Raw genomic sequence first — 115,343 nt, 5'->3', positions numbered from 1 at the left:
ACGCCGAGAACTTGGGCGTGCCGCCCTCGAACACCTGCACCTGGAGGGCGCTGAAGTCGTCGGGCATGGCGAGATCCGTCGAGACGGCGAGCATGATCTCGTCCGGCGGAGAGCACCCGCAGACCGCGACAGCGACGAGCGCGGCGAGCGCCGCCCGGGCGACGGCGCTCATCGGCCACCCCCGAAGGGGATCGTGAACGTGGCGACGCCCTTCCGGGACAGGGCGACCGAGCCGGGCGACGTGCGGCCCTCGACCGGCGGCTCCGGCCCGAAGACCCCCGTGGCGACGAGGACCGCGCCCGCGGCCACCAGCACACCGCCGCCGATCCAGAGCCAGGTCTCGACGTTCCCTTGCTTGGGCTGCGGCGCCAGCGTGACCTGCACGCGGCGCGTCTGGTCGTCCTGGATCATCACCTCGGACTGGTGCGACACCATCCCGGACGCCGTGACGCGGAGCGCGTGACCGCCGCTCGGCACGGGCCCGTCGTAGCCGCCGCGGCCGACCACGCGGCCGTCGATGGAGATGACAGCGTCCGGCGCCGCCGTGACGATGAGGCGCCCCTGGTGGACCTCCTTCTCCAGCGTGGCCGTGACCGTGACGTCACCGCCGCCCGTCACCTGCTGGGAGACCTCGACGTCCTTGAAGCCCTTCTTGGTCACCCGGATCTTCCGGGTGCCGACGTCGAGCAGCACGGGCTCGCTCAGCGGCGTCTGGCCGACCTCCTCGCCGTCGACGAAGACCGTGGCCCCCGCCTCGCTGGCCTTCAGATCGAGCCGGCTCACGTAAGCCTTCGTCGCCTCGATGAGCGCGGCGGCGTCCTTGCGATCCTGCTCCCCGAGCTGGGGGCCGGCGTCCCTGAGGAGCTTCTCGACCGTCCCGAGGAGGCGCGCGTAGCGCTTCAGGTTCTTCTGGCAGAGGGCGATGTTCCAGAGCAGCCGCGGATCGCCGGAGAGCTCGAAGGAACGCTCGAACTTGATGATGGCGTTGCGGTAGTCGCCGTCGTTGAAGAGGATCCGCGCGGCCTCGTACTCGGCCTTCGCCTCGCCGGTGAGCGTCGCGGACAGCGGCCCCTGGGCAGCAGGAGCGCCCGCGGCCGGCGCGCCAGCGGCAGGAGCGGGCTGCGCCGCCACCGGCGCCGGCTGCGCTCCCGCCGGCGCAGGCTTCGCCGCCGCAGGCGCCGGCTGCGCTCCCGCCGGCGCAGGCTTCGCCGCCGCAGGCTGCGCTCCCGCGGGCGCGAGGGCCGTCAGCACGGCGCCGCCGAGCGCGACCGCGGCGCCGATGCGCAGGCTCCTGCTGCTCCACAGCGGGAGCCGTTCGCTTCCTGGCCAACTCATCTGGGCTTACCTTTGTCGTTCAGCACATCGAAGATGCTCCCCGGCTGCGCGGCGGTCGCGGTCGCGGTCGCGGCCGGCGCGGCGGTCGCGGCCGGCGCGGCCGAGGGCGCGGCGGTGGGCTTCGGCCGAGGCCCCGTGGCGACCGGCGTCGCGCTCGCCGGCGCCTTCGGCCCGGCGGTCGACAGCGGCGCCGCGGTGGCCACCGGCGCGGCGGTCGCCACCGGGGACACGGTCGCCGACGGCGCCGCGGTCGCCGGCGGCTGCGGCTCCGCGGTCACCTCCGGAGGTGCGACCGGAGGGCGAGCCGGCGTCGCGGGCGCCGAGGGCTCGGCGGAGGCGGTCGCCGCCACGGCCGACGGGTCGGCGGGAGGAGCGTCCGCGCTGCCATGGAACGTGACGAAGCGCAGGACCCCGCCGATCACCACGGCGACGCCCACCACGGCCAGCGCGAGCACGACGCCGCTCCGCGAGCGCGCCCCGGGCGCGGCGCCCCCGGCCGCCCAGCCGGGCGCGGTGCCCGCCGGGCCTGCGGTGTGGCCAACCGCGCCGACCGCGCCGCCCGCCGTCGCGCCGGCAGGCGGCGCCGCGCTGTGCCGCGCTGTCGCCGCGGGGACGCCGCTCGCGCGGTCCTGCGACGTCTGCCAGGCGGGCGGCGTGCTCATGCGCTCGCGCACGGAGCTCGCCCGGTCCCGGAACGAGACCGCGGGGACGAGCCCCAGCGTCCGCTCGATCCGCTCCAGCGAGGCCAGCGCGAGCGGAGGCCCGAAATCGACGATGGCGCCCGCGAGCTCGGCGACCGACTTGAAGCGCTTCGTGACGTCCCTCTCGAGGCAGCGCAGGATCGCCGCCTCGAGGCCCGGCGGCAGATCGCGCCGGAACGTCGTCGGGGGCGGCGGCGGCTCGGTGTTGATCATCAGGATGAGCTCGGACAGCGAGCTCGCGTCGAAGGGGACACGCGCGGTGAGCAGCTGGTAGAGGATGGCGCCGAGCGACCAGATGTCCGCGCGCGCGTCGACCGAGCGCGCCGAGCGCATCTGCTCGGGCGCCATGTAGAGCGGCGAGCCGAGCACCATCGCCGTCTTCGTCAGCCCGAGCTCCGGCTCGGCCCCGGCCGTCGACGGGTCCGCCAGCGCCTTCGAGATGCCGAAATCGAGCACCTTCACCATGCCGCTGCCGTCCGCCGCGCGCGTGAGGAAGAGGTTCGCCGGCTTGAGATCGCGGTGGATGATGCCGGCCGCGTGCGCCTCGGCGATGGCCTCGCAGGCCTCGAGCACGTAGCCCACGGCCTCCTCCAGCTCGAGCGGGCCGCTCCGCCGCAGCGTCTCCTGGAGGTCGCTCCCCTCCAGGTACTCCATCACCATGAACGGCGCGCCCGTCTCGAGCGTCCCGACGTCGAGCACGCGCGCGACGTGCTCGCTCTTCAGGCGCACCGCCGCGCGCGCCTCGCGCACGAAGCGCTCCACCATCTCGTCGTTGGCGCCGGGGTGGAGCAGCTTGATGGCGACCCGCTGGTGGAGCTGCTCGTGCAGCGCGGCGACGACGACGCCCATGCCCCCTTGCCCGAGGATGCGCTCGACCCGGTATTTCCCCGATAGAATTTGACCTTCGGTGACCGGTGAGCTCACGGACGCTCCTGCGCTGGGGCTGCCTCCAGGGCGCCACCACCGCCACGTTATTCAGGGGGCCACCTTATGCGATCCGACGCTCGCATCCAAGGCCATTGCCGCGTTACCTGCCGCGTCATCGGGAGTCATCGGGATCACGCCGCTTCCCTTGCCGCCAAGCGCGACTACCCTACGCGCCATGCCCCGCATCGCCAACGTCCAGCGCAAGACGCGCGAGACCGACATCCGCATCGAGATCGATCTCGACGGCCAGGGCCGCTCGGAGATCAAGACGCCGCTCCCCTTCCTCACGCACATGCTCGATCAGATCGCCCGCCACGGCCTGTTCGACCTCACCCTCCACGCCGAGGGCGACGTCGAGATCGACGGCCACCACACGACCGAGGACTGCGGCATCACCCTGGGCACGGCCGTGCAGAAGGCGCTCGGCGACAAGGCGGGCATCGCCCGCTACGGCGAGGCGACGCTCCCCATGGATGAGGCGCTCGCGCAGTGCGCGCTGGACCTCTCCGGCAGGCCGTACTTCGTCTGGCGCGTGCCGCTGCCCAAGGCGAAGCTCGGCACCTGGGACGTCGAGCTGGCCCCTGTGTTCTTCGAGGGCTTCGCGCGCGGCGTCGGCGCGAACCTCCACGTCCGCCTCATCGAGGGGGACAACCTGCACCACATCGTCGAGATCTGCTTCAAGTCGTTCGCCAAGGCGCTGATGAAGGCGACCCGGATCGAGCCGCGCGTCGCCGGCATCCCGTCCACCAAGGGGAGCCTCTGAGCCATGCAAGCCATCGCGCTCGTCGATCTCGGGATGGGCAACCTGCGCTCCGTGGAGCGGGCGCTCCTCCAGGCCGCCGAGGACTCCGGCGCGCCGTGCGCGGTGACGCGCACGGGCGACCCGGAGATCATCGGCCGGGCCGACAAGGTGGTGGTGCCCGGCCAGGGCGCCTTCCGCGACTGCGCCGCGGCGCTGCAGAGCGGCATCGGCGACGCGCTGCGCGCCCAGATCCGGAAGGGGACGCCCTACCTCGGCATCTGCCTCGGCATGCAGGCGCTCTTCGACGGGAGCGAGGAGGCGGAGGGCGCGCGCGGGCTCGGCGTGTTCCCCGGCACCGTCAAGCGCCTCACGCCTCAGCCGAGCGCGGCCGAGGCGGACGCGGTCGCCGGCCAGCCGTGGGTCGGGATCAAGATCCCCCACATGGGCTGGAACCGCATCGCGTTCGCGCGCGAGGTGGCGGGCCCGCTCGGCGTGTTCGCGGGCGAGCGGCCCTTCGTCTACTTCGTCCACAGCTACCACGCCGTCCCGCTCGACCCCGCGCTGGTCGCGGCGACGACGGAGCACGGCCCGCACCGCATCACCGCCGCGATCGAGCGGGACAACGTCACCGCGACGCAGTTCCACCCCGAGAAGAGCCAGGCCGCCGGACTGCGCCTGCTCGCCCGCTTCCTCGACGGCTGACCCGCGCGTCAGTGCGGGCGCAGCAGGCGCTGGTGCACCTGCTTGACCTGCGCGAGCTTGAGGCGCGCCCCCCGGGGGAGCTCGGGCGCGCGCGCCGCGCCCGCGCCGCGCCGCGCCCGCGCCGGGCGCGAGGGGGGAATCGGCGAGGAGATCGACGAGGAGCGCCGCGCCGCCCTCACGCGCTGCGGCCGCCGCGGGGCGAGCGGGAGATCGACGATGAACGCCGCGCCGCAGCCGAGCTCGCTCTCGACGCGGATCGCGCCGCCGTGCGCGCGCGCCGCGACGTGCGCGATGTACAGGCCGAGCCCCAGGCCGCCGAAGCGCTCCACCGGGACGGCCCGCTCGAAGCGCGCGAAGATCCGCTCATGGTCCTCCCGGGCGATCCCCATGCCGTGGTCGCGCACGATGAGCCGCGCCCGCGCGCGCGTGGCGCGCACCTCGATCGCGATCGGCTTGCCCTCGCCGAAGGTGATCGCGTTCTTGATCAGGTGGAACGTCATGCGCTCGAGCTGGGACCGGTCCCACCAGCCGATCACCGAGCCCTCGGCCGCGACCGAGATGGCGCCGCACGCGGCCGGCCGATGCGCGACCGCCGTCGCGACCACCTCGCGGATGAGCCCGACGAGATCGAGCGGCTGGCGGGCCGGTGCGCCGTGGGCCAGGCCGCCGTGCCTCGCCTGGAACATGTCGTCGCAGAGCCGGGCGAGGCGGCCGAGCTGACGGTCGAAGACGGCCAGCATCGCCGCCGCCCACGCCGGGGTCTTCTCGGGCTCCTGCTCGCTCATCCGCTTCGTCAGCTGGAGCTGCAGGAGGAGCGAGGTCACGGGCGTCCTGATCTCGTGCGCGGCGAGCACGAGGAAGTCCTCCCGGATCCGGGCGGTGTCGTCCCGGATGGGGACGGCGGGGATACGAGGGTCGACGTCGTCAAAAAACGCGGTCATGGCAGAGCCTGCTGGGCGGAGTTGTGGTGTGCCCCCGCGCCGGCGAACGCATGGAGTGTGCCACCCCCGCAGGGCTCGCGGATTGGCACTTCTGGCGGCAGGAGAACGCCACATCTGCCGAGCGGACGCGCGTCAAGGCGTCGCATTGCGCCGTCCACTGCGCAAAACCCCGCGAGGCGAGCCGAGCCGCCTGGACCGCGAGCCAGGGGCAGCGCCTCGGGTCACGCCGGAGCGCCGCCAGGCTGCAGCGGTACACGGGTAAGGGCGCGCCCCTGCTTGCGGGCCAGGGTCCGCGGAGCAGCTTTGTCCGCATGCAACACCAGAGTGAAGAGCAACACCGGAGTGTGGAGCCGGGTGCCAAGGCTCAGGTCCGTGGATCGATGAGCGAGCTGCACGCGCTCCTCAGGGAGTTCGACACTGCCATGCTCGTCACGATGACCCCGGAGGGGCTGATGCGAGGGCGGCCCATGGAGATCCAGGAGCCGGCCGAGCTGATGGATTGCGATCTCTGGTTCGTGACGGAGGACGAGGCGGCGAAGACAGGCGAGATCACCCGCGAGCACCAGGTGGCGGTCTGCTGCTACAGGCCGCGGGATCGGGCGTACATCTCGATCTCGGCGCGCGCGACGGTCGAGAGGAACGAGGAGAAGATCCGGAGCCTCTGGAAGCCCTCGTGGAAGGCGTGGCTGCCGGCCGGCCCCACCCACCCTCACGCCGCCTTCCTGAAGCTCTACGTCGAGCGCGCCGAGTACTGGGAGCCCGAGGGCGGCCGGCTGCGGGTCCTCTACGAGAAGGCCAAGGCGCTCGTCCAGCGGAGATCGGCGGAAGACAAGCTGAACCCGCCGAAGCACATCTGAGCCGCGCCGCCCCTGCGGCGGCGATCGAGGAGGCGTGACCCGAGGCGAGGTGGCCCCTGGGCTGGATGAACCCCGGATCGATCAGCCAGCTGTCGGCGTGGCGCCGGCCGCGCGCCGTGCGCGCTCCCCATCGGGGGTGCCGCCGCCCTCGAGCGCCGCGCAGATCTCGGCAAAGCTGTCGAAGGGCGTATACGGTATCCCCTCGCGGGCGCAGAGCACGTCGAGGGCGCTGTCCCGCACCGCGAACACGTGATCGCAGCACCGCGCCGCGGGGTAGTCCAGCCGGCCGTCGCCGATGTAGACCGTGGAGGTCTCGCCGGTGGCCGCCTTCAGCTGATCGAGCACGCGGATCTTGAAGTCCTCGCCGGGGCCGACCGGCACCGCCTCCGGCACGGTCACGCGCCAGCGCCCATCGAAGACGGCATCGAAGCAGGAGAACGCGGTGCCCGACGGCAGGAACTCGCGGATGTAGAACGGCAGGCCGTGGCTGATCACGTGGAACACCCACGCCCGGTGGGCGCACAGGGCCAGGAGATCCTCGAAGCCCGACCGCAGCTCGGCGTGCGGGCGCAGCTCGTCCAGGAGCTCGGCGGCCGGGCGATCCACGTCGGCGTAGCCGCGGCGGAGGAGCTCGAACGGCGTGAGCTGGCCGCCGACGGCAGGCGCGAGCAGCACCTGCCGCCAGTCATAGCCAAGGTGGGCGTCCCAGATCCGGTTCGTCAGGTCGTCGCGGGTGATGGTCCCGTCGAAGTCGCAAAGAATGAGCACGACCGCTGATTTGCACGCCGCCACGCCGGACGCCACCGCCGCGCTGCCCTGCCCGGCCCTCGCCACGGGATCGCCTTCCACGGCGAGGGCTCACGCCCCGTGCCGGGCCTCCGCGCAGGATCAGGCGCCGTGAGGCGCCGGTCGCGGCCGGGCCGCGGCCGTCACAGCGCGACAGGGAACGGATTGCGCTCGTTGAAGCCGGCCTGGTGGAAGTAGGGATACGGCAGCTTCGTCTTGCTCGCAGCGTCCAGCTTCGCGATGTGCTCTGGCGCGAGGGTCCAGCCGACGGCCCCGAGGTTCTGCCGGAGCTGCTCCTCGTTGCGAGCGCCGATGATCACGTTCGCGACGCTCGGCCGCTGCAGCAGCCAGTTGAGCGCGATCTGCGGGACGGTCTTGCCCGTCTCCTTCGCCACCGCGTCGAGCGCGTCGACGACACCATAGAGGTACTCGTCGTCGATCTGCGGCCCCCCGTCGACAGAGAGCTTGTTCCGGAGCCGGCTGACCTCCGGCAACGGCTGCCCGCGCCGGATCTTCCCCGTGAGCCGCCCCCAGCCCAGCGGGCTCCAGACCACCGCGCCGACCTTCTGATCGAGCGCCAGCGGCATCAGCTCCCACTCGTAGTCGCGCGCCACCAGCGAATAATACGCCTGGTGCGCCACGTACCGAGAGAGGCCATACTTCTCCGACACCGCGAGCGACTTCATCAGGTGCCAGCCGGAGAAATTCGAACAGCCGAGGTAGCGGATCTTCCCCGCTCGCACGAGATCGTCCAGCGTGCCGAGCGTCTCCTCGAGCGGCGTGACAGCGTCGAAGCCGTGCAGTTGGAAGAGATCGATATAATCCGTCTGCAGCCGGCGCAGGCTCCCCTCGATCGACCGGATCAGGTGATACCGCGACGAGCCGACGTCGTTGGGGCCCGGGCCGCTCCGGAACGTCGCCTTGGTGGAGATGATGACCTTGTCGCGCCTGCCCTTGATCGCATGGCCGAGGATCTCCTCGGCCATCCCGTCGGAGTAGATGTCGGCCGAGTCGAACATGTTCATCCCGGCCTCGAGCGAGACGTCGACCAGCCGAGTCGCCTCGGCCACGTCGCTCGCGCCCCACCCCCGGAAGAACTCGTTGGAGCCACCGAACGTCCCCGTCCCGAGACTCAGCACCGGTACCTTGAACCCTGACCCGCCGAGCTGTCTGAACTCCATGAATCGCCTCCGCGCCAAATGGGGACAACCTCTGAGCGCAGGGAGCGGAGCGCCGGACACCAGGATCTCGCCCCCTTGCCGCGGTCGTGGACGGTTAGGAACTCCAAAGCGATCCGGAAGTCAAGCCCCACGGTATCCAGCACGCGGAGGTGCAGGGCGCGCCGCGGCGGCCTGCCAGCACGGCCCGTCCGGCGCGAGGTCCCGGCGACGTGAGGAGGAGCCGGCGCCGCGGGAGGCGGCGTCACGGCCGCGCGCGTCTCGGCGAGCGCGAGCGCCGCGCTCCGCGATCACAGCCCGAGATCGAACCGGAACGCCCGCAGCGCCTCCGCGCTCGCGGAGCACCGGAGGCGCTCGTCACGAGGCATCTGCCCGAGCGTGCGCGTGTGCCCGGCCGGGATGAACATCGGCTCCCAGTGGATGCCCTCGTCTCCCCGCCGCTCGCAGGCGATCTCGCCGAGGACGCTGCCCGTGTAGACACGGAGCGTCCGGCCGTCGCAATAACACACCTTCTGGACGACGTGCGCTGCGCGCGACTGCCCAGGAGGGATGAGGGAGCAAATCCGGTCCTGCAGCCGCTCCCAGAACGGCATCACGAGCGGGCCCGGAAAGCCGTTCAGGTGCTCGATGAAGAGCCCGCCGTGCTCGACGAAGAGCGGAACGAGGGAGAGCCGGTAGGCGGCGAGGGCCTCCTCGCGTACGACGGTGTCGAGATCCGACGAGAGGATCTGGGGCACGTCGAGCCGGAGGACGCGGAGCGGCGTCGGGGCGTCCTTCCATATATACGTCATGTCCGCGAGCTTGCGGTGGTTCGAGGAGACGAAATAGACCATGACCACCGCCCTCACCCGCCCAGCGAATCGAGCAAGTGCACGACGCTCTTCGTCTTGTCGTTCGGGTCGAGCTCGATGACGTCGATGTGCCAGTCCTCGAGCAACGCGGGCTGGACGAGCCCGGCGCCGAAGGTCGCCCAGTAGCCGCGGCGGTTCGACGCGCGCTTCGCGAGCTGCGGGCTGCCCTCGATGCGCATCTGCTCCATGCGGTACCAGATGTACCGGATGTCGACGTCGCCGAAGCTGTAGCCGAGGAAGAGGAAGCTGTTGCTGAGCAGATCGGCCCGCAGGCGCTGATCGGGCGCCGCCTCGAGCCGGAGGCGGCTGAAGTACTGAGATTCGGTGAGCACCACCGTCTCGGGCCAGTCGAGATCGCCATGAAACTTGATGACGTGGCACGCCCCCTGCGCCGGACACCGCGCGAAGTCGTCGAACCTGGCGAGCGCCACGGCCTCCTTGCCCGCGTCCCGCAGCGCCTCCTCGATGTGGTGCTCGAAGTTGGTCGTGTAGATGGTCGGGAAGTCGCGGCGCGCCAGGGCCTTGTGCTGGCACGAGCTCCTGCGCCGCTCGTCGACCTCCCGCGCGTGGAAGCGCGCGCGCATCTCGGCGATGAAGCTGTCGAGGCCGCCCGCGCACTCCCGGGCGAAGAAGCCGGCGAGCTGAGGGGGCAGGCCGTGCAGCTCGAAGAGCGCTGGCTCGAAGCCGAGCGCGGCGCCCATCCACCCCACCAGCTCCTTCCACATCGGGAGCTGGAGCGGGGCAGAGAAGCCGGCGCCCAGAAAGGGAATGAGGCGGCCTTCCCGGTACGCCTGTCGGAGCGGGATCGCCGCTTGCTCGAGCGTCAGTACAGCCATCTTCAGCGAGCGATGGTATCCGCCCGCCGACCTCGCGCAACCAGCGCCCGCCGGGCCGGAACGACTCGCCCCGAGCGGACGTCGGCCGGCGCGCAAGGACAGAAGCCGCGATGAGCCAGGACACACGCGGCAGAGCCCGGCGCTGCGGAGGAGGGCGCCGGTCGCACCTCGCTCCCCACGGCGGCAGAGCGGCGTCGAGCGGGCCCTCTCGCGAGCCGAAATGTCAGTAGAATCCCGCGCATGGCGATTCTTGGGACGGTGGCTCGGCGGCCGCTGCGCGCGGCGCGGTCCGCGCTGGTCGAGCGCCTCGGAGCGCGGCGCTGATGCAGATCGCGGCGGCTGCGGTGGCGATGTGGACGGGGGCATGCCTCGTGATCGGGGGCTGCACGGCGATCGTGGGTGTGGACAAGCCGTACCACCTGGCGGGCGGCGGAAGCGGCGGTGGGGACGTCGAGACGTGCACGCCGGACGAGGTGCGGTGCGCGCAGAACAGGCCGCAGACGTGCGACGAAGCCGGAGCGTGGCAGGACGAAGCCGAGTGCCCGGCGGAGGCGCCCTCGTGTGATGACGGGCGCTGCGCCGTCCCTCGGAGCTGCGCGAAGATGGACGCGATCTGCGGGCCGCGCGGAGACGAGGGCTGCTGCGGGAGCCTGGTGGTGCCCGGAGGCACGTTCGATCGGGGCGACGCCGAGCCGCGCCTGGCGACGGTGAGCGACTTCCGGCTGGATCGATTCGAGGTGACGGTGGGGCGGTTCCGGGCGTTCCTTTCGGAGTACCCGGCGAGCTGGCCGGCGGTGGGCGCAGGAGCGCACCCGAAGATTCCGGACAGCGGGTGGCGCGCTGCGTGGGACGCCGACCTGCCCGTGGATCGGGCGGCGCTGTCGGCGTCGCTGCACTGCGAGGATCCCTATTTTTCATGGACCGACGAGGTGGGCGATCACGAGCTCCTGCCCGCGGCCTGCGTGAGCTGGTACGTGGCGTTCGCGTTCTGCGCGTGGGACGGCGGTCGGCTGCCCACGGCAGCGGAGCGGCGGTACGCGGCCGCCGGCGGGGAGGAGCAGCGCACGTATCCATGGTCGGGCCCGGAGAGCGCCCCGGAGCCCGACGAGAGCTACGCGGTGTACGGGTGCGGCCTCGATGGGTCGTGCGAGATCGCGGACCTCCAGCCGGGCGGGTCGAGGTCGCCGCGGGGAGACGGGCGGTGGGGACAGGCGGATCTGGGGGGAAACGTGTGGGAGTGGGTGCTGGATTCGTTCGCGACGAACGACGCGCTCCCGCTCGATTGCGAGGATTGCGCCGTCCTCACGCCCGACACGAACCACATGATCTGGGGCGGGGGCTGGCGCAGCGAGGAGGCTACATTGCTCACCTCGGCCTTCCAGGAGCGCTCGCCGACCGGCCACTTCGCCGGCGCGGGGCTGCGGTGCGCACGAGCGCGGTGACTCGCGCGGCCGCGCGGTCGCGCGGTCACGCGTCGCGGCCGCCGCTCCGCGCAGCGCGCGCCGTCCTTGGCGGGGTCCCGGGATCCTTGACGCGACAGCCGCCGCGCGCGACCCTCCCGCCGTGTCGGGCACGCTCGCGGACGGAACGATCTTCGCGCACCGCTATCGCGTGGCGCGCCTCCTCGCCGTGGGCGCGATGGGGTCCGTCTACGAGGTGGTGCACATCGAGACGAACCGCCGCCGGGCGCTGAAGGTGATGCACGCGTACCTCTTCCAGAGCGAGGAGATGCGCAGCCGCTTCAAGCGCGAGGCGCAGATCACGGCGGACATCGAGAGCGAGTACATCGTCGACGTCTTCGACGCGGGCATCGACGAGCCGACAGGGATGCCGTTCCTCGTGATGGAGCTGCTCCGCGGCGAGGAGCTCGGCCAGCGCCTCAAGCGCCTCGGCAGGCTGCCTCCCGGCGAGGTCGCGACGTACCTCCAGCAGACCGCGTCGGCCCTCGACCGGACGCACGCGGCGTCCATCATCCACCGGGATCTCAAGCCCGAGAACCTGTTCGTCACGCAGCGGGACGACGGGACGCCCCGCATGAAGATCCTCGATTTCGGCGTGGCGAAGCTGCTTGCCGAGGGCGGGACGGCGGCCGGCATCACGCGCAGCCTCGGGACGCCCATCTACATGGCGCCCGAGCAGTTCCGCACCGACACGAAGCTCACCAGCGCCGTGGACATCTACGCGCTCGGGATGATCGCGTACACGCTGCTCGTGGGGACGCCGTACTGGAGCCCGGAGGCGCTCAGCGCGAACGACGTGATCGCGTTCGCGCTCGTGGTCGTCCACGGGCCGCAGGAGCCGCCGGTCCACCGGGCGATGTCGCAGCGGGTGGTGCTGCCGCCGAGCTTCGATGGCTGGTTCGCCCGGGCCACGGCCGTCGATCCGGCGGCGCGGTTCCGCCTGGCGAGCGAGGCGGCGCAGGCGCTCTCGGAGCTGCTCGGCCTCGCGCCGGCCAGCAGCGGGCGTTCACCCCGCCCGACCACGCCGCCCTGGGCCATGGCGAACCCCTCGGCGCACGCGCTCGCCACGCCGGCGCCCGCGATCAGCGCGCCCGCGATCACCGCGCCCGCGATCACCGCACCCGCGATGATGCCGCCGGTGGCGACGAGCATCGGCCCGATGGGGCCCGAGCACCCGTCCCGCGCTCCGGCCGCGCCCCTCGCGGCGACGATGGAGACGTCGGTGACGTCCGTCCCCTCGGGGAACATCGCGCCGGCGGCGCCGAACCGAGCCCCGCTCGTCGCCGCCGCGGTCGTCCTCGGGCTCGGGGTGCTTGGCGCAGGGACCTGGCTCCTGATCCGCGCCGGATCCCAGGCCGAGCCCGCGGCGGCCGCGCCGCCTTCGGCCCCTGCGCTGGACGCCGGCTCGGCGAGCGCCGCGGCGACCGCTGCGCCGAGCGCGACGACGCCGGCAGAGCCGTCGGCGCCGGCGCCCAGCGCCTCCGCGCCGGCGACCGCCGCGGCCCAGCCCGCGCCCAGCGCGAGCGCCAGCGCAGGGCCGGCCGCGCGCGGGGCGGCGGGCGCTGCCCCGAAGGCGACGCCGAGGCCCGCTTCGACCGAGCGAAGAGGCTCCGCCGCTCGCCCCAAAGTCCCTTTGCTCGGACGAGATTGAGGCCGATGTCCGCCAGGCTGCCGCTCCGATCCTCGCCGACACCGCTCGACACCTTCTCTCGTGGATGCCCCAGAACATGACACGTCGCCTGCGCCGGTTGGCTCCTCTCGCTCTCGTCCTCTGGCCGCTCGCCGCCTCGACGCCCGCCGCGGCGCAGGACAGCGCCACCGCGGAAGCCCTCTTCAACCGGGGCCTCGCCGAGATGGAGGCAGGCCGGTACGAGGCGGGCTGCAACGCGATCGCCGAGAGCCACCGGATCGAGCCCAAGCCGGGGGCGCTCTTCACGCTGGCCATCTGCGAGTCGAGGTGGGGCCACGTCGCGACCGCGTTCGCGCACTTCGGGGAGTACCTTGCGCTCCACGAGCAGCTGACGCCGGAGCAGAAGCGCCGGCAAGGAGAGCGGCCCAAGGTCGCCAGGGAGGAGCGCGAGAAGCTGGCCCCGCTCGTGCCGGAGCTCGCGCTCTCCCTCCCGCCGGGAGCCCCCGCAGGGACGGTGGTGAAGCGCGACGGTCGCGCGGTGGACAGCGCCGCGCTCGGCGCGAGCGTGCCGGTGGATCCGGGAGAGCACGTCGTGTCGACGCAGGCGCCGGGAGGGCCTGTCCAGGAGACGCGGATCCACCTCGCTCACGGCGAGAAGAAGCGCGTCGAGCTGCAGGTGAGCGGCGCCGCGGCGCCGCCCGCCGACAGCAGCCCTTCGAGCCGACGGGCGGCCGTGTACGTGGCCGGCGGCGTCGGCGTCGCGGGGCTCGTGCTCGGCGGGGTGACGGGCGCGCTCACGCTCGGCAAGAAGAGCGTCGTCCGCGAGCACTGCGGCAGCGGGATCGGCCTGAGCGACCCGACGGCCTGCGACCCGACGGGCCTGGACGCGGCGGAGAGCGCGAGCACCACCGGGCTCGTGAGCACGATCGGCTTCGGCGTGGGGCTGGCCGGGCTCGGGGCGGCGGCGGTCCTCTACCTGACCGAGCCGACGCAGAGCGACATGACCGCCGGCGCGACGTCAAGGCGGATCCGCGCAGGGGTGCTCGCGGCAAGCCCGGAGGGGGTCGTGCTCGGGGCGAGCGGGTCGTGGTGACGCGGCGGCGCCGCGGACCTCCGCCGCCTTCGCCGCCTCTACCCGCCGGCGCAGAGGCGCGCTAGACCCGCCGCGTGCAGCTCATCCCCGCCATCGATCTCCTCGGAGGCCAGGCCGTGCGCCTCCATCAAGGGCGCTACGATCAGGTCACCGTCTACGACCAGGACCCGGCGGCGCTCGCCGCTCGCCTCCGCCGTGCCTGCGCTCGGCTGCACGTGGTCGACCTGGAAGGGGCCCGCGCCGGCCTGCCCGTCCAGGCCGACGCCGTCCGCGCCGTCATCGCGGCCTTCGGCGTGGAGGGCGGCAGCGTGCAGGTGGGCGGCGGCATCCGCTCCGCCGCCGCGGCCGAGAGCTACCTCGCGCTGGGCGCCGATCGCATCGTGCTCGGGACCGCCGCTGTGAACGATCCCGCGCTCGTGCGCGACCTCGCCGGCCGCTTCCCGGGGCGCGTGGTGGTCGCCGTCGACGCCAAGGACGGGCGCGTGGCCGTGCAGGGCTGGGAGCAGGTCTCCTCCGTCACCGCCCTCGACGTCGCCCGCGCGCTCGCCGGCGCCCCCGTCGCGGCGCTCCTCTACACCGACGTGTCCCGCGACGGCACGCAGGTCGGCCCCAACCTGGAGGCCACCCGCGAGCTCGCCGCCTCGTGCGGCTTCCCCGTCCTGGCCTCCGGCGGAGTCGGATCGCTCGCTCACCTGCGCGCGCTCGCCCAGATCCCCGGCGTCAGCGGCGTCATCGTCGGCCGCGCGCTCTACGAGGGGGCCTTCACGCTCGCCGAGGCGATCGAGGCGGCGAGCGCCTGACGGCGTGTGTGCGTTTTCGTGTACGATCCATCCGACGATGCACGAGCGCGACGACCCACGGCCCTCCACACGCGAAGTCGCGGCGGAGGAGTTCCTGTTCCACCTGCACCGGGGCAGCGAGCTCCTGCAGGACAACCGGGTCCACGCCGCGAAGGCGGAGCTCGAGCGCGCGCTGTCGCTCCAGCCGAGCGATCCCAAGGGGCAAGACCTGCTCGGGATCGTCTACTTCCGGCTGGGGCTCTACCCGCGGGCGATCGCGATCTATGAGCGGCTGATCCAGGCCCACCCGGAGGCGGTCGAGCCGCGCATCAACCTCGCGCTCTCGTACCTCAAGACCGGGCAGCCGGCGCAGGCGCGGTCCGAGCTCGAGAAGGCGCTCGAGCAGAACCCGAAGCACCAGCGCGCGTGGGGCTACCTGGGGCTCGCGTTCCAGCGCATGGGCGACTACGAGCGCGCGAGCCACGCGTTCGCGGCGGGCGGCCACGACGCGATGGCGCGCCGCCTGCTCGACATGACGGGCGGCGCCACGGGCCGGTACTCGATGGAGGCGCCCGACACCGAGGATCAGCCGCCGATCGAGGCCAAGGCCGAGGTGCAACGCGCTGCAGGCGAGGCGGTGCAGGCGCTCGATCGCGCGGGCGCGGGCTTCCGGCACGACTCGGATCTGCCGCGCATCCCGTCGGGGACATGGTCGGCCATCGAGCCTGGCCGCGAGATGATGCCGACCATCCCGGCGCCGCCGTCGTTCAAGAGCCTCGGGGCGGACCGCGCGGGAGGCGCGACGAGCGCGCCCGGCGCGAGCAGAGCTCCCGGTCCGAGGGTCGGCGCGGCGCCGACGGTCCCGTCGATGCCCGCCGTGCAGGCGCCCCCCGGAGGGAGCGTGGCCCCGACCGTGCGCCGCAGCACGATGGCGCCCGAGGAGCCCTCCGCGACGGGCCGCTTCGCGATCGCCGTCCCCGGGGCGGCGGACGCGGCGGCGGCGAGCAGGAAGGCGGCGGGGCGACCGTCGTCGTCCTCGCTGCCGCCTCCCACGGCGGCGCCCGCCGCGCCGCCGCCGGCCGCGACGCCGTCGGCGGCGCAGCCGCTGGAGACGCTCTCGGCGCTCGCGCGCGAGCGGCTGCTCGTCTTCCCGCGCGAGGCCGCGGTCACGCGGCACCCGACCGGCGTCGTGCTCGTGCAGGCAGCGAAGGGCTTCGTCGCCCGGCTCGACGCGCTGCGCACGATGAGCGTGCACTCCGGGACCGCCACGCACGTGCTGAAGCGGCAGGCGCGCGGGCGCATCTTCGACGAGCCGCTCGGCGGGCCGAGCACGCCCTTCGTCGAGATCGGCGGGCGCTGCGAGCTCGTGCTCGGCGCGCCGGAGGGGCGGCGGCTCCACCCGGTGACGCTCGGCGAAGAGCCGATCTACCTGCGCGAGGACGTCCTCGTCGGCTTCGATCTGCCGATCGGCTACGAGAACGGCCGCCTGCCGGCCGGCGAGGGCGAGGCGGTCGCGATGGTGCAGCTCCGCGGCCGCGGCCACATGGTCCTGTCGGTGCCCGAGCGCGCCGCCGCGCTGGAGATCACCCCGTCGCGGCCGACGTCGACGCGCGCGACCGCGGTGCTCGGGTGGATGGGCCGGCTCCTGCCGCGCACGCTTCCCGCATCCGAGGCGCCCGGAGGGATGCAGGGCTTCGTGACGTTCGGCGGAGAGGGGATGGTCCTCGTCGATGGTCGCTAGCGCGGGCACGTCCCTGCGGGGCATCAAGGCGCAGCGGCGGCGCACGCTCTGGGAAGACGCGCGGAACCTCCCGAACCTGCTCACGTTCGCCCGGATCCTCATGATCCCGGCCGTCCTCTTGCTGCTCTCGAGGGGCGCGCCGCGCGACTGCTTCTGGGCCGCGGGCGTCTACTCGCTCGCGGCGATCACGGACATGCTCGACGGCTACCTGGCGCGGCGGCAGGGCCTCGTGAGCGTGCTCGGCAAGTTCCTCGATCCGCTCGCCGACAAGCTCATCGTCGCCGCCACGCTCGTGTGGCTGGTGCCGATGGGCCGGATCCCGGCGTGGGCGGTGGTGCTGCTCATCTCGCGCGAGATCACGATCACGGCGCTCCGCTCGATCGCCTCGACCGAGGGGCTCGTCATCGCGGCGGGCGACGGCGGGAAGATCAAGACAGCGCTGCAGATGATCGGGATCGTCTGCCTGATCCTCGGTTACCCGTACCACATCCACCTCGGCGTCGACTTCGGAGAGGTCGACGTGGTGCACGTCGGACGGCTGCTCATCTATCTATCGCTCGTCTTCTCGATCACGAGCGCCGCGCAGTACATGGGCCTGTTCATCGACGCCATCGACGCCAAGAACCGGCCTACCCCTCCGCAGTAGATGGGCAATAGGCAAGCCCGCGTGGTTCTGCTAGACCAGCGCGCGTGAAAGCCCCGAAGACATCGCGCAACGCCTTGCGCCCCGCGCTCCTCCTGGCCGCGCTCGCCGCGGCGTTCGTCGCCTCCGCCGCGAGCTGCAGCCGGCAGCAAGAGGGCGAGCCCTGCGAAATCGCGAACGGCAACGATGACTGCGCCGATGGCCTCGAGTGCATGGGCATCGGTCAGCAGCAGCAACAACATCGTTGCTGCAGACCGGATGTGACCACGCAGGTCTGCGATCCGAACCAGAACCCGACGACGGGCAGCACGAGCAGCACGAGCGGCAGCGGCGGTGGCACCGGCGGCAACGGGACGGCCGGAGGCGGCGGTGCGGGCGAGGGCGGAAGCGGCGGCGGTGCGGGTGGCGCCGGCGGTGCGGGTGGCGCCGGCGGTGCGGGTGGCGACACCGGCGGTGCGGGCGGTACCGGCGGCGCGGGTGGCACAGGCGGCGCGGGCGGACGCTAGCGCAGCGAAAGCGGCCCCGTATCCCACCCACAGAAGCGACACGCGCGAGCGCTCCGAGCCTCGCGCTTGCGTAGAGGGCAGGCGCCACGGCGGCGCGCGTCGATGCGTCGCCCGCCGCGTGGCGCCCGCGGTCTCAGCCCCTCAGTCCTTCACTTCAGCCCAGCGCGCGACGCGCCCGCGCACGCCGCCTCAGCACGGCAGCTCCGGCGAGCGCGACCCCGGCGAGCGCCGTCCACGGCGCGACGGGCGCGCTCGGCTCGGCGGCGCGGCAAGCGCACCCCACGACCGTCTCCGGCTCGGGATCCTCGATCGGATCGGTCGGGTCCGGCGTCGCGCCGCCCGTGGAGCCAGCGGGCTCCGGCTCGACGGGATCCGTCGGCTCGACAGGCGGCTCCACCCCGAGATCTTCGCTCTCCACCGTCACGGACGAGGACGGGCAGTTCTTGTGACCGATCACCAGGTAGTACGTCTGCGTGGGATCGAACGGCGGATCGGAGCTCTCGTCGATGACGAGCTCACCGCTCGTCTCCGTGATCCCCTCGACGCTGTAATCGTAGTTCCTGACCTCCGGCAGGAGCTCGCCCAGCCTGAAGCCGACGTGCCGGCCGGTCCTCACATAGATGCTCCACTCGACGTCGTGGCCGCGGTCGGGATCGACCTGCACGGTGAAGCGGACGCCCTTCGCGGCCCGATCCGGCGTGCTCTTGAAGTGGAAGAGGCTCTGCAGGCTGAGCTGCGAGCGGTAATCCGCGCACGACGCCCCGGTGCCGAACACCAGCGAGTCGATCCCGAGCATGTTCGTCGTCTGCGACTTGCCCCCGGTCAGATCGAGCACCTCCTCGCAGTCGTCGAGGCCGCGGCTCGCGATCAGCGCGTCGACGGCGCCGGCGTCCGCCTCCGTGAGGTCACCGGCGGTCACCAGCTTGTCGGTCGCCCTCTTCAGCGCCTTGGCGAAATCGCCGAACGAGGCGTTGGGGGTCAGCAGCGTCACCGCGCCCCAGACGAGCCTGTCGCCCACCTTGGCCCCGAATTTCTCGCGCAAGGACCACGCGAGGCTGCCGATCAGCTCGCCGTCCTCGTGCACCTCGCCCACCAGATCGCCGGGGCACGTCTTGGTGTCCTTCGCGAGGTCGCGCGCCGCGCCGAACGGCGCCAGCGTCGCCTCGCCGAGCGTGGAGTCGCCGTTCACGGTGCAGGCGAAATAGTCCGCGATGCCCTCGTCGATGCTGCCGGCCCAGGGGGAGAGCCCGTATTCGTTGATCGCGAACTGGCCCCCATTGTAGCCGACCGCGTTGGCGGAGACGTAATGGGTGAACTCGTGGAGGAACACGTCGGAGTCGTCCGAGAAATCGAAGAACGAGCCCTGGCCGATGGCGATGAGGTTCGGCGCGCGAAAGGGCTCGCCCACGCCCTCTCCCGAGAAGAACGCGTTGTCCATCGGCCGGCCCGCCTCCAGCATGTTGGCGACCGCGACGAGCTTCCAGCTGGGCGCCCCCATGTCGATGTGGTGGGTCGACACGAAGTAATCGCGCATCCGGGTGAGGTGGTAATAGATGCCGACCTGCGCGAACTGGTCGTGCGCGTCCTCCGCGCTCGTGGGCGGGTCATAGAGGAAGTCCTCCCCTGCGTTCGGCCCGACGCTCTGCTCCAGGGTGAGCGGGACGCCGGCGGCGAGGTCGCCATCCACGTAATTCACCACCTTGAAGTTGCCGTCCCAGCCGCTCAAGGTCTGGGGATCCGCCGCGTCGAGGCTTGTGAGCTCGAGATCCTGGACCTCGGGCGTGACCGCCGAGCTGATGGGGTAAACGCGCCCACGCGCGTGCACGGCCAGCGAGCGCCTGTGGACGAGCTTGCCTGTGTGCGCGTCGACGAGGTAGCGCTCCCCGCCGCGATCCGACCGGACATCGACCACCCAGACGAGCTTGCCGCCCGTCTCGGCCTCGGGAAACACCGCGAGCGCCGCGTTCGGCCGCTCCGAGAGCGTCATCCCATACGTCGCCTCGACCGCGCGCCGCGCGGCCTCCTCCCCGTGAGTCGGCGTCGTCGCGACCGACACGTCCCGCGCCACGTCGAGCACCACGACCTCGGCGCGGTTCTCCCGAGTGACGTCGATCGCCACCGCGGCGCCGAGCACGGGCAGTCCGGCGTGGAACTGCGCAAACCGGACGGTGCGGTGATCGCCATCGACGAGCTCGCTCTGGTAACGCAGCGAGACGCCCTGGAGGCGGAGCTCTGAAGCGGCGTGCTTCAGGGCCGCCTCCGCCGCGCCCCGCGCGCCATCCGCGCCGCGGAAGGACAGGTCCGCTGCCGGCGAGCCCTTCCGCAGCGTGTGCCACTCGGACGCGGCGGCGGGCCCCGCAGCGGCCAAGGCTGCGAGTGCGGTCAACGGAAGCAAGAGCGGCAGTCGTCTCATGGGTTCTTCTCTCCGGCTGGATTTCTGCTGGCTTTCTGCAAGCAGCGCTCGCGTGAGGCGCGGCAGGGCCGGACCGACGAGCGCGACCAACGTAACGAGTTGCGTTGGCTCATCAAGGAGAAGCGACGCGGCGTCCTCGCGGAAAATCAAGGAGTTGTGGCCGCGATTGCCTCGTTACGTGACCTCCCTGGTCAACCTGCGTGGTATGTCTCCGGCACCTTCAACGCAGGCTCCCGTGGCTCTCTCTGAAACAAACACCTCCATTGGATTCCCGGCGACGTTCGCCCCGAGCGACATCGTCTCCGCCTGTTCCCCGTGTCCCGCCGGTGCGCCGCTGCCCGGAAGGGTTCGCGTCGGCGGCCGCGTGCTCGAGGTCGCGGAGGGCGCGTTCGTCCTCGGCGACGCGTTCAGCGCGCTGCGCGTCGCGCTCGAGGGCGCGCCCGCGCCGCCGCTCGAGGTCGGCGATCTCGCGATCGTCGAGGGCGCGCCGGCGCCGGCGCCGGCGCCGACCGACTGCGCGCTCACGTCCGCGCGGATCGTCGAGCGGATCGCGCCCCGGAGGCCGCCGCGGGCGCGCGCGGGCGCCGCGGCGCCGCCGTCGAGCGAGACGGAGCGCGCGATCCATCGCGGGCGCGGCGCGGCGCTCGCGCAGCGCGCGGCGGCGCTCGCCGCGGTGCGGGCGCTGTTCGCCGAGCGCGGCTTCCTCGAGGTGGAGACGCCGAGCATGGTCCCCTCCCCCGGGCTCGACCTGCACCTCGACGCGTTCGCGGTGCAGGCGGCGCGCCCGACGTTCCTGATCACGAGCCCGGAGTACCAGATGAAGCGGCTGCTCTCGGGAGGCGTCCCGCGCTGCTTCCAGCTCGCGCGCTGCTTCCGGCGCGGAGAGCTCGGGGACAGGCACAACCCGGAGTTCACGATGCTCGAATGGTACCGCGCCTTCGCCGGCGTGGACGAGGTGATGGCCGACACCGAGGCGATCGTGCAGCGCGTCGCGGGCGCGCTCGGCGCCGATGGCACGATCTCGACGTCGGGCAAGCAGGTACGTTTGGAGCGGCCGTTCCCGCGGATCTCGATCGGCGAGGCGTTCGCGCGCTGGGCGGGCGTGCCCGCGGACGACGCGATCGCGCTCGCGTCGAGCGACGAGGAGCGGTTCTTCCGCCTGCTCGTGGACGCGGTGGAGCCGGCGATCGCCGCGCTGCCCCACCCGGTGTTCCTCGTCGATTTCCCCGCGCCGCTCGCGTCGCTCGCGCGGCTCAAGCCGAGCGATCCGCGGGTCTGCGAGAGGTTCGAGCTGTATGTCGCGGGCGTCGAGCTCTGCAATGGCTTCGGCGAGCTGACCGACCCGATCGAGCAGCGCGCGCGGCTCCTCGCCGATCAGGCGGCGCGGGCCGCCCAGGGCAAGCCGGTCTATCCGATCGACGAGCGCTTCCTCGACGCGCTCGAGGAGGGCATGCCGCCCGCGGCGGGAAACGCGCTCGGGGTCGATCGCCTCGTCGCGCTGTGCCTCGGCGCCGCGTCGATCGGCGACGTCCTCGCGTTCCCCCACGGCTGGCTGTGACCGGCGTGGCGGACCCCGACGGCGACATGCGCCTCTCCCCGGAGGTCCTGTCGCAGCTCGCCCGCAAGTACCTCACGCTCGCCGAGCTCCGGCGCGCGCGGGCGGCCGGGGAGCCGATCCCCGGCAAGGAGGTGTTCCGCGCGCTCGCGGGGGAGTTCCCCGGCGCGCTGAACGAGCTCGACAACCTGCCCTTCGACGAGATCGAGCGGCGCCACGACGCGCTCTCACGGGCCCTCGCCGGGGGCCCGGAGGAGCGCTGGATGGCGTGGATGCACGGTTACCACACGCTGATGCGGGCGGCGCTCTACGTGAAGATCCGCGTGGCACGGCGAGAGGAGCTGTCCGACGCCGACGCGGCGGCGCTCGCGGAGCGGGCGGCGAGGCACGCCGGCACGCCGATCGACGCCGCGTTCGTGATCGCGGTCAAGGCGCCGCCGGACGGCCGGCTGAACCGCCTCGTCCTCGGCCGGCTCGCGGCGACGTTCGGCGCGTCGATGGCGGAGATCCGGGGGACGATCTTCCCGCGGCGGCGGGCGGAGGGAGGCTGACGCGTCGCGCGCTCGGACGGGCGTGTGGCGCTGGCTCGCCGGCAGGGCGCGCGCCGGTGGTCCGCTGGGCCGTCATGAAGCCGTGGCGGTGAGCCACATCGACAGATCGTCTGCGGAGAGGTCGAGCACCACGTCGCCCACCTTCTCAGGGCCCTCTGCGCCCAGGCGCTCGGAGAGCCGGCCTCGCTCGTCCGCTGTGAGGGAGCGCCCCAATCGCCGCTCGACCTGGTGTGCTAGCAGCGCGAGACCCTTTTCTAGCCCCTTCTCCAGCCCTTCCTTGAGCCCGGCCGCCTTGCCTTCTCTGTAAATCGAGTTCTGCATCACGACCTCCCGCGGCAGCAGCGACTTTACCACGTCGGCGAGCCCCCGCTCACGCGTGTCTGCTTCGGCCAGGGCCACCATCGCTGCTCCGAGCTCCCCGAATTGACGCTCGCCGGAGCAGGCCCGGAGCTCCTCGATTACCTGGTTCAGCTTGCTGCGATCCGCATCCGCTGCCAGGGGCGTAAAGATCAGCCAGAACGGGCTTCTCCGCGCCGCCAGCTCGGCCACCGTCCGCTGATAGACCGCCTCGATACGGAACTGCACGCCCGAGAAGGGCTCGTCCGATGACGATGTCCGATACGCGCCGTGCGTTGGCCACGGCGCTTCCCGGCCAGAGAGGACCACCACCACGCTGTCGATCGGCGTGGGCTGCGGAGCCGGCGCTCCAACGCTCGCCCGCGCCTCGTCCGCCACCGCCAGCGCCGTCAGGCAATGGTACTCGAACACGCGGAACGGAATCTCGTCGCCCATCGCCAGCGTCCACTCGGCGTGGAGCAGCCGCCGCTCGCCGCCCACCATCACGGCGAGCGCTCGATCGAGCCGCCGCTGGCGGCCGGTGACCTGCGTATCGACCCAGCCCAGCGGCTCGATGGGTCCGGCCGCGCCGAGGAGAGCGCGCGCGACGTCGTGCGGGAACTGCCGCGATACGTGGCGGAGGATCAAATCGACGTCGTCCGGCTCGTCGTCCTGCCCCGTGTTCTCCTTTCCGCGCCTGCGTCCTCGCTTGCCCATGTCGACGGACCGTCCTCCTGCACGTCGAACATCGGCGCGAGCCCGCCGCAGTTGCGCGGACGCCGAGCGCCCCTCGTGACGAGCTCCGGGCATGGACTAAGCTCCGCGCCCGATGGAACGTCTCTTCTTCCTGCTCTCGGGCGTTTACGGGTTCCTCGCGGTGGCGCTCGGCGCGTTCGGCGCCCACGGGCTCAAGTCGACGCTCGACGCACAGGCGGACGGCGCGCTGCGCCTCTCCTGGTGGCAAACGGGCGCCCAGTACCACCTCGCCCACGCGCTCGCGCTGGCGCTCGCCGCCCACCTCGCCGCGCGCACCGGCGGCGTCGCGGCGACGGTCGCCGGCTTCTGCTTCGCGGGCGGCGTGCTCCTCTTCTCCGGCAGCCTCTACGCGATGACCCTGACCGGCGTCCGCGTCCTCGGCGCGGTCACGCCGTTCGGCGGGCTGCTCCTGCTCGTGGGCTGGGGCGCGGTGGCCGTGGCCGCGCTCGGGATGGGGAAGGGCTGAGGCGCCCGGCAGCGGACGCCGCCGCGCCTACGTCGTCCTGCGCGCGAAGAGGCGGCCGAACCGCGCGGAAGCGCGCTCTCGGAGGGAGGCCACGCGGGACCGGACCCGCCCCCAGCGCTCGCTGCGCGCGAGATCGTCGAGCAGCGAGTACGAGACAGGCGTGACGATCAGGGTGAGCAGCAGGCTCAGGGACTGACCGCCGATGACCACGACGGCGATCGTCTGGCGCTCCTCGGCCCCGGGCCCCGTGCCCAGCCAGAGCGGGAGCATGCCCGCGACAAGGGCCAGCGTGGTCATCAGGATGGGCCGCAGCCGATCGCGGTTCGCCTGGAGGATCGCCTCCTCGCGCGGCATGCCCTCGCTCCGCAGCTTGTTCATGTGGTCGACCTGGAGGATCGAGTTCTTCTTCACCACGCCGAACAGCACGAGGAAGCCGAGCGCAGAGTACAGGTTCAGCGTGTTCCCGGTCGCCCACAGGCTGAGCAGCGCGAACGGCACCGAAAGCGGCAGCGAGAGCAGGATCGTCACCGGGTGCACAAGGCTCTCGAACTGCGACGCCAGGATCATGTACATGAGCACGATCGACAGGAGGAACGCCCAGATGAACTCGCCGAACGTGCGCTCGAGCTCCGCGCCGCGGCCGCGCACGCTGGTCGTGTACGCCGCGGGCATGTCCATCTCCCGGGCGGCGCCGCGCAGCGCCTCCAGCCGGTCGGCCAGCGCATAGCCCGGGGCGACGCCGGCGCGCAGGCTCGACACCCGCTGGCGATCGAGCCGGTCGATGCGCGACGGGCTCCTCGCCTCCTCGATGCGCACCAGGTTGTCGAGGCGCACAAGGTCGCCCCGGAGCAGCGGCGTCCCGGCCGAGGGCGCCGTCGCGCCGCCAGCGCCGCCCGGCGACGGCGCGGCCGACGCGCGCGCCGTCCGGGGCACGTACAGGCGGCGGACGGCCGCTACCCGATCGCGATCCTCCTCGATGAGGCGCAGCTGCACGTCGTAGTTCTCGTTCTCGGCCTCGTCCCGGAAGCGCGAGACCGCCTGATCTCCGCCCACCATCAGCCGCAGCGCGGTCGCGATGTCCTGCGTCCGGACCCCGAGCTGCGCCGCGCGATCGCGCTCGATGAGCACCCGGAGCTCCGGCCGGTCGATCTTCAGGGTCACGTCGGCGTCCACGATGCCGCCGAGGTGCGCGGAGCGCTCGCGGAGCTCGTTCGCATAACGCTCGAGCTGCTCGATGTCGGGACCCTGGATCGCGAAGTCGATCTCGAAGTTCCCGCCGCCGATGTTGAACGACGGCACGTTGCGCACCGAGATCCGGAGATCGGAGTACTTGCGCAGCTTGCGCCGCACCTCCTGCATCACGTCCTTCTGCGAGTAGTTGTCCTTGAAGGCGCGCCATGGATGGGCCGAGAGCGTCTCCCGGAGCAGCCGCGTCAGGGAGAACGTGCGCTCGTCGTGCGGGGCGATCCGCACGAAGGCCTCGCCCGCGCTGACGCCGCCCACGAAGCCGCCGCCCGCGGTGGCGAGCACGCTCCGCACCCCGCGCACCCCGCGGACGTCATCGCTGATCTGCCGCATCACGTCGTCCATCGCGCCGATGCTCGCGCTGAGCGGGGCCGTGACGCGGATCTCGAACTCCGCGTCGTCCGCGCCGGAGGGGATGTACTCCTGCTTCACGAGCCCGTAGAGCGGCACGGCCGACGCCATCACCAGCGCGGCCGACACGGCGACGAGCGCCCGGTGCCGCATCGCGAACGCGAGGGCGCGCGTGTACCTGGCCTCGAGCCTCCCGTAGAAGCCCTCTCGCGTCGCCGCCTCGCCCCCACCGCCGTGCGCGCCCGCCTCGCCCGCCGCGTGCGCGCGGGCGCCCTCCTCGCGGAGCAGGCGCGCGCTCATCATCGGGGTCAGCGTGAAGCTGACGAGCAGGCTCACGAGGATCGCGACCGTGGCCGTGATCCCGAACTGGAACAGGAACCGCCCCGAGATCGACGACATGAACGACACGGGGACGAAGATGACGACGAGCGACAGCGTCGTCGCGAGCACGGCGAGCCCGATCTCCTGCGTCGCGGCCCTGGCCGCCTCGAAGGAGTCCATCTTCTTCTCCTCGACGAAGCGGAAGATGTTCTCGAGGACGACGATGGCGTCGTCGATGACGATGCCCACCATCAGCACGAGCGCCAGCATCGTCACGCTGTTCAGCGTGAAGTCGAGCAGCCACATCATGCCGAACGTCGCGACGACCGACGTCGGGATGGCGACGCCCGCGATGATCGTGGACCGCCACGACCGCATGAAGAGCAGGACGACCGCGCACGCGAGGAGGCTGCCGAGGACGAGGTGCACGTTGATCTCGTGCAGCGCCGTGTAGATGTAGCCCGACTGGTCGCGGATCACCTCTAGTCGCACGTCCCCGGGCATCTGCTCGGAGAGCTTCGCCAGGTTGGCCTTCACGGCCTCGATCACCGCGACGGTGTTGGCGCCCGACTGCCGCACGACGTCGAGGACGACGGTGGGCTTGCCGTCGAGGCGGGCCAGCGAGCGCTGCTCGTAGGTGCCGTCCTCGGCGCGGCCGATGTCGCGCACCCGGACGGGGCGCCCGTCGACCGTGGCGACGACCAGATCGTTGAACGCGCCCGCGTCCTCGATGCGGCCCATCGTGCGCAGCGTCCGCTCCTCCTCCTTCCCCGTGACGTTCCCCGCGGGGATGTTCGCGTTCTGCTGCACGATCGCGTCGCGGACGGCGGTGATCGGGAGGCCGTACGCGGCGAGGCGATCGGCGTTCAGCCAGATCTTGATGGCGCGCTCCTGCCCCCCGACGACGCGCACCTCGCCGACGCCCGACGCGCGCTCGAGCTGCACCCGCACGAGCTTGTCGGCCACCTCGGTGAGCTCCCGGATCGATCGATCGGCCGAGAGGGCGATCGACATCACCGGGGTCGAGTCGTTGTCCTGCTTCGCGATGACGGGCGGCTCGGTGCCCACGGGGAGGCGGCGCAGCGCCGCCTGCACGCGATCGCGGACGTCCTGCGCCGCCGAGTCGATGTCCCGGTTGAGGTTGAACGTGGCGACGACGACGGAGGTGCCGCTCGTCGAGATCGAGCGGAGCTCGGTGATCCCCTCGACGGTGTTGACCGCCTCCTCGATCTCCTCGGAGATCTCCGACTCGACGTCCTCGGGCGCGCCGCCGGGGAGCGTGGTGCGGACCGAGACCGTCGGCAGGTCGACGGCGGGGAAGCGATCCACGCCCAGCTTGAAGTACGCCACGGCGCCGACCACCACGAGGGCGAGCGTGAGCATGGCGGCGAACACGGGCCGCTGGATGCAGATCCTGGCGAGCGCTTGCACCCTAGCCCCCTTCCACCACGCGCACCGGCTGCCCTTGCTGGAGCGACCCGGGCCGGGCGACGACAGACTCCCCCACCGCGACGCCGGACACGATCTCGACCCGATCTCCCGACGTCCTTCCCGTGGTGACCTGCTTCTCCTTCGCCTTGCCGTCCTCGACCGTGATGACCTTCGCGAGGCCGGCGAACCGGACGACGGCGGTCGCCGGCACGGTCGGCACCGACCTCGAGCTCACGACGATCTGCGCGCTGACGAGGCTGCCGGGCCGCAGGTGGCCGGGGTTCTTGATGTCGCTCTCCACGAGCAGGGTGCGGCTCTGCGGGTCGAGCGCGGGCGCGAGGCGCGCGACCGTCCCCGGATAGGTGGCGCCGTCTCCCTGGAGGGTCACGCGCACGGGCTGGCCGGCGCGCACGCCCGCCGCCTCGAGCTCGGGGATGGCGACGCGCAGCCGCAGCGGGTCGATCCGGACGACATCCACGATCGGCGCCCCCGCGGCGAGGTACTGGCCGACGTTCGCTCGCCGCACCTGGACGACGCCATCGAGCGGCGAGCGCACCATCGTGTCGGTGAGCTGCTGCCGCGCCATGCGCAGCTCGGAGCGCCGCTGGCGGACCGCGGCCTCGCGGATGCGCACCTCCTCCCGCGCCGACTGCACGGCGGTCTCCGCGCGGACCGCCGCCGCCTCGGCCGCGTCGAGGTCCATGCCCGACATCAACCCTTCCCTGGCGAGCCCCCGCGCCCGCACCTGGTTGGCCTGCGCTTCCTTGAACGTCGCGAGGGCCTGCCTCACGATCGCCGTGCCCTCGATATCGAGCTCGCTGTCAGGCCCGTCCGGGGGCAAGCCGAGCTGGGCGCGGCTCTGCGCCAGCGCGGCCGTGGCCTGCTCGATGCGCAGCTCGTAGTCCCGCGCCTCCAGCTGAGCGATGACCTGATCACGCTGGACCGGGCTCGCCAGGTCGACCGAGATCGAGGCGAGGCGTCCGGCCACCTTGGCCCCGAGCGTCACCTGCTCGTCGGCGTCGAGGGTCCCCGAGATGTCGACGGCCTGTTCCATGACGAGCTCCGTCACGGGGGCGAGCGTCACCTCCTTGACGCTGGCCGCAGGCTTCTCCGCCTTCGCTCCGCCGGGCTGAGACGCTCCCTGGTTGCATGCGAGGCACTGCAGAGCGGCCGCGAACGCGACCGGCAATGTCCAGAGCACCCTTGGCGGGCCGGAGGCGCGGTGACGGGAGTTGGCAGGCTGGCGAAGCTCGGGAAGGACAGTCCACATGGCGGCGGCCTCAGATGACCAGGAACGCCCCCCCGAGCGCGTGTTCGCCGCACGATATTGACGCATCAGGGTTGGAGCGCAACGTGCGCGTGGGCACGCCGCAGCGGTGTCCGCTTCACGAAAACGGCTTGGATCGGGCTCTCGACGTGTCGGATCGCCTTGCGGTCCTATCGGATTGGGCCCCACCCGTGTCCGATCGCGTTCCCGGCGTGTCCGATCGCGCTCTTGCCATGTCGGATCGGGCTCCCTGCATGTCCGATCGCGCTGCCGACGCGTCGGATTGCGCTGCCGTCAGGTCGATTCAGGCTCAGGCGCTGCCGGTGTCGGGCTCGATCCAGTCGTCTCGGGCTCATCCTGCTTCACTGCGCGCCGACGCGCGCGGGCACGCGCGCTCGATGTGCGGAAGAGCGCGAGCACCTTGCGCTCGTCGCGGTAGACATAGCGGCCTGCGGCGCGGATGTCGTCCATGGCCTCGCGCAGCCACCAGAAGGCGCGATTCCGGAGTGCCATCGCGGCGTTGCCCTGGGGATCGACGGCGCGCTCCGCCGCGCCGCTGCTGAGCGCCGCGGCGAGCTCACGGGCGCGCTCCGGGGCGCGCTTCGGAAGATCGGCCCTGGCCAGCGCGTCGCGGTGCTGCTCGAGCAGCTCGGCGAGCTGGCTCAGATCGCTCACCAGGTCGGCGACGCCGGTGCCAAGGACGATCCCGTCGACGCGCCGCTCCACCTCCTCGTCCGCCGCGAGGAAGTAGCGGAGCGCCGCGATGGCGTCGCGCTTGAGGGCCTCCGCGTCCTTGCGCTGCGCGCGCAGGTCGGAGGAGAGCGGGAGCGTGCGGACCTCGGTCCAGGCGGACTCGGCGGCGGCGAGCAGCTCGCGCCGGGCAGAGATCGAGGTGCCGACCTCCTTCGAGAGCCTGCTCTTCTTGTAGATCTCCTTGCCGAGCTTGCCCAAGGCGACCTCGAGCTCCCGCGCCTCCTGCAACGTATCGGAGACGGGGTGGTCGATCGGCGCCTCATAGGCGGGATCGAGATCGAGCAGCTCCTGCCGCTGGGCGGCCGTGAGCGTCGATTTCTTCTTGCCGCCCCGCTGCGGCTCAGCGGAGGGCTTCTCGCCCTGCGTGCCCGCGTCCGAGGCGGCCTCGGTTCGTGACTTCTTCTTTTTTTCGCTGGCCATCGGCGTGAGAGTACGGCAGCTCGCGCCATGCGGTCGAGCGTCAAGGACGCCTGCTGCGCGCCTCGATGCCCACCGCTGAGGGACCCGAGCTCGGCTCGTTCATCGCAGAAGCCCGCCGTGCTCCGGCCTGGCGCACGTCGGCGGCCTGCGCGGCGCGCGTGTGACGGAGACATTACACGTCTGTCTCGCGACGCTTGCCCTGCCAGCGCATCTCTCGCGTGATGACCAGCGGAGAGTGGGTCGCCGCGATGAGCCGATGGCGTAGTTACGCCGGCCAGGGATCCGCGGAGAGAGAGTTCAACGCAAAGACGCAAAGGCGCAAAGACGCAAAGGCGCAAACCAAGGAACAATCACCGTGCGTTTTTGCGTCTTTGCGCTCTTGGCACCTTTGCGTTGAACTCTCTCTCCGCTCGCGAGGCAGATCCCTGGCAGGGCCCGCCGAGAAGCGCCGACATGCGCTCCGCGTCAGCCACCCTCCCCTCTCAATCGATCGCCCAGCCCCGAACCAGACCATTGCAGACGAACGCGCGCTCCCCGTCTGCGTCAATCTCGAGTCCATTCCAGGCTTCCTTGACCGAGACGAGGAGGCCGCCCTCACATCGCTGCTCCCGGGGCAACGGCCATCGCCCGTCCCAGCCCGCCCGGCGCGGCGGCGGCCACCGGCAGGAGCGGCACGCCGTCGCGGTAGATGACCACGTTCCCGAGCGCGGCCGGCACCCGCGGCCCCGGCGTGACGATGCCGACCAGGTTCAGCGGGTCGCACGCCGAGAGCTGCACGATCTCGCCGGACAGGGGCTCTCGCCGGACGGCGCGGAGCGCGTCGAGCGCCTCGGGCAGCGCGAAATGCTCGCCCACGAAGCCGGCGACGAGGTGCCCGCCCCGGAGCTGGCCCGCCATCTCGAGCCGCCGGTAGACCCGGAGGAGGTCGCGCCACGCGGGCGGCCGCGGCTCGCGCGTGAGCAGCTCGCGACAGACCACGCCGTAGCGGCGGAGGTACTGGTGCGCGAGCGCCTCGACGGCGTCGGGGCCCTCGGCCCCCTCTCCGGCGTCGCCGGCAGCGGGCGCGAACGGGTCCGGGCGCGATCGAAGGAGCGACCACCTGCCCGACGCGACGGGGCCGCCCCGGCGCGCCCCGCCGCGCAGGCGGCCCGCGCCCAGCGCGACGGGCGCGCCGCCGCCGCCGAGCAGCGAGCGCAGCGCCGCGAAGCCGTCGCCGGTCACGAGCCCCGCGGCGACGAGCTCCCAGAGCGCCTCCTCGACCTCGTCCCGGGAGCGGCCCACGCCGCCCACGAGGTCGTCGAAGAACGACGCGCCCGCGCGCGTCAGGAACGACAGCACGCCCTGCGCCGCCTCGGAGAGCGACGCCGGCGGCGGCGCGCCCTCGGCCTCCCGCGGCGCGAGGAGCCACGGGAGATCGCGGCGCAGCGCCAGCGTGATCGGCGCCGCGCGCGTGGGCGCCGCCGCGTCGCGCGGGACCACGCGGCCCCACGCCACCTCGCCGGACAGGCAGAGCGCGTCGAGCAGCCCCTCGTCGTAGCCGGCCACGCGCGCGGGCAGCACCGCCTGCTCCCACGCGCCGGCGGCGAGCTCGAAGCCCTGCAGCTGCTCGATCACCCGCCCGAGGCCCCCCGGCCCGCGCGCCTGCGTGCCCGGCCGCACGCCCTGCCACGCAAGGAGGAACCGGAGGAGCTCCGCCGCGGTCGCGGGCTCGATCGCCTTGCGCAGGCCGGTGACGGTGCGGCGGTGGATGCGGGCGAGGAGATGGCGGTCGCACCACTCGATCGACGGATCGCTCGGGCCCGCGGCGGCCTGCGCCGGCCGCGACGGCGCGCTCGGCAGGAAGCGCCCGCGCAGCGCGCCGCCGGCGAGCTCGATCCGCGCGAGCGCGGACAGCGCCTCGTACGCGGGCACGTCGAGCCGCGACGCGAGATCCTCGGTCGAGATCGGCCCCGCAGCGCTCAGGAAGCCGCGGACGAGCGCCGTGATCGCGGCGCCGCGATCGACCGCCCCGGCGGCCCCGCGCACGGCGGGCGGCACCGCGACGTCGGGCGCAAACACCGCCTCCGGCCAGATCACCTCGACAAGCGGCCGCCGCTCGGTCGCCACCCAGCGCGGCGCGCGCGGCACGCCGGCGCTCGCGCCCGGGGCGGCGCCGACCTCGGCCGCGCGCCCCGCGGCGCAGAGCGCCTCGAAGTGCCTCGCGAGGCCGCTCCGGATCCCCTCCTCCGCGGGGAGCGCGACCCGGTCGAGCAGGAGCTCGTGCAGCTCGTCCGCGTCGCGCACGTCCGGCCGCGCCTCGGCGACCACCTCGGCGACGACCGCCGGATCGAGCCCGCCCAGCCGCTCGGCGACCTCCGCCGGGAGCCCGCGTCGCACGCGGACCGCCCTCGCGCGGCGCTCCTCCAGCGGGGCGTCGTCGAGGAACGCGTAGGGGTTCGCGTTCAGGATCTCGTGCGAGAAGACGCTCGGCTCCGGCGTGTCGAGCGCGACGACCCGGATCGCCCCGCTGCGCAGGCCGACGAGCAGCGCGCGCAGCCCCTCGACATCCATCAGCTCGGTCAGGCAGTCGCGCAGCGCCTCGCGGACGAGCGGGTGATCCGGCGGCTCGACGTGCGCGAAGAGCCCGTGGTTGTCCTGGCAGCCCTGCTGCTCGGGGAAGATCGAGAGCAGGAGGTCGTCGGCGCGCATGCGCTGGAGCGCCGGCGGCACCCGCCGGCCCCCGCGGAACCGGAGCAGCGCGAGCGCGCGGGACGCGGCCCAGCGGAAGCGCGTGCGGAACATCGGGCCCTGGAGAGCCGCCTGGACGAGCACCTCCTCGAGGCCCTCGGGGCGGACGAGATCGAGCACCTCGTCGATCGGGATCCCGTGCTCCGCCGACAGCGAGAGCAGCACGCCGTCGTCGGTCGCCGCCGCCTGGAGCTCGAAGTCGAACGAGCGGCAGAAGCGCTTGCGCAGCGCGAGCCCGAGCGCGCGGTTCACGCGGCCGCCGAGCGGCGTGTGGACGACGATCTGCTGCCCCCCGGCCTCGTCGAAGAAGCGCTCGACCACGACGGTCGCGCCGCCCGGGACCGCGCCGAGCGCCGCGCGCCCCGCCTCGATGTAGTCGCGCACGAGCAGCGCGCCGCGCGCGTCGAGCGCGCACGCCTCCATGAGCCAGCGCGCCGCCCGGGACCGCGCCGCCCGCGCCTCCTCGCCGCCCTGGCCCCGCTCGGCCGCCGGCCGCGCCCCATCGACCCGCTCCTCGTCGAGGCGCGCCGCGATCTCGGCGCGGAGCGCTGCGACCTCGGCGGAGAGCTCCGGCGTGCGCGCCGGCGCCTCCCCTAGCCAGAACGGCACCGTGGGCGCGGCGCCGTGGGCGTCCTCGACCCACATCTGGCCGCCCTCCAGCCGGATCACCCGCCAGGAGGTGTTGCCCAGCAGGAAGACGTCACCCCCGGACGACTCGATCGCGAAATCCTCGTCGAGCGTGCCGACCTTGGTGCCGTCGGGCTGGAGCACCACGTCGACGGCCGCGATGTCCGGGATCGCCCCGCCCGACGTGAGCGCCGCGAGCCGCGCGCCGCGCCGCCCGCGCAGCCGGCCGCCGATCGCGTCGCGGTAGACGAGCGACCCGGCCCGCTGCCGCGCGCCACGGGCCGCGGACGCGCCGTCGTCCGCCGCGGCGGCGCCGCCCGAGACCATGGCCACCACCGCGTCGAAGTCGCGGCGCGAGAGGCCTTCGTAAGGGGCGGCCCGGCGGACGAGCGCGTAGAGCCCCTCCTCGTCCCGCTCCTCGCACGCGCACGCGGCGATGATCTGCTGCGCGAGCACGTCGAGCGGCCCCTCGCGCGACGCCATCCGATCGAGCTCGCCGCGGCGCGCGGCGCGCACGATCGCCGCGCACTCGACGAGCTGGTCGCGCGTCAGCGGGAAGAGCCGCCCGCGCGGCGTCGCGGCGAGGGCGTGGCCCGAGCGGCCGATGCGCTGGAGGGCGACGTTGATCGACCGCGGCGAGCCGACGAGGCAGGCGAGGTCGACCGCGCCGACGTCGATGCCGAGCTCGAGCGACGCTGTCGCGACGACGACGCGGAGCTCCCCGGCCTTGAGGCGCCGCTCCGCCGAGAGCCGCCGGGCCCGCGAGAGGCTGCCGTGGTGGGCGGCCACGACGTCCTCGCCGAGCCGCGCGCCGAGCGCGTGCGCGACCCGCTCGACGAGGCGGCGCGTGTTGACGAACACCAGCGTCGACCGCGCCCCCTCCGCGAGCGCCGCGATGCGGTCGTAGATCTCGGTCCACTGCTCGTGCGTACAGACCGCGCCGAGCTCGTCGCGGGGCACCTCGATGGCGAGATCGAGATCCCGCCGCTGCCCGACGTCGACGATCTGGGGCAGCTCGCGCGCGCCGGCGACGAGCCGGGCGGCGATCTCGATGGGGCGGACGGTGGCGCTGAGGCCCACGCGCTGCGGGCGGGCGCCGCCCTGGCCGACCACGAGGTCCTCGAGCCGCTCGAGCGAGAGCGCGAGGTGGGCGCCGCGCTTGTCGCCGGCGATCGCGTGGACCTCGTCGAGGATCACCGTGCGCACCCCGGAGAGCGCGCGCCGCCCCGACGCGCTGGTCAGCAGGATGAACGCGGACTCCGGCGTGGTGACGAGCACGTGCGGCGGCCGGGCCGCCATGGCGCGCCGCTCCTGCGCGGGGCTGTCGCCGGTCCGCACGACGGCCCGGATGCCCGGCGCGGGCAGGCCCGCCGCCTCCATGGCCGCGGAGATCTCGGCGATCGGCTGCTCGAGGTTGCGGTGGACGTCGTGGGAGAGCGCCTTCAGCGGAGAGATGTAGAGGACGTCCGTGCGGTCCTCGAGGGCGCCTCGCGCCGCGTCGCGGACGAGCCGGTCGAGGCAGAAGAGGAAGGCCGCGAGCGTCTTGCCGGCGCCGGTCGGCGCGCTGATCAGCGCGTCGCGGCCTGCGGCGATGACCGGCCAGGCGCGCTCCTGCGCCGGGGCGGGGGCGCCGAAGCGGTCACGAAACCACCGGTCGACGACGGGGTGAAACATCCCGTCGAGGGTAGCCCGCCGGGGGGAGAGGCGGAAGCGAGAGGGGCGGGCGGTTGGCGTGGGGGGAGCGGCGCTGCGCGAAGGCCCGCGGCGACCGGGGCGAGCGCTCGACGAAAGAAATCGACAGATGCCTGTCGGGTTCTTCTCTGGCCTTCCGGATGAAGGAGTGAAGCGCGCGGAGGGCGGGGTGAGACGCGTGGCGGCGAACTCTCGTTGTTCGGTGCCCCCTCTCGCCAGCTACCTCGGCACGACGTCCGCCATCCGGACGCCACAGGGGGATAATCAGCGGGCAAAGGCCGTTCACTTCATCGCCTTGTTGGGCCGCATCGATCGACCGTCACGAGAGCACGTCGGTGGCGGTCTTCGCCCCAAGGACGTTAATCACGAGGAGGATTGTGCCGCAGCGCTTCTTGGCGCGCACGACCGTGACGTACGTCGGCCACGAGAACTTCTTGTCCGGGTCCACGTCGCGGTGGACCTCGAGGACGATCGCCAACGCCAGTCTGCCATTCGCGTCTCGAAGCTCGAGCACCAGGTCAGCCCGGAACTCCACCGGGATGAGCTGGTCGAGCGACGACTCGACCACCGCGACCGAGGCGTGCGGGCGACCTCGACGCCCCACTTCCATGGCAGGCCGGCCCAACGTGCTCGCGCGCCGCGAAGGTCACCGCCACGCGTGCGGCGCGCCGCCGTCAGCGGTCGCCGCGGCCTCGCCGGGCCGCGCGATCCGCCTCTTCCTCGCCGAGCTCCTCGAACTCCGCCTCGTCCGCGTCGAGCGGCGCGATCCGCGACCTCTTCGACGCGCCCTCGACCGGCGCCGGCGGCGGAGCGCTCCCGCGGATCTCCTGCGCGATCCGCGAGAGCACCGTCGCGACCCCCTCCTCGACGGCGTGCCCGAAATCCTCCGCGCTCTGCTCGAGGCGCTGCTTGCGCTCGAGGCGCTCGACCCTGCGCTGCTCCTTCAGCCGCCGGTGCTGCTCTTTCCGCGCCTGCGCGGCGCTGCGCTCGATCTCCCGGCGGATCTGGCGCGGGGACACGTCGCTGGAGAGCGCGGCGAGCGCGTGGAAGGCGAGCCCCAGGCCGCACCCGAGCAGCGGCCAGAAGAACCACCACGGCCCGTCCGTGAGCGCGTTCACCGCGAAGAGGAACGCGTTCACGAGGAGGAACGAGAACAGGTGCGTGCGGAACCCCTTGCGCCGGCGCGCAAGGATGGCTTCGCGCGCCTCCTCCTCGCCCCGGACATGCTCGACGTCGCGCGACGCGGCCTCGATGGCGCCCCGCGAGATGCCGATCTCCTCGGCCGCCGCGACGAGCTCGTCATGGCTCACGCCGCGCGCCTGCGTGTCCCGGAGGGCGCGCTCCAGGATGGCCCGCACCTCGGCCTCTGTGTACTGCCGCCCGCTCTGCTTGCCCGGTCTCGTCATCGCTCTCCTCGCGACCGCGCGGAGCATACGCTTGACCGCGTGCGGCCGCGCCGCTTCCATGAACGCAAGGACCCCATGAGCAGCGAAACCGCCTCACACCGCGTGGGGACCACGATCCGCAACAAGTGGACGCTGGAGCGGCTGCTCGGCGCCGGCGGCATGGCCGCCGTCTACGTCGGCGTCCACCGGATCGGCCGCCGGGACGCGCTCAAGATCCTGCACCCGCAGGCCGCGCAGTCGAAGGAGATCTGCGACCGGTTCGAGCGCGAGGCCCAGGCCGCGAACCGCTTCCGCCACCCGGGCGCCGTCGAGATCCGCGACATCGACGTCGCCGAGGACGGGGCGCCGTTCCTGGTGATGGAGCTGCTCGAGGGCGAGTCGCTCGCCCAGCGTGAGCGCCGCCTCGGCGGCCTCCCGCTTGCCGAGGTGCTCCGCTTCACCGCACAGGTGCTCGACACGCTCGCCGCGGCGCACGCGCAGGGGATCATCCACCGCGACATCAAGCCGCCCAACCTGTACGTCGTCGGCGACGGCGCGGGGGACACGCCCGCGCAAGGCGGCGGCCCGCGCATCAAGGTCCTCGATTTCGGGCTCGCGCGGATCCGCCAGGACTCGAGCCTCCAGGGGGAGCTGACGCGGATGGGCCTGGTGCTCGGCACGACGCCGTACATGCCGCCGGAGCAGGCGAAGGGCCGCGACATCGACGCCCGCGCCGACCTGTTCGCGGTCGGCGCCACCATGTTCCGGCTGATCGCCGGCCGCCACGTCCACGAGGCGAGCACCGACTTCGACCTCCTGCTGAAGATGGGGAGGGAGCCGGCGCCGCCGCTCGCGCAGCGCGCGCCGTACGCGCCGCGCGACGTGTGCCTCGTCGTCGATCGCGCGCTCGCCTTCGACCGCGATCAGCGCTACCCCGACGCGCGCCAGATGCTGGAGGACGTGCGCGCCCTCCTGCGCAGCGAGCCGCCGCCGTGCGCGTCGCGGTTCGCGCACGCGCTCGCTCCGGACGCGATCACGCTGCGAGAGCAGCCGTCGCCCCGAGGCGCCGCGGACGAGGGCGGGCCCGCCACGATCGCGGTGCACCCCGCGAGCGTCTCGACCTCCATCGCCGTCGACTGGAGCGACGAGCCTCCCGTGAGCGGCGGCTCCATCACCAAGGAGTGGGTGCGCCCCGAGGCCGCCAAGGAGGACTCGATCGCCGTCGACTGGAGCGACGAGCCGCTCGACGCGGGCGCGCCCGCCTCGCGGCCGGCGCGGCGCTGACCGGGCGGCGGGCGATCCGTCAGCCGGGGGCGAAGGCGCCGCCGCCCGAGCAAGACGCGAGCCGCTCGGCTAGGATGCGCCGGCCATGCTCGGCGAAGCGAAGCGGATCTACCTGGCCACGCGGAAGAAGCACGATCAGCTCTTCAACACGTACCTGATGCGCCCGCTCGCCGGCGGCGTGGTCGCGCTGCTCGCGCGGACCTCGATCACGCCGAACCAGGTGACGCTGCTCAACCTCGCCGTGTTCGTGGTCGCGGCGGCGCTGCTCGTCGCGCTGCCCACGGCGGCGGGGGGCCTCGTCGCCATCGCCGTGCTCGAGCTGAGCTACCTGCTCGACTGCGCCGACGGGATGCTGGCGCGGCACAAGCAACTCGCGTCGAAGGAGGGCCACCTCTTCGACTTCTTCACGGACGAGCTCAAGGCGGTGCTCCTCTCGGGGGCCCTCTCGATGCGCCTCTTCAGCGCCGGCGGCCTCGGGCTCGACGGCGGCCGCTGGCCCGGCGGGGACCCGCGCTTCCTGCTCGCCGGCGTCGTCGGGGTCGCGGTGATCGCCTCGGCGATCTCGCTGACGAACTTCGTCCGCCGCCCCGAGATCAGCGGCAAGGAGACGTCGGTCTCCGCCTATTACGAGACCGCCACGGAGGAGGGGCCCCGGTCGCCCGCCGCCCGGGCGGCGGCGCTCGTGATGACGTTCCTGCGCTTCCTGAACCACTACCCGAGCCACATCTGGGCGTTCGCGCTCGCGGACCGGCTCGACGTGTTCTTCTGGATGTATGTGCTGATCAACCTCCTTTACCTCGCGAAGGGCTGGCTCGGGCTGCTGCTCAGGTTCGGACGGTCGTAATCCCTCATCGCCCCCCGCCGTAGGGCCATGTCATAAGATCAACGCATCGAGACGACCCACCCTGCGTTCGTGTGCGCGATGACCGAGCAGCGTGACCCGCCCCGACGGACTGATGGATATCTTGAGCCCGGTTGCGGTATGAACGCACGATGGAGATTCAAGAACTTTCCGACTTCCTGCGCGCCGATCCTCGCTTCACCACCCGTCGCAAATGGCTGATCCTGAGCGAGTTCGTGTACACTTCCACGGGTGAGAAGGTGGAAGAAGGCTTCCGCTACTTCACCTGCCCGATCGGAGCGCTCACCACCGCCCTGGAGAGGCGGGACTTCGCCGCCATCGCGAAGCTCCCCTTCGCCCTCGACGAGGACGGCGACCCGGACACCTCCGCGGTGCGCCTGGATCTCGCCTACACCGCGTCCGGTGCGCTCGCCGCCTTCCAGCCCGTGGAGTTTCGCGACCACGCGCCCACGCCCCTGTCAGCGCCCGTGATCCTCGAGCGTGCCGAGGCCCAGGCGCTCCGCGACGTGTTGCGAGAGCTCGACCAGTCTGCCTAGCACTCCAGCCGCGGTGAGAGGCAGCACCTCTGGCACGCACGCAGCCGGGTGCTGCTCCCTCGCGCCACGCGGCCATGCTGGCAGCCGCTCCTCGCATCCTTGCAAGCTTGCAAGCTCCCCGGAGGCTCGGTTAAAGCGCCTCGATGCGGAGATCCCTTCCCTGGCTGGCTTGCTTCACCCTCGGCCTCGGGCCTGTCGGCTGCGGCACAGAGGGAGATGACACGACCCCGGCCACACCTGCGGAGTACAAGCACCCTTTGCCGGAAGGCGAGAGCATCTGTGGGCGAATCGACTTCGAGGAGATGTTTCCTTTCTCCCTTCGATCCTCGACGCTCCCGGTGCTCGTCCATCATTACAAGGCGGAAGAGCGCGACACCGCGCGCCAGGTCCTCGCGTTCGTCGAGGAGGGCTGGGACTATCATGTGAACCAGATCGGCATGCGCCCGCCCATCGGCGATGGTGGAGAGTGTGGACCGGACGACGCGTTCGACGTGTTCGTGTGGAGAGGCCACCGCAGCTGCCTCGTCGACGTCCTCGGAGGCGAGCCGTCGACCTCGTGGGACGACCGGCATCCCACCATGATCGTCGATCCGTGGGGGCCTTACGGCGGCTCCGCGCTCGAGGAGACCGTGGTGCACGAGATGGCGCACGCCTCGCAGGCCGCCGACGACTGGAGCGAGAGCCCCGTCGTCTTCGAGATGTCGGCGTTGTTCCTCGACCAGGTCCGCGCGGATCACTACGCGGGCGAGAGCCTGGCCGATTTCCAGAGGCACCCGGACTGGGCCATCGACCACAACGACCATTACGAGACGTGGTCCATGTACGGCGCCTCCATGGTGCTGCTCTACCTCAAGGATCGGTTCTTCGACGGCGATCCGAGGTTCGTCTCGCGCATGTGGCTCGGGTCGCGCGACGCTGCCGGCCCAGGCGACGGCGCGCAGCCCAACGAGCCTGACTTCGTCGATGCGCTCGATGCGATGCTCCGAGACGCGGCGGGCACAAGCTATGTCGAGGCCGTCCCCGAGCTCGCGCGCTGGCGCTGGTACACCGGTGATCACATCGACGACCGCCATTTCCGGCACTTCGCGGGTGGCCTGGAGAACCTCGCGGCGGCCAAGCTCTCGCTGGCGGCCCAGGTCGAGGCCAGGCCGGGCAGGATCGACATCCGCGAGCGCGCGCCGATGTTGCTCGGCACCAGCTATATCGAGCTCTCGGCGGGCGCGGACACGCCTCGATCGCTCCGGGTGTCGCTCGAGGCGCCCGACGACGCGAGGCGCCGCTTCGTCGTCCAGGCCGTCCCCGGTCTGACGCCCGACTCGGACGGCGAGATCCTGGATCTGTCGTCCGGCTCCGCGGAGCTGAAGCTCGCAGCGGACGGGAAACGAACGCTCGTGGTGACCGCGCTGCCCACCGGGGCCTACGATCCCGATACGAGAGGTGAAGATCGGTATCCGTTCACCCTGATCGTGCACCACGACGCGGCCGCCGATCCCGGCGTGGAGGCGCGGCGAGGGCGGCTCTCGGCGCCTGATCCGAGGTGAGGCGCCGAGAGCCCACCTCCATCCGCCTGCCGAAAACTGGCCCTCCTCCCCCTCCTGTGCACTACGGTCGGCGCGCCATGGACACGCCGCCTCGAACGCGCGCCGCAGCCACGCTCGCGGCGAGCCGCCATGCGCTCGCACTCCTCGCGATCGCCGCGTCCCTCTCGGCCTGCGGACGCTCCGGGAGCGCCGCCGACGCGCCCATCGAGCTCCCCGGCGCCGCCGGAAGCCAGAAGGCCCAGGGCGCCTCCGCCGCCGCCCTCGCCTCCCCTGCGGCCCTCGCCTCGCCCACCCCGGCCGAGGACGAGCCGCCGCCCGGCCTGCCCGCGGGCCCGCCGATCGTGTCGCTCGGCGGCGTCGCCACCCCGCCGGCGCCGGTCCCCGAGGGCCGCCCGCGGCTCGCCAGCACCTCGATGCTCACCCGCGTCCTTGCGCGGCCCAGCACCGACGCGAAGCCCGTCGGCTTCCTGCGCGCCGGCGCGATCGTGGAGATGGATCCCGAGCCCGCCGGCACGTCCGGGTGCCCCGGGGGCTTCCGCAAGATCAAGCCGTTCGGCTACGTGTGCGTCGGCCCCGATGCGACGCTCGACCTCGACGACGAGATCGTCCGCGCTGCGGCCCGCCGCCCCGACGTCACCCACAAGCTCCCGTACATGTACGGGACCGTCACGCGCGGCGGCCCCGCCTACGCGCGCATCCCGACCGAGGACGATCTCGCGCGCTTCGAGCCCAACCTCAAGAAGCACCTCGATCGCTGGGCCAAGGACGAGGAGAGCGGCGCCACCTACGGCCTCGACGTCTGGCTCAAATGGAGCGCCGAGCCAGCCCCGCCCGCGCTCGACGCGCTCGCGCAGCGCATCACCGATCGCGAGATCCCCTGGTACCTGCGCGACGGCCGGCGCGCCCCCAACCTCTCCGGCCTCATCAAGACCAGCGACGCCGTGAAGATCGACGAGGTCTCGCGGCGCAACGGGATGGCCTTCCTCGAGTCGTTCCTCCACGAGGGCCGGCGCTACAACGTCACCACCGATCTGCGCGTCATCCCGGCCGACAGGTTCCGCCCCATCCGCGGCTCCGAGTTCCACGGCGTCGAGATCGGCAAGGACGTCGACTTCCCGTTCGCGCTCGTGCGCCGCGCCGGGGGCAAGCGGTGGCGCCTCGTGGGCAAGAAGCTCGTCGACGGCGGAGAGCTCGAGTGGCGATCCGCCGTGCCGCTCACCGGCAAGCAGCAGTTCTTCGGCGGCAAGCTGCACTACGAGACGAAGGACGGCGACTGGGTCGACGACCGCCACGCAGGCCGCATCGACCCTGCCAAGAAGATGCCTGCCTGGGGCAAGAACGGCGAGAAGTGGCTCGACGTCAACATCACGAAGCAGGTGCTCGTCGCCTACGAGGGCACGAAGCCCGTCTATGCGACGTTGATCTCGAGCGGTGAGGCGGGGCTCGATGATCACGAGTCCAGCACCGCGACCAAGCGCGGGATCTTCCGTATTCACACGAAGTTCGTCACGAGCACCATGGACTCGGACACCGTCGGCGAGGAGTTCGAGCTGCGCGACGTGCCTTACGTGCAGTACTTCGAGGAGGGGTATGCGCTGCACGGCGCGTACTGGCACGACAAGTTCGGCCGGCCCAAGAGCCACGGCTGCATCAACCTGTCTCCAGAGGACGCCCGCCGCCTGTTCTTCTGGACCGAGCCGGCCGTCCCGCCGGGATGGCACGGCGCAGCGCGCTCGCTGACCGGCACCGTGGTGTTCGTCCACCCCTGAGCCGCGCGGCGCCTCTGCCGTGGAGCGCCCGGCAGCCCCTTTGCTCAGGGAGGGCAAGGGCAGCACGAACGCTCGGCGCGCGCGCGCACGCGAGAGGAGTAGGACAGATCGATCGAGGGTCACAGTCCGTGCGACTGCCGGCTCGAACGGCGCCGGGGTCGTGGTAGCGTCCCGCCCATGCAGCTTGCCGTCGTGGGAACAGGGTATGTCGGCCTCGTCGCCGGCGCGGGGTTCGCGGATTTCGGGAATGACGTGGCGTGCGTCGACGTGTCCGCTGCCAAGATCGAGATGCTGAAGCGCGGCGAGGTGCCGATCTACGAGCCCGGCCTCGACGTGCTGATCGCGAAGAACACGCGCGACGGCAGGCTCCGGTTCTCCACCGACGTCGCCAGCGCCATCCGCGACGCCGAGATCGTCTTCATCGCCGTCGGGACGCCCCAGGCGGACGACGGCTCCGCAGACCTCTCCGCCGTCGAGGCCGTCGGCGAGACGATCGGCAAGAACCTGAATAATTTCAAGGTGATCGCCACGAAGAGCACGGTCCCCGTCGGGACGGCGGACCGGCTCCGGCAGATCATCGGCGCGAACGCCACCCAGCCGTTCGCTGTCGCGTCGAACCCGGAGTTCCTCAAGGAGGGCGACGCGGTGAACGACTTCATGAAGCCCGACCGCGTGATCATCGGCTCGGACGACCCGAAGGCCCGCGAGATCCTGCGCCACCTCTACAACCCGTTCGTGCGGGCGAGCGATCGCATCCAGCTCATGGACGCGCGCTCGGCCGAGCTCACCAAGTACGCCGCGAACGCGCTGCTCGCGTCGCGCATCTCGTTCATGAACGACCTGGCCGTGCTCGCGGAGAAAGTCGGCGCGGACATCGAGCTCGTGCGCAAGGGCGTCGGGGCCGACCCCCGCATCGGCACGAAGTTCCTGTTCGCCGGCCCCGGGTTCGGCGGATCGTGCTTCCCCAAGGACCTCTCGGCCATCCTCTACACCGCGGGCTCCGTCGGGCACGATCTGGAGATCGTCCGGGCGACGGAGCGGATCAACGCGCGGCAGAAGCGGCTGCTCGCCAGCAAGGTGAGCGCCCACTTCGACGGCGCGCTGAAGGGGAAGACGATCGCGGTCTGGGGGCTCGCGTTCAAGCCGCAGACGGACGACATCCGCGAGGCGCCGGCGCTCACGCTCATCGACGCGCTGCTCGAGGCGGGCGCGACCGTCCAGGCGCACGACCCGCAGGCGATGCCGAACGTGCGCGCCATCTACGGGAACCGCATCCTCCTGAGCGACGGCATGTACGGCGCGGCCGAAGGCGCGGACGCGCTGGTCGTCGTCACCGAGTGGCACGAGTACCGGCGCCCGGATTTCCACCGGCTGAAGCGCATCCTGAGCTCCCCGACGCTCTTCGACGGGCGCAACATCTGGGAGCCGGACGAGCTCCGCGGCATGGGGTTCGTTTACACGGGCATCGGCAGGAAGTAGCGCCCCAAACCCGATAGCGCGGCGCGCCGGCGGCGCCGCGCCGCTCAGGCGTCGTCGTGGCCTGGCGGCAGCACCTGGCGGCGGGTGGTCGGCGCTTCCTCGCCGACGTACCGCGGCAAGTTCGCGGGCGTCTGGTTGCGGCTGCCCGAGAGCTCCTCGCCGAGGTGCCGCGTCCCGTTCGCGGGCGTGTGACGCCGGCTGCTCGGCGGCTCCTCGCCCAGGTGGCGCCCGGCGATCGGCGTCGGCATCGACATCCGCCGGCTGCTCGGCGGCTCCTCGCCGGTGTGCCGGTCCCAGCGCCGCTCGAGCATCTTCCGATCGACGCCGATGAGGCGCGCCGCCGCCGCCTTGTTGCCGCCGCAGCTCTCGATCGCGTGGTGCAGGACGGCGCGCTCGATCACGCGGAGCTTCGATCCCAGCCGCTCGGGCAGCGCGAGCAGGGCGCGCGCCAGCCGGTCGATCTCCGCGGTGGCGTCCACGACCGGGCGCTCGCGCGCGAGCTCCTCGAGCGTGGGGACGTCGATGAGATCGTCGTCCGCGAGCAGCCCCAGCCGCTCGACGACGTTCCGGAGCTCGCGCACGTTGCCGGGCCAGGGCCGCCGGACCAGCCACGCGATCGCGTCGTCGGTGTAGCGCAGCTTGCGCGGGAGCTCGGCGCTGAACGCGAGCAGGAGCTCGATGAGATCGGCGTCGCGCTCGGCGAGCGACGGGACGTGCACCGTGACGACGTTGAGCCTGTAGAAGAGGTCCTCCCGGAAGCGCCCCTCGCTGATGCGCTTCTCCAGGTCGACGTGGGTCGCGGCCAGGACGCGGGCGCGCAGCGGGATCTCCGACTCGGCGCCGAGGGGGCGGAAGCGGCGATCCTCGACGACGCGGAGGAGCTTCGCCTGGAGCTCGCCGGGCATCTCGGCGATCTCGTCGAGCAGGATGGTGCCGGCGCCCGCGAGCTCGAGCTGGCCGCGCATGCGCTTCTCGGCGCCGGTGAAGGCGCCGCGCTCGTGCCCGAAGATGAGCGACTCGATGAGCGTCCCCGGCAGCGCAGAGCAGTTGACCGCGACGAACGGCTCGCCGCGGCGCGAGCTCATCTCGTGCAGCGCGCGGGCGACCATCTCCTTGCCGCTGCCGGTCTCGCCGCGGATGAGCACCGTCTTGTTCGACTCGGCGACCCGCTCGATGATCCGGCGGACGCGCTCCATCCCCGCGGACGAGCCGAGGAGCGCCTTCGTGCCGAACGTGCGGTCGACCCGCTCGCGGAGCCGCACCACCTCGCCCTTCAGGAGCAGCCGCTCGCGCTGGCCCTCGATGATCGGCAGGAGCATCTCCGGGCAGAGCTCGTCCTTCAGCACGTAGTCCTGCGCGCCGAGCCGCATGGCCTCGCGGATCTCGGAGAGCTCGCTGACCGACGTGACCATCAGCGCGGGCGTGCTCCGCCCCGAAGCCCGCACGCGCCGCAGGATCTCCAGGCCGCCGCGGTCGCGCGGATCGTCCGACAGGCGCACGTCGAGGAGCAGGAGGTCCGGCGCGCTCCGCTCCACGGCGGCCATCGCGTCGTCCAGGCCGACCGCCTCGATCACCTCGACCTCGTCGAGCGCGGCCAGGATCTGCCGGAGCGTGCGGCGGCCGCTCCGCTGATCATCGACGATCAGGATCTTCACGCGACCTCGTCCTCCGCGGTCATGGAGACGTCGGCGGCGGGGATCGAGATCACGAACCGCGTCGTGCCGTCGCGCCGCTCCGGCTCGATCAACCACCCGTGGGCGCGGACGATGCGGTGCGTGATGGCGAGCCCGAGCCCGGTCCCACGCGGCTTCGTCGTGTACCAGGGCGCGAAGAGGCGCGACGCGTCCCCCGAGATGCCCGGCCCCGTGTCCCACACGACGAGCTCGGCGCCGCTCTCGGTGGTCTCCCAGACGACCCCGATCGTCCCCTTGTCGCCGGCCGCGTCGAGGCCATTCGAGAGGAGGTTGACGAGCACCTGCGTGGCCTGATCGGGATCGCAGCGGAGCCTCGATCCCGCGCTCACGCGCGCCTCGATCCGCCGCTTGCCGAGCTGATCGCGCAGGAGCATCTCCGCCCGGCTGACGAGCTCCTCGACCGCGAGGCGGCGGCGCTCGAGCTTCCTGTGCGTCACCCGGCGCAGCCCCATCACGAGGCGCTCGAGGCGCTCGACCTCCTCGCAGCCGATCTCGACCTCCTCGGCGTCCAGGCTCTGGTTGCTCGAGCCGCGCTTGAACACGGAGCGGAAGAAGTTGATCGGGTAGCGCACCTCGTGGGTGATCTCGGCCGCGAGCGTCTCGATGAGCGCCGCGCGCTCGTCGCGCCACGCGGCGGCCTGCTCCCGCCGCCGCCGCTCCAGCTCCGCGTAGCTGTGGGCGTGCGCCATGGCGAGCGCGGCCTGGTTGCCGATCGTGCGGAGCAGGTCGAGATCCTCGCTCGTGAACAGGGCGCCGCCGCGCTTCTTGCCCACCTCGAGGACGCCGAGCAGCCGGCCGCGGAACATGACCGTCAGCGAGAGCTCGCTCGCGCTCGCGCTCTTCTCGGAGGGCTCGACCTCGATGACCCGCTCGCCGCTCGACTCGTCCGCCCTCGGCGCCGGCTCGCCCGGCGCGGCGCCGGCGTTGCCCGCGCTCGCGCCGTCGGCCACGTCGACCGCGATGCGACGGAAGGTGACCCGCTCGCAGGAGAGCCAGCGCGCCACCGTGCGCTCAACCGCGAAGGCGACCTCGTCGGGATCGGCGACGAGCGTCAGCTCCTCGCTGAGCTGCTCGACGGTGGGCTTGTACTCCGCGCGCGCCGGGAAGAGCTTCCGATCGCCTGCGCCGAGCGCGAACACGACGAGCGCCGCGCTGACGACGGCGGCCGGCGCCGCGACCTTGATCGCGCCGAGCAGCGGGAGGCCGGCGTACCCCGCGCACGCGGAGCAGAGGATCACCGTGAGCGCGACCATCATGCAGGCGATGATGACGCGCGTGAGCGGGCGCGACAGGAGCGCGCGGCTCCCCCAGAGGTCGTAGCGGATGAACGCGACGACGCTCGAGACGGGCGTGAGGGCGAGCGCGGGGATCGCGAACCACGCGAGCGTCGACGCCGGGGCGCCGAGCATGGCCAGCATGAAGCCCAGGGCGATCACCACGTGCGGCGGCGCCATCGCGAGGAGCAGCGCGCGCAGGGTGCGGCGGCGGTCGCCCTCCGCCGCGGCGAAGCGGAGGATCAGCGTGGTCGCGAAGAAGAAGAACGACGCCACGAACAGGATCGCGCAGACGCTCCGGAGCGCGACGGTGGTCCAGCCCATGGCGTGCGAGGCGAGCAGGGCGGCGGCGAGCAGGCCGCCGAGCCCGTGCGCGATCCGCGCGAAGACGGGGTAGCGCGCGATGAGCGGGACGTCGTCCGGCAGCCGCAGCGCCAGCGTGAAGAAGCTCATCGGGACGAGCGCGTAGGCGACGTGGAAGAACGGGACGAGGTGGCGCGAGCTGTGGTAGTCGAACAGCGCGAACTGGAAGAGCGCGGCGAACAGCGCGGCGCTCGCGAAGGCGCGGGCGAGCTTGCCGTGAGGGCTCGCGCTGAGGGCGATGAGCGCGGCGCCCACGTAGAGCGAGGCGACGACCATCAGCCCGCCGGCGTAGAACCACCAGGCGAGCGCGTCGAAGGGGACGAGGGAGAGCTCGACGTCGCGCAGCCCCTCCGCCGTCTCGACGCGGGCCTGCACCGAGCGATGCCCCTCGCGCGCCGCCCTCTCGACCGCCGCATCCCAGGCGCCGGCGCGGTAGCGCCCCGCGGTGCTCTCGAGGCGCCAGCCGTCGACCTCGACGACGCGATCCGGGTACCGGAGGCCCTTCTGGAAGCCCTCCCAGGACGGCAGGCCCACGCTCGAGACCACGCCGTCCGGATCGACGAGCACGCCGGGGAACGGGCGCTCGTACCAGCTCAGAGCGCTCCTCATCCCCGAGCCGCCCAGCACGAGCGCCGCGAGGACGACCACCGCGAGGAGCCAACGCCGATTCTCGATAGCGGGCATCGGGAGAGCCGACGGCGCGCAAATTGCGCCGCCAGCCACTCACGATACGCTGGAACTCCGGGTGAACCAACGGGCCTCGCGCGCCGGACGGCGTGCAACGCGCCCGGCACCCGCGATCCTGGCGCCCCAGCAGCGCTACTACGCAATTATTATTACGTTTTCCCGCGGAGATGAGAGCGGGATCACCCCACGGCGGGACGGGAGCGCGCTCAGGCGGCGCCCTCGTGCGCGTCGCCGTCCGTGGCGTCCGCGAACACGACGTCGGCCAGCGCTCCGAAGCGAGACTCGACCTCGGCGACGGCGGCGGCGTCGGTCGCCGATCGCTCGAGCCGGTCGAGCACGGCGGTGATCTCGTCCCGCACGCGCGGCGAGGGCGGCGGCGCCGCGCGGCTCGCGGCGAGGGCGCGGACGAGGAGCGAGAGCTGCCGCAGCACGGCGCCGGCGCCGTGGGCGCGCCGGCGCCGGGGGTCGCCCGCGGTGAGCCGGGCGTGGCGCACGAGCGCGCAGACGCCGTGGCAGAGGCTCGGGTCGGCGAGCAGCGCCCGGACGGCCCAGCGCGCGAGGCGGCGCGAGTACAGGCGGCGGAGGAGCGGGCCCTCGCCGCGGACGTCGTGCCAGATGCGCGCGGCGCCGTCCTCGCCGATGAGCACCAGCGCGAGCGCGATCGGATCTCCGGCGGCGAGGCAAGCTCGACCGGCGTCGATGCGGCCGTAGCCGTGCTTGGCGTTGTGGCCGTCGCGATCGCGCCCGTCGGGGAGCACGTCCCACGGGTCGGCGATCGGCTCGGCCGACGCGGGCGCCGCGGGAGGCACCGGGGCGAGCGTGCGCATCACGAGGGCGTCGAGCTCGGGCAGGCGGAGCGACGGGTTCTGCGACAGGATCAGGAGCAGCGAGCCCGCGGCAAGCGCCGAGGCCCCGCTCGACTCGGCGTGGCAGAGCCGCTCGAGCGCGGGGGTCGCGCTGGACGCGGACGGCAGTGGGCAGGCGAGATCGTCCCCTGGCGCGAGCCACCGCACCGCCGGGCCGCGGTTGGCGAAGGGGCGGCTCCGCCCCCGGCGGTCCCGCCAGAGGAACCACCCGTCGCCGCGGGCGCCCGGGCCGACGCAGAACACGCGCGGGTCGCTCGCGGGCTCGCCGAACCCGAGCGAGAAGCTCGCGTGCAGCGACTCGGGAGGGCTCGAGGCCTCGCGGCCGGTGGGGAACACGACGGGGCAGCCCCGGCCGCGGCGCCCGAGGCGGGCGGCGAACTCGAGCGCGTCGTCGAGCATGGGCGTCGTCGAGCCCTCGACGTACGCGGCGCACACAACGACGTCGGCGCCGTCGCTGACCGCCTGGACGATCGCGACCGGCAGGGCGAGGACGCACGATCCAGGCTTCGGGATCAGGTAGAGCCGGGGCGACGCGTCCGGCGCGACGCCGCGGAACCCGCCGGGGCGACGGCCCCCGACGGCCCACGCAACCATGAACGCGCCGTGCGCCTGGCTGCGCGGCGGCTGCTCCATCATGACGAGCACCTCGCGCTCGAGGCCGAGCTCGTCGGCCGTCCAGGCGTCGTCGTCGATGACCCCGAGGCGCATCCCGGCGCCGCCCCCGCAGCGGCGGCGATCGACGCCGATCCCGCCGCCCTCGTCGCGCAGGAACCAGCGGCCAGGGGTGACGGGCTCGTCCTCGTCCGACGCGCCGCGCGCTTTCCACCCCTCGGGGCGCGCCGCGGCGCCGGCGGCCGCGTCGAAGCGGGGGGCGACGGCGGCGCTCGGGCGCCGGGCCGACGCGACGTAGCGCACCGGCAGCGCCGCGGCCGAGAGCGCCGCGACGACGTCCGCGCGCCGCCCGCGATCGGGGGATCGGACGCGGAGCCAGAAGATGGGCGTCCGCTCGATGACGCGCTCGACCGCGACGCCAGACCAGCGCTCCCCGAGCGCCTCGGCGACCGCGTCGGGCGCGACGGGGCACCGCGAGGCGACGACGATGTCGAGGGGACCACCGTCGTCGTCGCCGGCGGCGGTGGGGACCGGGGCATAGCCGAAGTCCCACGGCGGGCGCCGCGGGCGCGTCCTCGGCGCGGCCGACGACGCGGGAGGCGGCGCGCTCTTGCGGCCGGGCGCCGGACGCGCGCGCGCGGACCCCTCCTCCGGAGAGCCCGCCCCCCCTCGCGCGGCCGCGCCGCGGCCGCGGCTCATGCCAGCACGGCCTTGGCCCAGGCGTTGAGCGCGTGGGCGCGGTTGGCGAAGCCGGGGCTCTCGGCCTCGCACCGCGCGAGCTCCTGGGCTTGCCCCTCCCTCCCCTCCGCCCAGGCCGCGACACGGCGAGCGCCGAGCACGGCGGCCCGCCGCCGCGCGGCGCGGAAGCACCGGCGCTCGCCGTCGAGCATCGCCGCGAGGACGCCGGACTCGAGGACGATCCGGCGGACGGGGAGCAGGGACGAGGGCGCGTCGGGGATCGGCGGCTCGCTCTGCGCCTTCGGCGTCACCGCGATCCCCCAGGGCGGCGTGCCGAGCGGCCCGTACGCGACGGCGCCGCGGTGGCGCGGCTCCGAGGCGCGGTCCCGATCGCGCTCTTCGGCCTGGGGCTCTCCGTGCGCGCGCGATCGGAGCTCCGAGGCCAGGACGACGGCCCAGGCGCCGCCTCGTTGGTAGTCGTCCTGCCAGTCCATGACGTCGTCGTGGAGCTGCAGCCCGAGCCACACCGACGACAGCAGCCGCGCGAGCACCTCGCGCCGCTCGGCGTTCCAGCCGGCGGCGTGCGCGAGGGCGATCGACGCCGGGAAGCCGACGCTCTGCTTGCCGAGGGAGAGCGCGTAATAGCGGCTGAAGCCGGCGGGCCCGCCGCTCGCCAGGAGGCTGCGCTCGGTCTCGATGGCGAACAGCGTCGCGTCGTCCGCGCGCGCGAAATCGATGGCCGGGTCGTCGACGCCTGGCGCGACGCGGCGGAGCGCGTCGTCACGCGCCCGCCGAGCGTGCGCCAGGATGGCCTCGAGCTGCCAGGTCGGGCGGACCTGCTTGTCCTTGATGCGATCGGTGCCGAACGCCTCGATGACGGCGAGCAGGTGCGCGAGCAGCGCGTCCTGCACCGTGGCCCCGCGGACGCCCGGCATGGCCTCCGCGAGCAGCGCGGGCGCGGCCAGCGTGATCTCGTTGCTGAACACGGCGCTCCAGGGCACGTCGCGCGACGGGGACAGGCCGAGCGTGTAGGCCAGCCCCTGCGCGTCGGCGTGCAGCATCCCGGGGAGGGTCCGCCAGAACGCCTTGTAGAGCTCGTCCACCCAGAGGGCGTCATCCATGCGCGGGCACCTCCATCGCCCGGCGCGCCGCGCCGGGCTCGGCGCTCGCGGTGCGCGGCGCGCTCCGGGCGCCGGTAGATGGCACCGGGGCAGAGCCGCGCCGGTGAGACGTACGCCGATGGCGGTGCAACCCCGCCTGTCGCCTGCGCCGCAGCATCAATAGACGTTCGACTCCTTCCAGGGCGACAGGCACACGTTGAAGCGCTCCTCGACCACGATCGCGCGCCACTGGAGCACCTGGGAGGCGCTCAGCCCATCAAAGAAGCCGCCGATCCAGGAGCGGATGCGGCCGTTGAGCTGCGCGCGGATCCTGGCCGCGTCCACCGGCTCCTCGTCTGCCTCGGGCGCGACGACGTAGAGGGCGAGCAACTGCTTGAACTCGTCGAAGTACTCCTGGTTTCGGAGCAGCGAGATGTAGAGCGCACGCAGCTGTGCGTGCGGGTCGATCGAATTCACGGTTTGCATGGGCCTCCGCCGCCGGCCCACCGCCGGCGTCGGACGGCACATTGCACGTCACGGGCCGCCGGTGGCCAGCGCGTAAGCCATTGAAATCATTCGATCGCCAGCGGCGGCCGGCGGCGGTCGATACCCGAAACCGACCATCATCTGCCCGAATCCGACCGCTCCGCTCGACGCGATGTCGCCTTTCCACGGAGGTGGACATAGACATGTCCAGCGCTGCTCGTGCCCGACACGACACCAGCCGGGATCGCAAAAGACGCACCGACGCAGGCCGTTTATTTCATACGCAACCGAATAGAGCAGTGAAACTGGATCACTTCCCACCGCCGAAGCTCGGGCTGCCCCCCCCGCTCGGAATGAAGATGACGCCGCCGCCGCCCCCACCGCAGTCGCTGAGCGCGATGAGAATGAGGAGGACGACGATCAGGACGACGACGATGACGACGACCGTGCCGGCGCTGGCGCTCGTCCCGCCGCCGAACGAGGGGCTCGGCGGGGGCGGCAGGTGGAAGGCGGCGGCGAGCTCCTTCCCTGGAAGCGGTGAGCAGAATGACACGCTCACCTCGGTCGGGGCCTGCTCGATGCTGACCTTGCCGCCTTCGCCCTCGTACTCCGTGGCCTGCACCGCCTCGCCGATCTCGACCTTCCAGTAGAACTCGCCGATGACGTATTCCACCTCGGCGTGGACGCTCTGCTTGAGCGCGTACGTCCGCCCTTGATAGCTCGCCGTCGAGCCCATCGGCTGGACCTCGCCGGGTGAGAGAGGCGTCACGAGCTGCCACGCGCCGTCCTCTTCCATGAGCCATAGGTAGCCGACGCTCGGCCCGCCGTAGAGCAGGTACTCCCGCCAGCGGTAGCGCTCGCCCTCCACCGTGCAGCCCCGGATGACGAAGCCGATGCAGAGCACGCGCGTGCCGCGGAGCTGGCCCTCGGCGCCGAGCGGGACGTACGGCTCCATGGGCGGCCGTGGGACCTGGCCGAGCGCGACGAGCGCGCCCTTCGTGAGGTCGCTCGCCGTACCGCAGTACCGGCAGACGATGCGCTCCGTGGTGCCGGGCGCGGCGAGCGGAAGGTTGCCGCCGCAGTTCGGGCACGCGACGGCCGACACCTGCGCTGTGGGCTGGTCCACAGGGGCGCCGGTGTCGAGCTTCATCACGGCCGGGTCGATCTGCCGGCCCAGGTAGAGCTTGGGCGGGATCATCCGCCCGTCGCCGTAGTCGAGCGTCCCGAACTCGCCCCTCGGCCCAGCGATGTCGACGAAGCCCGTCACCACGCCCGGCGCGGCGACGTAGGGCATCTCTCCTTCGGCGGAGATCACACGCCGGCTGCCGACCTCGACGACGGTGAACATGCCGTGCCCCTCGAGGTGGACACGGCCGCCCGGCTGGAGGGAGCTCCACTGCGGCAGCCCGTTCAGCGGGAGCGGCGCCTCGGTGGTGGCGTACCAGCGCCCCTGAGCGAAGGCGACCCACGTCCAGCGACCGCTGGCCGGGAACGCGATGAAGATCTCCTGCCAGGGCGCGCCCGGCGCGCTGGCCCGATCGAGCTGGACGCGGCCGTCGACAACGAACGGCTCGTTGCCCCACCGCCCGGTGACGCCGAGCTGGAGGGGCGTTGGTATATCGACCAAGTCGGCGACGCGCCCGACGGCGCGGAGGTCCCGATCGGTGCGCGCGACGACGAACTTGCAGTGCTTGCACACCTGCGCCATCGCGCCCGCGAAGCGAAACGTGATCGGCGCGCCGCAGGAGGGGCACGCGGCTGCTCGGTCGAAGGGCGTGCTCACGCGAGCACCATACTAGAAGCCTCGACGACGGAAGAGGAAGCGTTTCAGGTGCGCTCGTCGACATCACACGCAGCACGTCGCACGGAGCACGGAGCACGGAGCACGTCGTGCGTACCGCACACGCCGCACGCCGCAGCTCGTCAGCGCGCGGACGCTCGCCAGAGCTCACCAGCGCGCCGGCGAGCCCGAACAGGCTGTGGTCCAGCGCGAGCGGTGCTAGGACCGCGCCGATGCCGGCCACCGAGGAGAGCCCTGCGGGAGCTCGGGGCGCCCCTCCCGGGGACGCTCCGGCGCCCTTTCCTGCTGCGCAGCCGCTGCCCCGGCTCGTGCACCCGGCGCTCCTCGCGAGCGTGTTCGTCATCGCCACGTCGGGGCTCGTCTACGAGCTCATCACCGGCACGCTCGCGAGCTACGTCCTCGGCGACTCGGTGACGCAGTTCAGCTTCGTCATCGGCCTTTACCTGTTCGCGATGGGGATCGGCTCGTACCTCTCCCAGTACATCGAGAGCCGGCTCCTCGAGCGCTTCGTCGAGATCGAGCTCGGCCTCGCGCTCGTCGGGGGGCTCTCCGCGCCGATGCTCTTCCGGGTGTACACGGCGCTCGGTTCGTTCCGCGCGCTGCTCTACTCGCTCGTGCTGCTCATCGGGGTGCTCGTGGGGCTCGAGATCCCGCTGCTCATCCGGCTGCTCAACTTCTCGCTCGATCTCAAGCGGCTCGTCGCGCGCGTGCTCACGCTCGACTACATCGGCGCGCTGGCCGCGAGCCTGCTCTTCCCCTCGCTCCTCTTGCCGCGCCTCGGGATCCACCAGACGAGCCTGTTCTTCGGCATGCTCAACGCGGCCGTCGCGATCACGAGCACGTTCCTGTTCCCCCTCGATCGCGCCGTCGTCGTCCGGCTGCGGGCGCTCTGCCTGATCGTGATCGCCGGGCTCGGGGTCGCCTTCGCGCTCGTCTCGCGGTTCGTCGAGCGCTCGGAGGCGCTCTATTTCGGGGCGCCCATCGTCTACGCGGCGCAGTCGCCCTACCAGCGCCTCGTCATCACGAGGAGCCCGCGCACGACGCGCCTCTTCCTGAACGGCAACCTCCAGTTCTCGTCGGACGACGAGCACCGGTACCACGAGGTGCTCGTGCACCCGGCCGTCGCCGCGCTGGGGCGCGAGCCGCGGCGCGCGCTGATCCTCGGCGGCGGCGACGGGCTCGCAGCGCGCGAGCTGCTCCGTTACCCGTCGGTCGAGCAGATCCTGCTCGTCGACCTGGACGGCGCGGTCACCGGCGCCTTCCGCGATCTGCCGCTCGCCGCGGAGCTGAACCAGGGCTCGCTCCGCGACCCGCGCGTCGCCGTCCGCAACGAGGACGCGTTCAAGTACCTCGAGGAGTCGACCGAGTCGTTCGATCTCGCGATCGTCGACTTCCCCGATCCGGGCAACTACGCCGTCGGCAAGCTGTACACGGACGCGTTCTATCACCTGCTCCGGCAGCGGCTCTCCGTGCGCGGGCTCGCCGTCGTCCAGGCGACGTCGCCTCACTACGCGCGCGAGTCGTTCTGGTGCGTCGTGACGACGCTCGAGGCGGCCGGCTTCAAGACCGCGCCGCTCCACGTCTACGTTCCGAGCTTCGGCGAGTGGGGCTTCATCCTGGCGGGCGGCGAGGGGCTCGCCGCGCCCGGCGCGCTCCGGATCGATCCGTCGAGGCTCCGCTACCTCGACTCGAGCGGCCTGCCGGAGCTCTTCCGGTTCCCTCGCGATCTCGGCCGCGTCGAGGCGCCGATCAACCGGCTGAACGACCAGAAGCTCGTCTCCGTGTACACGCGCGAGTGGGCCGAGTGGACCCGGTGATCCGGTGAACCGCCGCGGCTTCCTGAGCTCCGTGGCCGCGGGCTGGGTCGTGCACACGGCCTCGCCCGGGCGCGCGCCGCTCGCCGGCGAGATCGTCGGCGCGGCCCACGGCGCGGGCCACCTGCTCCGCGGCGGCCCGCTGCCCGCGGCGAGCGGCCCCGCCGAGCGCGCGGACGTCGTGATCGTCGGCGGCGGGGTGAGCGGGTTGTCGGCCGCGTGGCGGCTCGCCGGCGCCGGGCTCGATCTGCGGGTCCTCGAGCTCGAGCCGAGGCCAGGCGGCACGAGCGCGTGGGGCGACGACGGCGTCGTGCCGTACCCGTGGGGCGCTCACTACCTCGCCGCGCCGAACGTCGAGGCGCGCGCGACGCTGCGCCTGCTCGAGCAGATGGGCGTCGTCACCGGGTGGGACGCGGCGGGGCGCCCCACGTTCGATCCGCGGCGGCTGTGCCACGCGCCGGGCGAGCGGCTGTTCTACGAGGGCGCGTGGCACAGCGGCCTCGCGCCGCTCGACGCGCTCTCGAGCGAGGCGCTGGACGAGCTCGAGAGGTTCCATGCGTTCGAGGAGGAGCTCACGGAGCTCACCGGCAGCGACGGGCGCCCGGCGTTCCAGATCCCGCTCGAACGCTCCTCGCGCGACCCCGAGCTCCTCCAGCTCGACCGGATGAGCATGGCGGCGTGGCTCGATCGCGAGGGGTACCGCACGCCGTTCCTTCGCTGGTACGTGCGCTACGCGATGCTCGACGACTTCGGCGGCGCGCCCGAGGAGATCTCGGCCTGGGCGGGGCTGCACTACTTCGCGGGGCGCAAGGCGCGCACGCCGGAGCTCGCGGGCAGCCGCTACCTCGTCTGGCCCGAGGGCAACGGCCGGCTCGTGAAGGCGCTGCTCGAGCGCGCGGCGCCGCGCGTGTCGCTCGGCGCGCTCGTCACGTCGGTGCGCCCGCAGCCGGGCGGCCGCGTCGAGATCGACTACGTCGACGTGCAGCGCGGCGAGGCGCGCCGTATCGAGGCCCGCGCGGCCATCCTCGCGGCGCCGGCGTTCGTCGTGCGCCGGATCTTCGCGGGGAGCGCGGCGGGCGAGCTGCCGGAGCGGATCGCGTCGGCGTGGCTCGTGGCGAACCTGCACGTCGAGCGGCCGATCGACCCCAACCACGCGTGGGATTCCGTCCTCTACGGCGCCGAGGGGCTCGGCTACGTCGATGCGCGCCACCAGCTCACCGATCTCGCGGCGGCGACGATGCAGCGATCGCGCCTCGAGACGCCGGTGCAGCGCACCGTGCTGACCTACTACCGCGCCTTCGGCGGGCCGGACGTGGCCGCCGCGCGCGCGGCGCTGCTCCGCGCGCCGTGGGAGTCGCTCGCCGACGGCGTGCTGCGCGACCTCGCGCCGGCGCACCCGCACCTGCGCGACGATGTCGAGCGGATGGACGTCATGATCTGGGGTCACGCGATGCCGCGCCCGCGCCCCGGCTTCCTCGGCCCGCGGCCGTTCGAGCCGCGCTGCGCGCTCTCCGAGCGCGTCGCCTGGGCTCACGTCGATCAGCCGGGGATGGCGCTCTTCGAGGAGGCGCACGCCTGCGGCGTGCGCGCCGCCGAGACGATCGCGGCCTCGGCGGGGATCGCGATCGGCGAGAGCTGGCTCTGAGCTCGAGCGCCCGTCGCCTTGGCGCGCGCCGCTCCGCGAGGAACCCCACGTCCTCTCTCATCTTTCAAGAGCAAAGTGCGTCCGGCGAGCGAGCGCCTCCGGAACGGTCCTCCACCCCTGCCGCCGGCCGCTTCCGGCGGCCATGGAGCGGTCGCGGTGGGAGATCCGGCCCAGGATTTCAGCTTTGCCCTCGCCTTGAACTTGCGCTGCCCCCCTGCTCCGCGTCTACTCTCTGCCCATGTTGCGGACCCGGTTTGCCGGGATGACGGATACCGGGCTCCTCCGGGACCACAATGAGGACAACCTCCTCGTCAGCGAGGAGTACCGTGTCGTGGCCGTGGCGGATGGAATGGGCGGACACCGCTCGGGCGATGTCGCGAGCCAGCTTGCCGTGAGCACGCTCTCGGACTTCCTGTCCGTGACGGTGGGGAGGGACGCCACCTGGCCCTTCCCTGCCGATCCGAACCTGACCGAGGAGGAGAACTACGTCGTCACCGGCCTCAGGCTGGCGAACCGGCGCATCTTCGATCGCTCGCTGAAGACGCTCGCCGACTTCGGCATGGGCACGACGATCGTGGCGGCGATGTTCTCCAAGGACGCCGAGCACGTGACGGTGGGTCACGTCGGGGACAGCCGCTGCTATCGCCTGCGCGACAGCCAGATCACGCAGCTGACCCGCGACCACTCGCTCGTCAGCGACGCGGCGCACATGGCCCCGTGGATGACCGAGGAGGAGGTCCGGCAGCTTCCGGCCAACGTCATCACGCGCGCGCTCGGCATCCGCGAGGACGTCCTCGTCGATCTCGTGACGGACGAGACGCGGCACGGTGACGTGTACCTCCTCTGCTCGGACGGCCTGTCCGGGCTGGTGAGCGACGATCAGATCCTCGAGCTCGTGATGTCCAGCGGCTCGCTGGACGCTGCGTGCAAGGCGCTCATCGATCGGGCGAACTACTTCGGCGGCACCGACAACATCACGGTCGTCCTCGCCCGCGTCGAAGAGGTGCCCGACGGCAAGCGCCCCTTCAACGACGAGCCCACGCAGGAAAGCCGCTAGCCCGCGCCGCCGCTCGGCGGTTGCGCGCGGGCTCCCGCCGCCGCCGCGCAGGCCTCACCTCCTGCGCGGTGCGCTCTCGCTCGGGGCATCGAGCTATCCCCCTCGGGCCGGGCAGCTCGGCGCCGCGCTCCCGCCGAGCGCAGCGCTGCCATCACCCGCGCGCACGACGCCCCGCGCCGATGCGTCGGCGACGCGTCGGCTACAGGACGAAGTGATCCATGAGCTGAAGGACCTCCAGGTTCAGCCCCTTCAGCGCGGCGCACTCGCGCTCCACCTCGGCCTGGAAGACCGGCTTGATGTGGTAGAGCATCGTCGGCAGATCCCTCGGCGCGCGGAACTTCTGGAGCTCGACGGCGAGCGTCTGCGGCGTGTGGTGGCCGCTCACGGTGGCGAGGCGCTGCTCCCGGTTGGGGAAGCTGACCTCCATCAGCAGCGCGCGGAGGTCCTGCTGCTGGTTCAGCACCTCCCACAGCCGCTCCGTGGGCCCGGTGTCGCCGCTGTACGCGATCGCGCCGCCGTCCCCTTCGATCACGAACGCCGACGCGTCGATCGTATGCGTCACGTGGACCGCCCGCACGAGTCGCCCGGCGACCGGCGTGGGGCGCTCCGGCTTGAGCTCGAGGTACTGGATGGTCGGCTGCCCGGCGCTCGGGATCACCGCGAAATCGGGCCAGAGCACGTTGTTGAAGAAGTGCTTCTTGAGCGTGCGCAGCGTCTCGCGCGTGCCCGCGATCACGAGCGGCGGGCACCCGAGCTGGCAACGGTTGTCCGCGATCGTGGCCAGGTCGCGGATGTGATCGAGGTGCGCATGGCTCACGAGGCACGCCTCGATCCGCGCCTGGTCCTTCACCTCGAGCCCGCTCGTCAGCGAGCCGGCGTCGATCGCGAGGACGTCGTCCACGACGAACGCGCACGTGCGATGCCTGGGGGTCTCACCGCCGTGGCAGCCGATGACACGCAGCTCCACTGGTTCAGCTCTCTCCGCCGAACTTCTGCGGCATGTCCAGGAACTCGATGAAATCCCGGAACCTGCGCATGTCGGTCACCATGATCGCCGCGGGTGCAGGCGGCCCGTACGAGAGGAGCCTCAGCCGGCGGAGCCGCTTCATCACCTCGTCCACCGTCTCTTGCTCGACGTCGACCTCGCGCGCGATGTCCTCGGGAGAGGAGCGGACGCGTATGCCTTCAGGCGTCTCCTCCCCGAAGGCCTCGGCGTGACGCGCGAGCGCGAGCATCACGCGCGCCTTCGGGTCACGGTGCATGAGGATCTCGACGAGCGAGTTCGCCGCGTCGAGCCGCTTCGCCAGCTTCTTGAGGAGACGGAGCGCTATCTCGACGTCGCGCTGCAGCATGACCTCCAGCTTCCGCGCGTCGATCACGAGGCAGCGGGACGGCTCGCTCACGGTGGCCGTCGCGTTCCGGGGCTTGCCGTTCAAGATCGCCATCTCGCCGACGAACTCGCCGGGCCCGAGCACGGCGAGCACCTTGTCCTCGCCGGCGACCGACTTCGTGATCCGCACGGCGCCCGACTGGATGACGAACATGACGTCGCCGGAGTCCCCCTCACGAAAGAGCACGTCGCCCGGCACGTACTCGTGGCCATAGCGGGCGAACGACGACTCCGACATTGCCCGGGAGTCTAGCGCCCCACGTGACCGCGGGTCAAAAACCCGGGCAAGAGCGCTGGCCCTCACAAAACTCGAGGGGCCCCCCAAGCCACCATGCTTTGGAGGACCCCTCGGCCCGCTTCGTCGGGAGCAGCGCGCTCAGCGGGCCGGCGCCGCGCGGAGGCGGCGGCAGCCCGAGAGCGGCGCGGACAGGCGATCAACCCATGTCGAAGTCGCCCATGCCGCCCATGCCGCCCATACCCCCCATGCCGCCCATACCCCCCATGCCGCCGGGAGCGCCGCCGCCAGCGGCCTTCTCCTTCTTGGGCTTCTCGGCGATGAGGGCCTCGGTCGTGAGCATCAGCGCGGCGACGCTGGCCGCGTTGGAGAGCGCGTGCCGCACGACCTTGGCCGGATCGATGACGCCGCCGGCGAGCAGGTCCTCGTACGCGTCGGTCGCGGCGTTGTAGCCGAACGTCGGCGCGCCCGACCGGACCTTCTCCGCGACCACCGTCCCGTCGACCCCCGCGTTCTGGGCGATCTGGCGGAGCGGCGCCTCGACGGCGCGGCGCACGAGCCGCACGCCGACGTCGCGCTCGTCGTTGAACTTGAGCGACTCCAGCGAGGCGGCCGCCCGGAAGAGGGCCACGCCGCCGCCGACCACGATGCCTTCTTCGACGGCCGCGCGGGTCGCGTGCAGCGCGTCCTCGACGCGCGCCTTCTTCTCCTTCATCTCGGTCTCGGTCGCCGCGCCGACCTTCACCACCGCGACGCCGCCGGCGAGCTTCGCGAGCCGCTCCTGGAGCTTCTCGCGATCGTAGTCGCTCGCCGTGTCCGCGATCTGCTTGCGGATCGCCTCGATGCGGCCCTTGATGGCGCCCTTGTCGCCCTGGCCGTCGACGATGACCGTGTTGTCCTTGTCGATCTCGACGCGCTTGGCCGTCCCGAGATCGCGCACCGTGGCGCTCTCGAGCTTCTGGCCGAGGTCCTCCATGAACGGCGTCGCGCCCGTGAGGATGGCGATGTCCTTCAGCATGTCCTTGCGGCGATCGCCGAAGCCGGGCGCCTTCACGGCGGCGACCTTGATCGTGCCGCGCAGCTTGTTCACGACGAGCGTGGCGAGCGCCTCACCCTCGATGTCCTCGGAGAGGATGAGCAGCTCGCGCCCCTGCTTCACCACCTGCTCGAGCAGCGGCAGGAGGTCGGCCATGGCCGAGATCTTCTTCTCGTGCACGAGGATGAGCGGGTTCGTGAGCACCGCGGTCATCTTCTCGGGGTCGGTCACGAAGTAGGGCGAGAGGTAGCCGCGGTCGAACTGCATGCCGTCGACGGTCTCGAGCTCCGTCGTCATGCGCTTGTTCTCCTCGACCGTGATCACGCCCTCCTTGCCGACCTTCTCCATGGCGTCGGCGAGGATCTGGCCGATCTCCTTGTCGCCGTTGGCGCTGACCGTGGCGACCTGGGCGATCTGGTCCTTGTCCTTGGTCGGCTTGGCGGCCTTCTGCACGGCCTCGATGACCTTCGCGACCGCCGCGTCGATGCCGCGCTTCAGGTCCATCGGGTTGTGGCCGGCCTCGACGAGCTTGAGGCCCTCGCCGAAGATCGCCTGCGCCAGCACCGTCGCCGTCGTCGTGCCGTCGCCCGCCTTGTCGCTGGTCTTCGAGGCGACCTCGCGCACCATCTGGGCGCCCATGTTCTCGAGCTTGCCGGCGAGCTCGACCTCCTTGGCGACCGTGACGCCGTCCTTCGTCACGACCGGGGAGCCCCAGCTCTTCTCGATGACGACGTTCCGCCCCTTCGGCCCGAGGGTCACCTTGACCGCATCGGCGAGCGTGTTCACGCCCTTGAGGATCGCGGCGCGGGCGCCGCGGCTAAAAACGATCTGCTTCGCAGCCATGTCTCAATCCCCTCGCGGCCGCGCGGCCGCGTGTGCAAACGCTTGCGTTCGGTTGCCTCAGGCCTTGTTCACGTCGCGGCGGACTCGGTCACGGCGAGCACGTCGTCCTCGCGGATGAGCACGTGCTCCTCGCCGTCGAGCTTCACCTCGGTGCCGCTGTACTTGCCGAACAGCACCTTGTCCCCGACCTTCACATCGAGCGGGCGAACCTTGCCGTCCTTCAGGACCTTGCCGTTGCCCACCGCGACGACGCGCCCCTCGATCGGCTTCTCCTTCGCGGCGTCGGGGATGATGATGCCCCCCTTGGTCTTCGTCTCGCTCTCGACGCGCTTGACGACAATCCGATCCTGCAGCGGCCTGATTTTCATGCTGGCTCCCTCGTCCTCGGCTTGTTGACTGACCATCGGCTCGCCGGAGGTCCCGTTCGCCCCCCCGCTGGGGCATTCCGCCCGCACGACAAGAGCTAAGTGCCCGAGATCGCAGTGTCTTGGCACTCTCCTAGGCCGGTGGCTAAACCGCGGCCGAAAGTAAATCAGTCACCCGGCGCGTCAAGGGCACGCAGCAGGGAGCCGCGACTTTTCCGGAGCCGAGAGTCCGGAGGGGCGAAGCCGAGATGTCTGGAGAAGCGATGCCGAGGGAGCGGTCGCGGCGTCGTGAAGCCTCCTCCAGGGACGAGCCCCCTCTCTGACCGGGGACGAGCCCCCTCTCCGACAGCACGCAGGGCACGCTGTAGACAACCTGGACGGATCATGGCGACAGCGCGGCGTGCGACGACAACGGACGGAATGCAACGAGGGCGGAGCGGGTTGAGCGAGGAGAGCGAGGGGGTCGAGCAGCGGGAGGCCTTGCTGAGCCCGTAAAGCGCACGAAACGTCGGGGATTTTGGTGCCGAGCATTTTTCTTCGTCGGGCCCGATTTTGATCGCTTGACAATCCAGGCAGCCCAAGTAGATTCCGCGGCCCGTGGCGCTGATGAACACGGCGCTGACCCCTTGGGGGATCGTCTAACGGCAGGACGCAAGATTCTGGCTCTTGCTATCAAGGTTCGAATCCTTGTCCCCCAGCCAGGCCGCTCAGCTCTGCTGTCGGTCTTCTCCACAGAACAAGGTCCCATCGTCTAGCGGTTAGGACATCGGCCTCTCACGCCGGTAACGCGGGTTCGATTCCCGCTGGGATCGCCACTTTCACACACTTTCGCCTCGTTTCCTGCTGCTTCCGCTCGATGTCATGCGTCGAGCGCGACGCGAAGCACAGCGCCATCTGACGAGCGCGCGAGCACGCAGAGCAGCAAAGACGTCTTGCGCCGTTCACGTTGCGCTACCCTCCGGCGCATGGCCGCGCAGGACGTAGAGGAGCTCTTCGACATCCTCGATGACGGCGGCCGGCCGCTCGGCGTGCGCAAGGCGCGCGGGCTCGTTCACCGCGACGGCGACTGGCACCGGAGCGTTCACGTGTGGGTGCTCCTCGAGCGCGGGCCCGATGGCCTGGAGCTGGACAGCCGCCAGAGCGCCGCGGATCCCTGGGTGCTCTTCCAGCAGCGCAGCCCGGACAAGGACACCTGGCCCAGCGCGCTCGAGGTCGCCGTGTCGGGGCACTACCGCGCCGGAGAGGATCTCGCGGGGGCGCTGCGCGAGGCGGAGGAGGAGATCGGCCTGCCGCTCTCGCCGCGCGATGTGGTCCGGCTCGGCACGCGCCGCAGCCAGGACGATCACGCGCCCGGGATCGTCGACCGCGAGCTGCAGGACGTGCTGCTCGCGACGACCCGCCGCGCGCTCGCGGAGCTGCGTCCCGATCCGCACGAGGTGACCGCGCTGCTGTCGCTCCCGCTCGACGCGGCGCTGCGCCTCGTCCGAGGCGAGGTGCCCCGCGCGAGCGGCCTCGTGCGGCGGCCGCCGGACGCCGCGGGCGCGGTGAAGGTCGAGCCGCGCGACGTGCGGCTCGATGAGTTCGTGGTCGCGCGCGACGGCTACTTCGAGCGCGCGCTCGACACCATCCGCCGGCGCCTTGCTGGCGACGCGCCGGCCCCGTGGCTCCTCGGCTAGGACGCCGGCGCTTTCTCCTCGCGTCCGTCCCGTCAGCCTGAGCCGCGGCGCGCGTCCGCCGGCCGCCGGGGCTTCTCGGGAGGCAACGCCGACGCGACGAGGAACCCTTCAGCGCGGTGCGGGGCGAGCCCGCAACGCGCGTTCATGCGCTTGGCGATCTCGTCGCCGGCCCTGACGAGCGCATAGAACCACCGGATCCCGAAGCGATCGTGCCCTTCCCGGAGCACCGCCGCCTGGAGGGGGGCCCCGAGCCCCCGTCCGCGGTGGTCCTCGCGCAGACAGGTGCAGATCGGCATGGCCGTCCACGACGGCGCCTCGTCCACGTCGGAGATCCAGAGCGGCGGGGCGCCCAGCAGCCCGAGCTGGGCGAGCGCCTCGCGGCCGCCGACCTCGGCAGGCTGCGGCCGCGTCACGACGCACAGGGTGGTGCAGCCGATCAGCGCGCCCGCGCCGTCGCGCAGCGTGAGCGTCAAGGAGCGGCCCTCGCCGCCGCGCAGGTACCACCCCGGGAGCGGCGCGTGGCCGCCCTCGGCCTGGAGCTCCTGGATCGCGCGGATCGAGGCCTCGTCGTCGTCCGGCGACACCCTGGACAGGCGCAGGCCCGGCGGGAAGGCGCGAAACCGGCCGAGCCCCTGCACGGCGGCGCGCACCTCGCCGGCCGGGGCGCCCATCACCGAGAAGTCCTCGTCCACGGAGAGCCCCGCCTGGCGCAGCGACGCCGAGAGCGCGGCGAGCTCCGGCCGGGGGGCGTGCAGGAGCACGCGCTCGAAGCAGCGCACGAGCGCCTCGCGCCGCTCCGGCGGCGTCCGCTGGGCGTGCAGCAGGATCAGCGAGCGCCCGTCGGTGGTGATGCCGTCCTGCTCGCCGATCCAGTCGCGGGCCGCGTACAGGATCCGCTGAGCACGGTAGTCCGCAGCTTCACCGAAACACCCCGGTCCGTCCGCCGGAGCGGGGCCGCGCTGTTGCGGGGCATCGTCGCGATCGAGGTCGAAGGCAAGCATCATGGCGGCATCCCTCCTGTCGAGAAGCAACGGCGGCTTCCACGAATGGCGGCCCTCGAGGAGCCGCCACCCGGCGCGGGACGCCCGCGCCCAGCGCCCGGGCGAGCCCCTGCCGCGCCGCGCAGGTCCACCGGCGAGATGGCCTGACGCGGCGGTGCGCGCATGCGGGAGAACTCCGCTCCACCAGCGGCTGTGCAGCCCGCGTGTCGAGACTTCAACTTATCCCTGCTCGGCGATCGCGCAAGCGGCGACATGCCATGATCCGGGCAGCGCTCCAGCCGGGACACGCATGCTCACGCACGCTTACAAGCAATTGAAATCGCTAATGAATCATGCCAACATCCACCATCGCCCACAAGGCACCTCGCCGCCCGACGGGGCCGCGGCGTGGACATAGAACGACCTAGCCTGGAGAGACGCATGGCCCCGGGCACCCGCGCGTCGGGGGCGGACCGGCGAGGGGCGCCGGACCAGGGGGCTCGCGCTCGCTCGTCGTGGCCTTCGGTGGTTGAGGACGATCGCGCGCCCTGGTAGGTTGGCGTCCAGTATTGCGCGATGACCACCGCCCTTGTCACCGAACCCGACGACGACGCGCCCGTGATGCCACGTCCGTTCCTCAAATGGGCGGGCGGCAAGGGCCAGCTGCTCCGACAGTTCCAGCCGCTCCTCCCCGCGTCGTACGGGCGCTACTTCGAGCCCTTCGTGGGGGGAGCCGCGCTCTTCTTCTGCCTGCAGCCGGAGCGCGCGACGCTGACGGACGTCAACGCCGAGCTCATCGACTGCTACCGGGCCGTGCGCGACAGGGTCGAGGAGGTGATCGCCGCGCTGGGCAGCCACGCCTACGAGCAGGCGCACTACTACAAGGTTCGCGACGTCGATCCCGCCTCGCTCACGCTGCCCGAGCGCGCCGCGCGGACCATCTTCCTGAACAAGACGGGGTTCAACGGGCTCTACCGGGTCAACAGCGCCGGCCGCTTCAACGTGCCTTTCGGCCGCTACGTGAAGCCGGCCATCTGCAACCCGCCCCAGCTGCGGGCCTGCTCGGCGGCGCTGCGGGGCGTCGAGCTCGAGGTCCGTGACTTCGAGCGCGTGCTCGACCACGCCCAGGAAGGCGATTTCGTCTACCTCGACCCGCCGTACTCGCCCGTCTCGTCGACCGCGAACTTCACGTCCTACAGCGCGGGCGGCTTCGGCTTCCGCGACCAGGAGCGCCTCGCTGCGCTCTTCGCGGAGCTCGACGGGCGAGGCGTCCAGGTGATGCTCTCGAACTCCGATGTTCCGGAGATCCCGCCGCTCTACAAGCGGTTCAAGATCGACCGCGTCGCGGCGCTCCGGAGCATCAACGCGAAGAGCGACGCCAGAGGCCGCGTGGGGGAGATCGTGATCCGGAACTACGGGGCCAGGCGGAGCCGCAAGGCGGCGCCCGCGGACAAGGCGGGCTGAGCCCGGCGCCGCCGCGCGGCGCGCGGCTCACTCAATCGACGGTCTTCCCCTCGTGCTTCTTCGGATCGGGGGCCGCGCGCTCCTCGGCGTACGCCATCGCCACCTCGATCTCCTCGTGGATCTCGGGCGAGGTGACCTTGTTCCCCGAGGGATCGACGGCCTCCCACACGAAGCCGCGGAGCTCACCCGGGCGCTCGGGTATCCAGCGGACCCGCAAGGTCCAGCCGTGCAACTCGGCCGTATAACCGCCTTCCTCGTGATCCCGCTGCCATGCAGAGACGGTCGGGTGCTTCACCATCGCGAGGTCTCCGGCGCCGAAGGTCGAGAGGACAGAAGAACTGTTCCCGAATGGCCGCGCTCCCCCCCCGAGCAACGCCGCCGTCCGGGAACACGGGGAAGATAGCAGGCGCCCGGCGCACGGCGATCAGGCAGGCGTGTGTTCCTCATGCGGAGGCACCTTACCCGAATCCCAGCGCGCGCCGAAAGGTCCTCGCCTTCCGATGGGGTCGTCAGCGCGAGCAGCGTGAACAGCACAGGCATCATCGCGCCGACGGGCGGCGCCTGCGACGCGCACCGCATGCTACGAAGCATGCATGGGGGCAGGAATCGTCGTCTTCTTCGGGCTCGCGCTCGTCGGCTATCTCCTGGTTGCCCCGCTCGTCGCCTTCGTGTTCGCCGTCCGGGCCAACCGGCGCAACGAGGACCTGCTGCTGCGGATCCACGCGCTGGAGCACCGGGTGGCCGAGCTCTCCGGGCATCGTGGCCGCGCAGCGCTCATCGCAGCGGCGGAGAGCCCGCGAAGCACACACGACCTGGAGCAAGAGAGGATCGCCCAGGGCGCGATCCCGCCCCCAGCGGCGCCCCGGCCCGCGCTCGATGCCGAGGGCGCAGATGCACCGCCCGCGCTCGATGCGGCGACCACCGGCGTGCCGCCCGCGCTCGACGCGGCGACCACCGGCGCGCCGCCCGCGCTCGACGCGACGACCGCCAGCGCGCCGCCCGCGCTCGACGCGACGACGGCCGGCGCCTTTCCTGGGATCGCGGATCCGACCGCTACCGCGCCCCCGGCGCTCGCGTCCACGGCGTTCGCCGCCGCTTCGACCGCGGCGCCCCCGGACGTCGCGTTCCCGGGCCCCGCCGCTCCTCCGCCGCCTCGCGCGCCTCGCCCCGCGGCGACGCTCGAGGCGAGCGCGTTCGGCGCTGGCTCGCCCGCGCATCGCGAAGCCCAGGAGCGACCCTCCATCGAGGAGCGGCTCGGCCTCACCTGGCTCACCCGCGCAGGCGCGACCACGTTCTTGCTCGGCGCGCTCTTCTTCTTCAAGTACGCCTCGGACAACGCCTGGATCGGGCCGTTCGGGCGCGTCGCGATCGGCGCCGCCACCGGCGCCGCGCTCCTCGCGATCGCCGAGGTGCTCCACGGGCGCGCGCAGCGTCGGTTCGTCCACACGCTCATCGGCCTCGGCCTCTCGGTCCTGATCGCGTCGGTGTGGGCGAGCGCCACGCTGTACGAGCTCGTCCCGATCCCCGCCGCATTCGCGGCGGACACGGTGCTCCTCCTGCTCGGCGCCGGCCTCGCGCTCCGCCACCGCGGCGAGGCCATCCTGATCCTCAGCCTCGTCGCCGGATTCCTCAACCCCGTCGTGCTGTCGACGGGGCAGGACCGGCCGCTCGTCCTGTTCGGCTACCTCCTGCTCATGACGAGCGTCGTCCACGCCGTCGCAGCGAGGCTCGGCTTCCGCGTCGCGCCGTGGCTCGCGATCGCAGGCCACACGGCGCTGTTCTGGGGCTGGTACGCCAGGCACTTCGACGCCAGCGCCGCCCCGGCCGGCGGAGACGCGGACGCGGCGCCCTGGCTCGACTCGCCTGCGCAGGCGCTCCCGGGGCCTTACTTCGCGCTCGCCGCGCGCGCTGCGCCCCTCGCGTTCGTCGCGCTCGCCACGGCGCAGGGCGTCCTGCGCGCGCTGTGGCTGCGCCGCGCGCCCGCCACGAGCCCCGACCGAAGCGTCCCGCCGACCGGGGCGGAGGCGACCGGCGTCCTCCGCGTCGCGGCGCGCGCGGACGCGACCGCGACCAGCATCGCCGCGCTCGTGCTCGCGCACGCGGGCGCGACCGCGCTGCTCTTCGACGCGCCGCGCGCGCTCACGGCCGCCGCGATCACGCTCGCGCTCGCGGCGCTGGTCGCCCTGCGCGCGCCCGACGAGGGCGCCTGGCTGCTGGCGCCGATGGGCGCCGGCTTCCTTTCCTTCGCCGCGACGTTCGCGGACGCGCCAGCCGCGCATCGCACGACGCTCGTCGCGCTGGTCGCGGCCTGGACGCTCGTCTACCTCGCGGGGTGGCTCCGCGGCGGCGCCGGGCTCGCGGGCCAGCTCGATCGGAAGACCGCCATCGCGTGCTCCGCCGGCGCGGCGCTCTTCGCCTGCACGGCGGGCATGCTGCTGATCGAGGCCGACGCGGCGCTCTTCGCGCTCGCGCTCGCGCTCGCGGCCGCCCTCGCGGCGTGGACGGCCGCGCGCGCCGCGCTCCCCGCCCTGCTCCTCGCCGCGGCGATCCTCTCGGCAGGCGCGCTCGCCGCGGCGGCGCATTTCGCGATCGCGCCGGCGGACGCGGGCGCCTCGGCGTCCATCGACGCCGCCGGCGCGGCCGGCGCGGTCGGCGCGGTCAACGCAAGCTTCCTCGGCGCCTCGGCGCTCGTCATGCTGGTGTTCCTCGGCGCCGCGGGCGCCTCGGCGCGGCGCCCGCGCGAGCCCGGCGCGCCGGCGCTCTCCTGGTCCGACGCGCTCGCCGCGTGCGTGGCGACGCTCGGGTTCGTCGCGGCCGCGCTCGGCGCCACGCCGGAGGACACGCCGACGCTCCGCGCGCTGCTCACCGCGGGCGCCGGCGCCCTGGACCTGGCGCTCGGCGCCGCGCTCCTCCGCGCAGGCGTGACCCGCGCCGAAGCCGCGCCCCCCGCCGATCGCATCGCCCTGCTCCTCGGACAGGCGCTCGCCCTGTTCGCCGCGTCCGCCGCGTTCGGGCTCGGCGGCGCGACGGTGACCGTGATCTGGAGCATCCTCGCGGCCGTGGCGGCCGCGATCGCGGCGCGCACCGGCGAGCGGGTCTGGCTCGCCATCACCCTGCTGCTCTTCGCCGCCGCCCTCACGCGGGCGCTCGTCGTCGATCGGGCCCAGGCCGAGGCGCTCGTGACCACCTGGTTCGCGACGCGCGGCCGCGACGGGACGATGGCGGTTCCCGTCCTGCTCAACGCGAGGACCTATGCGTTCACGGGCGTGAGCGCCGCCCTGCTCGCCGCGGGGCGGCTGCTGTCGCGCGCGGCGTTCGCCCGCCCCCTGGACGCCGCGCGCGCCGAGCTGCGCGGCGCCGCGGCCGCGGCGCTGGGCGCCGGGTATGCCCTGCTCATCACGACCGTCGTCCTCGAGGTGCGGAGCGCGATCACCGCGCTCCCCGCCGCCCCCCCTGCCCCGCTCGACGCGTCCGAGTTCGCCGAGCTCACCATGCAGCACCGCGCCGCCCTGGAGGGCCAGGAAGGCAGCCTCGCGATGGCGACAACGCTCGTGCTCGCCCTCGCGGCGATCGCGCTGCTCACCGCGGGGTTCGCGGCGCGCGACACCTTCCATCGCTACGCCGGGCTCTCCCTGTTCGCCGTCACCATCGCGAAGCTCGTGGCCTGGGACGTCTGGCACGTCGAGCGCATCTACCAGATCGCCCTCTTCACGGGCGTCGGGGCGCTGCTCGTCGGCGGAGGGTTCCTCTACGCGCGGTTCGGCCGGCGCCTCGTGACGCTCCTGCGCGCCGGATCGCGGGGCGCGGCCGGGCCGCTCGCGCTGCTCGCGGCGATGAGCCTCGCGCGGCCCTCCGAGGCGCAGACCGGCGCGGCGCTCCCGATCGAGAAGCACGCGCTCGTCCGGCCCATCGAGGGCGTGGACGCCGCCGGCGATCACCGCGTCGACGTCGATCTCGATCTCTACCGCGAGAGCCGCGCAGAAGAGCTGCTCGCCGACGTCCGCATCGCCGGCCCCGACGGCGCCGAGGTGCCCTACGTGCTCCGCGAGCCAGGCGCCGCGCACTCGTCCGGGCGGATCGCGGCCACGATGCTCGATCCGGGGGTCGACGCCGCCGGCGTCGCGCAAGCGACGTGGGCGCTCGACGCGCCCGGCACGCGCCACTGCCACGTCGAGCTCAGCGTCATCGGCGGCAGCTTCCTCCGCGAGGCGCGGGTCGAGACCGGCACGGATCCGAGGTCGCTCAGCGAGGTCGCGCGCGGCGCCTACGTCTACCGCATCCCCCAGGGATCGGAGACGGTCGAGCACCTGTCGGTCCGCTATCCCCTCTCGCGCGCCGCCCTGGTCCGGATCCGCCTTGTCCCCGAGGGCGCCCCGGCGCGCGACGCGGCCGCGGACGTCCGGATCACGGGCGGCGCCGTCTCGTGCGAGACGCAGGCCCCCGCCGAGGCCCCCGCGCTGCTGCCGCTCGCGATCGTCGAGACGCAGCGGGACAGCGAGGCGAAGACGACCCTCGTCACGCTCGACGCCGGCGCCGACGGCGCGCCGCTGGAGGCCGTCCTCCTCGACGTCTCCACGCCGGAGTTCAGCCGCCGCGTCGACGTCGCCTCGACCACGTACCGCGCCGTCTGGCCGGCCGTGGGGAGCGGCATGATCCATCGCATCCGCCCGCACGGCGAGTCAGGGCCCTCGCTCGCGTCGACGCGCGTCCCGTTGAACCCCACCCGGAAGCGCTTCCTCCGGCTCACGATCCACGACGGTGACTCGGCGCCGCTCTCCCTCTCGGGCGCGCAAGGCGAGGTGCGGGCGCGCGAGGTCGTGTTCCGCGCCGCGCGGCCGGGCCCGCACCGGCTCTACGTGGGCGACGCGCTCGGCAAGCGCCCAAGCTACGACCTGGTCGACCTGCTCGACCACACCGTGCGCGAGCGTCCCCCCGCCGCGAGGCTCGGCGCCGCAACCGCGAACCCTGCGCTCGGCGCCGCCCCTGTCGCGCGCGACCTCCCGTTCACCGAGCGGCACCGCACGGCGATCGGGGGCGCGCTGGCCGTCGGGCTGCTCGCGCTCTCGCTGTGGGCCGCGCGGCTCCTGAAGCGAGGGGAACAGGAACAAGGAGAACGAGGGGCGCCGCCCGACGACCGCACGCCGCCACGGCAGCGCACAGCAGACAGCGAGCCCGGACCGTGATGTGCTCGCATGTTGCCGTGGGTCGCCGGGAGCAGGTCGCTCCGGCGTCCGGATCGACCATCGAGGTGGATGCACCATGAGAGGCGGGCGCTTCGTCTACTTGGGTCTCTGCGCGAGCATCGGGGCGGCGCTCTGGTCCTCGGGCGCGTGCTCCGCGACGGCGCACCTCCAGCAGGCGCCTGGCGAGGGCGGCGGGGGCGCGACCAGCGCCACGACGGCGGAGGCGGGCGCCGACGGAGCCACCGGTGCGACGGGCTCCTGGGCTGATTTCGGCGACGGCGGCGCGCCGACGGAGGACGGGGCCTCACCCGACGAGGACGGCGACGGGTTCACCGTCGAGGACGGCGACTGCAACGACGGCGACCCGAACGTCAACCCAGGCGCCGTCGAGGTCGTGATCACGGAGCCTGACCAGAGCGGCGCGGTGCCCGAGCCAGTCGACGAGGACTGCGACGGCGTGATCGACAACGCGCCGACGGCCTGCGACAGGAACATCGCTCCCGCCGACTTCGACGCCATCCACGGGGCCCACGCGATCGACCTCTGCGCCAAGGCGTCGCCCGGCGACAGGAAGTGGGGCGTGCTGAGCGCGCAGTACGTGCGCGGCGACGGCTCGCCCGCGGCGCCCTCGCCCGCTGTGGGCGTGCTCGACTCCTTCGGCCCCAACGTGCGCCCGCAGGGCGGGACCCGCCTGCTCGTCCTGTCCTCGGGCCGCGCCCGGATCGCCCAGTGGCCGGGCGCGTGCAACGCGGACAGCTGCAAGAACTACGGATCGGGCACGGCGCCGCCCGGCTTCCCGCAAGACAACCCCGCGTGCTCTCCGTCGGCGAACATCAACGACGACATCGCCCTCGAGCTCGTCATCCGCACGCCGACGAACGCGACCGGCTACGAGTTCGCGTTCAAGTTCTACACCTTCGAATACCCGGAGTTCGTCTGCGACGCCTTCAACGACCAGTTCGTCGCCCTGGCGACGCCGGCCCCGCCAGGGTCGCTCAACGGCAATCTGTCGTTCGACAGCGTGGGCAACCCCGTCAGCGTCAACATCAGCTTCTTCGAGGTCTGCGAGGGCTGCCCGCTCGGGACTGACGAGCTCGAGGGCACCGGCTTCGGGCTCTGGAACGACGCCGGCGCGACCGGCTGGCTTCGCACGCAGGCCCCGGTGACCGGCGGCGAGGAGCTCAAGCTCCGGTTCATGATCTTCGACACCGGGGACGACAGGCTCGACTCGACCGCGCTCGTCGACGGCTTCAAGTGGGTCGCGAACGGCGGCACCGTCCCGCTCGAGACCGCGCCCGTCGAGGATCCCCGGTAGCGCCCCGGCGTCCGGACCACCCGAGCCCTCCGGAGCACGCGCGCCGGCCGCGCGGCGCGCCGCGCGCCGTGGCCGGCGCGATCCCGGTTCTCATGGTCAGGATTGTTGCGCTGGACGATACAATGCCGCCATGCTGCTCCCTTCCTTGGAGAACCTCGCCTGCTTCGAGGCCGCGGCGCGAACGCTGAACTTCCGGACCGCAGCGCGCGCCGTCGCGCTCAGCCCCGCCGCGTTCGGCCAGCGCATCCGGCAGATCGAGGAGCAGGTCGGCGCTCCGCTGTTCGAGCGCACCACGCGCCGGGTGCAACTGACGCCGCGCGGGCTCGCCTTGCTGCCGCGCGCCCGCCAGTGCCTGGCGCTCGCCGAGGACTGCCTCCGCAGCGCGATGCGCCCCGCTCCCGCGCCGGTCGAGCTGACGCTCGGAACGCGGTTCGAGCTCGGGATGTCGTGGATCGTCCCCCAGCTCGGCGCGCTGACGCGGCGGCGCCCCGAGCTGACGCTCCACCTCTATTTCGGCGCCTCCGACGACCTGCTGAGGCGCCTCCACGACCGCAGCGTCGATTGCGTCGTCACCAGCGCCCGCTGGAGCGCCACGAGCCTCGCGGCGGAGACGCTGCACGAGGAGCGCTACGCGTTCGTCGCCTCCCCCAGGCTGCTCCGGCGCGAGGCGTTCGCCCGCCCGGAGCACGCGGCGCGGCACTGCCTGCTCGACATCGACCCGACCATGCCGCTGTTCCGGTACCTCGCCGATCAGGCGGGCGGCGCCGGCCGCTTCGCGTTCGCGCGGCACCGCTGGGTGGGGCTCGGCGCCGCCATCAAGGCGCTGGTCCTCGCCGGCGAGGGCGTCGCCGTGCTCCCGCGCCACATGGTCGCCGCCGAGCTCCGCGGCGGCAAGCTGAAGCGGCTCCTGCCGTCCGCGCCCCTCGCGCGCGATCATTTCCGGCTCGTCTACCGGCGCGACGACCCGCGGAGCTCGCTCTACGCGAAGCTCGCCGAGTCGCTGCGCGCGGTGCCGATCCAGTGAGGCGCGCGCTCGCCGGCGCCGCGCGGAGCAGGGTGAACGGCGTAGACTCCCGACCGAGGACCATGAGCGATCTCCCCGGCGCCAGCGCGCGCCTCCCCGCGACGCCGATCACGGCGCAGGACATCAACGGCGGACCGGACCCCGAGCGCCGCGTCCCCTTCGTCATCACGGCGCCCGGCGTGTACGCCCTCGTGGAGGACGTCGACTGGGTGGCGCGGGACGCGAACGCGCGGGCCATCACGATCGCGAGCGACGATGTCACCCTCGACCTGGGCGGCAGGACGCTGCAGCAGATCGACCCACCGGCGCCCGTCGTCGCCCCCGACCCGGGCGCGAGGCCTTGCCTGGGCGAGGTCGTCTCCGGGAACGTCGGCGTGTTCGCCGAGGGGAGGGCGCGGCTCGTCATCAGGAACGGCAGCGTGCTCGGGATCCAGGGGGTCGGGATCGCGGCCAGGGCGTGCAGCCAGCTGGATCTGCTCGATCTGTCCGTCCGCCGGTGCGGCGGCGACGGCGTGATCGATACCGGGTTCCTGTGCCGCAACGGCGGGATCTTCGTGATGGGCGCCCGGGACGCGGCCGGCGGCGTCGCCTTCGCGGAAGGCATCCGGATGATCAACTGCGTGTGCTCGGAGAACACGAGCCGGCTCGATTTCGTCGTGACGCTGGGCGCGCTCGTCCTGTTCTGCGACGACGTGCAGGTCAAGGAGTGCGTGTTCAACCGCACGGCGAACACCAGCGCCCAGCCGAGCGGCGTGCAGTTCAACGTCGTCGGCGTCGACTTCGTCATCTGCCGCAATGTGCTCGTGGAGGACTGCGAGGCGCACGACAACACGTCGGGCGGAGAGCCGGCCGGCTTCTTCGCGTGGGGAGAGAACTACAAGTTCCTGCGCTGCAGGGCGAACCGGAACTTCACGCTCACCGGGAACCGCGCGTGCGGGTTCAACATCTCGACCACGAGCAACCTGGAGATGGTCGAGTGCGAGGCGGACGGGAACTACAACGCGAACCCGGCCGCGTCCGCCGATGCGGTCAAGGATTTCTCCGCGCTCGGCTTTCGCATCGGCAGGGCGGTGTACCGCGGGCTACTCGAGGGCTGCCGCGCGATCGGCAACCACGGCGCGAGCGTGAACGCGCCCGCCGGCGGCTTCGCGCTCCACTCGACCCGCCACGTGGTGCTGAGGCGCTGCGTGGCCGTGGGGAACAGGAACGCGAGCGGGGCCGCCGAGGACGACGGGCTCGCGGCCGGGTTCATCGCCTCGACGCCGCTCGCGGATCCGCAGGGCGGGCTCGTGGGCGGCGAGGGCAACGCGTTCGTCGACTGCATCGCCGACGGCAACACCGTCCACCGCGCGCCGCTGTTCGTGCAGCCGCCGGCCCCCCCGGTCGACGCCGGTCCGTCGCGCGGCGACCCGCAGAAGGGCGCGGGGTTCCTGCTCGAGCGGCAGAGCGACGCGAGGATCATCGGCTGCCAGTCCGCGAACAACGACGGAAAAGGGATCTGGCTGAGGGCCTGCGCGCGCGCGCTGGTCGAGGGAAACACGCTGTCGAGGAACGCGCTCTTCGGCATCCAGAACGAGGACCCCGCAGGGCTCAGCGCCTTCACCGGCAACCGGGCGCACCTCAACGGGTCCCGGCACCGCCACAACTACGTCGGCCTGCCGCCGGGCACGCCGGTCCGCAAATGGACGCTCGGCTCCCCTCCCCTCGACGGCCCTCCGGACGGGATAGCCAACCTCAGCACCCGGCTGCCCTGAGGCGTCCGCGAGCGCCTCGCGGCGATCACCGGCCGCGGGCGAGTGCGCCCGGAGTGATCCCGAACCGCCGCTTGAAGAGCCGTGTCAGGTGGCTCTGGTCGGCGAAGCCGAGCGCGCCCGCGAGCTCCCCGATCGGGCGGCCGCCGGCGAGCAGCGCCTCGCGGGCGCGGTCGAGCCGCCGCCGCGTCACGTAGGCGAGCGGCGGCTCCCCCAGCGCTCGCTTGAACTCCCGCGCCATGTGCGCGGGGCTCAGCCCGGCCACGCCGGAGAGCGCCTCCAGCCCGAAATCGTCGCCGAGGTGCGCCTCGATGTAGTCGAGCAGGCGCCGCAGCGTCGCAGGGGACAGCCCTCCCCGAGCCGGCCGCTCCGGCCGGGCCGCATGGCGGGCGCCGAGCCGCGCCGCGAGCCCCGAGAGCATCGCGTCCGCGAAGAGCGCGCCCGTGGCGCCGCCGCGCGAGACCTCGACCAGCAGCGCGCGCAGCACGTGCTCGATCTGGGCGTCCACGAGCCCCACGCGGGGCTCCAGCAGCAGCTCCCGCACCCCGGCGAGCCGCGCGAGCCGCGCAGGGTCGAGCACGAGCGCGCCATAGATCGTGGCCTCGCTCACGCGATGAGAGAAAGGCACCTCCGCGGGCTGGAGCCAGAGGCTGCCGGGCGGCATCTCCACGCGCTCGAAGCCGCGCTGGCCCTTTCGCTCGAAGCGCAGCGGCGCGTCCGCGAGGTTGATGGCGATGTAATGGCCGGCGACGGCGAGGTGGTCTGTCTCCCAGGACGGGTTCACGCCGAGCTCGGCCACCATGCCCGTCCAGCGCAGCGAGCGGCTGGACGCGCGGATCTCCGCCTGCCGGAGCGCCTCGATGGGCTCGCGGGTCCCGGCGCGGACGAACGGGATGGCGCTGTGGGAGGCACGAGAGACGCGAGATGCGCGGGATGCCATTGGAGAGCCGGCCCCAGCATGCGCCTGCGGCGCGTGGCCGGTCAACGCAGCAGCCCGGTTCCAGGAAGCGCAGCGGCGTTCTATAGCGCCCTTCCCGCCCGCCCTAGGCTGCCCGTCGCCGGGCGACGACTGCGCCCGAGGAGGACGACCATGGAGATGTGTTACAAGCTGCTCGGCGGCAGCGGGCTCAAGGTCTCGGAGATCAGCCTTGGCACGATGACCTTCGGCGAGGACTGGGGCTTCGGCGCGTCGGCCGAGGCGTGCCGCGGCATCCTCGAGGCGTACCGCGCCCGCGGCGGCAACTTCATCGACACCGCCAACAAGTACACGAACGGCAGCGCCGAGCGGATCGTCGGGGAGCTCGTCCGCGGCGACCGCGGCGCGTGGGTCATCGCGACGAAGTACTCGCTCTCGATGAACGACGCCGATCCGAGCGCGAGCGGCAACGGCAGGAAGAACCTTGTCCAGTCCGTCGAGGCGAGCCTCAAGCGCCTGGGGACGGACTACATCGATCTGCTCTGGGTCCATGCGTGGGACTGGACGACGCCGGAGGCCGAGCTCATGCGCGCCCTCGACGACGTGGTGCGCGCGGGCAAGGTGCTCTATGTCGGCATGTCCGACGCGCCTGCCTGGGTCGTCTCCCGGGCGAACGCGATCGCCGAGCTCCGGGGCTGGTCGCCATTCATCGGCATCGAGATCGAGTACAGCCTGATCGAGCGCACGGTGGAGCGGGAGCTCGTCCCGATGGCGTCCCGGCTCGGCCTGGGCGTGCTCGCGTGGGCGCCCATGGCCGGCGGCGTGCTCACGGGCAAGTACACGCGGGGCGGCGGCAAGGACGCCGCGCGCGCGGCGATGAACCAGGGGCGCCTGGACGAGCGGGGCCTGCGCGTCGCGCGCGCGGTCGACGCCGTGGCCGACGAGCTCGGGTGCTCCTCGGCGCAGGTGGCGCTCGCGTGGCTCAGGTCGCGCCCGGCGCAGGTGATCCCCATCATCGGCGCCCGGAAGCCCGAGCAGATGCAGGACTGCCTGGGCTGCCTCGACGTCGTCTTGCCCGCCGCGGCCCTCGAGAGGCTCGACGCGGCGAGCCGGGTGCCGCTCGGCTTTCCTTACGAGTTCCTGGGCGACCCTGGCACCGAGCGGGTCGTCTACGGCGCCACGGCGGCGCGGCTCGACGTGACCAACCCCGTCCGGCGGCTCGCCTCGGGCGGGTGACGCTGGCCGCTCCGCCTCGCTCGCGCGCGCGCGCGTCAGCGATTCCCGTCCTGCGCCTGCTCGACGCGCGCCCGGATGGCCGCGACGGCGCGCGCCGAACCGTCCAGGTTCTCCGCGTTGAGGAGGCTCTTCGGCAGCGGCAGCTTCGGCCGGAGGAACACCTCGAGGGACAGGCGCGTCGACTGGGCGTCGATCTTCTCGAGCCGCCAGGTGGCCTGGAGATCTTGCACATTGCCGGAGATGAAGCGGGACGCGTAGGTCTCGACGCCATCCTCGACGACCGGCTTCTGGATCTCGATGCGCGCCCACATCGTGACTGCGCCCGAGAGGGCCGAGACCTCCATGTAGAGATCCCACCCGCCCGCGGGCGTGCGCCCGAGCAAGCGGCACTTCTTGTAGTGCGGCATGAACTCCGGATAACGCTCGAACGAGAGCACGGCGGCGCGCACGCGCTCCAGCGAGCCCTTCACGACCACCGTCGACCGTCCACGCGCAAATCCGGTGCTTCCGATCGGGACTGCCATGCTCGTGATCCCGGTCGTATCGGGCGCCGGCTGCGCGCTCTCGGCCTGCTCGCCGTCGCTCGTGGCGGCCGGCAGGACATCGCCTCTGGCGCGCTGTGCCGGCAGGCGCGGTACATCCAGGTTGATCCCCGGTTCCCCCGTGCTGCACGCGGCGGCCGCGAGGGCGAGTCCCCCGGCGAGCGCGCGCGGGATCGGTGCGCGATGGCCGGTCGTGGTCGAGCGAGTTCTCCGCATGGAGGCCCAGCTTGCCAGCGACGTGCCGGCCGCCCCCATCGCCCGATGATACCGTGCAACACATCCGCTCGGGCCGCCTCCGTCCCTGCCACCAGGAACGGATCATGCGCCCATCGAGCGCGGAACACCACGAGCTCCCTCCCGGTTCTCCACGAGAGCTCGGAAGGCCCCACTCTCCTCCTTCCCGCTGCTATCGATTAAGATTCGCCTGAGAGATAGGCTGTCAGGCTCGGAATGGGGACGCCTGTCGGGCGGCCGAACTGCCAGTCCGCCGACTCGACCCCGACGCCGCCGATGTCGAGGTGGATGAACGGCAGCGCCCCCCCCTTGAGCCCCGAGGCGATGTCGAGGAACGCGAAGGGGAACTGGTGCCCGCGCGGCGTGTTCACCGAGGCGAGGCGGTTCGAGGAGACCACATCCTCGGCGCTCGACCGGGGCGCCACGAACGTGTAGTCCTCGCGCCGCGGCCGGACGCGCTCCATCGGCTCGCCCCAGCGCTCCGCGAGGACGTCGAGCCGATCGAGCTCCTCGCGCGCGGCGGAGTTGCCGATCGCGCCGGTATAAGGCCCATGGGCGCGGTAGACGTGCCCGGTCAGCGTCGCGACCGAGAACACGATAGGGTCCGCCGCGCCGCTCATGGCGAGCTCCCGCGAGAGCGCGAGCAGGTCAGCCAGGATGAGGCGCCCCTCGGCGTCGGTGTTGCCGATCCGCACGCGCACGCCGGCGCGGCTGCGGATGATCTCGTCGCTCACATAGGACTCCTCGCCGATGCTGTTGCGCACGAGCCCGAGGAGCCCGACGATGCGCACGCCCTCCAGGCCGAGCGCCGCGGCCGCGCGCACGAGGCCGGCGACCGCGCCGGCGCCGCCCTTGTCCCGGGACATCCCGGCCATGTGCCCGTCGGTCTTCAGATCGACGCCGCCCGTGTCGTAGGTGACGCCCTTGCCCGCGAGCAGCACCGTTCGCCGGATCTCCCCGCGAGGCCTGTAGTCGAGCCGCACGACGCACGGCCGGTGCCGCTCGACGACCCGCGACGCCCGCGAGACCGCGCTGATGAGCGGATAGTCATCGACGTTGCGCTCGATCTTGACGAGCACCCCCGTCCTCGCGAATGCCGCCTCGCACATCTCGGCGACGCGGCGGGGCGCCATCCGCTCCGGCTCGGTGCCCGTGATGTCGCGGCAGAGCGCCCGGCCGACCTCGATGGCCGCGATCTCGCGGGCGCGCGCCTCCGACAGCCCGAGCACCGCGACCGACTCGGCCGAGCGCGGGGCCATCTCGGCCTCCCGCGCCTCGAGCGGCGTCCACTGGCTCCCGAGCGCGGCGAGCGCGCCCACCTCCACGGCCCGCGCGAACCGCGGCGCAGCGCCCACCGGAGCGCGCACGACGAGCAGCGGCCGGCTCGCCCCCGCGTCCACCGCCCGCGCGAAGCCGGCCGCCGCCGCCTCCGCGACGGAGCGGACGTCATCGACGTCTTCCGAGAGCGGCCCCATCGGCGCGAGCACCAGGCGCCCGCCAGGCACCCCCGGCGCCGGCAGGACGAGCGGAGCACACTTGCCCTCGAGCGCGGAGTCGACGCGCGCCGCAGCCTCGACCACCGCGCCCACGGCGGACCCGAGCCCCCCCGCGTACTTCGCGATGGGCGATGGCGCGACGAGGACGACAGCATCGCAGGCCGCGATCGCCGCGGTCGACTCCGCGAGGGCGTTGGCGGGCAGCCCCGCCAGGGAGGTGACATGGACCATGGCGGCGAATGATGTCACATGGGTCAGCATTTTTGCAGCACCCGTCGCCGCCGATAGGGCACCGACATGGCACCGACACGCGCCCCGAGGAGCAGGCCTGGCGCGCGCGGGCATGGCCCGCATGCCTGGCGCGCGCGCCATGCCCGCGCGCCGAGCGGCCTAGTGCGCTCGTCCGCCCCTGCGGTCACGCGCGAGGCGGCCGGCGTCGAGCTCCGCGCCGCTTCAGGAGAAGAGCACGACGCTGCGGATCGACTCGCCTTCGTGCATGAGGTCGAAGGAGTGGTTGATGTCATCGAGCGGCATCGTGTGGGTGATGAGCTCGTCGATCTTGATCTTGCCCTCCATGTACCAGTCGACGATCTTGGGAACGTCGGTGCGCCCCTTGGCGCCGCCGAACGCGGTGCCCTTCCAGACCCGCCCGGTGACGAGCTGGAAGGGGCGCGTGGCGATCTCCTCGCCGGCCCCCGCGACGCCGATGATGATGCTCGTCCCCCAGCCCTTGTGGCAGCACTCGAGCGCCTGGCGCATCACCTTGACGTTGCCGATGCACTCGAAGCTGAAATCGGCGCCGCCCCGGGTCAGCTCGACGAGGTAGGGCACGAGATCCCCCGCCACCTCGTTCGGGTTGACGAAGTGGGTCATGCCGAACCTCTCGGCCAGCTCGCGGCGCTTCGGGTTGATGTCGACGCCGACGATGATGTCGGCGCCGGCCATCCGGGCGCCCTGGATCACGTTCAGCCCGATGCCGCCGAGGCCGAAGACCACCACGTTGTCTCCAGGCCTCACCTGCGCGGTGTTGATGACGGCGCCGATACCCGTCGTCACGCCGCAGCCGATATAACAGACCTTGTCGAACGGCGCGTCCTCGCGGATCTTGGCGACGGCGATCTCGGGGAGGACGGTGAAGCTCGAGAAGGTCGACGTGCCCATGTAATGGTGAATCCGCTCCTTGCCGATCGAGAACCGGCTCGTCCCGTCCGGCATGAGCCCGCGCCCCTGCGTGGCGCGGATGGCCTGGCACAGGTTGGTCTTTCCGCTCGTGCAATAAGAGCACTGCCGGCACTCGGGCGTGTAGAGGGGAATCACGTGATCGCCCTTCTTGAGGCTCTTCACGGACGGCCCGACGTCGACGACCACGCCCGCGCCCTCGTGGCCGAGGATCGCGGGGAAGAGGCCCTCCGGATCCTTGCCTGAGAGCGTGTAAGCGTCGGTGTGACAGACGCCGGTCGCCTTGATCTCGATGAGGACCTCGCCCTCGCGAGGGCCCTCTACCTGAACGTCCTCGACCGTCAGCTTCTCGCCGGCCTTGTGGGCCACGGCTGCGCGCGCTTTCATGATCGGTGGTTCTCCTCCCGCAAGCGGGGCGTTCGGGGCCGAGCGGCGCCCGAGCCCCTCCAATAGCCGGGCGGGGAAGCAGGTTTCAAGGGGGGACCCCCGCTGGCGAAGCCCCGCGCCGTCCGCCGTCCAGCCTGCCCGCATCTCGCCGCCCGGCCTGCCCGCATCTCGCGGCCCGCTCGCTGCCCGCGCCGCCACCCGAGGATGGCGTTCGCGTGACAGCACGCGTACGATCACCCCGCTGTCCTTATGAACGCACTCCGTTGCCCACCCGGTCTCCGCGCGCTCATCGCAACAGCCGCGCTGGTCCTCGTCGCCTGCTCCGGCGTGAGCTCGCCTGCTGGCGGGGCGTCCGGCAAGGGCGCTGGGGGCGCGGGCGGCGGTGGTGGCGAGGGCGCCCCCTCCGACGGTGGCCACGGAGGACAGGGAGGCGGTCCGGGCGACGCCATGGAGTGTGTCGACGAGTGCCCCGCTGAGAGCGCGGGTATCACGATCGGCTGCAAGAAGCGCTTCATGTTCGGAATGAACTATGCGTGGCACAACTTCGCCGGCGACTTCGGCGGCATCGCCGCGTGGGGCAAGCGCGGCGTCGCGGCCGAGGCGGAGACGCACGCGAAGAACCTCGCCGACATCCGTGCTCACGGGGCGAGCGTCGTGCGGTGGTGGATGCTGCCGGAGATCCGGGGCGAGAGCGTCGTCTTCGACACGAGCGAGAACCCGACAGGCCTCGGCGGGACGACGCGGCGCGACGTCCAGAAGGCGCTAGAGCTCGCCGAGCAGGCGGACGTCAACCTGGTGTTCTGCCTGTTCTCCTTCGACAACTTCCACCCGACCCGGCTCGACGCCGACGTGAAGACCGTCGGTATCACCTCCATCGTGAAGGACGCGAAGCGGCGCGCGAAGCTGATCGACAAGGTCGTCCGCCCGATCGCCAAGGCCGTGGCGCAGAGCCCCTACCAGCGCCGGATGGTCGCGTGGGACGTGATCAACGAGCCCGAGCTGGCCATGACCGGATCGAGCCCGGACGACGGCCCTCGCTACGAACCCGACCCCCAGGTGGAGCCGATCGAGCACGCGCAGATGGCGGCCTTCCTCGGCGACACCATCCTGGCGCTGCGCGCGGAGAGCACGGCGCTCATCACGATCGGCTCGGCGTCGATGAAGTGGGCGCGATCCTGGCGAGACGCCGACGTCGATTTCTACACCTTTCATATCAACGACCGGGTCAACCTGTACTGGCCATACAACCAGTCGCCCAAGGACTACGGCATAACCGATAAGCCGGTCATCATGGGAGACTTCCCCATCGCCGGCCTGGCCACGGCCGCTTTGCCGACCCTCCTGGAGAGCTGGTACAGCCACGGATATGCGGGCGCGATCAGCTGGGCCTACAGCGACGCGACCGCGACCGAGCTCGACGCGATCAAGGCCTTCTCCGACGCGAAGGGCTGCGACGTGAAGTACTGAGAGCCCCGCTCAAGACAGCCAGTAGTCGACGAGGGAAGCGCCCGTCACGTCGTGGGCGACCCCGGCCGCGATCGCCCACTGGGCCAGCGCGCGGCCCAGCGCCGCCATGGTAGGGAAGCGCCCTTCAGGGTCCTTGGCCAGGCCGCGCTCGATGATCTCCCAGAGCCGCGGGTGCAGATCGAGGGCCTCCGGGCGGGGCGGGGCGGCGCGCAGCACGTCGTGCACGATGGAGATGCTGCTCGGGCCGCCGAACGGGCGGCGGCTGCTCACGAGCTCGTAGAGCACGACGCACGCGCTCCACACGTCGCCGCGCGCGTCCGACTCCTGCCCGCCGCGGACCTGCTCGGGCGCCATGTAGGCCGGGCTCCCGACCAGCGTCTCGCCCCGCTCGTCGCCCGCCGCGCGCACCGCCGTGGAGGCGATCCCGAAGTCGATCAGCTTGGGGACGGTGCGGCGGCCCTCGCGCACGAGGACGATGTTCGCCGGCTTCACGTCCCGGTGCACGACCCCCGCGCCGTGCGCCGCGCCGAGCGCGCCGATCACGGGAAGGAGCAGCTGGACCGCGGAGATCGGCGACATCGCGCCCGACTCGGCGAGCACCTGGGCGAGCGACCGGCCCTGGAGGAGCTCCATCACGGCGAACGGCTCTCCCTCCTCCGTGAAGCAGAGATCGAAGATCCGCACCGCGGCGCGGTGCGACACCCGCGCCGTCGCCTGCGCCTCCCGGGTCAGCCGCGAGGCGGCCTCCGGGACGGCGCAGTCGCGACGGATGAGCTTGAGCGCGACATCGAGGCTCAGGGCGAGATTCCGCGCCTTCCACACGGCGCCCATGCTGCCCTCTCCAATGAGCTCCATGAGGCGATAGCGCCCCCCGAGGACGTCGCCTGGGGCGTAGCGCCGCAGCGCGGCGGAGCGCGGGTCGATCGCGGGGACCGCCCGGGCGGCAGCCGCGGGCGAGCCGGCAAGGCCGGTCCGCAGCGTGGCGGGCGGTACGCTCGCCGGGGTGGCCGGAGCGTCGCTCGGCGCCTCCAGCGGCGCGACGTCCCCGCCGTGACGGAAGGCCGAGCCAGACGGCCGCGACAGGCGGCCCGACGTCCGGAGGTCGACAGGCTCGAACGGAGGGCGGTGAGACGAAGGCCAGCGCGGAGACCGCGGCGAGCGGTACGCACGCTGAGAGGCTCGGCCCCCACTCGGAGGGCGGGATCGATTCGACGCGGGATCCATCGAGGCGCCATGTGGCGTCGTGGAGCTGTCAGTTCGGTGGCTGTCCATGTCCTTTGCTCTCGGGTATTGCAAGGAGCAGGCCGCTTAAAATCGCCGCAGATCCGCCCCTTTCCCGCTCGCCGCGACGCCGAGATTGCGGTGTGGAGGCATCAGATCGGCGCCCGCCGCCATCGGCTCGCCCGGGGGCCGCGCGCCGTCCGCCGCGACCGGCGCGCGGCGCGTCGTCCGCCGGCGCGGTCGCGGGACGAGCGCGCGGCCGATCCGTCGGCGCAACGTTCGTCGCACGACGCATTCCCTGCGCGCAACACCGGCGCTCTACGGGTACATCGACGGCGGATGTCGGTCCGGCTCGCGTCGTGGCCAGCGAGGCACCACGGGGGGCGCGCCGGGGTCACCGCGGAGCGGACGCTGGGGTTCGGGGCGGAGCCCCGAGGAGACGAAGCCAGGGCCGCCCGCGCGAAGCCGCCGCGAAGCGCGCAGCAGTCCGGCCATCCCCGGCCGGACTGCTGGCGGGCGGAGCTAGCGGGCCGAGCCGGGCACGACGCGCCCCTTGAACGCGATCGGCACCTCGAGGGCCCTGGCCGCCTCGACGAGCAGCGCGTGCTCGCTCTCGTGGATCACGCCGTCGGCGGCCACGAGGCGGACGGCCAGCTCGATCGCGGCCTCGCGCATCCGCACGTCGGGCAGGCGGGCGCGCAGCGCGGCGAAGCGGCCGCTCCTGCCCTCGTCGCGCACCGAGCGCTCGATGATGGAGATGAGCGACTCGACGAGGTCGGCCCCGACGCGCCCCTCGCTCATGGCCGCCACGTGCCGCGCGAGCTCGGCGCGCTCGGCCTCGTTGATGGATCCGTCAGCGTATGCGGCGAGGAACATGATCTCGACCATCGCCTCGAGCCTGCTGATCTCGAGGTGACGAAACGAAAGCTGCGTTTCTTCCATCATGAGGTGCTCAGGATAGCGTATCACGGCCGCGCTTGACACAGGGCCCCTGGGCCCGCCCGGTAACGGCGCTCGCCGCGCGGTAACGGCGCGTGGCAACGGCCTCCGGCAGCCCGCGGTAACGGCGCTCGCCGCGCGGCAACGGCCTCCGGCAGCGCGCGGCGAAAGTTCTCGTCGAGCGCGACGCCGGTCGGTGCTCAACTCTCCCCACCATGAGCACCACCACCCCGACCGACCTCTTCCTGTCGCTGACTCCGCACAAGGTGATCGAGGCCGTCGAGGCCGCGGGCGTCCCCTGCAACCGCGTCTGCTACCCGCTGAACTCGTTCGAGAACCGCGTCTACGAGGTCGAGCGCGAGGATCGCACCCGCGTCATCGCCAAGTTCTACCGGCCGGGGCGCTGGACGCGGGAGCAGATCCTCGAGGAGCACCGGTTCCTCGCGGAGCTCGCGGACGCCGAGATCCCCGTCTGCCCGACGCGCCCGTTCCCCGACGGCGAGACGCTCAAGCAGATCGACCACATCCCGTACTGCCTCTTCGAGCGCATGGGCGGCCGCGCCCCCGACGAGCTCGGCGACGAGCTGTTCGTGCGCCTCGGCAGGCTCGCCGCCCGCATCCACAACGTGGGCGCGGCCAGCGCCGCCGAGCACCGCGTCCGGCTCTCCGCCGACACCTACGCGCGCGAGGACCTCGGCTGGCTCGTCGAGCGCAAGCTCATCCCCGCGGCCGTCGAGCGGCGGTACCTCGCGGCCGCGCGCGCCGTCGCGGACGTGGCCGAGGAGCGCCTGCGCGGCGTCGACGTGCACCGCATCCACGGCGATCTGCACCCGGGCAACCTGCTCCTGCGCGACGGCGCGCTCCGCGTGCTCGACTTCGACGACATGGTCGTCGGCCCCGCCGTGCAGGATCTGTGGCTCCTCCTCCCCGGCCGCGACGAGGCCGCCCGGCAGCAGCGCGAGCTCTTCATCGAGGGCTACGAGGAGCTCCGCCGCTTCGACCGCTCGACCCTCGGGCTGATCGAGCCCCTCCGAGGGCTCCGCATGATCCACTACGCCGCATGGATCGCGCGGCGGTGGCACGACCCCATCTTCCCGAGGACCTTTCCGCACTTCGGCACAGAGGCGTACTGGCGCGAGGAGGCGAGCTCGCTCGAGGAGGTGCTCCAGCTGACGCACGCCGGAGACGCGGGCGGCCCCGGCGGCGGCGCGGACGAGCCGCCGCCGAGCGGAGGCAAGTACTTCTGGGACCTCAACTGATCCCGCTGCAAGCGCCCGCCGCTGCGCGCGCGGCGCGGGCGATCAGAGGCGCTTCAGCACCAGGATCAGCCGCCACGCCGCGGCGTGCTCGAACGGCACGTCGACGTTGAAGTCGCCGAGCGTCGCCACCAGCGAGAGCTCCGGCACCCGCTCCGCGACGCGCCGCCACCCGGCGAGGTCCGGGATGTACCACGTCACCTCCTGCCGGATCGACGAGAGCTCCCTCGGCGCGCCGCCGTTGCGCCGGGCCGAGCACACCACCTCGAGCGTCACGGGCACCACGCGATCGGGCGTCGACCGCTCGATGTGGATGCGGAACCGCGCGTCGATCGACTGCTCGCCGCGCAGCTCGGTCCACTCCGTCCTGTTCACGCCGGACGGCGTGAGATCGGCGGGGTGGGTCGCCTCGATGACGTGGACGCCGCCCGGCAAGAGCAGCGAGGCGGCGAGCCGGAGGTGGCGCTCGAGCGCCGCCGGCGTGGCCAGCTGGTGGATCGCCGAGAGCGGCACGAACGAGAGATCGACCGGCGCGACGTCCGGGCGCTCGTCGAGCTCCGCGCACGAGAAGCGGATGCCTGCCCCGGCGCCGCGGGCGAACGCGGCGCGCTCCGCATAGGCGATCATCGCCGCCGAGCCGTCCGCGCCGGCGCAGCCGACGCCGAGCTCGGCGAACGCCTCCAGGTGCCGCGCGGGCCCGCAGGCCCACGAGAGGACGCGCTGCACCGGGCGGCCGCCGAAGCGGCGCGCGCACGCGAGCAGGAAGTCGCGCTCGGCGGCGTAGTCGCGGTAGCCGAACGCCGCGTCGTAGAGCGCAGGCTCGCCCGGCGGCCGCGTATCGCTGCGCGCGGGCGCCTCGCCGCGCGCGGTCGCCTCGCCGCGCGCCGGTGCCTCGCCGCGCGCGGACGCCTCGCCGGCCGAGGGCGCCGCCGAGGCGCGCGCCGGGGCGACCCGCCTCGTGTAGATGATGAGATCGTCGCCCGGCGCGTAGAAGTCGGCGAGGACAGCGGACCGCGTGAACTGCACCGCGTCGTAGAAGCGCACCGCCGCGCCGTGCCCCTCCCGGCTGCCCGTCTCCACGCGCACGAGGCCGCCGCCCTCGCGCGCGATCTCGCTCTCCATCGTGGACACCAGCCCCCGCGCCACCCCCGACCGGGCGAAATCGGGCGAGGTCGCGATCCAGTACAGGTCGTACGTGGACTGCGTCATCGGCGTGCGGCCGTAGCAGAGGTACCCGAGGAGCCGCGGCGCCCCGTCGCCGCCCGGGGCGCCCTGGAAGCTCAGCACGAACCGGTAGCCATAGCCGTCCGTCGAGGGCTGGCCGAGCGTCACGTCGACGAGCTCCAGCGCCACCGCGCGCTCGTCGTCGGTGAACGCCGGGACCGACTCGAGCAGCGCCGCGATGAGCGGCCGATCTTCCGCGCGGAGGCCGCGCTGGGTGATCACGGCGCCTCGGGCGCGGCGGCGAGGGCGCCGCGGGCAGCGGAGCGCGCCGCAGCGCGGCCGCGCGCCGGCGCGCGGCCGCGCGCGTGAAGCAGCTCGTCGTGGCGCGCGCCGCGGGCGAGCGCCGCGCGGAGGATCTCCCAGATGACGTCGGCGTACGACAGGCCGGCGCGCGCCGCCGCCCGCGCGAAGCCGGCGTCCGGCGAGAGATCGCAGTTCGGGTTGACGTCGATGACGTACGGCGTGCCGCGCTCGTCGAGCCGCACGTCGACGCGGCCGTAGTCGCGCAGCCCGAGCACCTCGAACGCGCGGCGACCCACGGCGACGACCCGGCGCAGATCGAGCGGCCGCAGCACCGCCGCAGAGGAGGGCGTCCCGATCGACGCGGCGGTCTCCGGGCGCCACTTCGACTCGTACGTGATCACGTGCGGGTGCCCCTCGGGCAGGCCCTGGAAGGTGACCTCGCCGGGCGGCAGCACGCGCGGCGTCGGCCACCCGAGCAGCGAGACCGAGATCTCCCGCCCGTGCACGTAACTCTGCACCACCACCGGCTGGCGGCACTGCGCGACGACCGAGGCGACCTGGTCGCGGAGCGCCTTGCGATCGTGGACGACCGAGCCCCGATCGATCCCCATCGAGCCGTCCTCGCGCTCCGGCTTGACGATGACCGGGAACGCGACCTGCGGGATGCGATCCGGGCCTTCGACCCGCACCGTCGCCGGCACGCGCACGCCGGCGCGCGCGAGGATCCGGTTCGCCTCGGCCTTGTGAAGGCAGCTCCGGAGCGCGACGTGATCGCTGCCCGTGAAGCCGAGATCGAGCCCCGCGAGCAGCCACGCGCACATGACCTCGTGGCGGCTGTCGCCGTCGAGCGCCTCGCACAGGTTGAAGATCACGTCCGGGCGATGGTCGCCGATGGCCGCGAGCACCTCGCTCGGCCGGAGCACAGGTCGGTGCGCCACGCGCACGCCCGGAGCCGCGGCGAGGGTCGCGAGCACGCTCTCCGCGACCACCGCGCTGCCGTCCTCACGACCGAGCCGGAGCCGACCGCTCCCCACCCGCTGCGCGAGTGGCGGCTCATCGACGGCTTCCTCCGGATCTCTGTTGGACAGGATCAGTATCCGAGGCTCAGGCACCGCACGCCTCCGAGCCTGCGCGGGGCAGGAGAGCCCGCGACGGCCGCGCCGAGCTCAGGGAGCGGCCGGAGAGAGGCCTGGCCATCAGCGAACGCGGAGGGGGTGCCCTGTCGAGAGACACGCGAACGAAACGGAATCCATGCATGCAAGTGGCCACACTTCACCAGCTTGCCCGGCATTCGCAAGGGGAGATTTGCCATCTCCGGACGGAAAGGAAGGCGCGACGCGCCGCGGCTCAATGCCCCCGCGCCGGGTTCGGATCCGGCGCGCGCAGCCGTGAAGCGAGCTTTCCGAGCACAACGTATCTCGGACAACAGGCGCTTCACACGCCAGCCACACGCGCGGGAGCGTCGGAAGCGTCGAAGACGAGAAAGATGGCTGAGCTGCGGGGGGAGTTGGGTCGAGTCCGGCGGCGAGAGGGAGAGCGCCGGACGCCCTCGCGGCGAGCGGGGCGGCCTGTCGCCGAGGACGCCTGAAAGGACTTCCCTTCCCGGCGTCCTCGAGCCTCCGCCGGTCAGGCGGCCTGGCCCTCGGGGCGCGGCCTGCGATCGGCCGGGAAACAGGCGTGGATCTCGTCCATGCCGAGCGTCTCCTTCTCGAGGAGCGCCTTGACGAGCGCCTCGATCTCGCCTCGCCGGGACCTCACGATCTCGACGGCGCGCGAGAGCTGCGCTTCCGTGAGCGCCCGCGCCGTCTCGTCGACCCGGTCGAGCAGCGCCGGGCTCCGCGAGGGGTGCCCGTCGCCGACGCAGATGGGGCCGAGGTGGCTCATGCCGAGCTCCGCGACCATCTTCCAGGCGATCGTCGAGGCGCGCTGGATGTCGTCCGAGGCGCCCGCCGTCATCGTCCCGAGGATCACCATCTCGGCGGCGCGGCCGCCCATCAGCATGCAGATCTGATCCTCGAGGTACTCTTTCCGGTACATCAGCCGATCCTTCTCGGGCAGCGCCTGGGTCACGCCGAGCGCGCGGCCCCGCGGCAGGATCGACACCTTGTGCACGGGATCGCAGCTCGGCGCGAGGAGCCCGACCGCGACGTGCCCGGCCTCGTGGACGGCGGTCGCATAGCGCTCGTCCTCGTCGACGAGCACCCCCTTGCGCTCGAGCCCCATGAGCACCCGGTCGCGCGCGCGGTCGATGTGCGTCGGGTCGACCGCGTCGGCGCCCTCGCGGGCCGCGAGGATGGCCGCCTCGTTCAGGAGGTTGGCCAGGTCGGCGCCCGAGAAGCCCGGCGTGCCGCGGGCGATGTAGCCGAGGTCGACCTCGCCCTGGAGCGGGATCGGCCCGGCGTGGACGTTGAGGATCTCCTCGCGGCCGCGCACGTCGGGGAGCGGCACGGTGACCTTGCGGTCGAAGCGCCCCGGCCGGAGCAGCGCCGGGTCGAGCATGTCGACCCGGTTGGTCGACGCGATCACCACGATGCCGGTCTCGTGGTCGAACCCGTCCATCTCGACGAGCAGCTGGTTCAGCGTCTGGTCGTGCTCCGCAGAGGCGGAGTCGCCGTGCCCCTTCGCGCGGGCCCGCCCCACGGCGTCGATCTCGTCGATGAAGACGATGCACGGCGCGGATTTGCGCGCCTCGGCGAAGAGCGCGCGGACGCGGGAGGCGCCCACGCCGACGAACATCTCTTGGAAGCTCGACCCCGACGCCGAGAGGAACCGCACGCCCGCCTCGCACGCGACCGCGCGCGCGAGCAGCGTCTTTCCGGTCCCGGGCTCGCCCGTCAGCAGCACGCCTCGCGGCGGGCGGCCGCCGAGGCGCGCGAAGCGGTCGGGGCTCTTCAGGAACTCGACCGTCTCGGCGAGCTCCTGCTTGACCTCGTGCATCCCCGCGACGTCGGCGAAGCGCACGGCCGCCCGCGTGGCCCCGGCCTTGACGTCGGAGAAGACCTTCGGGCTGCGCCGCCGGCTCACCGTGAAGAGCGCGAAGCCGACCGCGGCCAGCACGACCACCGGGAGCACCGCCGACGCGGCGCGCGACGGATCCTCCCGGGAGGCGAAGTCGACAGAGGCGCCGGCGCCCGCGAACCGGGAGACCAGCTCCTGCCGGAGCGTCGGCTCGTCGACGACGGCCGTCACCGCGGCGCCGCCCGCCTGATGCACGAGGAAGCGATCCCCGCTCACCTCGACCGCGGTCGCCTGCCCCGCCTGCGCGATCTGGAGGAGCTCGGTGTACGTCGCCGTACGTTGCGCGGACGACTCGCGCGCCGCGCGCAGCGCGAGCCCGAGCGTGACCGCAAGCACCACCCCCATGAACCCAAGCACCCAGAGCCGGCGCCCCGCGGGCCCCAGCCGCTTACTCACCTGCAAGAACCAGGAATTCACTGCTGCGCCACCTTACTGCTCCGGCGTCGGGCCGGAGCGGATCTCAGGTGTAGCAAGGATACGAACCTCAGGAAGTTCCTTCTGCAATCATTCTGACGATCTGAGCCGTAGAAACCGGCGAAAGAATGGCAGCACCGCAAAACGGAATACGGAGAACGTACAGCGGCAGGACAAACGTCTCTTCAATCCTGGGAGGACTTGGAGGACCGATTGACGAGCTCGCCGGTCATGGATTGACGAGCTCGCCTGAAAGCCCGCTTTTCGAGGTGGGGTCGGCGGTGGAGCAGGAAGCAGGAAGCAGGAGAGAGGCGCAGAGAGGGGCAGAGAGGGGCTGTCTGCGCACTACGCTCCGACGGCTCGCGCGGTATCGGGCGCGAACGGCAGCGAGAAGCGGAATGTCGTCGCGCCGCCAGGGCTGCTCTCGACGGAGATGCTGCCCCCGTGGGCCTCCACGAGGCCTTTCGTGATGTAGAGGCCGAGACCTACGCCGCGGACGCTGCGCGGGACGGCGTCGGGCGCGCGCCAGAAGCGCTTGAACAGGTGCGGGAGGGACGCCTCCGGGATACCGCCGCCCCAGTTGGTCACCGCGACGTGCGCGATGGCCGGCCCGGCGTCGACCGCGACCACGATGTCCCCCTCCGGCCGACCGTACTTGGCCGCGTTGGAGAGCAGGTTGGTGACGATCTGCTCGAGCCGCCCTGGGTCCGCCAGGACGGCGGGCACGTCGCCCTGCACCGCCAGGCGCACGGCGTGGCCCGCGGTCACATCGGCCGATTTCTCGAGGATCTCGTCGAGCTGCGCGCGGAGATCGACCGGCGAACGATCCAGCGTGAGCTGCCGCGCCTCGATCCGCGAGGCATCGAGGAGATCGTCGATCATGCGGCGCAGCCGCTCGATGGACGAGGTGATCCTGTCGAGCTGCTTCCGGCAGTCCGCGACGGGCCGCTCGCCGGCCGCGCGACCCAGGAGCTGGCTCGCGGTCGCGATGACCTGGATGGGCTGGCGGAGATCGTGAGCGATGACGCCGATCCACTCCTGGCGCTGCCGCTCTATCTCCTTGAGCACCGAGATGTCCTGGAAGACCGCGACAGCGCCCTGGAGCTCGCCGTCGTCCGAGCGCACCGGCGCGGCGTTGACCAGCACCGGGACGAAGCCCGCGCCGTCGCGCCACAACAGTCCCTCGGCGCCCGTCACGATCTGCCCGCGCTGAAGGGCCCGGGTCAGCGGGCGGTCCTCCCAGGCGACGGGCCTCCCCGCCGGCGTCCTGTGCTCGAAACGGACCGAGTTGCCCCAGGGATCGGGGTCATCCGCGGCGCTGGACGCGTACTGGAGCGCGACCCTGTTGCACGTGATGAGCCGCCCCGTGGCGTCGACCAGGATCGCCGCTTCAGGCAGCTGCTCGACGACCGCCTCGAGCTGCGAGCGGATGCGCCGCTCCGCCTCGTGCGCCCTCGCGACCTCGGCCTCCATCGCCTTGCGGCGCCCGATGTCGCGGCAGATCGTCGAGACGCCGGTGACGCGGCCCGACGCGTCCACGATCGACGACACCGTGACCTCGATATCGATGCTCTTGCCGCCCTTGGTCCGGCTCACGGCCTCGAAGCGCTCGACGCGCTCGCCGCGGCGCAGGCGCGCGAGGACGGCCTCCGCCTCGCCGGCGCGCTCGGGCGGGCACAGGAGGGGCAGCTTCTTCCCGATCGCGTCGCAGACGCAGTAGCCGTAAAGGCGCTCCGCCGCCGGGTTCCAGCTCAGGATGGTCCCGTCGAGGGAGGTGCCGATCACGGCGTCATCCGAGGCCTGCGCGACGGTCGCGAGGAAGACGCGCGCCTCCTCGGCGCGCTGCCGCGCCTCGTCGAGGAGGTTCATGCGCGCCGCGCTGACCCAGAGCATGGCCCCGAGCAGGAGCGTCGTGATGGCGGAGGCGAGCGGTAACGACGCCGCGATGGGGTACGCCCCGCGATCCGCGCCGAACAGGAAGAGGCGGCCGATGACGAGCGGAACGAGGACGACGTACGGCAGGAAGCGCCGCAGCAGGATGCCTCCGGACCGGCTGGCCGTCAGCGTGGCGAACGTCGTGCAATCGGGCCGCGCCATGAGGAGCCCGGCGCAGACGGCGAGGAACGCGATCGCCGCGTGGAGCGCCATGCCGGTGAACGGAAACAGCGGCGGCAGCCCGTAGAAGTAGCCGGCGCCGAACACGTAGCCGGTCAGCGCCGTCAGCGCGAGCGCCGCGGCCAGGAGCGCGCTCCATTCCGAGAACAGGCACGCTCGCCGCGTCTTCACGCGCAGCGAGAGGAGCGAAAGGCCGATCAGGACGCAGCAGAGCGCGGTGTTCGGCGGGGGCCTGCCCGGGAACTTGCTCGGGAAATCCACGCGCCCCGCGAACAGCACGCGATCGACGCCGAGATCCCAGGCGAAGACGTACTGCGCGAGGACCACGAGGCCGAGCGCGAGGACGACGGCGGCGCACGCCTGCCCCAGCCGGCGTAAACGCGCCGGACACTCTCGCGCTCCGAGCGCCCAGAGCGACACCCCCGCCAGGACGAGGGCGACGGCGGTGTTGGGCATCATGCGCGGCAGGCCGTCCGCGATGGCGACGAGGACGGTCGACCCGATCCACCAGCCGAGCAGCGTCACGCACCCAACGGCGAACGAACAGGTCGCTGCGATGACGACACCGCGTCGCGCGCTGCTCGAAGGCGCCATCGCCTCGGCGTCTCTCATCGGGTCCTCCCGACCGGAGCATAGTGTCGGGACGGCGCGGCTTCACATGCGCAATTCAAACGCGCACATTGACCGGCGCACGCGCTGTCCAGCCCTGATGGATCAGGGCGCTCCAGCGCGCGCCGACATCACCCGCCCGGCCGGACGCAGCAGGGCAGCGCGGCTCAGATCGGCCGCGCGGGATCGAGCGGCGACGCCCTCGCGCGGATCGGGCGAGGGCGCGCGCGAGCGCTCAGCGCTTCGTCCCGAAGATCGCCGCGTCGGCGGAGAGCCTCCCTGGCCCGACGAGGAGGAGCGCGAGGGAGATGCCGAGGTAGACCGCCGCCGCCTCGTAGGAGTGTCCGCCCATCGAGACGAACGGATCGCCCTGCGACACGTGCATCGCGGTCGCGACGGCCATGGTGACGGCGAGGCCCAGCGACGCGAGCGGCGTCAGGAGGCCGAGGATCCAGGCAAGGCCGCCCCCGAACTCCGAGAGCGCGGCCAGCGCCTGCAGGAAACCCGGAACGGGCGCGCCGGCGGGCATCCAGCTGAAGGGGTGCTGGATCTTCCCCCAGCCGTGAAACATGAACGCGGCGCCGATGACGACGCGCAGCGCGAGCAGCCCGATCGAGGCCGAGAACGGCACGTCGGTCACCCGCAGGAATCTCTTGAACATCGCGATCACTCCTCTCGGCTCGGTAGTAAGGAGGAACGCCCGGGACATCAAGCGCGTAGGAGAGGGCCGGAGCCGCCGGACCCGGGCGCCGCGCCCCCGCGGCCCGGGTCTGCGCGCCGGCCCGCGCCTCACGCGCTGGTCTGGGCCTCCAGATCGTGGCGGTGCGCGGCGGCCGCGCGCTCGTCGCGGAGGGCCTCGAGGCACCGCCGCTTGATCGCCGCGAACTCGCCGGAGCCCACGATCGCCGCGGTCCTCGGCCTCCCGAACGGCACCGCGATCTCCGCGCCGACGCGGCAGGGGCGGCGGGTCATCAGGGCGATGCGGTCGGACAGGAAGATGGCCTCGTCGATGTCGTGCGTGACGAACAGCACCGTCGTGCGGACCTGGCGGAAGACGTCGAGCAGCAGCTCTTGCATCGAGAGCCTGGTCTGGGCGTCCAGCGCGCTGAACGGCTCGTCCATCAGCACGACGCGCGGCTCGGTGATCAGCACGCGCGCGATCTCCACGCGCTGCTGCATGCCGCCGGAGAGCTGCGCCGGGTAGGCGTCCTCGAACCCCGACAGCCCGACCAGCGACAGCAGGCGCCGGGACGCCTCCCTGCGCTCACGCTCGGGGACGCCGCGCACCTTGAGGCCGAAGCCCACGTTGTTCAGCACCGTCTTCCAGGGGAGCAGGGAGCTCTGCTGGAAGACCATGCCGCGCGCCGGTCCCGGCCCGTCGACCCGCTCGCCGCCGACGACGATGCTGCCGCGCTCCGGCGCCACGTACCCGGCGACGGCGTTCAGGATCGTCGACTTCCCGCACCCGGACGGGCCGAGGAGGCTCACGAGCTCGCCGCCCTCGACGCGGAGGTCGAGATCCCGCACCGCCTCGACGCGGCGGGCGCCCGTCCCGAGGGCCACGGACAGGCCGCGGATCTCCACGGCGCCACCGGGGCTCTCCCGGCGCGCCGCCGCGCGGTTCGCGTCGAGCGTCATCGGCCCTTCTCCTGGGGCTGCTGCCACGGGGTGAGCCACGCGCCGACCCGCAGGACGAGCGCGCTGCTGAGCATGCCGAGCAGGCCGATGAGCAGCATGCCGAGGACGATGTCCGGATAGCGCTGCAAGTTGTACGACTCCCAGGTGAAGTAGCCGATGCCGTACTGACCCCCGATCATCTCGGCGGTCACGAGGCAGAACCAGGACGTCCCCATGCCGATGCTCATCCCCGTGACGATGCTCGGCAGCGCGCCCGGCAGGACCACCTCGAGGAACAGGCGGAGCGGGCGCGCGCCCAGGCTGCGGGAGCTCGCGATGAGCCGCGGATCGAGGGCGCCCACGCCGTGGATCGTCGCGATCAGGATCGGGAACAGCGCCCCCATGTACGTGATGAAGATCATGCTCAGCTCGGCCGACGGGAACATCAGGATCGCGAGCGGGAGCCAGGCGACGCCCGGGATGGGGCGCAGGATCTCGAGCGGCGGCAGGAGGGTGTCCTCGGCGAGCCGCGACCTGCCGATGAGGAGCCCGAGCACGACCCCCGTGGCGCCCGCGGCGGCGAACCCCGCGAGGACGCGGAACACGCTGTTCCCGAGGTGCTGCCAGAGCTTCGGCGACGCGAAGAGCTCCCGCGCCGCGTCGAGGACGTCGGTCGGCGCGGGCACGTTGAGGAACGTGACGACGCCGAGTTGCGCGCGTGTCGTCGACGCCCACTGCCAGAGGCCGACGCACACCGCCACGGACAGGGCGCGCAGGAAGGCGCGGCGGAGGTCGCGGCGCGGGCGCCCCTCGCGGCGCGCGCCGCCCGGCGCCGGGGACGCGCCCCGCCGGGCCGCGCTCGCCGGGGCGGACGCGGCCTTCGCGCTCGCCGGGGCGGGCGCGAAGGCCGCGCCGCCGCCGAGCTCCGCCCCGGCCGGCGCGCTGCGCTCGGAGATCATCGTCATGGCGCCGCCGCCGTGAGCTTCGCGCGCTCGGCCTGCAGGGTCGCGAAGTCGACGACCGCCGCGCCGTTCTCCGCGGCCCACCGCTCCGCGTCCTCCTTCGCCAGGAACGCCGACAGGCCGCCGTCCGGGCGCCTCGCGTACCACGCGCGATCGGCGAGGAGCTTCACCCCGCTCGCGCGATCGTGCACGAACACCGCGCGGATCTCCTTGCCCTCGGTCTTCAGCTGCCCCAGGGCGGCGAGCGCCGTGCCGGGGCTCGCGTACGCGCGCACCTTCGGCTCGCCCGCGACCCAGATCTGCGCGGCCAGCGTCGGCTCGGCGATCGGCTCCCCGGACAGCGCGTCCTTCCCGGACAGCGGGAGCTTCGCGTAGCTCGCGAGCCGCGTCTCGTAGTCGAGCCCGAGCTCCGCCGCCGCGCGCCGGATGTACCGGTCGTCCACGAACGTGCCGACATCGAGGGTCGTGTCCGTGCGCTTCAGCAGCGTCAGCGTGTCCACCGCCACTTGGAGGGCGCGGCGGACCTCGGGCTTGATCGTGAAGTCCCGCGTCTGGATGCCGAGCGGGCCGTGGAACATGTAGGCGACCTCGGCGTCCACCCCGGTCACCTTCTCGATGAGCTCGCTGTACTTCTCGGGCTCCTCCGCGAACAGGCGGTCGGCCTCGAGCGCCGCCTTGAGGAAGGCCACGACGATCTCCGGGTATTTCGAAGCGTACGCCTCGCGCACCAGCACGCCGTGCACCGTCGGCACCTTCACGCTGGAGCCGTCGTAGATCTTCCTGGCGAAGCCGCGGAAGGGGAACAGCTCCGCGAACGGGACGAAATCCGCGTGCGCGTCGATCTTGTTCGCCTTGAGCGACGAGCCGCCCACCTCCGGCGACTGCGAGACGAGCGTCACGTCCTTGTCCGGGTCCCAGCCGAGATCGCGGATCGCCCGGAGCAGCATGCCGTGGGCCGACGACCCGAACGGGACCGAGATCTGCTTGCCCTTGAGATCCTTCAGGCCCTGGACCGGGGAGTCGCTCGGCACGACGATCCCGTTGCCGCTCCCCAGCGGGCTGCCGGAGAGCGTGGCGATGAAGTGGCTGCGGCTCCCCTGCTTCTGGAACGCCACGCCGTTCAGCACGCCGGGGAAGTCGGCCATCGCGCCGATATCGAGCTTCTCGGCCACCATCTCGGTCGTCAGCGGCGGCCCGGAGGTGAAGTCCTTCCACTCGATCTCGTACGTGACGTCCTTGTACTTGCCGTCCCTCGGCAGGTGCTTCTCGAGCAGCTTGAGCTCCCGGATGAGCAGCCCGCCGGTGGCGCAATTGATGGTCGTGTCCTGCGTCCCGATCGCGATCCGGATCGTCTGCTTCGCCTCCGGCTTGCACGACAGCCCGGTGAGGACCGCAGCGAGCAACGTGAGGAAGGCGAGCGCGCGAAGCGCCCTGATCATCGGTTCAATCCCTCGCAAAGGTTTCATGTCGTCCTGTCCCCGCCCGGATGGCATCGAGCGCGCGGCCGGCCGCCTTCCGCACCTCGACGTCGGCGTCGCCGAGCAGCCGGCGGAGCGGCGCCTCCGCGGCCGCCGCCTCGATCTCGCCGAGCGCCTGCGCGGCCGCCTTGCGCAGATCCGCGAGGTCGCTCCCGAGCAGCCCGACCAGATCCTCCGTGGCCGAGGCGGCCCGGAGCCGCCCGAGCGCGAGCGCCGCCTCCTTCCGGACCTGCCAGGCGCCGTCGTCGAGCGCGCTCCGGAGGTGCGGCGCCGCGAGGCCGTGCGCCGAGCGGCCGAGCACGATGGCGGCCTCGACCCGGACCCGCCAGTCCGGATCGGAGAGCAGCCCCACGAGATCCTGGACGAGCCCCGGCGCGTCGAGTGACTCGAGCGCGCCGATCGCGACCTGCCGCACCCGCGCGTCGGGATCGCGCAGGCTCGGGCGGAGCGCCGGCGCCGACTCGGGCCGCCGCAGGTAGGCCAGGGAGAGGACCGCCTCGCGCCGCACCTCGGGATCCGGGTCGCCGAGCGCCCCTTCGAGGGGCGCGAGCGCCCGCGGGTCGCGGATCTCCCGGAGCGCCACGATCACGGAGGTGCGGACGAACGGGCTCGTGTGCCCCAGCGCCTCGATGAGGTGCGTGGCGGCGTCCGCCCCGCGGATCTCGCGGAGCGCCGTGGCGGCCGCCTCCCGCACGCGGGCGTCCTCGTCGTCGAGCGCCCCGACGACGGCGGGCACCGAGCGGGCGTCGCCGAGATCCTCGAGGTGCCCGAGCGCGAGCGCCCGCACCGTCGGATCCTCGTCGCGGACGGCCGCGATGAGGGGGTGGATGATCTCCGGATCCGAGAGATCCTCTATCTGCGTCAGCGCCAGCTGGCGCGCGCCGGGGTCGGGATCCCCGAGGATGCCCTCGAGATCCCGCGCGAGCGAAGGCTGTGTCATGTCGTCTCTGCCGTGGGGTCGTTATCGGATGAGAAAGGGGATCTTCACGGTGATGGCCTCTTTGGGGCAATCGATCTCGCACGCGAGGCAATACCAGCACTCGTCGTAGGCCATGTGGGCCTTCTTCGTCTCGGGATCGATGGCGAGGCAATCGACCGGGCACGAGTCGATGCAGATGCGGCAGCCCTTGATGCACGACGCCTCGTCGATGACGACAGGCAGATCGAGCCGCACGGCGGCCTCGGCGTGGCCCACGGACCTGGCGCTCTGCGCCTTGACGGATTCGCGGTTGAGCAGGTGACCCATCGCTTGATTGACCTCGTGTTCTCGCGTTCTCGGGCGCTCGTCAGACCGACGCGCGCGGCTCCTCGGCCGGGATGCGCAGCCGGTGGTAGGCCGTGCGCTCGCCGTCGTCGATCGGGAAGAGATAAGGATCCACCGGCCTCTTGAAGGCGACCATCTCGCCGCGCTCGTCCTTCTTCAGGTTCACGTGCGTGAACCAGCGCTGGTCGTCCATCTCGGGGTAATCGAGCCGGTAGTGGTAGAGGCCCCACCGGCTCTCGGTCCGGTACAGCGACGCGCGGGCCGCCATCTCCGCGCAGTCGCGGATGAAATGGCACTCCATCACCCGCATGAGCTCGTGGGGGCTCTCCGCGGTGACCTCCTCGAGCTCCTCCTTCGCCCGCAGGAAGTACTCGAGCCCGAGCGTCATCTTGTTCCCCGTCTTGGGCGGCTGGAGATAATCGTTCACCAGGCGCCGCACCTTGTATTCGTACTGGTGCGGCGGCACGCCGCTTCGTCGAGAGAGCGGGGCGAGGATGCGCTCTCGCTCGGCGTCGACCGCGGCGGCGAGCGGCTCGACCGCGGGCGCGCGCTCGAGGTAATCGAGCGCGCTCTGGGCGCATATCTTCCCGTAGGTGAGCGCGCCGAGCAGGTAGTTGTGCGGCACGCACGCCATGTCGCCGGCGGCGTAGAGCCCGGGCACCGTGGTCTCGCCCTTCTCGTTGACCCAGACGCCCGACGCGCTGTGCCCGCTGCACAGGCCGATCTCGGAGATGTGCATCTCGACGAGATCGCTCGCGTAGCTGTGCCCCCTGCCCTCGTGGAAGCGCCCGCGGCTCGGGCGCTCCGTCTGGTGCAGGACCCGCTCGACCTCGGTGATCGTCTCCGGGGCGAGGTGGGTGAGCTTCAGGTACACGGGGCCGTTCGCGGAGTGGAGCTCCCGGTAGAACTCGAGCATCATCTGCCCGCTCCAGTAATCGCTCTCGATGAAGCGGTGCCCCTTCGCGTTGACCGTGTGACCGCCGAGCGGGCCTGTCACGTAGGCGCACGCCGGACCGTTGTAGTCCTTGATGAGCGGGTTCACCTGGAAGCACTCGATGCCCGAGAGCTCGGCGCCCGCGTGGTACGCCATCGAGTAGCCGTCTCCCGCGTTCGACGGGTTCTCGTACGTCCCGTGGAGGTAGCCAGACGCCGGCAGCCCGAGCCGCCCCGAGGCGCCGCAGCACAGGATGACCGCCCTCGCCTTGATGATCTCGATATGCCCTTCCCGGGTGTCGAAGCCGATCACCCCGGCGACGTGGCCGTCGGTCACGAGGATCCGCGTCGCCATCACGCGGTTGACGACCTTCACGCCGGCGCGCTTGACCATGCGCGTCAGGATCTTCTTGAGGTCGTAGCCCTCGGGCATCGGGAGCACGTAGCTCCCGTTGTGGTGGACCTTCTTGACGTCGAAATCGCCCGATCGCGTCTTCTGGAACTTCACGCCCCAGGAGTCGAGCTCCTGGATCATCGCGAAGCTGTTCCGCGCGTATTCATAGACGGCGCGCTGGTTCACGATGCCATCGTTGGCCACCGTGATCTCCTTCACGTACTGCTCCGGCGTCGCGTGCCCTGGTATGATGGCGTTGTTCAGACCATCCATGCCTATCGCGATGGCGCCGCTCCGCTTGATATGCGCCTTCTCGAGGAGGACCACCCTCCCCCGGGGCAACCGCTGTTGCGCCTCCACCGCTGCAGTGGAGCCTGCGCTGCCGCCGCCCACGACGACGACGTCCGCCTCTGTCACGCGAATGTCCATTACAAGCCCTCAAGGTTTCAGGCGCGCGCACACGACGACCCCACCGCCTCTCGGCCCAGTGGCCAACGGCCAGCGGCCGGGGTCGGACGCCCGGCGTCTCTCATCACAGACGCGGCATCCGTTTTAACAGACGACCTGTGCTTCGGCAACAGCTTTGTTGCTGCTGGCGCAGCAGCGGCCGGGTGTCGGGCGCCGTGGGAGGGTGCCTTGCAAGCGAGACGTCAGGGCCGGGGTCTGGCGGCGCCGCTATCGCGGATGTGCGGCGCGCGGGCAGGCTCACTCCCGGCGGGGATCCCCGAGCCACCCAGAAAGATTCGCCTTTCCACCCTGGTTGTCTCCCCGGAGACGCGGGCGGGACGCTACCATGCGGGTCAACCCGTCGTCCTTCCATGGATCGGGGGAACCGAGCGCGGACCTTGTTCATCACCGGTCACCCGATTCACCGCGCCCGGCGCCTCCCAGCCAGGGCGCCCGCGCGCCGCTTCGCTGCATGGCCAAGCACCCGTCCCAGCTCGCCGACCTAGAGATCCAGCGCCGCCTGGGCGCTGGCGGCATGGCGGAGGTCTTCCTCGCAAAGAAGCGGGGCGCCGAGGGGACGTACAAGCTCCTCGTCGTCAAGCGCATCCTCCCCGCGCACGGGGCCTCGCGGCGCTTCCGCGCGATGTTCGTGGAGGAGGCCCACCTCGCCACGCGCCTGAACCACCCGAACATCGTCCAGGTCTACGAGTTCTCCGACCACGGCGAGGACGGGCTGCTCCTCTCGATGGAGTACGTCGAGGGCTTCGACCTCGGCAAGCTGATGCGGGCCGCCCAGCAGAAGGAGTCGCGGATCCCGCCGCTCGTGTCGGCGTTCATCGTCTCCGAGGCGGCGAAGGGGCTGCACTACGCCCACGAGCGCAAGGACGAGGGCGGCATGCCGCTCGCGATCGTCCACCGCGACGTCTCGCCGCAGAACATCCTGCTCTCGCTCGAGGGCGTCGTGAAGATCGCCGACTTCGGCATCGCCAGCGCCAACCTCTTCCGCGAGGAGACCGGCGTGCTGAAGGGCAAGTTCGGCTACATGTCGCCCGAGCAGGCGCGCGGCGAGCGGGTCGACCGGCGCAGCGACATCTACGCCCTCGGCGTCGTGCTCTACGAGATGCTCGCCATGCGCTCGCCGTACGGCAAGCTCGACGACGAGGCGCTCCTCCAGGCCGTGAAGGAGGGCCGGTTCGACCCCCCTTCGGCGCACGCGCGCGACATCCCCGCGGAGCTCGAGGCGATCGTGATGCGCGCCATGGAGCGCGAGCCCGAGGCCCGCTTCCAGACCGCGCGCGACCTGGCCGGGGCGGTCGCGCGCGCGCTGCTCGCGAGGCAGGAGCTCGTCGACAACGCCTCGGTCGAGCAGACCGTGGCCCACCTGCTCGGCCGCGACCGCGCGGAGGAGGCGCGCGAGGGCGCCGCGCGCCGCGTGGAGGGCGCGGAGGGCGCGGAGGAGCAGCCCGCGGACGACGGCTCCGTGGCGCAGCCGCAGACGCTCGCGGCGGTGCCGGCCGCGCGCACGGGCGGCGACGCCGAGGGCACCGGCGCGCCGCGCGCCGTGCGCGAGGTGCGCCACGTCGCCGTGGTCACGCTGCGCATCGAGGGCGTCGACGCGCTGCTCGGGGCGCAGGGCCGGCTCGCCGGCAAGCGCAGCGGGCGCTCGATCCGCACGACCCTCGACGCGATCGCCTTCAAGCACGGGGCGATCTGGTCGTGGGAGTCGCACGCGAGCGCGCGCGCGGTGGTCGGGCTGCTCGCGAACCCCTCGCGCGCCGCGGCCGACGCCGCCTCGCTCGCGGTCGACGTGCACGAGGCGCTCGCGGGCGCGTCGGAGGACCTGCCCGTCGAGCTCCGCGCCGCGATCGGCATCGTCCGCGGCATCGCGTACGGCGAGCGCGACGAGCAGGGGCACCTCATCAACCACGCGCTCAAGGAGCCCGCGAACTTCCTCGCCGAGCGCATCGGCATCCGCACCCCGTTCGGCAAGACGTGGGTCGCGGGCGGCGTCTACCGCCTCGTCCGCCGCGACTTCCGCTGGGGCGACGCGCCCTCGCTCGACCTCGACGACGCCCGCGGCTACCCGGTCCCGCACCAGATGCGGCTCTACGCGCTGCAGCGCCCGCTCACCCGCGAGGAGCGGATGGCGGAGATCGCGCTCTCGCCGAACGATCTCGTGGGGCGCGACGCGGAGCGGGCCGATCTGCACGCGGCCTACCACCGGGCGATCTCGCCGCCCGTGAAGGGCAACGTCGAGCCGCCCGCGCGCTTCGGCGAGAGCGAGCCGCCGGGGAGCCGGCAGAGCAAGCCCCCGAGCCGGCCGAGCAGGCCCTCGAGCCCGCCGGTCGGCGCGCTCCGCGGCCAGTCCGTGGCGCGCGTCATCGTCGGCGAGATGGGCATCGGCAAGAGCGCGCTCATCTCCACGTTCCTCTCGGAGCTCCCGGGCGACGCGCGCGTGCTCCACGTCGAGTGCTCCCCCGTGAAGAGCGAGCTGCCCCTCGCCACGGTCTGCGACGTGCTCCGCGACGTCACCGGGATGGGGCTCGACCACGCGATCGACGACGCGTCCCACGTGATCCGCGCCCTGCTCGGGCCCATCGCGCGCTCGCCGCTCGGCGCGCGCATCGTCACGCGGCTCGCCGAGCTCGTCACGGGCAAGCAGCTCGAGCACCCCGAGGAAGACGCGGCCGCCTACGGCCGCGACGTGGTGGTGCGGGGCGTGAAGTACCTGCTCGGCTCGCTGGCGCGGCACCAGCCGCTCGTCGTCGTCATCGACGGCCTCCAGTGGGCCGACCGGCCGAGCCTGGAGCTCCTCTCGGAGCTCCTGAAGCAGCGCGCGGAGCGGCTCCCGGTGCTCGTGCTGCTCCTCACGCGCCCCGAGGAGCGCGTGACCCCGTTCATCGAGGGGCTCGTGCGGATCGAGCTCCGCGGCCTCAGCGCCGAGGAGCAGATGCGCCTCGTGGAGGCGCGCCTCGGCGTGCGCGACGGGGTGGCGACCGTCTGCGGCGAGCTCGTGCCGCGCGTCGCCGGCAACCCGTTCTTCCTGCTCGAGATGATCGACGCGCTCCTCGAGCGGGGCACGCTGGAGATCGTCGAGCACCCGGGCGGGCGGCACGAGCTCGTGCGCCACGACCGGACGGGGGATCGCGGCGAGCCGCTGCCCTCGACGCTGGAGCAGCTCATCGGCGACCGCCTGCGCGAGCTGCCGCCGGCGGAGCACGACGTCGTGAACTGGCTGGCGGTCGCGGGGGGGCCGCTGCTCAAGGACGACATCCTGAACCTGACGCGGCTCGCCGACGACGAGGCGGTGACGCGCCTCTGCGCCCGCGGCCTGTGCGATCGCCGCGCCGGGGCGGTCGACTTCCGGCACCCGCTCGTGCGCGACGTGGCCTACCTCGCGCTCGACGGCGCGAGCCGCGTGCGCATGCACCGGCGGCTCGGCGAGCACCTCTCGACGACGCCGCTCGCGCAGGGGCTCTCGGCGGCGATCGTGGCGCAGCACCTCGCGCGGGGCGAGGCGCCCGCGCAGGCGGCGGAGCTCTACCTCGACGCGGCGCGGGCCGCGCGCGCGGGGCACCAGGCGCAGCTGTCGCGGCGGTACTACGAGCGGGCGCTGTCGCTCCTGCCGGCCGGCGACGCCCGCGTGATGATCGCGCACGAGGCGCTGGAGGCGATCTTCCGCCACCTCGGCCGCCGCCGCGACCGGCGGCGGCACCTCGCGGCGCTGCGCCAGCTCGCGAAGGAGAGCGGCCAGGCGCGCTGGGCGGCGCTCGCCCTCGTGCGCACCGCGCGGTTCGACCTCGACGACGGCTACCTCGCCCGCGGCCTGCCGGTCGCGCAGCGCGCGGCCGAGATCGCGCGCATCGCGCGCCGCCCCGCGCTCGAGGTCGAGGCGCTCACGATCCTGTCGGAGGTGCTGCGCGAGCTCGGCGACATCCAGGGCGCGATCAACGCGGCGGATCGCGCGCTCCGGGTGACGCAGGCGGGCGGGCTGACGCCGCGGGCGCGCGCGGAGGTGCTGCGCACGAAGGGGGTGCTCCTGCGCCGGGTCGGCCGCGTGCAGGAGGCGGTGGAGGCCTACGCCGAGGCGATCGCGGTGTTCCGCGCGGTGGGGGCGCGCCGCAGCGAGGCGCGCGCGAAGAACTCGCTCGCGGTGGCGATGTTCGTGCTCGAGCGGTTCGAGGACGCGATCGCGGTCGGGCTCTCGTCGATCTCCATCGATCTCGCGATCGGCGGCCGGTTCCAGATCGCGAAGACGCTGAGCAACATCGGCCACGCGTACGCGAAGCTCGGGGACGTACCGCGGAGCCTGGCGTACATGAAGCGGGCGCGCGAGGCCCACGAGCGCTATGACGATCAGGACGCGCGGGCCGACACGCTCCTCTGCTCGGCGGGGATCCTCCTCGAGGCGGGCGACGTCGACGCCGCGCACACGCTCTGCGCCGATGCGGGCGCGCTCATCGCGGTGACCGGCAGCGTCTACGACATGATCCACGAGCGCAACGTCCGCGGCCTCCTGGCGAGGGCGCGAGGCGACATCCAGGGCGCGATCGCGAACGCCTCCGAGGCGCGGCAGCTCGCCGAGTCGCAGGGGCTGATGAGCTACCACGCCCACGCGACGGCGATCGAGGCGGCGTCTCGGGTGGACGCGGGCGAGGTCCACTCCGGGGTGCTGCTCGCGCGGACGGCGCTCGGCGCGGTCGAGGCGGGCAGCTCCGAGTACGGCATCGAGGTGCGCGACCTCTGCTGCGAGGCGCTGCAGAAGGGCGCGCCGGCGAGCTCGACGGACGCGTACTGCCGCGCGGCGGCGCACGTGCGGAGGGTGGCGGGCTACATCCGCGACGCGCGGCTCAGGGCGCTGTTCCTGGAGCGCACCGTGGTGCGGCGGGTCCTCGCCGCGGAGGCGGACGGTCCGGCGGCGGGGCACGACCCGCTCCGCCGCGGGGAGATGGCATGACGGGAACGGGCGCGAGGACCGGGGCGAAGCAGCGGCGCAAGGTGGCGGTGATCCTCTCGGGCGGCGGCGCTCGGGGGGCCTACGAGGTCGGGGTCCTGTCGTACGTGCTCGACGCGTTCGCCCGCCTGCGCGGGGCGCCGCCGCGCATCGACATCCTGTGCGGTACGTCGGTGGGCGCGGTGAACGCGTGTTACCTGGCGGCGCACCTCGACGATCCGACGCTGGGGGTGCGGCGCCTCGTCAACCTGTGGACGCAGCTGAAGCTGGAGACGGTGCTCGGCTTCGGGGTCCGGCAGGCGATCTCGATGCCGAAGCTGCTGTTCGGGGGCGGGTCGGAGGGGGTGGGCCTGTTCGACGTGTCGCCGATGCAGCGGCTCGTCGAGCGGGAGATCCCGTGGCGCGCGATCGCGCGGACGCTGCGCCACGGCTACCTCTCGGCGGTGAGCGTGTCGGCGACGGAGATCGGGACGGGCCGGACGGTGATCTTCATGCAGACGGGCCCGGACGGGGCGCTGCCGACGACGGCGCCGCCGCGGACGATCATCCGGGGGGCGCTGGTAGGCCCGCAGCACGCGCTCGCGTCGGCGGCGATCCCGATCCTGTTCCCGCCGGTGCGGATCGGCCGCGATCTGTACATGGACGGGGGCGTGCGGCAGAACACCCCGATCGCGCCTGCGCTGCGGCTGGGGGCGACGCACGTCCTGGCGATCGGGCTGTCGCGCGAGGTGCGGAGCATCGACGCGGGCGACAGCGGCAAGCCGCCGGGGATGGCGCTCGTGCTCGGCAAGGTGCTGAACGCGTTCCTGCTCGACCACATCCAGACCGATTTCGAGGTGCTGACGCGGGTGAACCACATGATCGAGGACGGGGAGCAGGCGTTCGGCCCGGATTTCCTGCAGTCGATCAACGGGGCCGCGGCGCTGCGCGGGGCGCTGCCGTACCGGCGGGTGGAGACGCTGGTGGTGCGGCCGAGCGCGGATCTCGGGCGCCTGGCGGCGGAGCACGTGAGGGCGGGCAAGCTGCAGGGGGGTCCGGCGATGATGCGACGGCTGCTCTCGCTGGTGGACGTGGGCGCGGAGAACGACGCGGATCTCGCGAGCTACCTCCTGTTCGACGGCTCGTTCACGCGGAAGCTGATCGAGCTGGGGCGCGCGGACGCGGAGGCGAGGCGGCACGACGTCGCGGACTTCTTCGGGAGCGCGGCGGAGGAGGCGGAGCCGAGGCTGTCGGACAGCGCGGAGTGGTCGATCCCGCCGCCGGTGGGGCCGGGGAGATCCGTGTAGCAGGGGGGCGGCGGAGATCGGCGCTGGGGGCGTGGGACGGAGGGAAGGAGGGAGTGCCGAGCTGCCCGGCCCCCGTGGAGGGTGCTCGTCGCGCGTGGCAGGGACGGGCAGAACTCGCCTGAGACGTCCTGTGCCCGGCGTGCTCCGCACGCCGGACACAGGACGTTGGTTGGGCTCAGACAACTGCCCGTCCCCGCCACGCGCGACGAGCACCCTCCACGGGGGCCTGCCGTGGCTGCCGTGGAGGGGGGACCAAGGAGAACCTGCGGCGACGTGGGCCCGGAGCGCGGGGAGTCGGCGCATGGCGGGGCCCCGCCAGCCCCATGATGGATCCGATCCGTTACGACCCCCTGGACGCCTCTCTGGCTCGGGGATCACGTGGGACTCGGTCTCGGGTCGGACGCCGGGTGGAAGTACAAAAGCACCTCCGTCGACTCCGATGGCTCGATCAAGCTGGAGCGCATCCCATGGATGCGCCTCAGTCCGGAGCCTGGTGGCACTCGACAGCTCCTGGCACGGCCTCCTGGCCGCGGGCGGGCTCCTCGAGCTCAACCCGAACCTCTATGGAGTCACTTCAGGACTTCATCCGGGCAGCTCGGTGACACCCAGACCACACGCGAGCGCGGTATCGATTTCGGCGGAGGAGGGCTTGAGGGAACGAACACGGGAGACTCGTTCCCATGCGGGCGGCGCGCCGTGTGAATCGGCGTTCGTCGAGCGACGCAGTACCAGCAGCGGACTCGGCTCGTTGAAAGCCGTCGGCCATGTTCGGCCGAGCGCCCCTCAGCGCTCCTTGTCCTTCTTGCCGCTCCCCTTCCCGCTCTTCTTCTTGGCGTCGTCGGTCTTCTTCTTCTCGTGCTTCTCGTTCTTCTCGGGCTTCGACTTCGACGCCACCTTCTTCGACTCGCCGCGGCCGAGCGAGATCTCCAGGCGATCGCCGCGCGCCTTCGCCTTGTACGCGGGCACGCCGTCCTTGAACTGCAGGGTGACCTCCGCGCCGTGCGCCGTGTTGACCACGCGCACCGACGCGATGCGCTTGTCCTTGCGGGCGAGGCCGCTGCCCGACGACAGCGCGCGCCGATCGGGCAGCGACACCGTGAAGCCCATCGCGCCGGCCGCGCCGTTCAGCTCCTCGATCGGGCCGTCCATCTTCAGCTTCAGCACGATGGGGTTCCTCACCGACCCCTGCCCCCACTCCCGAGACCCCTCCTTGTCGCCGTCGTCCGCCGATTCCGCCTCGTCTTCCTCGCCCGGGCCGCCCGGGACCGCCACGCCTGGCGCGAGCGCGTCGCCGGCGAGCGCGCTCGGCTCCGCCGGCGGCGTCGGCGGCACGGGCTCCGTCGTCGACAGCGGCGTCGCGCCGAACAGCGGGACGTTCGCGGTGAGCGCGCCGCCCGGCGCCGCAGCCGGCCCCGCGGCCGCCGCGAGGGCAGGCGCGCCGGAGGACGCCGACGCCGGCAGCGCCGGCACACCCGCGGCCGACTCGGCCCCGGCCGCGGGCGCGTCGCCGCCCCGCAGGCCGAAGAAGCGCGCCGCCCCGAACACCACGAGCACCGCCGCCAGCCCAAGGAAGCTGCCGACCGCCGCCGCCTTCTTGTTGAAGCGCGGCGGCTCGCTCCCCTCGCCCGCCGCCTCCTCGGGCTCCTCGCGCACCAGCCGGCGACCGCCGGACTTCAGCGCGCCAGCCGGCGGCGGCGCCGTCTTGCGGCGCGGACCGCCGTCCTTGCCCGACCCGTCGGCGTCGCCCGCGCGCTCGGCGCGCCGCGCCTTGATCCTCGCCACGATGCCCGCCATCGCCGTGGCGGCGCGCGCCCCGGCGCCGGCGAGCGCGGGCGCGATCTTGCCCGCCACCGCCTTGCCCGCCATCGCGGCCTTCTCGCCGACCTCGCGCAGCCGGCCCGGCTGCGCGTCGGCGGCCGCCTCGGCGCCCTCCTCCTCGGCCTCGCTCCGCGCGGAGGACGGCGCCCCGCCGTCCACGGAGGGCGGGGCCGCCTCGGCCCCCGCGCGCGCCTCCCGGGCCGAGAGCGCCGGCGACACGTCGCTGTCGTGATCGTCGTCCGCGTGGGCGGCCGCGCCGCCGTTCGCGCCCGAGGAGGCGCGCTCGCCCCGTGGCTCGGCCGCCGGCGCCAAAGAAGGCCGCGCAGCCGCGCGCTCGCTTTGATGCTCGCGCGCCGGAAACGTCGGCGCCGAGGAAGGCCGCGCAGCCGCGCGCTCGCTTTGATGCTCGCGCGCCGGAACCGTCGGCGCCGACGACGCCCGCGCAGCCGGGCGCTCGCCCTGCGGCGGCAACGACGGTGCCCGCGCCGGCGCGCCGGCGTCGTGGGAAGATCGCCCCGGGGAGAGCGCCTCGGGCGACGAGGGCCGCGGCCGCGGCGCCTTGGCCGCGCGGGGCGCCTCGTAGCACAGCGTGACCACGAGCTGCGGCACGCTCGTCGCGGGGTCGACCTCGACCTTCACGTGGTCGATGTACGCCTCGCGGCGCGTTCCCTGATCGACCTCCTCCAGCTCGAGGGAGCGGCCCACCTTGAGGAACTCCAGGTTGGAGCCGACCTCCAGGTCGTCGAGCCCGCCGCCGCGCACGCGCGCCTTCATGGGCGAGCCCAGCCCGTCGATGTGGAGCCGCACGCGGGCGCCCCGCTGCGCCGCCCCGGGCGACGCGGCGCCGGCCTGTACGGCGAGCGCCGGCACGGGGCCCGCTGCGCCAGCGTCGATCGACGAGCACATCGCGCGCACCGCCTCCTCCGACTCGGCGTCGAGGCCGGTGAAACGCAGGCCGAACTCGCCGCCGCGCGCCTGCTCGGCGCGCCAGCAGACCTCGCCCTCGACGACCAGCTCCTTGCCGAGCCCGTCGAACCGGCAGATCAGGGCGTCGCCGACCCGCGGCAGGTACGCCGTGCGCAGGCGCATCCCGTCGGGGGACATGTCGATCGACTCGGCCTCGAAGCCGCCGCCCGACGTCTCGCCGACCGCGACGAGCGCCTCGATGCGGACCCGCTGCCCGGCGCCAGCGCGCCGCTCGCCGCCGCCCTCGCGCTCCCTGTCCAAGGATTCCGGCGCCTTGCGAACGCCCTCTCCCTCTGCGCCTCGACCGTTCATACGCCCATTCCTCCGCCGCGAAGCCGCGTCCGCCATCGCGAGCCCTCCGCGGTTGCAGAGGGCCCATTGGCCGGCAGTACGGCGTAAGCCCCGCGCTGGCCAAGTTTTGGAGGCTCCGGCCACGCGCCACGTGCGCCATGTCAAAGCGCGCCGCCGTGATGCGCAGCGTTGCGGCGCGGGAGGCGGGAGGGCGGGAGGCGGGGACCGTGGGCGGAGGCGGTGTGCGATGGGCAGCAGGCGGCGATTGACCGCTCGCTCCACCTGGCGCTCCGGGGGGCAAACGTGGGAAACTCTCGCGATGGGCAAGGACGAGCCCCCGCAGAACCAGGACACGCCCGCGCCCGCGGCGAATCAGGATGTCGTCTTCATCCATAGCCCCGTAGAGCAGGGGGAGGGCTTCCGGGTGATCCGCAGCCGGGAGGACCGGCTCGAGATCGGCGAGCTGCGACCCACCGAGCACGGGCGCCCGCTGAACGGGGAGCTCGTGAAGCTGACGCAGCGGTCCGAGCACGCGCGGCTCTTCGACGTGGAGGTGCTCCTCCCGGGGCCGCGCGAGTCGTCCCGGTCCGGCCCCGCGCAGGTCGCGACCGACGCCTACCGCTCGAACTGGGAGGCGATCTTCGGCCCGCGAGAGCCGAACAAGCTCGCCAACTGAGCGCCTGCCTCGGTCCGCCCTGCCGGGGCAGGCTCCAGCGCTCATCGGTATCCTATCCTCCCCGCGCGACCGGCGCGGGCCCGGCGCCCCGCACGAGCGTCGCGGCGACGCAGCTGTTCACGCCCTTCACGTCCGTGATGTCCAGGACGACGACCTGCGCCGACGTGTCCACCACGCCGCTCATCGCCGTCTCGAGCGCCTCGCCCACCCCCCGCGTCCGAGGTAGCGCCGCCCACCACGCGCCCCTCGTACCGAATCTTGAGCCGCGGGGGCCTCCCGGGGAACACTGCTGGGCGTGGTCCAACCCCGCCGGTCGACCGTCCCGCCCTTGACAGCGGTCGCGCCCTCCACGCAAAGGCGGGGCGTGCAGGCGCTACCGTTGGCCGCGACCGACGACGAGGCGCTCGCGCGCGCCGCCGCGCAGGGGCACCCGGGCGCCGCGCCGATCCTGTGGCAGCGGTTCGCGCCGCTCGTGCGCCGGATCCTGACGCGCACCCTCGGGCCGGGCGACGAGGTCGACGACCACGTGCAGGACACGTTCCTGCGCTTCTTCCGCGTGGCCAAGGACCTCAGGGATCCTTCGCTGCTCTCGAGCTTCATCGTCGGCATCGCGGTGCGCGTGGCGCGCGCCGAGCTGCGGCGCAGGCGCGTGCGGCGCTGGCTCCAGCTGTCGCCCTCGGGCGAGCTCCCGGACATGGGCGGCGCGCAGCAGGATCCGCAGGGGCGCGCGGCGCTCACGCGGCTCTACCGCATCCTCGACCAGGTCGACGACAGGTCGCGGACGCTCTTCGTGCTGCGGTTCATCGAGGGGCTCGAGCTCACCGAGATCGCCGCCGCGCTGGGCTGCTCCCTGGCCACGACGAAGCGCCACCTCGCGCGCGCGTCTCACCGGATCCTCACCGCCGCGGAGCGCGATCCCGCGCTCTCGGCCTACCTCACCAAGGCCCCGCAGGACCTCGATCGGCCCGGGACCCTCCCCGCCGACGGAGGAGAGCGCGATGAATGAAGCGGAGAAGCTGAGCCGGCTCGCGGACCTCGTGCGGAGCGGCGTCCCCGCGGACGTCGACGCGGCGCACGACGCCGCCGAGCGCGCCCGCTTCGTGGAGGCGGTGAGCCGGGGTACGGGCCGCGCGGGAGCCCTGGGCCGCGTGGGCGCGTGGCTGCGCGCCTCGCCCCTGTGGAGCGCGCTCTCGGGGCGGCCGCGGTGGAGCTTCGCGCTCGCCGGCGCGGCGGCGCTCTCGCTCGCGCTCGTCGCGCTCTGGCCGGCGCGGCCGCTCGACTACGCCGTCGAGGGCGCGCCTTCGACCGCAGGCCGGTACATCGCCGCGACGGCCGGCGGAGAGGCGCGGCTCCGCTTCACGGACGGCACCTCCGTCGCGCTCTCGGCGGGCAGCGCGATGCGCGTGGTGGACGTCGACGCGGCCGGGGCGCGCATGCTGCTCGAGGACGGCCGCGCGTCGCTGCGCGTCACGCGGCGGCCGAAGGCGCGCTGGTCGGTCGAGGCGGGGCCGTTCGCGGTGCTTGTCACCGGCACGGTGTTCGACGTGTCCTGGAGCCGCAGCGACGGCACCCTGCGCGTCGATCTGCACGAGGGGAGCGTGACCGTGCGCGGGCCGCTCGCGCCCGACGGCCTGCCGCTCCGCGCCGGCCAGCGGCTCGTGGCGCGGATGCGCGAGGGCGACGTGCAGATCTCGAGCAGCGACGCCGCGAGCGCGGCGGACCCGGCGCCGAAGGGGCTGCCGCCCGCGGGCACGGCGGCGCAGCCCCGGGAGGAGAAGATCATCGGACCTGGCGACGCCGCGGTCGGCGACGCCGGGGCCGTACGGCCGGAGGGCTCGCGGGCAGAGGGGGCGCCCGCGAGCCCTCCGACGGACGGTGCGGGGCCGGCTGCGCCGGCCGGCGCGGCGGCGGCGCCGAGCTGGGCCCAGCGCGTGGCGGCGGGGGATTTCCGGGCAGTCCTGGCCGAGGCGGAGCAGCGCGGCCTCGGGGGGGTGCTGGAGCGCGGCTCGCTGGACGACCTGGTCGCCCTCGGGGACGCGGCGCGGTACGCGCGGCGCGGCGACGTGGCGCAGCGCGCGCTCTCGGCGACGCGCAAGCGGTTCCCGGGGACGAGCCAGGGCAAGGCGGCGGCCTTCCTGCTCGGCCGCCTGATCGACGACGGCGGCTCGCCCGGGGCGGCCATCGCCTGGTACGACACGTACCTCTCCGAGTCGCCGGGCGGCCCGTTCGCGGCCGAGGCGCTCGGCCGCAAGATGGTGGCGGTCGAGCGCACGGCCGGCCGGGCGGCGGCGCGCCCCATCGCGGAGCTCTACCTGAAGCGCCACCCGCGCGGCGCGCACGAGCCCGTGGCGCGCGATCTCCTCACGCCGTGAAGCCCGGCGGAAGACGAACGCCGGTCTGACATTCATCGTTTGAGCCCATCGGGAGAACGTTCAGGTGGGGTGCTTCCCCCCACAAGTGTCAACCAGGCTTCGCGCGACGTTCGCCTACATCCGAACGTTTACGTGGTCGTTTACGTAAACGTTTACGTGGTCGTTTACGTAAACGTTCACGTGGTCGTTTACGTAAACGTTCACGTGGTCGTGGTCGTTCACGGCCTATCGTTGACGACCACGACCACGACCACGTAAACGTTCACGACCACGTAAACGTTCACGTCGTAAACGTTCACGTTGGTGACCGATGGGGGGTGGAGGGGGCGGCAGCGGGCGTCGTGCCCTGATCGTGACCGAACGAGCTTGGCTAACGCCTATCGGGGCTTACCCCACGCTGCCAGAATGATGGAGCCGCCACGAGACACCAAGATTTGGAGACCAGGGGCGAGCTCGCGCGTGGAGGCGCTAGTTCGAGCGGCTCAGCGGGTACTTGTAGAAGTTCTGCGCCCACTCGATGGTCCAGATCGTCGGCTCCACGTACACGTTCTTGTCCGCGCCGAGGGCCATCCCCCGCTTGATCTTCCCCATCGCCGTCAGGAAGACCTTGCGATCGTCCTCCATGCGCGGCCGCATCACGGTCGACGGCGGATACAGCTCCTTGACCTGAGCCACCGTCGCCGCGTCGTTGATCCACCCGTCGACCCCGTGCTCGCCCTTCGGGAGGCGGGAGCCGCCGGCGTCGAGCCAGTCGCGCAGATCGTTGTTGCCTCGGTTCATGCCGTCGGCATGGCAACCGATGCAGGAGCTGCCGGTGTTCAGGCGGCGGTCCTGGGTGGCGAAGCCCACGTTGCTGTTGATCTGCGCGTCCGATGCAGTCTTCTGGAGGCGCGGATCACGCACGATGTTGACGAAGGCGTCGACGCGGCGCTGGTTGATGCCGCCCCAGAGGGAGTACCCCTGCAGGCCGTTCGGCAGATCCCAGATCACCTCCTCCGCCGACTGCTGGAGGCCGTCGGTCCCGGTGTAGTAGCGGCAGTTCAGGTAACTGCCGCCGGCGTAGCTCGGCTGCCCTTCGCACCCCGCCGGCTCCGTGCCGTTCGGCTGAGCCAGCGTCGCGATGAAGCTGAAGTTGTTCGCCGAGCCGCCGGCGCCGCTGATGAACTTGGGGATCGGGTGCGCCCAGAAGGGGAACCGGATCTGGCCCACCTCGTACGCCTGCTCGATGGTGTTCACGCCGGCGTCGAGCTGCCCGCTGAAGACGTCCCACGTCTTCCAGTAGTACCCGCCGCTCTTCGTCTTGGCCCTGAAGTACATGCGGGAATCGACGGTGATGGCCTGCTTCGTGAGCATGTACTCGTACGACTTCACCCCCGCGTCGTGGTTGACGCCGAGCTCGGCCTCGAGATCCTGCGCGTACCAGGGGATCGCCATGATGGAGTTGTAGACGTCCGGGCGCGTCAGCGTGTAGACGAGCTGACTCGCCTCGATGTAATCGGTCTTGAAGCCGTTGACGTTGGGCGGGAGCACCTGGCTGTCCGTGGCGCCCTCCACATTGCCGGCGAGCACGCGCCCCCAGACGAGCCTGGCGAAGCTCGGATCCACCTGGACCGTCGAGGTGTACCTGTAGCGCTCCCTGAACGTGACGTCGGAGCCGACGGGCTCACCCAGGTAGTTGACGGAGGTCCTCCCGAAGAAGACGTCGTCGTCCGATCCGCCGAAGTGGAGCTTCGTGACCCCCTTGTTGTAGCCCCAGTAGTTGCGGGTATCGAAGCGGTACACCATGCCCTTGCCGTTGATGTCCACCGGATTGACGATCGTGGGGGCCCAGCGCGCGGTCGAGTTCAGGGCCTTCGACAGACCCACGCGGGCCACGTTGAGCTCCTCTGCGCTGACTCCCGCGTTGTGGAGCTCGTGCAGCGAGGCGTACTTGATGAACTCCGCGTCCGCCGCGGCGACGGTGGCCTTGTCCGTCGCGATCCACGCCTTGACCTGGTCCTCGGTGACCTTCTCGCCGGCCGCGACGGGGCGCGGGGTGGCCGGCAGGGTCGGCGCGACGGCGTTCGCCCACGCCGTGACGGCGTTGAGCATCTGCGTGTTCGCGTCCTTGCAGCTCGTTCCGAAGCAGTTGTGCCGATCGATTCCCATCCGGACCACGAGCTTGGAGTCCGCCGGCTTCTTGAAGTTGACGCGCGTGAGCGCGTACTCGTGGGCCAGCGCCGGATCGACGTCGGAGTGCATGGGCGCCTGGGCCTTGCCGGTCGAGCTGTGGCAGCCGGAGCAGTTGGCGGTCAAGAGCGGGTAGACCGTCGTCTTGAAGGCCTCCAGCGACGCGGCCATGTTGAAGTTCATCTCCTTCGGAAGGCAGACGGCCTCGACGTTCTTGCCGCCCTTCCCGTCCGGGATCTGGCTATAGCCGAGCGTGCAGCCCGACGCCGGATTGACCCCCGTGTCCGCGTCGCCGCCGCCAGCGCCACCGGAGCCGCCCGAGCCGCCCGCACCGCCCGAACCACCGACGCCGGTGCTCGCGCTGCTTGAGCTGGTCGAGCTGCTGGAGCTGGTCGAGCTGCTGGAG

General features: G+C 72.5%; 85 protein-coding genes and 2 tRNA genes (2 of these 87 only partly in view). 39 read left to right on the top strand and 48 right to left on the bottom strand.

All coding sequences use genetic code 11. The features are described from left to right. The 3 genes in view from WMF14_RS16230 to WMF14_RS16220 are tightly spaced (each overlapping or abutting the next) and all read right to left on the bottom strand, a layout consistent with a single transcriptional unit that may run on beyond the window. Positions 1-172, bottom strand: partial view of a hypothetical protein gene (locus tag WMF14_RS16230; protein ID WP_437801971.1) — the beginning only. It extends 737 nt beyond the left edge of the window; only the first 172 of its 909 coding nucleotides appear in the window; it begins with the start codon at positions 170-172; its stop codon lies off the left edge, out of view. Further along, positions 169-1,335 carry a PEGA domain-containing protein gene (locus WMF14_RS16225; RefSeq protein WP_437801969.1) on the bottom strand — a complete coding sequence of 389 codons (1,167 nt, stop codon included), beginning with the start codon at positions 1,333-1,335 and terminating at the stop codon, positions 169-171. Before WMF14_RS16225 ends, WMF14_RS16230 begins: the two co-directional genes overlap by 4 nt. After that, positions 1,332-2,960, bottom strand: coding sequence for a protein kinase domain-containing protein (locus WMF14_RS16220; RefSeq protein ID WP_437801967.1), 1,629 nt, complete (start codon positions 2,958-2,960; stop codon positions 1,332-1,334). The genes WMF14_RS16225 and WMF14_RS16220 overlap by 4 nt, the downstream gene beginning before the upstream one ends. A gap of 178 nt (positions 2,961-3,138) precedes the next feature. Here WMF14_RS16220 and hisB point away from each other — a divergent pair, with 178 nt between their 5' ends. After that, positions 3,139-3,726, top strand: coding sequence for an imidazoleglycerol-phosphate dehydratase HisB (hisB, locus tag WMF14_RS16215; RefSeq protein WP_437801965.1), 588 nt, complete (start codon positions 3,139-3,141; stop codon positions 3,724-3,726). Between the two features lie 3 nt (positions 3,727-3,729). Continuing rightward, positions 3,730-4,407, top strand: coding sequence for an imidazole glycerol phosphate synthase subunit HisH (gene hisH, locus WMF14_RS16210; protein WP_437801963.1), 678 nt, complete (start codon positions 3,730-3,732; stop codon positions 4,405-4,407). An 8-nt stretch (positions 4,408-4,415) separates the two neighbouring features. On the opposite strand, the gene WMF14_RS16205 is transcribed toward hisH, so the two are convergent. Then, positions 4,416-5,348: a sensor histidine kinase gene (locus WMF14_RS16205; RefSeq protein WP_437801961.1), complete on the bottom strand. Its 933-nt coding sequence runs from the start codon at positions 5,346-5,348 to the stop codon at positions 4,416-4,418. A gap of 380 nt (positions 5,349-5,728) precedes the next feature. Between WMF14_RS16205 and WMF14_RS16200 the strand changes: the two genes are divergently transcribed. After that, positions 5,729-6,205 carry a pyridoxamine 5'-phosphate oxidase family protein gene (locus WMF14_RS16200; protein ID WP_272098031.1) on the top strand — a complete coding sequence of 159 codons (477 nt, stop codon included), beginning with the start codon at positions 5,729-5,731 and terminating at the stop codon, positions 6,203-6,205. An 81-nt stretch (positions 6,206-6,286) separates the two neighbouring features. On the opposite strand, the gene WMF14_RS16195 is transcribed toward WMF14_RS16200, so the two are convergent. The 4 genes from WMF14_RS16195 to WMF14_RS16180 form a co-directional block, all read right to left on the bottom strand. Next, positions 6,287-7,039, bottom strand: a complete 753-nt coding sequence (locus tag WMF14_RS16195; protein ID WP_437801959.1) for an HAD-IB family phosphatase — start codon at positions 7,037-7,039, stop codon at positions 6,287-6,289. Positions 7,040-7,134: 95 nt separating this feature from the next. Continuing rightward, positions 7,135-8,172 carry an aldo/keto reductase gene (locus WMF14_RS16190; protein WP_437801957.1) on the bottom strand — a complete coding sequence of 346 codons (1,038 nt, stop codon included), beginning with the start codon at positions 8,170-8,172 and terminating at the stop codon, positions 7,135-7,137. A 287-nt stretch (positions 8,173-8,459) separates the two neighbouring features. Further along, positions 8,460-9,002, bottom strand: coding sequence for a non-canonical purine NTP pyrophosphatase (locus WMF14_RS16185; protein ID WP_272098028.1), 543 nt, complete (start codon positions 9,000-9,002; stop codon positions 8,460-8,462). A gap of 11 nt (positions 9,003-9,013) precedes the next feature. Beyond that, positions 9,014-9,856, bottom strand: coding sequence for an SIR2 family NAD-dependent protein deacylase (locus WMF14_RS16180; protein ID WP_437801955.1), 843 nt, complete (start codon positions 9,854-9,856; stop codon positions 9,014-9,016). A 323-nt stretch (positions 9,857-10,179) separates the two neighbouring features. On the opposite strand from WMF14_RS16180, the gene WMF14_RS16175 reads away from it, so the two are divergent. From WMF14_RS16175 to WMF14_RS16145, 7 genes are all read left to right on the top strand, one after another. Next, positions 10,180-11,298, top strand: a complete 1,119-nt coding sequence (locus tag WMF14_RS16175) for a formylglycine-generating enzyme family protein (protein WP_437801954.1) — start codon at positions 10,180-10,182, stop codon at positions 11,296-11,298. A gap of 121 nt (positions 11,299-11,419) precedes the next feature. Continuing rightward, positions 11,420-12,967 carry a protein kinase domain-containing protein gene (locus WMF14_RS16170; protein ID WP_437801952.1) on the top strand — a complete coding sequence of 516 codons (1,548 nt, stop codon included), beginning with the start codon at positions 11,420-11,422 and terminating at the stop codon, positions 12,965-12,967. A 76-nt stretch (positions 12,968-13,043) separates the two neighbouring features. Then, positions 13,044-14,039 carry a hypothetical protein gene (locus tag WMF14_RS16165; protein ID WP_272098024.1) on the top strand — a complete coding sequence of 332 codons (996 nt, stop codon included), beginning with the start codon at positions 13,044-13,046 and terminating at the stop codon, positions 14,037-14,039. Positions 14,040-14,113: 74 nt separating this feature from the next. Beyond that, a complete protein-coding gene (gene hisA, locus WMF14_RS16160) occupies positions 14,114-14,839 on the top strand; it encodes a 1-(5-phosphoribosyl)-5-[(5-phosphoribosylamino)methylideneamino]imidazole-4-carboxamide isomerase (RefSeq protein ID WP_272098023.1) in 726 nt (241 codons plus the stop codon). 37 nt (positions 14,840-14,876) lie between these two features. Beyond that, positions 14,877-16,559 (top strand): tetratricopeptide repeat protein, encoded by a 1,683-nt coding sequence (locus WMF14_RS16155; RefSeq protein WP_437801950.1) that lies wholly within the window; start codon positions 14,877-14,879, stop codon positions 16,557-16,559. Next, positions 16,549-17,205, top strand: coding sequence for a CDP-diacylglycerol--glycerol-3-phosphate 3-phosphatidyltransferase (gene pgsA / locus WMF14_RS16150; RefSeq protein WP_437299845.1), 657 nt, complete (start codon positions 16,549-16,551; stop codon positions 17,203-17,205). Before WMF14_RS16155 ends, pgsA begins: the two co-directional genes overlap by 11 nt. A gap of 44 nt (positions 17,206-17,249) precedes the next feature. Further along, positions 17,250-17,708, top strand: a complete 459-nt coding sequence (locus WMF14_RS16145; RefSeq protein ID WP_437801947.1) for a hypothetical protein — start codon at positions 17,250-17,252, stop codon at positions 17,706-17,708. Between the two features lie 154 nt (positions 17,709-17,862). Here the strand turns inward: WMF14_RS16145 and WMF14_RS16140 are convergent, their stop codons facing one another. After that, positions 17,863-20,121, bottom strand: a complete 2,259-nt coding sequence (locus WMF14_RS16140; RefSeq protein WP_437801945.1) for an MYXO-CTERM sorting domain-containing protein — start codon at positions 20,119-20,121, stop codon at positions 17,863-17,865. A gap of 364 nt (positions 20,122-20,485) precedes the next feature. On the opposite strand from WMF14_RS16140, the gene epmA reads away from it, so the two are divergent. Together epmA and WMF14_RS16130 are read left to right on the top strand one after the other, a co-directional pair. Then, positions 20,486-21,679 carry an EF-P lysine aminoacylase EpmA gene (epmA, locus tag WMF14_RS16135; RefSeq protein WP_437801943.1) on the top strand — a complete coding sequence of 398 codons (1,194 nt, stop codon included), beginning with the start codon at positions 20,486-20,488 and terminating at the stop codon, positions 21,677-21,679. A 5-nt stretch (positions 21,680-21,684) separates the two neighbouring features. Beyond that, a complete protein-coding gene (locus WMF14_RS16130; protein WP_437801942.1) occupies positions 21,685-22,227 on the top strand; it encodes a hypothetical protein in 543 nt (180 codons plus the stop codon). 72 nt (positions 22,228-22,299) lie between these two features. Here WMF14_RS16130 and WMF14_RS16125 read toward each other — a convergent pair whose 3' ends face one another. Beyond that, positions 22,300-23,280 (bottom strand): hypothetical protein, encoded by a 981-nt coding sequence (locus tag WMF14_RS16125; protein ID WP_437801940.1) that lies wholly within the window; start codon positions 23,278-23,280, stop codon positions 22,300-22,302. 112 nt (positions 23,281-23,392) lie between these two features. Here WMF14_RS16125 and WMF14_RS16120 point away from each other — a divergent pair, with 112 nt between their 5' ends. Continuing rightward, positions 23,393-23,785, top strand: a complete 393-nt coding sequence (locus WMF14_RS16120; protein WP_272098016.1) for a DUF423 domain-containing protein — start codon at positions 23,393-23,395, stop codon at positions 23,783-23,785. Between the two features lie 27 nt (positions 23,786-23,812). Here WMF14_RS16120 and WMF14_RS16115 read toward each other — a convergent pair whose 3' ends face one another. From WMF14_RS16115 to WMF14_RS16090, 6 genes are all read right to left on the bottom strand, one after another. After that, entirely contained in the window at positions 23,813-27,133 is a 3,321-nt protein-coding gene (locus WMF14_RS16115; RefSeq protein ID WP_437801938.1) for an efflux RND transporter permease subunit, read from the bottom strand. Between the two features lies 1 nt (position 27,134). Beyond that, positions 27,135-28,403: an efflux RND transporter periplasmic adaptor subunit gene (locus WMF14_RS16110; RefSeq protein WP_437801936.1), complete on the bottom strand. Its 1,269-nt coding sequence runs from the start codon at positions 28,401-28,403 to the stop codon at positions 27,135-27,137. Positions 28,404-28,694: 291 nt separating this feature from the next. Next, entirely contained in the window at positions 28,695-29,573 is an 879-nt protein-coding gene (locus tag WMF14_RS16105; RefSeq protein WP_437801934.1) for a hypothetical protein, read from the bottom strand. Positions 29,574-30,167: 594 nt separating this feature from the next. After that, positions 30,168-34,601 carry a DEAD/DEAH box helicase gene (locus WMF14_RS16100; RefSeq protein ID WP_437801932.1) on the bottom strand — a complete coding sequence of 1,478 codons (4,434 nt, stop codon included), beginning with the start codon at positions 34,599-34,601 and terminating at the stop codon, positions 30,168-30,170. Positions 34,602-34,938: 337 nt separating this feature from the next. Then, a complete protein-coding gene (locus WMF14_RS16095; RefSeq protein ID WP_437801930.1) occupies positions 34,939-35,187 on the bottom strand; it encodes a hypothetical protein in 249 nt (82 codons plus the stop codon). A gap of 106 nt (positions 35,188-35,293) precedes the next feature. Beyond that, positions 35,294-36,025: a 2TM domain-containing protein gene (locus tag WMF14_RS16090; protein ID WP_437801928.1), complete on the bottom strand. Its 732-nt coding sequence runs from the start codon at positions 36,023-36,025 to the stop codon at positions 35,294-35,296. A 75-nt stretch (positions 36,026-36,100) separates the two neighbouring features. Between WMF14_RS16090 and WMF14_RS16085 the strand changes: the two genes are divergently transcribed. The 6 genes from WMF14_RS16085 to WMF14_RS16060 all read left to right on the top strand — a co-directional run bounded on the left by WMF14_RS16085 (position 36,101) and on the right by WMF14_RS16060 (position 43,475). Then, positions 36,101-37,288: a serine/threonine-protein kinase gene (locus tag WMF14_RS16085; RefSeq protein WP_437801926.1), complete on the top strand. Its 1,188-nt coding sequence runs from the start codon at positions 36,101-36,103 to the stop codon at positions 37,286-37,288. A gap of 85 nt (positions 37,289-37,373) precedes the next feature. Then, positions 37,374-38,132, top strand: a complete 759-nt coding sequence (locus WMF14_RS16080; protein WP_437801924.1) for a CDP-alcohol phosphatidyltransferase family protein — start codon at positions 37,374-37,376, stop codon at positions 38,130-38,132. Positions 38,133-38,281: 149 nt separating this feature from the next. Further along, the gene (locus WMF14_RS16075) at positions 38,282-38,686 is read left to right on the top strand and encodes a hypothetical protein (RefSeq protein WP_437801922.1); all 405 of its coding nucleotides are present in this window, start codon (positions 38,282-38,284) and stop codon (positions 38,684-38,686) included. Positions 38,687-38,829: 143 nt separating this feature from the next. Next, positions 38,830-40,227, top strand: coding sequence for a hypothetical protein (locus WMF14_RS16070; RefSeq protein ID WP_437801920.1), 1,398 nt, complete (start codon positions 38,830-38,832; stop codon positions 40,225-40,227). Between the two features lie 77 nt (positions 40,228-40,304). Then, positions 40,305-41,996 carry a L,D-transpeptidase gene (locus WMF14_RS16065; protein WP_437801918.1) on the top strand — a complete coding sequence of 564 codons (1,692 nt, stop codon included), beginning with the start codon at positions 40,305-40,307 and terminating at the stop codon, positions 41,994-41,996. 177 nt (positions 41,997-42,173) lie between these two features. Beyond that, entirely contained in the window at positions 42,174-43,475 is a 1,302-nt protein-coding gene (locus WMF14_RS16060; RefSeq protein ID WP_272098003.1) for a UDP-glucose dehydrogenase family protein, read from the top strand. A 44-nt stretch (positions 43,476-43,519) separates the two neighbouring features. On the opposite strand, the gene WMF14_RS16055 is transcribed toward WMF14_RS16060, so the two are convergent. The 6 genes from WMF14_RS16055 to WMF14_RS16030 all read right to left on the bottom strand — a co-directional run bounded on the left by WMF14_RS16055 (position 43,520) and on the right by WMF14_RS16030 (position 52,862). After that, positions 43,520-45,130, bottom strand: coding sequence for a sigma-54-dependent transcriptional regulator (locus WMF14_RS16055; protein ID WP_272098002.1), 1,611 nt, complete (start codon positions 45,128-45,130; stop codon positions 43,520-43,522). Then, on the bottom strand, positions 45,127-47,490 hold the full coding sequence (locus WMF14_RS16050) for an ATP-binding protein (protein WP_437801915.1): 2,364 nt from the start codon (positions 47,488-47,490) through the stop codon (positions 45,127-45,129). The genes WMF14_RS16055 and WMF14_RS16050 overlap by 4 nt, the downstream gene beginning before the upstream one ends. Positions 47,491-47,699: 209 nt before the next feature. Then, entirely contained in the window at positions 47,700-49,670 is a 1,971-nt protein-coding gene (locus WMF14_RS16045) for a S8/S53 family peptidase (RefSeq protein ID WP_437801913.1), read from the bottom strand. Beyond that, positions 49,667-50,770 (bottom strand): hypothetical protein, encoded by a 1,104-nt coding sequence (locus WMF14_RS16040; RefSeq protein ID WP_437801911.1) that lies wholly within the window; start codon positions 50,768-50,770, stop codon positions 49,667-49,669. Before WMF14_RS16040 ends, WMF14_RS16045 begins: the two co-directional genes overlap by 4 nt. Positions 50,771-50,926: 156 nt before the next feature. After that, complete coding sequence (locus WMF14_RS16035; protein ID WP_272097998.1) at positions 50,927-51,235, bottom strand: hypothetical protein; 309 nt, start codon at positions 51,233-51,235, stop codon at positions 50,927-50,929. A 310-nt stretch (positions 51,236-51,545) separates the two neighbouring features. Then, entirely contained in the window at positions 51,546-52,862 is a 1,317-nt protein-coding gene (locus WMF14_RS16030; protein WP_437801909.1) for a DUF4178 domain-containing protein, read from the bottom strand. A 386-nt stretch (positions 52,863-53,248) separates the two neighbouring features. Here WMF14_RS16030 and WMF14_RS16025 point away from each other — a divergent pair, with 386 nt between their 5' ends. The 3 genes from WMF14_RS16025 to WMF14_RS16015 all read left to right on the top strand — a co-directional run bounded on the left by WMF14_RS16025 (position 53,249) and on the right by WMF14_RS16015 (position 57,552). Further along, entirely contained in the window at positions 53,249-54,853 is a 1,605-nt protein-coding gene (locus WMF14_RS16025; RefSeq protein WP_272097996.1) for a polyamine aminopropyltransferase, read from the top strand. Between the two features lie 4 nt (positions 54,854-54,857). After that, positions 54,858-56,495 (top strand): FAD-dependent oxidoreductase, encoded by a 1,638-nt coding sequence (locus WMF14_RS16020; protein ID WP_437801907.1) that lies wholly within the window; start codon positions 54,858-54,860, stop codon positions 56,493-56,495. A gap of 238 nt (positions 56,496-56,733) precedes the next feature. Beyond that, positions 56,734-57,552 carry a PP2C family protein-serine/threonine phosphatase gene (locus tag WMF14_RS16015; RefSeq protein ID WP_012235416.1) on the top strand — a complete coding sequence of 273 codons (819 nt, stop codon included), beginning with the start codon at positions 56,734-56,736 and terminating at the stop codon, positions 57,550-57,552. A 199-nt stretch (positions 57,553-57,751) separates the two neighbouring features. On the opposite strand, the gene WMF14_RS16010 is transcribed toward WMF14_RS16015, so the two are convergent. The 4 genes from WMF14_RS16010 to groES all read right to left on the bottom strand — a co-directional run bounded on the left by WMF14_RS16010 (position 57,752) and on the right by groES (position 61,424). Then, on the bottom strand, positions 57,752-58,519 hold the full coding sequence (locus WMF14_RS16010) for an MBL fold metallo-hydrolase (RefSeq protein ID WP_272097994.1): 768 nt from the start codon (positions 58,517-58,519) through the stop codon (positions 57,752-57,754). 4 nt (positions 58,520-58,523) lie between these two features. Continuing rightward, entirely contained in the window at positions 58,524-59,180 is a 657-nt protein-coding gene (locus WMF14_RS16005; RefSeq protein ID WP_437801905.1) for a Crp/Fnr family transcriptional regulator, read from the bottom strand. A gap of 196 nt (positions 59,181-59,376) precedes the next feature. Continuing rightward, complete coding sequence (gene groL / locus WMF14_RS16000) at positions 59,377-61,056, bottom strand: chaperonin GroEL (RefSeq protein ID WP_437801903.1); 1,680 nt, start codon at positions 61,054-61,056, stop codon at positions 59,377-59,379. 68 nt (positions 61,057-61,124) lie between these two features. After that, positions 61,125-61,424 carry a co-chaperone GroES gene (gene groES / locus WMF14_RS15995; RefSeq protein WP_272097991.1) on the bottom strand — a complete coding sequence of 100 codons (300 nt, stop codon included), beginning with the start codon at positions 61,422-61,424 and terminating at the stop codon, positions 61,125-61,127. Positions 61,425-62,048: 624 nt separating this feature from the next. On the opposite strand from groES, the gene WMF14_RS15990 reads away from it, so the two are divergent. The 3 genes from WMF14_RS15990 (at position 62,049) to WMF14_RS15980 (ending at position 63,097) form a co-directional block, all read left to right on the top strand. After that, positions 62,049-62,122 (top strand) — tRNA-Gln (locus WMF14_RS15990). A 39-nt stretch (positions 62,123-62,161) separates the two neighbouring features. After that, positions 62,162-62,236: transfer RNA gene (locus WMF14_RS15985), tRNA-Glu, on the top strand. A gap of 150 nt (positions 62,237-62,386) precedes the next feature. Beyond that, positions 62,387-63,097 (top strand): NUDIX hydrolase, encoded by a 711-nt coding sequence (locus WMF14_RS15980; RefSeq protein ID WP_437801901.1) that lies wholly within the window; start codon positions 62,387-62,389, stop codon positions 63,095-63,097. Positions 63,098-63,129: 32 nt separating this feature from the next. Here the strand turns inward: WMF14_RS15980 and WMF14_RS15975 are convergent, their stop codons facing one another. After that, positions 63,130-64,101, bottom strand: coding sequence for a hypothetical protein (locus WMF14_RS15975; RefSeq protein WP_437801899.1), 972 nt, complete (start codon positions 64,099-64,101; stop codon positions 63,130-63,132). Between the two features lie 552 nt (positions 64,102-64,653). On the opposite strand from WMF14_RS15975, the gene WMF14_RS15970 reads away from it, so the two are divergent. Beyond that, positions 64,654-65,541, top strand: a complete 888-nt coding sequence (locus WMF14_RS15970; protein ID WP_437801897.1) for a DNA adenine methylase — start codon at positions 64,654-64,656, stop codon at positions 65,539-65,541. 31 nt (positions 65,542-65,572) lie between these two features. Here the strand turns inward: WMF14_RS15970 and WMF14_RS15965 are convergent, their stop codons facing one another. Next, on the bottom strand, positions 65,573-65,839 hold the full coding sequence (locus WMF14_RS15965; RefSeq protein ID WP_437329549.1) for a hypothetical protein: 267 nt from the start codon (positions 65,837-65,839) through the stop codon (positions 65,573-65,575). A 295-nt stretch (positions 65,840-66,134) separates the two neighbouring features. Between WMF14_RS15965 and WMF14_RS15960 the strand changes: the two genes are divergently transcribed. The 4 genes from WMF14_RS15960 (at position 66,135) to WMF14_RS15945 (ending at position 74,817) form a co-directional block, all read left to right on the top strand. Next, the gene (locus WMF14_RS15960) at positions 66,135-70,724 is read left to right on the top strand and encodes a DUF2339 domain-containing protein (protein ID WP_437801894.1); all 4,590 of its coding nucleotides are present in this window, start codon (positions 66,135-66,137) and stop codon (positions 70,722-70,724) included. A 76-nt stretch (positions 70,725-70,800) separates the two neighbouring features. Then, positions 70,801-72,039, top strand: coding sequence for a choice-of-anchor L domain-containing protein (locus WMF14_RS15955; RefSeq protein WP_437801893.1), 1,239 nt, complete (start codon positions 70,801-70,803; stop codon positions 72,037-72,039). Positions 72,040-72,169: 130 nt separating this feature from the next. Next, positions 72,170-73,063 carry a LysR family transcriptional regulator gene (locus tag WMF14_RS15950; protein WP_272097984.1) on the top strand — a complete coding sequence of 298 codons (894 nt, stop codon included), beginning with the start codon at positions 72,170-72,172 and terminating at the stop codon, positions 73,061-73,063. Positions 73,064-73,125: 62 nt separating this feature from the next. Next, positions 73,126-74,817, top strand: coding sequence for a right-handed parallel beta-helix repeat-containing protein (locus WMF14_RS15945; RefSeq protein WP_437801891.1), 1,692 nt, complete (start codon positions 73,126-73,128; stop codon positions 74,815-74,817). Positions 74,818-74,842: 25 nt separating this feature from the next. Here WMF14_RS15945 and WMF14_RS15940 read toward each other — a convergent pair whose 3' ends face one another. Next, a complete protein-coding gene (locus WMF14_RS15940; RefSeq protein WP_437801889.1) occupies positions 74,843-75,754 on the bottom strand; it encodes a helix-turn-helix domain-containing protein in 912 nt (303 codons plus the stop codon). Between the two features lie 156 nt (positions 75,755-75,910). On the opposite strand from WMF14_RS15940, the gene WMF14_RS15935 reads away from it, so the two are divergent. Then, a complete protein-coding gene (locus WMF14_RS15935; RefSeq protein WP_437804222.1) occupies positions 75,911-76,966 on the top strand; it encodes an aldo/keto reductase in 1,056 nt (351 codons plus the stop codon). A 35-nt stretch (positions 76,967-77,001) separates the two neighbouring features. On the opposite strand, the gene WMF14_RS15930 is transcribed toward WMF14_RS15935, so the two are convergent. From WMF14_RS15930 to WMF14_RS15920, 3 genes are all read right to left on the bottom strand, one after another. After that, the gene (locus WMF14_RS15930; protein ID WP_437801887.1) at positions 77,002-77,724 is read right to left on the bottom strand and encodes a type II toxin-antitoxin system RatA family toxin; all 723 of its coding nucleotides are present in this window, start codon (positions 77,722-77,724) and stop codon (positions 77,002-77,004) included. A gap of 197 nt (positions 77,725-77,921) precedes the next feature. Next, positions 77,922-79,469: an aminopeptidase gene (locus WMF14_RS15925; protein WP_272097979.1), complete on the bottom strand. Its 1,548-nt coding sequence runs from the start codon at positions 79,467-79,469 to the stop codon at positions 77,922-77,924. Positions 79,470-79,691: 222 nt separating this feature from the next. After that, on the bottom strand, positions 79,692-80,804 hold the full coding sequence (locus tag WMF14_RS15920) for an S-(hydroxymethyl)glutathione dehydrogenase/class III alcohol dehydrogenase (RefSeq protein ID WP_437801885.1): 1,113 nt from the start codon (positions 80,802-80,804) through the stop codon (positions 79,692-79,694). Between the two features lie 249 nt (positions 80,805-81,053). On the opposite strand from WMF14_RS15920, the gene WMF14_RS15915 reads away from it, so the two are divergent. Then, entirely contained in the window at positions 81,054-82,271 is a 1,218-nt protein-coding gene (locus WMF14_RS15915; RefSeq protein ID WP_437801883.1) for a hypothetical protein, read from the top strand. A gap of 9 nt (positions 82,272-82,280) precedes the next feature. On the opposite strand, the gene WMF14_RS15910 is transcribed toward WMF14_RS15915, so the two are convergent. Continuing rightward, positions 82,281-83,126, bottom strand: a complete 846-nt coding sequence (locus WMF14_RS15910; protein ID WP_437801882.1) for a serine/threonine-protein kinase — start codon at positions 83,124-83,126, stop codon at positions 82,281-82,283. Between the two features lie 888 nt (positions 83,127-84,014). Then, positions 84,015-84,461, bottom strand: a complete 447-nt coding sequence (locus WMF14_RS15905) for a tellurite resistance TerB family protein (protein ID WP_272097975.1) — start codon at positions 84,459-84,461, stop codon at positions 84,015-84,017. Positions 84,462-84,646: 185 nt separating this feature from the next. On the opposite strand from WMF14_RS15905, the gene WMF14_RS15900 reads away from it, so the two are divergent. Beyond that, positions 84,647-85,690: a serine/threonine protein kinase gene (locus tag WMF14_RS15900; RefSeq protein WP_437801880.1), complete on the top strand. Its 1,044-nt coding sequence runs from the start codon at positions 84,647-84,649 to the stop codon at positions 85,688-85,690. Between the two features lie 42 nt (positions 85,691-85,732). On the opposite strand, the gene WMF14_RS15895 is transcribed toward WMF14_RS15900, so the two are convergent. From WMF14_RS15895 to WMF14_RS15845, 11 genes are all read right to left on the bottom strand, one after another. Further along, positions 85,733-87,133 carry a GNAT family N-acetyltransferase gene (locus tag WMF14_RS15895; protein WP_437801879.1) on the bottom strand — a complete coding sequence of 467 codons (1,401 nt, stop codon included), beginning with the start codon at positions 87,131-87,133 and terminating at the stop codon, positions 85,733-85,735. Continuing rightward, positions 87,130-88,266 carry a D-alanine--D-alanine ligase family protein gene (locus tag WMF14_RS15890; RefSeq protein ID WP_437801877.1) on the bottom strand — a complete coding sequence of 379 codons (1,137 nt, stop codon included), beginning with the start codon at positions 88,264-88,266 and terminating at the stop codon, positions 87,130-87,132. The genes WMF14_RS15895 and WMF14_RS15890 overlap by 4 nt, the downstream gene beginning before the upstream one ends. 514 nt (positions 88,267-88,780) lie before the next feature. Further along, a complete protein-coding gene (gene ftsH, locus WMF14_RS15885; protein WP_437801875.1) occupies positions 88,781-90,568 on the bottom strand; it encodes an ATP-dependent zinc metalloprotease FtsH in 1,788 nt (595 codons plus the stop codon). Positions 90,569-90,931: 363 nt separating this feature from the next. Then, positions 90,932-93,313: a PAS domain-containing sensor histidine kinase gene (locus WMF14_RS15880; protein WP_437801873.1), complete on the bottom strand. Its 2,382-nt coding sequence runs from the start codon at positions 93,311-93,313 to the stop codon at positions 90,932-90,934. A gap of 232 nt (positions 93,314-93,545) precedes the next feature. After that, complete coding sequence (locus WMF14_RS15875) at positions 93,546-93,971, bottom strand: DoxX family protein (protein ID WP_437801871.1); 426 nt, start codon at positions 93,969-93,971, stop codon at positions 93,546-93,548. 128 nt (positions 93,972-94,099) lie between these two features. Beyond that, the gene (locus tag WMF14_RS15870) at positions 94,100-94,948 is read right to left on the bottom strand and encodes an ABC transporter ATP-binding protein (protein ID WP_437801869.1); all 849 of its coding nucleotides are present in this window, start codon (positions 94,946-94,948) and stop codon (positions 94,100-94,102) included. After that, positions 94,945-95,892 (bottom strand): ABC transporter permease, encoded by a 948-nt coding sequence (locus WMF14_RS15865; protein ID WP_437801868.1) that lies wholly within the window; start codon positions 95,890-95,892, stop codon positions 94,945-94,947. The genes WMF14_RS15870 and WMF14_RS15865 overlap by 4 nt, the downstream gene beginning before the upstream one ends. Further along, positions 95,889-97,328, bottom strand: coding sequence for an ABC transporter substrate-binding protein (locus WMF14_RS15860; RefSeq protein WP_437801866.1), 1,440 nt, complete (start codon positions 97,326-97,328; stop codon positions 95,889-95,891). Before WMF14_RS15860 ends, WMF14_RS15865 begins: the two co-directional genes overlap by 4 nt. Before the next feature lie 4 nt (positions 97,329-97,332). Next, on the bottom strand, positions 97,333-98,307 hold the full coding sequence (locus WMF14_RS15855; RefSeq protein WP_272097965.1) for a HEAT repeat domain-containing protein: 975 nt from the start codon (positions 98,305-98,307) through the stop codon (positions 97,333-97,335). A 21-nt stretch (positions 98,308-98,328) separates the two neighbouring features. Beyond that, complete coding sequence (locus WMF14_RS15850; protein ID WP_437329529.1) at positions 98,329-98,613, bottom strand: 4Fe-4S dicluster domain-containing protein; 285 nt, start codon at positions 98,611-98,613, stop codon at positions 98,329-98,331. 40 nt (positions 98,614-98,653) lie between these two features. Continuing rightward, the gene (locus tag WMF14_RS15845) at positions 98,654-100,387 is read right to left on the bottom strand and encodes a fumarate reductase/succinate dehydrogenase flavoprotein subunit (RefSeq protein WP_437801863.1); all 1,734 of its coding nucleotides are present in this window, start codon (positions 100,385-100,387) and stop codon (positions 98,654-98,656) included. A gap of 490 nt (positions 100,388-100,877) precedes the next feature. Here WMF14_RS15845 and WMF14_RS15840 point away from each other — a divergent pair, with 490 nt between their 5' ends. Both WMF14_RS15840 and WMF14_RS15835 read left to right on the top strand, forming a co-directional pair. Further along, positions 100,878-105,362 (top strand): serine/threonine-protein kinase, encoded by a 4,485-nt coding sequence (locus WMF14_RS15840; RefSeq protein WP_437801861.1) that lies wholly within the window; start codon positions 100,878-100,880, stop codon positions 105,360-105,362. Then, positions 105,359-106,645 (top strand): patatin-like phospholipase family protein, encoded by a 1,287-nt coding sequence (locus WMF14_RS15835; protein ID WP_437801859.1) that lies wholly within the window; start codon positions 105,359-105,361, stop codon positions 106,643-106,645. Before WMF14_RS15840 ends, WMF14_RS15835 begins: the two co-directional genes overlap by 4 nt. A 783-nt stretch (positions 106,646-107,428) precedes the next feature. Here WMF14_RS15835 and WMF14_RS15830 read toward each other — a convergent pair. Continuing rightward, a complete protein-coding gene (locus WMF14_RS15830; RefSeq protein WP_437801857.1) occupies positions 107,429-109,741 on the bottom strand; it encodes a PilZ domain-containing protein in 2,313 nt (770 codons plus the stop codon). Positions 109,742-110,039: 298 nt separating this feature from the next. Between WMF14_RS15830 and WMF14_RS15825 the strand changes: the two genes are divergently transcribed. After that, on the top strand, positions 110,040-110,396 hold the full coding sequence (locus WMF14_RS15825) for a hypothetical protein (protein WP_272103839.1): 357 nt from the start codon (positions 110,040-110,042) through the stop codon (positions 110,394-110,396). 52 nt (positions 110,397-110,448) lie between these two features. Here WMF14_RS15825 and WMF14_RS15820 read toward each other — a convergent pair whose 3' ends face one another. Then, positions 110,449-110,604 carry a hypothetical protein gene (locus WMF14_RS15820; RefSeq protein ID WP_437801855.1) on the bottom strand — a complete coding sequence of 52 codons (156 nt, stop codon included), beginning with the start codon at positions 110,602-110,604 and terminating at the stop codon, positions 110,449-110,451. 171 nt (positions 110,605-110,775) lie between these two features. On the opposite strand from WMF14_RS15820, the gene WMF14_RS15815 reads away from it, so the two are divergent. From WMF14_RS15815 to WMF14_RS15805, 3 genes are all read left to right on the top strand, one after another. Next, entirely contained in the window at positions 110,776-111,402 is a 627-nt protein-coding gene (locus WMF14_RS15815; RefSeq protein ID WP_437801853.1) for an RNA polymerase sigma factor, read from the top strand. Beyond that, positions 111,395-112,768 carry a FecR domain-containing protein gene (locus tag WMF14_RS15810; protein ID WP_437801851.1) on the top strand — a complete coding sequence of 458 codons (1,374 nt, stop codon included), beginning with the start codon at positions 111,395-111,397 and terminating at the stop codon, positions 112,766-112,768. Before WMF14_RS15815 ends, WMF14_RS15810 begins: the two co-directional genes overlap by 8 nt. A 132-nt stretch (positions 112,769-112,900) precedes the next feature. Beyond that, complete coding sequence (locus tag WMF14_RS15805; protein WP_437801849.1) at positions 112,901-113,026, top strand: hypothetical protein; 126 nt, start codon at positions 112,901-112,903, stop codon at positions 113,024-113,026. A 210-nt stretch (positions 113,027-113,236) separates the two neighbouring features. Here WMF14_RS15805 and WMF14_RS15800 read toward each other — a convergent pair whose 3' ends face one another. After that, positions 113,237-115,343, bottom strand: the 3' portion of a protein-coding gene (locus tag WMF14_RS15800) for an RICIN domain-containing protein (protein WP_437801847.1). It continues 686 nt past the right edge of the window; the window shows 2,107 of its 2,793 coding nt (coding positions 687-2,793); its start codon lies off the right edge, out of view; it ends in the stop codon at positions 113,237-113,239.

This window comes from Sorangium sp. So ce693, from assembly GCF_051521375.1.
Classification (GTDB): Bacteria; Myxococcota_A; Polyangia; order Polyangiales; family Polyangiaceae; genus Sorangium; species Sorangium atrum.
Note: the sequence above shows the minus strand (reverse complement) of the source record. Positions and strands in the feature narration are given on the sequence as shown.

Coding starts and splice junctions, on each gene's coding strand:
- WMF14_RS16225 (WP_437801969.1), bottom strand. CDS start 1,335: ATGAGTTGGCCAGGAAGCGAACGGCTCCCGCTGTGGAGCAGCAGGAGC.
- hisB (WP_437801965.1), top strand. CDS start 3,139: ATGCCCCGCATCGCCAACGTCCAGCGCAAGACGCGCGAGACCGACATC.
- hisH (WP_437801963.1), top strand. CDS start 3,730: ATGCAAGCCATCGCGCTCGTCGATCTCGGGATGGGCAACCTGCGCTCC.
- WMF14_RS16205 (WP_437801961.1), bottom strand. CDS start 5,348: ATGACCGCGTTTTTTGACGACGTCGACCCTCGTATCCCCGCCGTCCCC.
- WMF14_RS16200 (WP_272098031.1), top strand. CDS start 5,729: ATGAGCGAGCTGCACGCGCTCCTCAGGGAGTTCGACACTGCCATGCTC.
- WMF14_RS16190 (WP_437801957.1), bottom strand. CDS start 8,172: ATGGAGTTCAGACAGCTCGGCGGGTCAGGGTTCAAGGTACCGGTGCTG.
- WMF14_RS16185 (WP_272098028.1), bottom strand. CDS start 9,002: ATGGTCTATTTCGTCTCCTCGAACCACCGCAAGCTCGCGGACATGACG.
- WMF14_RS16180 (WP_437801955.1), bottom strand. CDS start 9,856: ATGGCTGTACTGACGCTCGAGCAAGCGGCGATCCCGCTCCGACAGGCG.
- WMF14_RS16175 (WP_437801954.1), top strand. CDS start 10,180: ATGCAGATCGCGGCGGCTGCGGTGGCGATGTGGACGGGGGCATGCCTC.
- WMF14_RS16165 (WP_272098024.1), top strand. CDS start 13,044: ATGACACGTCGCCTGCGCCGGTTGGCTCCTCTCGCTCTCGTCCTCTGG.
- WMF14_RS16155 (WP_437801950.1), top strand. CDS start 14,877: ATGCACGAGCGCGACGACCCACGGCCCTCCACACGCGAAGTCGCGGCG.
- pgsA (WP_437299845.1), top strand. CDS start 16,549: ATGGTCGCTAGCGCGGGCACGTCCCTGCGGGGCATCAAGGCGCAGCGG.
- WMF14_RS16140 (WP_437801945.1), bottom strand. CDS start 20,121: ATGAGACGACTGCCGCTCTTGCTTCCGTTGACCGCACTCGCAGCCTTG.
- WMF14_RS16125 (WP_437801940.1), bottom strand. CDS start 23,280: ATGGGCAAGCGAGGACGCAGGCGCGGAAAGGAGAACACGGGGCAGGAC.
- WMF14_RS16120 (WP_272098016.1), top strand. CDS start 23,393: ATGGAACGTCTCTTCTTCCTGCTCTCGGGCGTTTACGGGTTCCTCGCG.
- WMF14_RS16110 (WP_437801936.1), bottom strand. CDS start 28,403: ATGTGGACTGTCCTTCCCGAGCTTCGCCAGCCTGCCAACTCCCGTCAC.
- WMF14_RS16105 (WP_437801934.1), bottom strand. CDS start 29,573: ATGGCCAGCGAAAAAAAGAAGAAGTCACGAACCGAGGCCGCCTCGGAC.
- WMF14_RS16100 (WP_437801932.1), bottom strand. CDS start 34,601: ATGTTTCACCCCGTCGTCGACCGGTGGTTTCGTGACCGCTTCGGCGCC.
- WMF14_RS16090 (WP_437801928.1), bottom strand. CDS start 36,025: ATGACGAGACCGGGCAAGCAGAGCGGGCGGCAGTACACAGAGGCCGAG.
- WMF14_RS16085 (WP_437801926.1), top strand. CDS start 36,101: ATGAGCAGCGAAACCGCCTCACACCGCGTGGGGACCACGATCCGCAAC.
- WMF14_RS16080 (WP_437801924.1), top strand. CDS start 37,374: ATGCTCGGCGAAGCGAAGCGGATCTACCTGGCCACGCGGAAGAAGCAC.
- WMF14_RS16075 (WP_437801922.1), top strand. CDS start 38,282: ATGGAGATTCAAGAACTTTCCGACTTCCTGCGCGCCGATCCTCGCTTC.
- WMF14_RS16070 (WP_437801920.1), top strand. CDS start 38,830: ATGCGGAGATCCCTTCCCTGGCTGGCTTGCTTCACCCTCGGCCTCGGG.
- WMF14_RS16065 (WP_437801918.1), top strand. CDS start 40,305: ATGGACACGCCGCCTCGAACGCGCGCCGCAGCCACGCTCGCGGCGAGC.
- WMF14_RS16060 (WP_272098003.1), top strand. CDS start 42,174: ATGCAGCTTGCCGTCGTGGGAACAGGGTATGTCGGCCTCGTCGCCGGC.
- WMF14_RS16050 (WP_437801915.1), bottom strand. CDS start 47,490: ATGCCCGCTATCGAGAATCGGCGTTGGCTCCTCGCGGTGGTCGTCCTC.
- WMF14_RS16045 (WP_437801913.1), bottom strand. CDS start 49,670: ATGAGCCGCGGCCGCGGCGCGGCCGCGCGAGGGGGGGCGGGCTCTCCG.
- WMF14_RS16040 (WP_437801911.1), bottom strand. CDS start 50,770: ATGGATGACGCCCTCTGGGTGGACGAGCTCTACAAGGCGTTCTGGCGG.
- WMF14_RS16035 (WP_272097998.1), bottom strand. CDS start 51,235: ATGCAAACCGTGAATTCGATCGACCCGCACGCACAGCTGCGTGCGCTC.
- WMF14_RS16025 (WP_272097996.1), top strand. CDS start 53,249: ATGCCGGCCACCGAGGAGAGCCCTGCGGGAGCTCGGGGCGCCCCTCCC.
- WMF14_RS16015 (WP_012235416.1), top strand. CDS start 56,734: ATGTTGCGGACCCGGTTTGCCGGGATGACGGATACCGGGCTCCTCCGG.
- WMF14_RS16005 (WP_437801905.1), bottom strand. CDS start 59,180: ATGTCGGAGTCGTCGTTCGCCCGCTATGGCCACGAGTACGTGCCGGGC.
- groL (WP_437801903.1), bottom strand. CDS start 61,056: ATGGCTGCGAAGCAGATCGTTTTTAGCCGCGGCGCCCGCGCCGCGATC.
- groES (WP_272097991.1), bottom strand. CDS start 61,424: ATGAAAATCAGGCCGCTGCAGGATCGGATTGTCGTCAAGCGCGTCGAG.
- WMF14_RS15980 (WP_437801901.1), top strand. CDS start 62,387: ATGGCCGCGCAGGACGTAGAGGAGCTCTTCGACATCCTCGATGACGGC.
- WMF14_RS15975 (WP_437801899.1), bottom strand. CDS start 64,101: ATGATGCTTGCCTTCGACCTCGATCGCGACGATGCCCCGCAACAGCGC.
- WMF14_RS15970 (WP_437801897.1), top strand. CDS start 64,654: ATGACCACCGCCCTTGTCACCGAACCCGACGACGACGCGCCCGTGATG.
- WMF14_RS15965 (WP_437329549.1), bottom strand. CDS start 65,839: ATGGTGAAGCACCCGACCGTCTCTGCATGGCAGCGGGATCACGAGGAA.
- WMF14_RS15960 (WP_437801894.1), top strand. CDS start 66,135: ATGGGGGCAGGAATCGTCGTCTTCTTCGGGCTCGCGCTCGTCGGCTAT.
- WMF14_RS15955 (WP_437801893.1), top strand. CDS start 70,801: ATGAGAGGCGGGCGCTTCGTCTACTTGGGTCTCTGCGCGAGCATCGGG.
- WMF14_RS15950 (WP_272097984.1), top strand. CDS start 72,170: ATGCTGCTCCCTTCCTTGGAGAACCTCGCCTGCTTCGAGGCCGCGGCG.
- WMF14_RS15945 (WP_437801891.1), top strand. CDS start 73,126: ATGAGCGATCTCCCCGGCGCCAGCGCGCGCCTCCCCGCGACGCCGATC.
- WMF14_RS15940 (WP_437801889.1), bottom strand. CDS start 75,754: ATGGCATCCCGCGCATCTCGCGTCTCTCGTGCCTCCCACAGCGCCATC.
- WMF14_RS15935 (WP_437804222.1), top strand. CDS start 75,911: ATGTGTTACAAGCTGCTCGGCGGCAGCGGGCTCAAGGTCTCGGAGATC.
- WMF14_RS15930 (WP_437801887.1), bottom strand. CDS start 77,724: ATGCGGAGAACTCGCTCGACCACGACCGGCCATCGCGCACCGATCCCG.
- WMF14_RS15925 (WP_272097979.1), bottom strand. CDS start 79,469: ATGGTCCATGTCACCTCCCTGGCGGGGCTGCCCGCCAACGCCCTCGCG.
- WMF14_RS15920 (WP_437801885.1), bottom strand. CDS start 80,804: ATGAAAGCGCGCGCAGCCGTGGCCCACAAGGCCGGCGAGAAGCTGACG.
- WMF14_RS15915 (WP_437801883.1), top strand. CDS start 81,054: ATGAACGCACTCCGTTGCCCACCCGGTCTCCGCGCGCTCATCGCAACA.
- WMF14_RS15910 (WP_437801882.1), bottom strand. CDS start 83,126: ATGGAGCTCATTGGAGAGGGCAGCATGGGCGCCGTGTGGAAGGCGCGG.
- WMF14_RS15900 (WP_437801880.1), top strand. CDS start 84,647: ATGAGCACCACCACCCCGACCGACCTCTTCCTGTCGCTGACTCCGCAC.
- WMF14_RS15880 (WP_437801873.1), bottom strand. CDS start 93,313: ATGAGAGACGCCGAGGCGATGGCGCCTTCGAGCAGCGCGCGACGCGGT.
- WMF14_RS15875 (WP_437801871.1), bottom strand. CDS start 93,971: ATGTTCAAGAGATTCCTGCGGGTGACCGACGTGCCGTTCTCGGCCTCG.
- WMF14_RS15870 (WP_437801869.1), bottom strand. CDS start 94,948: ATGACGCTCGACGCGAACCGCGCGGCGGCGCGCCGGGAGAGCCCCGGT.
- WMF14_RS15865 (WP_437801868.1), bottom strand. CDS start 95,892: ATGACGATGATCTCCGAGCGCAGCGCGCCGGCCGGGGCGGAGCTCGGC.
- WMF14_RS15860 (WP_437801866.1), bottom strand. CDS start 97,328: ATGATCAGGGCGCTTCGCGCGCTCGCCTTCCTCACGTTGCTCGCTGCG.
- WMF14_RS15855 (WP_272097965.1), bottom strand. CDS start 98,307: ATGACACAGCCTTCGCTCGCGCGGGATCTCGAGGGCATCCTCGGGGAT.
- WMF14_RS15850 (WP_437329529.1), bottom strand. CDS start 98,613: ATGGGTCACCTGCTCAACCGCGAATCCGTCAAGGCGCAGAGCGCCAGG.
- WMF14_RS15845 (WP_437801863.1), bottom strand. CDS start 100,387: ATGGACATTCGCGTGACAGAGGCGGACGTCGTCGTCGTGGGCGGCGGC.
- WMF14_RS15840 (WP_437801861.1), top strand. CDS start 100,878: ATGGCCAAGCACCCGTCCCAGCTCGCCGACCTAGAGATCCAGCGCCGC.
- WMF14_RS15835 (WP_437801859.1), top strand. CDS start 105,359: ATGACGGGAACGGGCGCGAGGACCGGGGCGAAGCAGCGGCGCAAGGTG.
- WMF14_RS15830 (WP_437801857.1), bottom strand. CDS start 109,741: ATGAACGGTCGAGGCGCAGAGGGAGAGGGCGTTCGCAAGGCGCCGGAA.
- WMF14_RS15825 (WP_272103839.1), top strand. CDS start 110,040: ATGGGCAAGGACGAGCCCCCGCAGAACCAGGACACGCCCGCGCCCGCG.
- WMF14_RS15810 (WP_437801851.1), top strand. CDS start 111,395: ATGAATGAAGCGGAGAAGCTGAGCCGGCTCGCGGACCTCGTGCGGAGC.